Source organism: Paraglaciecola sp. L1A13, assembly GCF_009796745.1.
Taxonomy (GTDB): domain Bacteria; phylum Pseudomonadota; class Gammaproteobacteria; order Enterobacterales; family Alteromonadaceae; genus Paraglaciecola.
In genome coordinates this window covers 3,055,681-3,171,023 of the sequence record NZ_CP047024.1, presented here as the reverse complement: position 1 = coordinate 3,171,023, position 115,343 = coordinate 3,055,681, and the positions used below count along the sequence as shown (strand labels likewise).

The following is a 115,343-nucleotide window of genomic DNA, read 5'->3' as shown; positions in this document are numbered from 1 at the left end:
ACAGAGTTATTTGTCAGGTCTGCTTATCGCCAGTGAATTGTTCGATATGCTGACTATGCATGCTAGTCAATCAGCAAAAAAGACCGTGAAAGCAATCTTAGTTAAACGATTATTCTTGTTAGCGCCCCCGCATTAAATGCGCTTTATCAAAAGGTTATCGTCCAAACTTCGTTTGAAGTGAGTTTTACTGATGCCGAGACCGCGTCACGTAAAGGCGTGTTAAGTATTGCTAAAGCAGTGCAGTTAATTTAACCCTGCGTAAGTTTGTGTAAAACTGATTCGGTCAAACTCAATTTAGCCGCTGGGCCTGCTTTCAACCTTTCATTTTTAAGGATTAATGATGAGTTTAAATATTTTTCAAACAGCGATGACTCAGTTACCGCTGGTCGCTATTTTACGTGGTATTACACCAGACGAAGTGATTGACGTTGCTCGAACATTGCAGACAGAAGGTTTCAGAATTATTGAGGTACCTCTTAATTCGCCTCAGCCCTATGAAAGTATAAAGCGTTTAGTTTATACATTTGGTGATGATTTGATTATTGGTGCGGGCACCGTATTGAACTGTGAACAGGTCGATCAGCACGCTATAGGTGGCAAAGTCATTATCTCTCCTAATGTGAATACCGATGTTATTCGCCGTGCTAAAGCCCAAGGCCTGTACTGCATTCCCGGTTTCTATACGGTTACAGAAGCCTTTAAAGCTATTGATGCTGGCGCCGACGGCATTAAATTATTCCCTGCAGAAACCTTAGGTGCAACTGGCCTGAAAGGCATGATGGTGGTATTACCTAACAATATACCTGTTTTGCCCGTTGGGGGAGTTTCTAACGAAACTATTGCTGGCTTTATTGATGTGGGTGCTGGCGGCTTTGGCTTGGGTTCAGGTTTGTATAAAGCTGGCATGACGGTGGCGCAAGTGGCTGAAAATGCAAAAGGTTATGTAAACGCATACCGCGCAGCTGTTAACCGAAAATAACAGATTAAATCTTAAATCTGTTCTATATATTTGATAAGTCGTGCTCGTTGCGCCGATTAACGCTATTTAAAGAGTCTTGCTTGCTATTGCATGCAACAGTAAGCTTTTAGGTAACATTTAAACAGCAGATCATTGAAAAGGTCAGAGTATGCACACAACTGATATTCGTTTATTTATTCCGAGCAAAGATTTTGCGCTATCCCAACAATTCTACCAAGCGTTAGGCTTTAGCAAAGAATCCGTCAATGATCAATTATGTCTATTTACCTGTGATGAATGTACCTTCTTTTTACAGAATAGTTGCCAACAAGCATTCGCTGAAAACCTTATGATGCAATTGATTGTGCCAGATATACATGCCGCTTTTGCGCAAATTGAAAGCATGGGTGATTTGGCTACTAAATATCAGCCAATTAAACACGAATCTTGGGGCAAGGTCGTTTATTTGTGGGGACCGTCAGGCGAGTTGTGGCATATCACGGAATTAAACACCCAGTAGGGCATTGATGAAATGGCCTTGTTTATAACCAATGCGTTTTAGTGAGGTATGAATTTGACGCTGACTAAATATTTGCGCTGACCGAAGCCATTTTTATGCCAGCAAAGAGTAAAAAACCTCCGGCAGATTTATTGATTACGTTTACAATCGACGACTTAACCGAACCATTGGACAATTTTTGGCCAATATAAGCGTACATTGTGTAAGACATCAAATCGACCAATAAACAGGAGGCGCCCATAATTAGCAGTTGCCCTATTATGGGTTTTTCAATGTCAATAAACTGTGGCAGTAATGCCAAAAAGTACAGCAAGGCTTTTGGGTTAGCCAATTCAACGATAAAACCTTGGCTAAATAACGCCACACCTTTAGCACTTGAGTGTGCCTTTTTATTAATGCTCAACCCGCCGCTTTTACTAAATAATGCATTTAAGCCTAAGTAAAGTAAATACAGCACTCCAATCCACTTAATGATCGAAAACAGTAAGTTAGATGCGATTATCAGTGAGGCTATGCCAGTGGCAGATAACAGAAAGTACACCACATTCGCACTAGCTACACCGGTTACCCCGCACAGGGCTTTTTTCGCTCCGTGACGAGCCCCCTGAGAAGCAATTGTGATTACAGCAGGTCCCGGAGACATGCACACTATGATGGTGGTGGTTAAAAAAATAAAGTAGGCGTGCAAATCCATCCGTCTTCCTGTTTAGTATGTATTTAACAGTTTTCACTATGAAACCTGTATAGGGGGATGTTTGGCGAATTGTAACTTCAGCGTCAGGAATTAGTTGACCACTACAGTAACGTCTTACCCCTGTGTCGAGCAATATACAAACCCAAGCATGAATTTACTAGGTGTATAGGTAAGAGGATTTAATATAATCAACTTAGGTAGACTCTTTATTACTGACGTAGGTCAAATTTTCCGTATATTAACTAAATTAAATATAAGCTATCAGTTGACATAAAATGAGCGAAAGGAGTAAAGTTGACAAAGTTTCAGTAATTACTGAAACTTCATAAGCGTAGAGTGTTAATCACCTATTTTTAGATTTGTTTGGCGTCGCAAATGCGACCTTACTAGGAGCCATTAACATGATAGATGAAACCTTTGTGGATCTATCGAGATTACAGTTCGCGATCACGGTACTGTACCATTTCCTTTTTGTCCCGTTGACGCTGGGCATGACTTGGATCCTGGTTATCATGGAGACAGTTTATGTGATGACTGGCCGTGAAATATACCGAGATATGACCAAGTTTTGGGGTAAGTTGTTCGGTATTAACTTCGCCATTGGCGTGGCTACCGGTCTTACCATGGAATTCGAATTTGGTACCAACTGGTCCTATTACTCTCACTATGTTGGTGATGTGTTTGGTGCGCCGCTAGCGATAGAAGGTCTGATGGCGTTCTTCCTTGAGTCTACGTTTGTGGGCATGTTCTTTTTAGGTTGGGATCGACTCACCCGCAGACAACATTTAGGCGTAACCTTTTTGATGGCGGTGGGGACTAACTTATCGGCATTATGGATTTTGATTGCCAATGGTTGGATGCAAAACCCAGTGGGATCAGAGTTTAATTATCAAACCATGCGTATGGAAATGACCAGTTTCGCAGAATTGGTGTTTAACCCAGTTGCTCAAGTTAAGTTTATTCATACCGTATCAGCCGGTTACGTTGCCGCATCTATGTTCGTGCTGGGTATCAGCAGCTATTACATTTTAAAAGGGCGTGATATTTCGTTTGCGAAACGTTCATTCTCTGTCGCCAGTGGATTCGGTTTAGCGTCAATATTATGTGTTATTTTGCTCGGTGATGAATCAGGTTACGAAGTTGGCGAAGTACAAAAAGTGAAACTTGCGACCATTGAGGCTGAGTGGCATACCGAAGAAGCGCCTGCTGCGTTCACGGTATTTGGCTTCCCAGATTCAGAAGAACAAGTGACACACGCTGCAATCAAAATACCCTATGCGTTGGGCATTATCGCTACCCGTTCTTTAGACGAACAAGTTACCGGTATTAATGATTTAGAAATCAATCATGAAAAGCGCATTCGTAATGGTATGTTGGCGTATAAATATTTAGAGATACTCAGAAGTGGTCAAGACACACCAGAAAATATTGCTACCTTTGATACGTTAAAAGCGGATTTAGGGTATGGCTTACTGCTTAAGCGTTATACCCCCAATGTTGTGGATGCCACCGAAGCGCAAATTCAACAAGCAGTAAAAGACTCGTTTCCACAAGTAGGGCCGATGTTTTGGTCGTTTAGGATTATGGTGGCCTGTGGTGTGGCTATGCTTATCGTATTTGTATTGGCGTTCTACTATAACGCACATCGCGTTATCGAACAGAAGCGCTGGTTGTTATGGACCGCGGTATTCAGTATTCCTTTGCCTTGGATAGCCATCGAATTTGGCTGGGTAGTGGCAGAGTATGGAAGACAGCCTTGGGCAATATCAGAAATCTTACCCACCTTCTTAGCGACTTCGTCACTGACCACTAACGATCTACTGATCAGTATCGCCGGCTTCGTTATCTTCTATACGGGCTTGGCCATTGTCATGAGTTGGTTAATGCTGCGCTTTATTCGTCTCGGGCCAAGCTCGCTGCATACGAACAAGTATCACTTTGAAAAAATTAATCAGCAAACCAGTGATGACCTAGGAGCACAATCATGATCTTTGATTACGAAACCCTCAAACTGTTGTGGTGGCTGATTATAGGCATATTGCTGATTGGCTTCGCTATTACCGATGGTATGGATATGGGTGTAGCGATGCTACTGCGCTTAGTCGGTAAAACCGACAGTGAACGTAGAACAGTCATTAACACCATTGGCGCCCACTGGGACGGTAACCAAGTGTGGTTTATTACCGCAGGTGGAGCCTTATTTGCCGCTTGGCCAATGGTGTATGCGGCAGCGTTTTCAGGTTTTTACTTCGCCATGTTGTTGGTCTTGTTCGCGCTGTTTTTTCGCCCGCTAGCCTTCGATTATCGCAGCAAAATAGAGACTGATCGCTGGCGTAATAATTGGGATTGGGCGCTATTTTGTGGCAGTGCGATCCCGGCATTAGTATTCGGTGTCGCGTTTGGTAATTTATTTTTAGGTGTGCCTTTTAACATCGATAATTTGTTACGCGCCAGTTATCAAGGGTCATTTTTTGGCTTACTCAATCCGTTTGGATTATTAGCCGGTCTCATTAGTATCACGATGTTGATGGGACATGCAGGTATGTGGTTGCAACTGCGCACCGATAGTGACGTCGCAAAACGTTCTGGGCAATATGGTCGTTATGCACTAATCGTGTTCATGTTGCTGTTTGCATCAGCGGGTGTTTGGGTTGCTAATATGGATGGATATCAAATCGTTAGTATGCCGGATACACAAAGCTATGCTAATCCTATTGGTAAAATGGTGACCACTGCGCCGGGTGCTTGGTTAGATAACTACACTGCGATGCCATTGACCATTATTTTCCCTGCTTTAGGCTTTGCTATGGCAACACTTGCGCTGCTGTTTTCGAAAATGGGTAGACCAGGTTTAGGCTTGGTATCGTCAAGTGTCATGTTGGTGGGTGTTATTATGACGGCGGGCGTGTCTTTGTTCCCATTCGTTATGCCCTCTAGCAATAACCCTAACGTGAGCTTAACCATGTGGGATGCAGTTTCCAGTCATATGACATTGAATGTGATGTTTGTTGCAGTGGCAATATTTATTCCTTTGATTTTGTTTTACACCACTTGGTGCTACGTCAAAATGTGGCGCAAAGTTACAGTCAAAGAAATCGAAAATAACACTCACGGTAGCTATTAATCGCTTATTGTTGACCAACGTAGGCCATGTCCATTTAATCCATGGACATGTAGCCTAAGGAGAAAATGTATGTGGTATTTTGCTTGGATCTTAGGCGTATTGTTAGCCTGTACACTTGGCGTGATTAACGTGATGTGGTACGAATTTCATCAAAATAAAGACAGCGTAGCGGACGATCAGAAAGAGTTGTATGACAAGCTCAGCAAAGAACGTGACAACTAAACCCCGTCCAGACCGCGCACAACAAATGTTGTTGCGCGGTTTTTTAAAACGGGAATCCGCTCCCGCAGCGGGTCTACTTAAATTCAGTATCGCCCTTGGTACCGTTAATGCCTTATTGATGATTGCGAGTGCCTATCTTTTGGCACAAGTTATTCATCTTGTGATGTTTGAAGACGCGAATATCCGCGAAGTGAGCCATTTTCTGTGGTTTTTAGGGATAATTGTTATCACCAGAGGCGTGTTTTTAGCCCTCAGTCAACGCTTTAGTGCTCGTGCTGCACGCAATATTAAATCTGCTATGCGCGCCAACTTACTACAAAAACTCACTCAGCTTGGACCCCATTTCACCGATAAAAAAGGACACGGGGCACTGCTCAATACTGTGCACGACGGGGTAGAAGCCTTGCACGACTATTATGCCAATTATCTGCCCAGCGTGGCCTATAGTGCGCTAGTACCACTGGCTATTTTGGTAGTGATATTCCCCACAGATTGGCAAGCGGGTCTAATTTTTCTATTTACCGCGCCGCTGATCCCATTTTTTATGATTTTGGTTGGCTCGAAAGCGGAGCAGCTCAATCAAGCCAGATGGCAACAATTAGCCATGTTGGGCAACTATTTTTTTGATCGGGTTCGTGGCTTAACGCAGTTAAAGTTATTCGATGCCACTAAGCGCGAATTGCAACAAATTGCCCGTATTTCTGATGATTTCCGCCACGCGACATTAAGCGTATTGAAAGTCGCATTTCTCTCGTCTTTTGCCTTGGAATTTTTAGCAACGATCAGTGTTGCTCTTGTGGCTGTGTTGATTGGTTTTAGATTGTTTTTTGGCACATTGGACTTTGCAACCGGCTTTGTGGTGTTGCTGTTAGCCCCGGAGTTCTATTTACCGTTGCGTAAGTTAGGCAACCATTATCACGCTCGCCTAGAAGGAATAAGTGCCGCTGGGGATATGTTAGACATATTGCACAGTCCAACCGATGAGAGAGTCAACGCTACTGATCCTGACGACGAAAAATTCCTGCAAGAAGAGGAAAAAACCGCGGCGCTTAGCACAAGGTTTGTTCAAAATAGTCGTTTAATTAATGGTGTTTCTGTCTCAGGGCTGAGTTTTACTTACCCTGATAGTCAAGAGGGCATTACCGACATAGTGTTGAGCTTACCCTCAACGGGATTGATCGCGTTTGTTGGTGCCAGTGGTGCAGGAAAAAGTACTTTATTTGATTGCTTATTGGGCTTTTATCCACAGGTAATATCGCGCATTAAGCTGAACGATCAACCGCTTTGTAAGCAAGATATACCTGTTTGGCAACAGCACATCGCGTGGATACCCCAGCAACCTACCTTGTTTTACGCCAGTATAAAAGACAATATCACCCTAGCAAAACCTAACGCCACAGAAGCGCAAATTCACCAGGCTGCTAAGCAAGCGGGTGCCCTTGAGTTCATACAATCCCTAGCGAATGGCTTCGATACCGTATTGGGCGAGCAAGGTGAAGGGTTATCAGGTGGACAAAAGCAACGCATCGCCCTCGCCAGAGCTTTTATTAAACAAGCTGCTATCTTAGTATTGGACGAACCGACGGCTCACCTTGATAGCGCAACTGAACACAGTGTGCAATCGGCTATAAACGAATACGCCAAGCAGCATTTAGTGCTGGTTATTGCTCATCGCCTGGGAACATTACAACAAGCAGATAAGGTTGTAGTGCTTGAAGCCGGAAAGATAGTACAACAAGGCAGTTACCAAGATATCAGCCAGCAGCCAGGTCCTTTTACGTTATTGCTCAATAGCGGTGGCGATATGGGTAAAACGAACGCAGAAACTAACGGGGACGAAAAGACGGTTTCACAAAAGGTGCATAGTCATGACTAACTTTATGCGCTTATTAAAATTGTGCCGGCCGCATTATAAATCTATGTTGCTCGGTGTGTTTCTAACGGTATTAACAGTTCTTGCTAATGTTGGCTTACTGGCGATTTCAGGTTGGTTTTTAGCATCCATGGCCGCAGCCGGTATCGCAGGCGTACAAATGAATTATTTTACCCCAGCCGGTATTATTCGCTTTTTAGCCATAGTGCGCAGTGTCTCGCGCTACGGAGAGCGCTTAGTTACCCATAACGCCACTTTTTTATTATTAAGTGAAATTCGCGTTAATGTATTTGCCACCTTAAGCAAACTTAATAACAAAGACTTAGCCATGAATCGCAGTGCTGATTTATTCAATCGCATGCAAAATGATGTAGACGCGCTGGACAAGTTTTATCTCAATGTTCTGTTACCTATGCTTGTGGCATTGGTCTGTGTGCCCATCGTTATTGCGATTATTGCAGACTTCAACGTTGCGGTTGCGATGATCTGTTTGTGTGGCATTTTGCTGGTGGGAGTCGGGTTACCTATACTGTTAAGCCAAAAGCTAAGACGTACCGCTTCACAGCAAACTCAGCGCTCAGCCGAGTTACGAGAAGCCCTGTCCGATATGTTAACAGGTCAGCGCGAGTTGGCCATCTATCAGGCAACTGCCAACCAACTAGCGAAATGCAACCATATACAGAAAAACTATAATGAACTGTTAGATAAACGCCATAAAGCGTTGGCCGATAGTGATGGTTTAAGTTTGATTGTGGTGCAGTTGTCAATGGTTGCTAGTGTTATTCTACTGGTGCCTTTAGTTCATTCTGGCCAATTGCTAAATGTGCACTTGGCCATGCTAAGCCTATTCGTGCTGGCCAGTTTTGAAACCGTACTAACCTTACCGAATGCCTTTATTCAAATGCCCGTAGCATTAAGTGCGGCGGGGCGCATTTTTGCGCTACATGACAAATTGGATCAAAGCCAGGTGGAAGAGCTAGCTAAAAATGCCAAGGAACCTGATGGCGTGCAATTCTCCGTAGCAGAAAATTTTACTGAATTAGATTTACCAGAACAAGCTATCGGGCTCACTTTGCAAGGGGTGAGCTATCAATACGCCAATGATGCACTGACGCACAGTCAAACAGCGAATTCACACAGCACCAATAGTTCAGTTAGTAATGGCATTGCTAATGATTCAGCAAGTAACCGTTATGCCCTTGAAAATGTCAGTTTTATGATTAAAAGTAAGCAAAAAGTTGCCTTAGTTGGGCCAAGTGGTAGTGGTAAATCAACATTGGTGAATTTACTCAGCGGACTATGGCCTGAGCAACAAGGCCATATTATTTTCAATAGTGAAAAAGGCCTAAATAACACTCAGAAAAATCAATGTGTGGCAAAAGAACTCAGCTTTGAGAAGCGTACCAAGTTGATGGGGATTTTAGCCCAGCAGCATCATATTTTTGATGGCACCATTGCTGATAATTTGCATTACGCAGAGCCAAATGCAAGTGTTGAACAAATGCAAAAAGCCTGCGATCAAGCTCAGTTAGGTGATTGGTTACAAGAATTACCGAATGGCTTAAATACTCGCTTGGGTAGCGCAGGTAGACGTGTGTCGCAAGGTCAGTCACGCCGTTTAGCCATAGCGCAAATGTTATTACGTCACCCTGCTATTTTGGTGTTGGATGAGCCCACCGAAGGACTAGACAATCAGTCTAAACACGCCGTTATGCGGGCAATTATCCAAGCTATGGGTCGCAGCACTGTATTGTGTATTACCCACGATCCCGCGTTATTAACAAACATGGATAAAGTGATTTGGCTGGAAAACGGCCATGTAAGAGGTGAGGGTACCCACCAAGCATTATTGTTAGCCCACGAGGAATATGTAGCACTAACCACACGGTTTTAGTGCTAGGTTGTTAGGGCTGTGGTTGGTAGTGCTTTGAGGGGGTAGCGCTATACTTTTTATTCTTCAATTATACCGTTTGCGGTTTTGGTGGTATATAAGTTATAGCAAATGCGTTAATTCTCAAGCTTGTAAATGGAACAAAAGCAGTTTGAACAGCTTAAGTGATTTCGTGAGCAGGTTTTTCAGGGGCGACGGGAGCAGGGCAATCAACCACGATATCGGGGGTTTACATGAAACGCGTTACTGGCATTGGCGGAGTTTTTTTCAAAGCAAAGGATGCGCCAGCACTACGCGCTTGGTACAAACGTCATCTAGGCGTTGATGTTCAACCGTGGGGTGGTACTGCGTTCTCTTGGAACACAGAGGATGGTGAATCTACTAATGGAACGACAATCTGGTCTGTTAGTTCACAAGCGGATGATACATTCTCACCAAGTAAGGCCTCATTTATGATTAATTACCGTGTAAACGATCTTTACGCGTTGGTTTCGGTTCTTAAAGCTGAGGGCTGTCATGTACTCGATAAGATTGATGACTCTGAGTACGGTAAGTTTGCTTGGGTTATTGACCCGGAAGGAAATAAGGTCGAGTTATGGGAACCGCCTGCGGGTCAATGAGATTAGTCTTTTAGAGATAAATGAGCAAACGAGGTGATTGGGGCGCAAATAAATAGCAATACCGACAATGTAAGTTGTATTTCTAACTAAACGTGTAAGGAGTTTCACGTTTACACAGGTTTATTTCTTTGTTTATTTTCTGTGGTGGTGTTTCCATATAAAAAGGAAAACACCATTACCTCACCGAGAAATGACGCTATGGTTTTATTGATAATATGACGACCATGTTTTTAATTATGTCTATTATTACAAAAAAACGATAGGGCGGCTTCAGAACAATCCTATAATGCAGATAAAGAGTGTATTGATTTATCCAAACACTCAACCTTGCTTGTCTGCGGCTTCACTTATATTGTGTGTTATACGATGCTGGCGATACAGCAAAGCATTCCTGCGTAATCAGGGGTGACAAAGGATTTTCACTTTGACAAAAAATTTTACGTTTGGACTTCAGGCTAAAACAGCACTTTTATTAGGTGGACTGATAGCTATTGCGTTAATTTTCATCAGTTATACCAGTAGCTGGCAATCAAGAAAACTGGCTGAGACCACCGTCCTTAAATTGGAACAAAGTAAATCTAGGGTACTTAAACGGTCTATTGAAGTCGCCGTAGAAAACCAAAAGCAAAACCTACTGTCGTTACGCGATGTCCCCCCAAACCACGCAATATTAAGAGCCCTGGCCAACAATGGCGTTGATCCCGTTAGTGGCGATACATTGGAAGAATGGCGTCAACGGCTGACTGTGATTTTATTAGCGTCTGTGACTAATCATTCAGAATTTCAGCAAATACGTTTTATCAATGTTAAGGGTGATGAACTGGTAAGAGTTCAGCGCTCAGCTGATGGTAAAATAAGTGTTGTCCCAGAGAATGAGTTGCAGAATAAGTCTGACTCTCTTTATATTAAAGAAACAATCAAATTGAAAGCCGGAGAAACTTACTATTCAGATGTCAATTTGAACCGAGAGCATGGCGCCATTCAGGTACCTCATCTTTCGGTGTTGAGAATAGCGACTCCTATTTACGATGCACAAGGAGTAGTTTCTGCAGTGATGGTATTAAATTTATCTACTGAACAGCTGTTTCAAGAAATTATTTCTCAAACCAATGGTGTACAGCGAGCAATAGTTGATGATAAAGGTTTCTTTATTAAAGCCGCTGATAACGTTAGAACCTTCGGATTCGACTTGGGTATTGACGATAAATTAAGTATCGAAGAGCCGTTTATGGCTGAAACCATACTCAGTCAAGATTCATTCATACGCTACGATAAAAACGATAAAGAGCTGGAGGGATTTGAGAAAATATTTTTCGTACCTCAAGATCATAATCGTTACTGGGTATTAACCTTCCATATTCCGGAAAATCTGGTTTTTTCTGATATAAGCACTTCTTTACGACAGACATTGATCGTCAGTTTACTGGTGGGCGTTTTAGCGATTGGATTGATTGTCTGGTTTGTATCACGAAAAATATTGACCCCTATCGTGACGATGGCGCAGGTTTGCGAACGTTTTAAGGCTGGTGATTTGACTGTGAGACTTGATACTGATTCAGTTAGCGATGAAATGCTTACTCTGTATCAAACTATTAATACATTTGTTGAAAATCAACAACAGGCAACCATCCTATTAAATGATGAAGTTAATGCGCAAACCAAACGACTTTCTGCCGTCATTGATAACATAGTGGATGGTATTATTACCATTAATGAGCACGGTAATATTGAGTCATTTAACCCCGCAGCAAGTAGAATTTTTGGTTATGACGAACAGGATGTGATTGGCCAAAATGTTAAAATCTTAATGCCTGAGCCGTATCATAGCGAACATGACGATTATCTGAGTCACCATATCAAAACCGGTGAAAAAAAGCTGATAGGACGCGAGCGTGTGGTTATTGGTCAACGCAAAGATGGCTCAACCTTTCCAATGGAATTAGGGGTTAGCGAACTGACTATCAATAATGCCAAGCATTTTGTTGGTATTACTCGAGACGTCACCGAGCGACATCAAGCTAAAGAAGAACTGAACAAGGCCATACTCATTGCCGAACAAGCCAGTTTAGCCAAGAGTGAATTTCTCGCCAACATGAGTCATGAGATACGTACACCCATGAATGGGGTGTTAGGCATGACTAATCTATTACTCGACACCGAATTAAATGCAGAACAATATAACTTTGCCAAAATAGTTAAAAACAGTGCTCAATCGCTGATGACCATCATCAATGACATCCTAGATTTTTCTAAAGTAGAAGCAGGTATGTTGCAAATGGAAGCCATTGAATTTGATATGGGATCACTGATGAATGAGTTCGGTCGCAGTATCGCCGTGCGTGCTCATGAAAAAGGGCTTGAATTAATCTGCCCCGCCAATCCATTGCTACACAAGTGGTATAACGCCGATCCCGGACGTATTCGTCAAATTCTCAACAATTTAGTCGGCAACGCCATCAAGTTTACTGAAAAAGGCGAAGTCGCTGTGTATTACAGTGTGCAGCAGGAAACTGAATTACGCAGCACTGTGTTGATTGAAGTGACCGATACCGGTATGGGTTTGAACGCTGAACAACAAGCGAGGCTTTTTGAACGTTTTAGTCAAGCGGATGGAAGTACTACCCGCAAGCATGGGGGAACCGGTTTAGGGCTCGCTATCAGCAAACAATTAGTGGAGTTAATGGGCGGAGAGATCGGTATTAAAAGTATCGAAGGTAAGGGTTCAACGTTCTGGTTTACGCTTGACCTTGAAAATGCTGAACCTGCGGACATCGAACATGCGGAAGCGGACCTAAGCGGCCAAAAAATATTAGTCGTCGATGACAACCTTACCAATCGTGAATTGCTCGGACACTTGCTGACCCACTGGCAGGTTGAACATACACTCGTTAGCCGTGCCAGAGACGCACTGGAAAGTCTATCTACTGCGGTAGCACAGAAGCAACCGTACAGCATCGCGATAATTGATATGCAAATGCCAGGCATGGATGGCGCCCATTTGGGTGCCATGATCAAAAGTACGCCCGATCTGGCCAATACCCATCTGATGATGCTTACATCTCAAGGGCAACGGGGAGATGGAAAAAAATTCAAGGACGCGGGATTTAGCGCTTATCTGAATAAACCGGTCGATCAATCTATTTTGCAAAATTCACTCATGCAAGTAGCTGGGCTGACCTCAGATGATGCTCCATTGCTCACGGCATACAGTACGCGCAAAAAACCACAGTTTAAAGTTCGGGCGTTGATTGTAGAAGACAACGTAATTAACCAGATAGTAGCGCAATCTTTACTCGAACAGTTTGGCATACGAGCTGATGTGGCGGCCAACGGTGAAGAGGCTTTAGTCGCACTTGAAAATCTACCCTACGATCTCGTCTTTATGGATTGTCAGATGCCAGTGATGGATGGTTTTGAAGCCAGTCGTTGCATTCGAGACCCACAATCGAAGGTATTAAACAGAGACATCCCCATTGTTGCCATGACTGCAAACACGATGCAGGGCGATCGCGCCAAGTGCCTAGCAGCTGGTATGAATGACTTTATTTCCAAGCCCGTGGAAACACTTAAACTGCAACAGACATTAGAGCTATGGTTACCTAAATTGAAAGTGCACAGTTAAATTAATAGGACTTTAAAAATGAACGATGGTGCAGTTTCAATAAACTTACGGGTAAATCCATACAAGTAGAAGTACATCAGACTTTTTAATTCATATCGATTAAACGCTTAAAAATAGTATCTTGTTATACCTTCGCCTTTAAAAACTTATCCATGTAAGGTTTGATGGCAATATCTAATGCGGAGTGTTTTTCACTGTTAGTCTCTTCGGACTGTGCAGCAATTGAGGCTAATTCAATCAGTATTTGCCGGGCAATATCTTCCCGTATTTCGCCTCTTGAATAAATGGATAGCTGTTTGCTTGTGGCCGCATATTCAACGGGTTTGGTCAGTTTAGTTTTTTTAAATATTTTCGAGCTAAGCACTACACTAGATACAAGTTTTGCCCATTCACTGGGCACAAGTTTAAATAGCAAACTAACGTCTTTTTTTGATAATGCATGAAAAGGTTCATTACTAAATTTTCCAATCACAATTTTCATAGTTGCTCCATTTGTTTAGGCCTGACCGATTTAAGCTAACGTGTTTATTTTCAAATGATTCACAGACATAGTTACACAAATTCATTACCGCCGTGCTGCGAGATTAAATGGCATAACGAGCACATGTTCGATAATTAATGTCAGTAAATTAAGGTCTTTTGTGCAGATTATTTTCTAATAAATATTACCAGAACAAGTCGGTTGTATGTTGTTTTTGTCATGTTAAAAAATGTATTAAGCATCCCCCTACCTAACGAGAGAAAAGGCGATACATGTATTTGTTTCAGCACTTTAACTTTACGCCGTCAATTAAGTTGGATATGCGTGGTAAACTTGACTCAAGCTGGCTTAATTGTTGATGATTATCACAACACTCCTAAATACAGCTTCAATATCGAAGTTGAATTCGCGCAGAGGAAATAAAGACGATCATCCACTTTATCGTATTGTCACTTCATTCAACAAGTGGCTGTACCTGAAAAATTAGTGGCGCTATGAGCCGCTATGATTTGTGCAAAAAACGCAAAGGTCGCCCAGTAAGTTTGCCTGATACGCATAGGCGTTAAAACTCAATAAAGGAATAAGCATTGTTTTCAGCATTAAGAAAATCCTTAGCTAGTCGCGCTACATTTTCAGATATTCAAGCGAATATTCTTGCAGGATTAACGGTTGGTGTAATTGCGCTGCCCCTTTCTATGGCACTCGCCATTGCAAGCGGGGTTCCGCCACAGCATGGCCTGTATACCGCTATTGTCGCAGGCATTGTTATTGCCATCAGCGGAGGGTCGAAGGTCAATATATCGGGTCCCACGGCAGCGTTTGTGGTTGTGTTATTGCCGATCGTTCAGCAGTTTGGTATAGGCGGTTTGCTGGTTAGTGGCTTAATGGCTGGTATTGTTTTGATAATGATGGGCGTAGGCAAACTCGGTAAGCTTATCGAGATTGTTCCATACCCTGTCATAATCGGTTTTACAGCAGGCATTGGTGTTGTGATTGGTACCTTCCAAATAAAAGACTTTCTAGGACTCGACATCCAAACACAGAATGGCGATTATCTCGATAAACTTATATTGATCGTGAATTCATTACCAACCATTAACTGGCAAGAGTCTTTAATTGGTGGGTTAACCATTTCCATATTGCTGCTGTGGCCACGTGTTCGATCAAAAATACCGGGTCATCTGGTCGCTCTTTTTTTAGGCTCCATGATTGCATGGTTACTTAGCCAGTTCAGTCAGGATTTTTCGGTTGCGACAATCGGTAGTCGATTTCACTATGAGATAAATGGCATAACAGGTAATGGTATTCCTGCCATATTGCCAGCTTTTGAATGGCCGTGGAATTTATCTGGTGCCAACGGTAAACCCATTGGTTTAAGTTTTGAACTTATCAAGCTGCTATTACCTTCAGCGATCACCATTGCGATACTGGGTTCGCTTGAATCGCTGTTATGTTCGGTGGTAGCTGACGGTATGACGGGAAAGAAACATAATTCGAATGATGAACTTATTGGACAGGGTATTGGTAATATTATCGCCCCGTTATTTGGAGGCATTCCTGCCACTGCCGCTATTGCCCGTACCGCAGCAAACATCAAAGCAGGTGGCAGTACTCCGCTGGCTTCAGTGGTACATGGTCTGTTTGTTCTCGGGGCGATATTGGCGCTTACACCTTTACTCGCATATATACCTATGGCTTCGATGGCGGCATTATTAATTGTGGTTGCATGGAATATGAGTGAAGCAAAACAATTTATACGGACGATAAAAATTGCCCCAAGGGATGACGTCATTGTTCTGATTTTATGTTTTTCACTCACGGTATTATTTGATATGACTATTGCTGTCGCGGTAGGCATGGGGTTGGCCGCAATGTTATTTATCCGCAGAAGCATTAAAGTAACAAATACGACTAGGATTGAGAAAAATCATGGAGTCCATGGAGATCTGCCCAACAGTATTGCCATATATGACATTAACGGATCCTTGTTCTTCGGCTCAGCACAAAAAGCACTGGAAGCTATTTCTAGAGTGACACCAGATCTACGGGTGGTCATACTCGATATGACGGAGGTTAACATGCTCGATATGAGCGCTATTGTAGCAATGGAATCAATTGCAGATACCCTCGAAAAACAACAAGTATTCTTAATTATCAGTAACTTGCAAGAAAGAATGGCACTAAAATTACATCGTGTTGGTATCACTGATAAACCTGCAGAAATACATTTTTCGAGGACATTAGCGGATGCGATTGCAGTGGCTAACAAAATACTCTAACCCTATTGGTGATTAACGCGGTTTAAAAGAGGTTTGTTAAGACCCAATGACTAAATATCCTATGTAAATATGGTTGCTTAACGCTAACCAATAATCAGCGCAATATTGCAGAGTTTTGTCAGGTGACAACCAAATTCGTAATCTATTAAGCGGGATTCAATACAGCGGACTCTCGGTGACGCATATAGCATAGTTAAAAGTGGTCGATAGCTGTTAGGAAAATGAAATGCGTCTGTTGTTTGCTACTAACAATATGCCATATCGTGCAGCAGACTGAATTCTAAATTAAGTATAGATTCTTCGCCTATTGGAACACGTATAAGGTTACTTTTAACCACGCGTTAGCCACTGAATAATCCTTCCAATTTATAATTGAAATTGATACGAAAGTCATATCCAACTGACGGAATATTTACTTTTCTGTTATGTCGCGTCGGCCTATTTTTGGGGTTTTACATTATGGTAACGCCATAGCCAGCAGAGGGTAGACCAAATTTAGGCTTTCAATGCTTTTGCTATGCTTGCGAGCAGATTATCTTTGTCAAAAGGCTTAGCAACAGTTGCATCAAAACCGGCTTCTTTGTAGCGCGCCAAATCTTCTGCGTAAATATTAGCTGTTATGGCAATTATTGGTAAATTGGGCTTACTTAATTTTATCAGCTTGCAAGCTTCTACACCGTCCATCACGGGCATTTGAATATCCATAAGTACAACATCTACATGCTTTTTTATCGCAAAGTCCACAGCTAATTGGCCGTTTTCTACCGTGTGTATATCTGTATAGCTTTTTTCTAACATTGAGTTGATGATGATCTGATTAATATCGTTATCTTCTGCTATCAATATTGTTTTTACTTTAAGTGATGCTTCGGAAGGGACGTTAATTTTTTTGACTAAATCATGCGAATCAAGCGCCACCAACGGCAAAAAGACGTCAACAATCGTACCTATGTTCTCAGTACTGGAAACCTTTATTTCTCCTTTCATTAGCGTCACTAACGAAAGAACAATAGGCATGCCTAATCCCGTGCCTCCATATTGGCGCGTAATCGATTGGTCTGCCTGTTCGAAGCGTTTAAATAATCTTTCTTGTGCGGCTTTATTCATCCCTATGCCTGAGTCTTTAATGACAATAGAGACGCCTTTATCGTTGTTATTACAAATTGATAAATTGATTTCGCCCGTATGCGTAAATTTTACGGCGTTGGTCAATATATTTAGCAATATTTGTTTGAGTCTCAGTTCATCTGCCATCCAAACATTTTGTGTTAAATCGATATGAACCGTAAGTTTCAATGACTTTTTTTGGATACTGGCGATTAATTCTGACTCGATTACCGTTAATAGCTCAGTTAAGTTTACAGGGGTATTGTGGAGATCTAGTTTTCCAACTTCTAATTTAGAAACGTCTAAAATGTCATTTACCAACTCGTTAAGTGTCGTGGTTGATTTAGATGCTAGATCTATATATTGCTTTATTCTTTTTTTATCCGTCTCGTCGCGCAGAAGCTGAAGTGTGCCAAATATGCCATTTAACGGTGTGCGAATTTCATGACTCATATTTGCCAAAAACTCAGACTTTGCTAAATTTGCTTTCTCAGCGGATTCTTTTGCTGCAGCTAGCGCATTTTCTTTTTCAATTTGTTCGGTTAAATCATACGCTATACCGAGATAACCGATTATTTCATTTAGCTCATTTCGAAGTGCAGTTAAATTAAGTCGCACGGGGATGTGCTTCCCATCTTTGCTAACGTAGGTCCAGTTTGAATTATCAGGTATTCCTTTACTGGATTTAGCAAAAAAAACATCAATAGCATGGGGGAGTTCGCATTGTAATTCTTTAGAAACCAATCGTGCGCGTTCAAGTACCTCAGATTCGATATGAAACAAGGCGGGCGTCTCTTTTTGGATTAAATCTTTCGCTTTATAGCCAAGTAATTGCTCTGCTGCCGGATTAAACAGGGTGATAAGCCCTGCGGTATCAGTGGCTATCACCGAATAGTTAGCATTTTCCAAAATCGCATTTTGCAATGCATTTGCATTACTGATTTCTTTGGTGCGCTTTTCAACTAACTCTTCGAGTTGCTCATTAGTATCAGTGAGCGTTTTCTCTTTCGCTATATGAAGCTCTTGTTGATGGCGCTGCAACTCTTCTTTACGAACAATGATGAGTAGAACACTAAAGCCTAAAAGCGCAACGACGATAGTGGATATCAGGTATTGGAAGAACGTTGCATAGTCTTGAGATGTTTTGACTCGTTGAATGTACGCCGGTTGTGCCGAGATAGTTAATGCCCAATCCCGTCCAAAAACGGGCACTTTTTCGCTATAGGTTAACGTGCTATCAATCGAGTTTTGATATTGATGTTGATAAAATAAATTTTCTGCATGTGGGTCGGTCACGTCAGTAATTGAGAGGTTCACATCACGTGGAAATTCACTATTTGAGTTTATCACTTCATCTATTAATACCGGTGCGTAAGTCCAACCAAGTAGATGATGTAATCTGCTAGCGGGCTCTTCAGGAATTAACGCTATGTCATATACTGGCATTAGTATTAAGAAACCTTGTTTGGCTTTCTCATTGGCCTGTACCAGAGTTATGAGCGCACTTATTTGCAATTCATTATTCTGTGCTGAGTTTATGGCCGCATTACGTCTTGTTGTTTCTGAGCCAATATCAAGTCCTACGGCACTTTTATTATTTAGTTCTGGTTCGATATAACGAATGATAAATAGACTGTCATTATGAGGCGATAACTGGCGTAAGTTAAATATTTTGTCCGGTCGCATTTGTTTTTGCACATTCAAAAAATCAGCTAAATCGTCTTGTTCGACCTTTTGAATAAAACCTAAACCGCGAAGACCTGGAAACTCTTCTTGAAAGTTCCGATTTTGTGCGTAGCGGGTCATTGTCTGAAAATCGAAATTGTCTAAACCTATTGTCGTGATAAGTCCATGAAGACCCGTTAAACCATAGCTATAGAATTTAATGCGCTCATTAAAATCAGATTTGATCTTGATTAAATCACTTTGCAGGGTTTTTTTGACTAAATCAGCTTGTTTTTTTTGCGTATTATATTCAGCATTCACAGAGATCAAAATGCCAATTAGCATGATGATGATTGGAAAAAGTAACCATTTCATTGTGGATTGCTTTAAGAGTCTATTGGGGAGCCATGAGGGCTTCATTGATTGCCTTATTATTTTAAAACTGTTTAACAAATATAAATGGCATTATATCCAACCGTTTGCCAAAACTAGCAAATAGGTGGGTAAAAATTAGGTGCAAATTGACTATACATCATTTAATTGTCCTTACAAAAAACAGAATAGTTGGCCTTTATAAATTTGTCTTAAACTTCTGGCTGATTGAGGGAGGGGGAAATTGATTACGCTGTATTTTTTACTATTCAAACACAATACACAAAGCGCATTTTCATAACTTACCAGTGCACCAAATGCTAGCATTGACAATTGTGATAAGCAGTGGCAATGGGTAACACTAAAAATAGCTTCATTCGCGGGGTATACTTAACCATGCAGGATACGCTGGGCTAAATGCATACTTTGCATTAACACATTATTGGTTATAAAAGAGTATTTTTAAGTTGTGGCAACCGATTTGAATAATCGTAGTCACATTATCGGAGTTTCCATTCCAAAGCAGTTGATAAGTGCATTATTATCCAACCTAGAGGAGTTATATGTTCAAATTAAAATTACCACCTCCCGTCATTTTTTGTATTGCCGGCTTAAGCATGTTTGCACTTGTTGGGTATAACATTGACGCTGGTAAATTTCGTTTTTTATTTGCTGGTAGCTGCTGGTTTATCGCTATTCTAAATGCAATTTTCGCATTACGATCATTTAAGAAAAATCGAACGACCGCTAACCCCCATCATCTTGAAAGAGTAACGACGTTAGTGACCACAGGCGTTTTTGCGTATTCTAGAAATCCCATGTATTTATCACTAATTATTATGCTAATTGGTTGGGCGATAATATTAGGTTCATGGTGGACTATGGGGATAATATTTTTGTTTTTAGTGTATATGACACAGTTTCAAATTAAACCAGAAGAAAGAGTGTTAGCTAAAAAATTTGGTATTGAGTACAAATTATACTGCAGTAATGTTAGACGCTGGTTGTGATGCAAATCACTTGCTTGCTTTATCACTGCATTCGCAACATCAAGGTCACATGGGTATAACGAATTATCAAGTAGATATTTCTATTATCAACGAAGACGGCGAATTGGTTCAAATTTTTGGCTATGATGAAGACCTCGACAACCAATTTCGACTTGTAACATAAATTTCGCGTAAATATTTATACTTTTAAGTTGTTAAAAACGATGCGACTTTGGGAATATTTTTATAGAGTGGGCATACATTGGAAAATGCGAACTCTAAATGAAGCTATTTATTATCCTTGTGGCACTAACCTTAGTTGGTTGTAAAAACGATCCTAACCCGGCTGAACTTAATAAAGCAGAGGCTTTACCCCCTATATTTCAGGAGGTCCGGCATGGAGAGTTGTATACAGATCACTTTCACTGGCTTAGGGACACAGAAACCTCGGAAATAAGCTCCCCACCAGTGCTCAAATATCTTGAGTCTGAAAAACAAAAGACCAAACGTTATTTTGCCTCTAAAAGTAATAAAATTTCTGAAGTGTTTGCTGAAATAAAGAGCAGATTGCCACAAGGGCAGACCGAAGACACTTGGGAAAATGCGGGACATACCTTACATACAGAGTATCAACAAAATGGCGAATACCGCATTTGGTACTATTTGCCACCGGGATCTAGTCATAGAAAATTACTATTAGACGAGAATATTAGAAGTAAAAATCAGCTTTCATATAAATTACTAAGTTTGCAATTATCACCTAACGCCAAGTATTTGGCGTGGGTAGAAAACTCTTCCGGTGTTCATTCACTTCATATTAAATCTGTTGATGGTAACGCAGAAATAATTCAAACAATTGATAACGTTAAAGATGATATTGAATGGAGCAGGGGATCTGACACCATATACTATGTTGAACTTGATGAGTACGGCCGAGAGTATAAAGTTGTTTCTAAGTCGATAGGCTCCGGCGCTGAATACAAAACACTATACGAAGAACAAGATGACGAACGTTTTGTTTTCATCCATAAATCACTGTCCAACAAGTATTTAATAATCAATAGTCTTACTTGGTCTAGCTCAGAAGTAAGGATTCTCGACTTAACTAAAGATAATGCTGTGCCTACTTTGGTTTTCTCAAGAGATAAAGAGGCTACTTTTTTTCTTGACCACATTAACGGAACGTTCATTGTTGAATCTAATATCCTCGATGAAAATTCTGATGTTTTTAAGTACACCACCGTTTTTTTTGATGAAGAAAAGGCAACTAAGCTGATTGATAGTTCAGCTGGCACCATTATAAAAGAGACGATAGTTTTCGAAAAATTTATTGCTACGCATGAAAGAAAAAATGGAGTAGATCAACTTAGGATAACCGATATAAATACAGGCTTTAGTCATTTTGTTAAATTTGATGATGAGCAGTATGGGTTAACGTTTGGTGATATCAAACAGAGTCTTAATAGTAATATTTTACGAGTCAGATATGAGTCCTTGTTAACGCCTAGAACAGTGTACGAATACAACGTAGATACAAAGCAAATCGTGACAAAGAAAACTATACAAATACCAGGTTACAAGAAAGCAGACTACATAGCTAAGCAACTAAAAGTAGACACAAGTGATGGGGTACAAGTACCGGTTTCTATTATTTATCATAAAGATACCCCGCCCAGTAAAACTCAACCGTTGTACTTATACGTATACGGTAGCTATGGCGAAGGAATCCCCCCAGAGTTTCCAATAATAGCCATGAGCCTAATTAATAGAGGGTTTACGTATGCCATTGCACATGTAAGAGGCGGTGATGAGCTAGGAAATGATTGGCACGAACAAGGTAGATTAATGAATCGTAAAAATTCCTTTTCAGATTTTTTATCTGTAGCTAACTATCTAGTGTCAGCCAATTTCGTGAAGAAAGGCAATATCCATGCTTCTGCGGAGAGCGCAGGTGGAACTATTGTTGCTGTAGCGTTGAATAAAGAGCCTGAACTATTTAAAAAAGTGGCTATGTTAGTGCCATTTGTTGATGTAGTTAACACCCTAATGGATGAAACGCTGAATTATACAATTGCAGATTGGGATGAGTTTGGAAATCCAAAGAAAGACCCGGCAGTATACAAGTATCAAATGTCATACTCCCCATACGACAATATTCAGCCTCAAGACTATCCTGGTATATATGTTAGCGCAGCTATAGACGACCCGGCAGTTGGCTATTGGGAAGTAGCAAAATGGGTATCAAAAATTAATAAGTTAAGGACGAATAACGAACAGTTAATATTCGATATACGCAATGGAGGTCATATCAAAGGTGGTCGCTATGAGCGATATCATAGTTTTGCTAAGTTTATTGTGTTCTTCCTTGACGATGGTAAGGGCTAACCGTGGAACTTATAAAGCAATCTGAATTTGTTTTTACCATTACCAATGTATTTACTTGTGAATAGACCGAATCGATAAACTCACAAGAACACGTGTATTTCATTATTAATGTAAAGGCAAATCACATTGAAAATTGCAATCACCGCCGCAAGTGGGCATTTAGGTACAGAAGTAGTTAAAGCAACAATCGCTTTGCAGACAAAAGAAGATGTAATCGGGTTAGCGCGAACACCAGATAAAGCCAAACCTTTTGGTATAGAAGTTCGTCTAGGTGATCACAATGATATAAATGGTTTGGAAAAATCATTGCAGTCTATTGACACCTTGCTATTAGTTTCTGGTATGGATACCCCGGACAAGCGCATTGAGCAACATAGAAATGTTATTCAGGCAGCGAAGCGCGCTGGGGTCAAAAAGATTGTTTATACCAGCATACAAGGGGCAGAAGAAAATACAGCTTTTTCGCCAGTGGTGCAAAGTAACAGACAAACCGAAAAAGATATTAGCAGCAGTGGTTTGGAATGGGTTATTGGGCGTAATGGTATTTATATCGAACCTGATATTGAATATATCGATAGTTATCAAAAAGCAGGTGGCATATTTAATTGTGCCGGTAATGGTCGATGTGGCTATACCTCAAGAACAGAGCTAGCTTATGCATACGCAAAAATACTAACTGAGGATAAACATAATGCTCAGATCTACAATTTGCATGGTCAAGCGATCACCCAATATCAACTTGCTGATTATCTTAATATGGCGTTTGATACACATTTAGCTTATACACCCATGACGGTGGAAGAATATCGAGCAAACCGGGTCGCTGAATTGGGCGAATTTCTAGGTACGGTTATCGCGGGTATCTATCAGGGAATTTGCGAGGGTAAAGCGGATAATCCAAGTCATTACCTTGCTGCGGCTGGCCGAGAGCACGAAAGCTGGCAGAACTACTTTGCCCGTATTAAATCAAACGTATGAGCAATTAATATAGGACACACAGGTAAATGGTGGCCTATCTTGTTGTTTTACAATATCAAATACAATGTTGGTTATAATAAACATTAGATTGAGATTCAATATATTATTTTTTAAGGTGTAGCACCATGCTATCAGCCCAATATCGACTAACGCGGCAATATACTGAGTCGCTTTGTGCGCCACTTAACATCGAAGATTATATTCCCCAAGCGATTGACTTCACCAGTCCGCCGAAATGGCATTTGGCCCATACTAGCTGGTTTTTTGAAGAAATGATTTTGACTAAGTTCATGGCGGATTATACGGTATTCGATGGTCATTTTACGTTTTTGTTTAACAGCTATTATCAAAGCGTCGGCGAAAAAGCCGTACGCGCACAGCGCGGCCTCATTACACGGCCGACTGTTGAACAGGTCTATCAATATCGTCATTATGTTGATGAGCACATGGTGCGTTTGCTCAGTTCGGATATATCTGATGACATTAAAGCGCTTGTGACGCTGGGAATAAATCATGAGCAACAACATCAAGAGTTGTTACTTACCGATCTAAAATACACGCTGGCGTTAAATCCTATTTACCCCGTGTATCAAGTAGATTTCGATCTTGTGGGTAAACATTCCGCAGTTACGTCAATAGATATGCCTTGGCTACGTATTGACGAAGGCGTTTATGAAATTGGCCATCAAGACGATAGTTTTTGCTTCGATAACGAACGAGGGCGGCACAAGGTGTATTTACATCCTTATGAAATCGCTACCTCATTGGTAACAAATGGCGAGTATCTTGAATTTATACAAAGTGGCGGTTATAGCACATTTAACTACTGGTTAGACGATGGCTGGACATGGTTATGTGCCAATCAAATTAATAGTCCCTTGTACTGGAAACAGATTGACGGCCAGTGGTTTTATTACACCTTAGCGGGGTTGAAGGCGCTAGACATGCAAGCCAGCGTATCCCATGTTTCTTATTATGAAGCCAATGCATTCGCTAATTGGAAGCATATGCGTTTGGCCACCGAGTTTGAATGGGAAGTTGCCTCAAATCAATTTGATTGGGGCTTACGCTGGGAATGGACGTCATCTGCCTATCTGGCGTATCCGGGGTTTAACGTAAGTGAAGGGGCCGTTGGGGAATACAATGGAAAGTTTATGATTAACCAAATGGTATTACGCGGTGCCTCTGTCGCTACAACACCTAACCATTCAAGGGCCACATACCGAAATTTTTTCCAGCCACATTTTCAATGGCAATACTCAGGTATTCGATTAGTTAAATAAGCAGGCCTTAATAAAATGATAAAGAAGAAACACGCAAGATGATTAAAGAATTTGCTCAAAATGTTGACGCGGGTCTGAGTCAATCTGAAAAAACCTTACCGTCTAAATATTTTTATGATAAAAACGGCGATGCACTTTTCGTAGAAATCATGAATATGCCAGAATACTATTTAACCCGCTGTGAAATGGAAATATTTAGCACCCAAACCCTAGACTTAATTGCGTCATTTCAAGCGGAAAAAAACGTATATTTTGAGTTGATTGAACTGGGGGCAGGGGACGGTAGTAAAACTCGGAAACTGCTTGAAGCCCTCAGTAATGAGGGGTATCAATTTGATTACATGCCGGTGGATATTTCAAAAAATGCGTTGGATCAACTTGAACAATCATTGCAGCAAAATCTACCGCAGGTATCAGTTATACCAAAACACGGCGACTACTTTGATATGTTAGGGTCGGTCAAAAATAGCCATCATCCTAAAATTGTTCTTTTTCTTGGCTCAAATATTGGCAACATGACCGACGCGATTGCCAGTGATTTTCTTTACCAACTTGGTGCCAATTTAAGCGAAAATGACAAATTATTGTTAGGTGCCGACCTGATTAAATCTGCTGATATAGTATTGCCTGCCTATAACGATGAAAACGGCATTACACACTCTTTTAATATTAATCTTTTACACCGTATGAATGCTGAGTTAGGCGCAACGTTTAATCCCGATGGGTTTGCTCACGTCCCAGAATATGACGAAATAGAAGGCATCGCAAAAAGTTACCTATTAAGTAATTGTCAACAATCCGTTGAAATTAAAGCGATCGGAAAAACCTATCATTTTGAAGCGGGAGAACGGATCCATACTGAGATTTCACGTAAATATAATGATGAAATTATATCTTCGCTACTAGATAAAACGGATTTTTCAATCACAGCGAAGTTTACGGATGAAAATGACTATTTTGCGGATTATTTGTTAAACAGAAATTGATTGTCCCCATTTTTAGTTAGTTTATCCAACTAAGAGGTGTTTAATAAATCAGTGTTAATTCAACATCTATAGTTAATTTAAGTAAACGACGCTAATTACCCCATTTAATTGGAACGGGTTTCTGTATGATTTGTCTGTGTAACTACATATAAGTGAGTTCTAGTCAGTTTTCCTCTGATGTTTACTTTGTGCTAATGAGGATATTTATGCGTAATGGTTTGTTATTAATCAGTTTTTTAATATTGGGTTTAAGCGCTTGTAGCGCGTCAAAAACTGAAGAAGACGGCGTTAAGCAGCAATTTGGTGAAAAATGTGAAAATGCGAAGCTGCAACTTAATAAAGCGGTAGAAGAAGGTCAATTATCTGATCTCAGAGTGCTCAAGCGCGACATTGAATTGTATTGTGTTTGGCGCAGAAATTAGTTCATGCTCCATGTACTTTATCTTATGTCGAGCGAATAATATAACCACCACACTAAGAGCGTAAAAAATGATTAGGCATATATTACTGATTAAATTTAAGGATTCAGTGGGGTCGAGAGAAATTGCTGATCTCGAGGTATTATTTGCATCAATGGTGTCTAAAATAGACGGGGTGGATTCGGTTGAATGGGGAACCAACAACAGCCCTGAGCAATTGAATAAAGGTTTTACGCATTCTGTATTTATGACCTTCACCAATGAACAAGCTCGCGAAAACTATTTACCTCACCCTGAGCATGAGACGCTAAAAAAGGTATTTGTACCGCTGCTGGATGACATAGTGGTTTTTGACTACCAAGTCTAATGTTGCATAAGCTGGTTTATTTCTTTTGTCCCGGTGCGTTGCCCAACAATTTACGTAAACGTTGATAATTCATACATAAGATTTAATCAATGAATTCCATTTTGCACAGGCGGTGACATTGACTGATAAAAAGGTTAAATATAACCGCTATTTTCTCATTCAAATAAGGAAATTCATTTTCTTTGCGCAAAGCGTATCATCGTAGTTTACTTAGCCATTATTCGTCACTTACAGTATAGGTTGCCATGAAGGTATATTTTTCACCTAATTTTATAAAAATCAAAGGCTAAGTCATAAAAAATTATATTTAAACAACTTAATACTGGGTAAATTTTTTATTACAGTTAGAATGTACTTAGCAAGCGTAACGAGTTGTGTAATATCTCGAAAAATAGCTTATTGCTAATGGGTATATTCTTGACGTTGAAGTTGAGGGATTTTAGATTTGGGCCAGTTGGAACCGATTGAGATATGTTTGAAAAATTAATATCACGCCTTTTTAGGCGTAACCGCGTAGATAGCGCAAACGAGCAAGTTGGCTCTACTCATCATTCAGACAATACTTCGCCGGTTGAGGCGAACCCGAGTCAACCTGCGAACACCGCTGAAACAACTGACATCCCCTTACCGACACGCACTGTGACGATGAGTGTTGCCTCTTTGAATCGATTAGATTTTTTGTTTTACGATTATCTACTTGGCCCGTCACAAACCAGCACCACACTAAATCCCATCGAACAGTATATTTTAACGCGAGTGAATCAGGCGCTTAAGTCACCTGAGAGTGTATTGACTCATTTCCCTGTATTACCGCAGTCAGTTATCGCGTTGACTAATATATTGAATGATCCTGATTTTGACTTGAAAGCCTTTATTAAAGTAGTTGAAAAAGAGCCGAGCATAGCTACTGAGCTGATGAAAAAAGCCAATAGCCCAGCCTATAAGCGTGGTGATAAAGACATCACAAATTTGCAGCAAGCATTTATGTTTATGGGGGCGAAGGACATAAAAGAATTTGTGCTTAATCGCTTTATCAAAAATTTATGTCAGCAAAAACCTATTTATTTTAAAACCTTCGGCGAAAAAATCTGGTTACACAGTCAAGACGTAGCAAGTATCGCTAAATCTCTTGGTGCGCAGCGCAAACAAAATGGTGAGGCCGCGTACACAATTGGCCTGATGCATGATTTAGGTAAGGTAGTAATTTTCCAGTTTATGGTGGAAGCATTTAAAAAGATCGATCCAGATTTCAAACAGGACTCGTTGGTGTTTAAGAAATTTTTAAGTGAAAAGTCTATGCGCCTAAGTGTCGAGCTGATGAAAATATGGAATATGCCTAAGTTGATTATCGATGTGGTGCAAGAACAAGTAGGTGATATCACCGAATTGGATAATCTTGAACCGTTATCAGCGACGTTATTTGAAGCTAATCTAATCAGTGAAATCAGTTTGTCGTATATAGGTGGTCATATTCAACCAGAGGAGTTAGTTCCGTTATTAGCGCAAACTAAACTGCGCACTGACGCGAGAAAGTTTCTGTTGCATAAACTGGACCTCGAACAAGATACAACGCCTTTGGCTGTCTAATCAGAAATATATCGATTTTCTGTAAGCGTAAACATCGACCAGTATTTTTCAAGGTTTCGTTATTTGAAGTTTCTGCTGACGCTAATGATTCTAGTGCTGTGTGCAAAATGCCAAGCGCAGTCACCTTTTGAAATCCCTAGAAGCCAAGTAATCGATATTACCGATCCCATTAGTGGGCGGACATATCCGCTGTATATCAAACTTCCACGTTCATATGATCCCCAGTTAAGCAAAACCTATCCAGTGATCTACTTAACAGATGCCTTATACAGTTTCCAACTTATCTCTGGCGCCACACGCTTTCCGATGAACAGCGGTACGATGCAAGAATTTATTATCGTTGCTATTTCTTATGAGAAGGGCTCAAAAGGAACGCAAAGTAGAGTGCGGGATTATACTCCGCGTAAAACCCAAGGCTGGAAACTTATAACAGGTAAAGCCGTCGAACATGCCACTTTTATTCGCGAGACAGTGTTTAATTACGTTGAAACACATTACCGTGCAGACTCAGAAAAGCGTACTTTTGTAGGCAATTCATGGGGAGGAATTTTTGGAGTATATATTCTATTCAGTCAACCGGATATGTTCAGCAGTTATATCATCGGTAGCCCATCTGTCTGGTTTGCTGATAAAGATATTTTGTCGCAGCCAGTTGCGAAAAGTGAACTCATTAAGCGTGTGTATATGGCGGTTGGAGGGCAAGAGTCACCTGACTTCGGGCAGCAGCAAGATATGGTGACCGATGCAAAAGCGCTAGCAAAGAAGATTGAACAGCAACAAAGTCAGTCGATCACACTTAAGTTTTCTGTAATTGAAAATGCAACCCATACTACGGCATTTCCTACGATTGCTATCCAAGGTTTAGATTGGCTATACCAAAAATAATCCACGGTATTGATCCATACATCGACTGAACCATTTAATAAGAGGATGTGGTCTGATAGTCCTTTACAACGCCCCAAACTGAATGATAAATCACCAAAATTAAAGGCTACATTCAACAATAGCCTGCAATCGCGTGAGGGGACGGCTTTCAATCCGCTAGGTTTAGCCTAAATAAAAAATATTACCGGCCAATAAACCGAACCCACTTATATCATCGTGAGATATTGAGGACTATATTGCGTTTAGTGCACATTAATCCAGTGTGGCGAATTCGCCTAGCGCTGACATTGCTTGTTCCGCTTTAGCGGTTGGCACGTAAATATGGTCGTGATAATACGCTGCGACAACGTTGGCGCTAATTGCGTATTGCGTTAGTTTTTCCGCGACTGCTGCGGTCAGCCCCACGGCTTCTAAACTGGAATGAACGGTTAAGGTAATTTGCTTATACGTGCCTGAAAAAGGAATGTTAGCAGCACGGGCCGTATCGGCTAACAGGATCAACGTCAGTCCTTCAGACTCTTTGAAAAAACATACCGGATCTAGGTCGGTGTAGTCACAAACGTTACCTTTAACGGTGCAAAATGCATATTCACTTTCATGTAAATGTGGCGACATGGATTTAAGTAATTGCGCTAACTCGGTTATACCTGACATAAAGTTGATGTTCCTGAATTAATAAAAGCTTGAATTGGAATAAAAACGCGGCATGTTACATAAATAAAATGCCGTTGTGAAAGCCCAAAGTGTAATATTATTTAGTCAAAATTAGGTGCGCGCTTTTCAAAAAATGCCGCAACCGACTCCTTAAATTCTGCTGAGGCCAGTTGTTCGGCGAAAATTACTCCTTCGCGTTTCATCTGTGCTTTTATTTGTTCTTTATTAACGCCTCGAATTAACCGTTTAGATTGCTTGACCGAGTCGGGCGCCAAACTAGCAACCTGTTCTGCTACTTTTAGACTTTCTGGTACGAGGGCATCATCTTCGAATACACGGGAAATAAGTCCCGCACTCAGAGCTTCGTCAGCGGTTAAGGTGCGCCCTGCTATCATTAAATCATTCGCCCATGCATTACCTACAGCTAAGGGAAGCAGCAGACTCGACGCCGCTTCAGGCACTAAACCGACATGGGTAAAAGGCGCACGAAAGCGTGCACTTTTAGATGCGTAAACCATGTCGCAGTGTAATAACATAGTAAGCCCTACACCAATGGCTGGACCATTAACCGCCACTATAATAGGGGTTTCGCATTCTGAAATTGCCTTTAAAAAGCGAATAACGGAAGGGGTACCAATCTCTTCAATCGGATTTATGAAATCATCTAAATCGTTACCGGCGGTAAACGTATCGCCTGCAGCTGTAAGCAGCACTGCTCGGACTTGAGGGTCTGATTGGCTTTCAGTCAAAGCATCTGCCAGTGCAGCATATAGGGCACGATTAAGCGCATTTTTAAGCTCAGGACGGTTAATCGTAAGGCGCATAACGCGGTTTTTCTTTTCTACAATGAGAATTGATGACATCACATTTCCTCTTTGACGTGGTTAGTTATCGTTGCAGACAATTTCTTCAGCATTTTTTGCAACATGAACTAAGAATCGAGCAATGATTTCTTGTTCTTCAATACTGAATTCACCCAATAAAGCGCGATTGCTATTTCTAACGTTAAGATTGGACTGCTCAGACAACGCTTTGCCTTTGGGCAGTAAAATAACATTTTGCACTCGGGCATCGTTGCGGTCTTTTTCCCGCCTAACCAATTCAGCCTTAGACATGCGATCAACGACCCCTGACATGCTTGAATAACTCATATTTAGTTGATCTGCGATGGCGGTAATTGGCGCGTGGTCACATTTTGCAAGTGAGAAGAGCACGCCTAACTGAGTAGTGCTAATTTGCATTTCACTTTTAAGCTTACGATTTGCTGCTTTAAATAAAGCACTATGAGCGAGTTGCAATAAATGGAAAATTTCAGCTTTTTTTCATTAACGTATTCATCGCAAAGTTATTTATTTAAAGTACGAAATAATAATATTGTACGCAAGCTGTAGTTTTCTTATTTGAATATGAAAATTGTATATTGACTAGCAAATATTGAGGATTATAGATTTTTATTTCGTTAGTAAAATAATTTAATTCACATACGAATTAAATGGTGCTCATATAAAGATACGTGCTATGGCTCAATAATTTGAAACTGTTAAAACGGGAAGGGCGAGATGACTCTAACTAAAGATGGCAAAACGGCGAATCGTGAACAAGTAGCAACTGGTCCTAAAGGGCAAGGGCAAGAGCAGAAGCTTTCAACAGAAGCCTGACACGCTATGGCGATAACCGTTTTTAACAGTCAAATGGCTTCTTTTAAAGGGGTCTGTATTATTGTCGCTGCGACCGGAGTGGCTCAGTATTTATACCAAGATTTTACTATTTGATTAACCGCAAAAGGTTATCACGGGGTGACTTTCGATTATGCCAGTATTGGCCTATCAATTAATGGGCATGTAAACAATTCAAAAGTGATGTGCTTAGCTGGGAAAATAACGGTTTTACTGGGGTACTTGATGCGGTCGGGCAGTAATTTTCCAACTTAGAGTCTGTTCGGATAGACCACAGTGTTGGTGGACACATGTTGGGTATTATGCCTGACACCAAACAAATATCTCGCGCAATCACTGTGGCTGCTGGCACGGGAACTCGGCGGCATAACGCTGCAAGTACCAGCGTGTATCTTGGGTTATATGGTATTTTTTAGGCAATTGACAGTGCCTTTATTAAGCTACTTCTCCAGTAGTAAGTTGAATGCTCTGTGTGATTTGCCCAAGGTCGTCATGATGCGATGGCGTCGCGGGTGCTTAAAAGAGGGGTAAGTTGTCAAGGGGAGGGGCAGTGGTTAAAATATGGCTTTGCCAAGGTGAATTTGCCTATTTGTGCATTAGCATTTAGTGATAGCGAGATAATGTCTTTGAAAAACGTTGATATGCTGCATGCGCAATTTACCGGAGCGTCTATTGCGCAGCAAATAATCGAACCCAAAGACATAGGACAAAAACGTATTGGTCAAATAGACTGACATCGTGGTCGTTATTAGCGCTGTGGAAGCGAGTATTCTCGCCCATTTTATAAACAGATGCCGACCGGTGTCATCATTTAGTCTTAGTTTGTTATCTAACGATGTCATCATTTAGTCGTAGTTTGTTATTTAAAGGTATCTAAATGGAACTTAGTAGGGAAAAATACGGTCAACTGTTGCATAAATGTTAATTCGTCGTGTACATACCAACTAACGAGAGAAAAATGGCTACCTTATCCACAATTTCACACGCAACAGGCGATGTGGAAGATACTCCCGAAGCAAATATACTGTCACGCCCCAAAAGAATATTAGGGTCACTAATAGCGCTAGATTTGCTTGGCGTTATATTAATGCTCATGGGGCTGCGCCAACAACTTCATCCTCAAGGATTGTTCCTCGAATCATTAAATGTGCCTTATGCAGGCGTAATGATGTTGACAGCAGGGGTCGTATTAACCTTACCTTTTTTCATATCGAGTATCAAAGCCAGCTTCTGTCCGTTTAATAAAAACTATAGGTAAAGCGTAACCGGCCGTCAGCTTATTTTAGCTACTGCATTTAATATTCACTTTTAACCAGATAGCTTGCCACCGAACCGGGTTTTCTTCTGGCTTTTAAACTTTCGCTGATACCTGATTAGCCATACCTATCGTATAATTTTTAGCGAATAAATTAGCGTCAACGGTACCTTTTACCTATTTTTTTAAAAGCGAAAATAACAAAAATTAGACTTTGAAAAACTCTGTAGTGTTCAAACGGGGCTTGTTTGTAGTCGAGCTTAAGATATTGCAGCAAGGCAGCACGCTTAGACTGATAGTTATGTAGGGAATTCGGCAGAGTCAGTTTTACCTTTACCTTTACCTTTACCTCTACCTCGCCGCAGCGGCAAGCGCGTAAGTGTTCCATGAATATTTGCAAAATAAACTTTTCACAAGCGTAGATCTATAAGGTCATAGGTTAAAAATCATAAACGTAGTTTTAAAACGATAACGGATAATGACCGTTATCCGTTATCCGTTATCCAGTTTGTTAAGTTGAGAATTAATACATCGGGTTGCCATTTTTCGACTCATTCGGGATTTGCTAAATTGAATCCCAGAGCTCAACAATTTTTCCGATTATCATCGAAACACAAACATCCTATTAAACATACATATTAAGCCATGTTTGATAGGATGTTAGGGCATCACAAAGTTGCTGTAATGATTGTATCGGCTATTCTATTAGTTCAATAACAGCACTAACTTCAACTGACATATTATCAGGTAAACCACTCATACCTACTGCTGCGCGAGCAGCTTTCCCATCGTCACCAAACGCGGTAACAAATAGGTCAGAGAAGCCGTTAATGACCTTGGAGTGACCAGTAAATGTAGGTGTGGCGTTAACCATTCCGGTAATTTGCAATACTTGCTTTACCTTCGATAAATCGCCTACCGCTAATTTGATCGTAGCTAATGCACACAAGCCTACCCGCTGAGCGGCTTCGTATGCTTCATCAGTGTTGAGCGTATCGCCCACTTTGCCCAGTACACTTTTACCTTCGCAGGCGCCATGTCCTGATAAGTACAAGGTGTTACCTGAACGACGCCATGTGACGTAATTTGCAATGGGTTTGACAGGTTTTGGCAATTCAAAACCAGCCGCTTTTATCCGGTCTTCGGGGGAATCACTTGCTAAGGCGGTAGCTGAAATAGCAAGGCTAATGGATAAAATACTGGTTAGAATGAATTTGTTCATGGTGTTCCTTTTTATTTTATTATTAGAGTGGTTATTAGGTTTATGCGAGATTTTTTAGAGCAATCACTAATTGATGGATATCGCTTACTGACGTGAACACTTGTGGCGTAACGCGTATACAGCAACCACTTGATAGCCCAACACGTACCACGGTGAAAACACCAAATTCATATTCTAAGCGCTTTTGTAAATCGTTAGCATCTTGAAGCGTGGTTTTACCCGCTAAACGAAATGCCCCCATACCAGTAGATGATTCCTCATCTATTGCACCCAGTACTTCAATATGTGGCATTTTTTGCGCTTTACTTACCCACAATGAACGCAAATAACGTAACCGTGCTTCTTTGTTGGCGCCACCTATTCGCTGATGAAATTCGATAGCTGCTGGGATAGTCAATATTGAGGCAAAGTTAATAGTAGCGGTATGTACTCGGGTACTTGCTTTTATGTTGTCAGGATCTGACTCGCCCGGATAGGGAGATACTTTGGCTAACGTTCCATTTCTCATATACAAAGCACCGACCCCTAGCGGGCTGCCAATCCACTTATGTAAGTTAAAACCAGCCCAATCAACGTTCAAATCAGTGATCTTAAAATCTAACAATCCCCATGACTGAGCGCAGTCACAGATAATATCAATACCGCGCCGTTTTGCGATGGCAGAAATCTTAGCAACGGGCAACACCAAACCGTGTTGATTGCTTACATGAGTCAGGAGCATCAATTTCAAATTAGGGTGTTTATCGAATGCCTCAATGTACAAGTCGAGTATTTGTTTCTGGCTCGCTTGAGCTGGCAATACGACTTCTACAGCATCAAGATTGCGAGAAACAGCAAGCCATTGCATGGTGTCTTTAAAACTGGGGTAGTCAATGTCGGTGTAAAGCACCGCATCATCTGGGCCCAGCGCATTATATTGCCGAATAAGGTTATGAATGGATTCAGTGGCGTTACGGGTAAGTACCAGCTCTTCATTATTTACGCCAAGCGCCTTAGCGACAGTGTTAGTGCTAATGGCGTGGTCATCTGCATAATGTTTACGAGCGTAGTAAGAAAGGTTGGTGTTGACCATGCGTGTATTTTCGATAAATTTTTCTTGTACTGGGCGTGACATCTTGCCCCAATAGCCGTGTTCAAGATTAACTATGCCTTGGGCAGTGTCATAAAATAGTGCAACCTTTACCCAAAAAGACTCGTTCATCGCTAATGAGTTTGCCGAAACGCCTTCAGGTAGGGAAGGGAGTTCAGGTTGACTCACGGGCGTTTTCGCTTGAACGGAACTTGATGTTGCTAGTGAGTAAATTGCGCCTGCTGTGAGCGACTTAAGCATCGTTCTGCGGTTAAAAGAGGTCGAGTCATTGCTCATTACTGCGCCTTATTTTGAAGTAGATGAAATTATTGTGATTCAACCGCTTTACGATAAAAATCAGCAGTTTAACTGCACAAGTCGAGCCAATAATATCGAATCGGTGGTTCAACAAGGCGAATTAACCGTTGCGCTACAGATTCGGCTTTATTGATAACCTCTCAGGCGTTTAGTCATAGGGGGCAACAATGGAGATAACGGGACATATGTTAACTCACCAATTTTCCCCATCAACTTCAGCTTCATAGGCCATGAAGATATCGTTGTTAAAACAGACCAAAGTCACACGTCTAACCAGCGTTTTGTTAAGTGTCGTCATTTCTGCGCTTTGTTGCTGAAATGCGCAGATTTACTTAATTTAAAAATGCGTTAATTCACTACACTAGGTTCAAACAATTGATGGGCTGTGAAATACCCTCAAGCTCAACCGACAAGAAGTATTGCCTTGTACACAGCTAGATGGAGAAAGACATTATTATGCAGACGTTATTCCGAATAGAATATTGGAAGACAGATGGCGGTAACTCTGGCATCGTGATTGAGTTTAATGCTAATCCCTATGACTTGTTCACGTTTGCTCACTTCAGCTAATATATCGAGAATACAAGTAAAAAAGCGACAAGCGGTGCCAGATATTAAGAACCGCTTGTTTAGCCAGTCGTCATTTGGGAATGTAAACACGGTCAGCCGACAATTTACATGCATTCGCTTTGTAATGAAGGTCAGTTGGAGGCTGTGTTGTAACCGGCATATCCTATTCGCAGGTCGCTGCTACGCATTCCTCTTTCAACTATTTTATCGTACAACAGTATCGTTAAATGAGAGTAGTATTTTGCTGACCTCGCTTATACGTCGGATAAAACTAGCTTTGTTAGCGCGCTCGTTTACCGTATGGTCGCCATCACCAAAAGGGCCGAAACCATCCAGTGTAGCGACGCCTTTTGCCGAAACAATGTTAGCATCGCTCACACCACCTCTTTTTTCAGTTTTTAGTGGGTAACCCAAAATCTGTTCGAGTTCAACCAGTAGCGCTAGCTGTTGATTAGAACTTTGCATAACGTCCCTTTGTATCCCTCCGGATAACGTCGCTTTTACGCCCTCAACAGCAGTATGGGCACATATTTCAGATAGTGCGGCTAATAAACGCTCTTTTTCGGTACTTTGTGTATACCTAGTTTCGACAATAATTTCTGCTTTGGGAGAAATAGTATTTGCGCCTATACCACCGCTAATTTTCCCAGCATTTACCGTGGTACCTTCGCTTAAGTCGGTTAATGCGGTCAGCGCAATTATCATATGTGCTGCGGCTAGGTTAGCGTTACAACCATCAACATAGTGATTGCCAGCATGTGCGGCTTTACCTTCTAGAAGAATGTTGAATGTACCCACACCTTTTCTTTCTATAACAACTTCATGATCTTTTCCGGCTGCTTCAAATACCAAACATACGTCATAATTTTCGGCTAATTTAGAACTTAGATGCTTACTGTCGTCACTACCACTTTCCTCATCACTGACCAATAACATATCAATATTGGCAATCGCACCTTGTTGTGATTTGACTTGGCGCAGTGCTTCCAACGCGACCACGTTACCGCCCTTCATGTCGCACACACCCGGACCATATATCCATTCGTCATCTTGTGAAAAATCTGTAAAGGTATTTGGAGGGAAAACGGTATCTAAATGTCCTAATAGTAATACACGTTTTTTTGCTGCTACCACAGGTGATGTAAACAGCAAATGGTCACCAATATGTTCCCGCGGAAACACTTCAGTCGTATATCCTAATTTTTCCATCCAGTGCGTGAAAATTTTACCGTTTTCATCTACACCTTGTTTGTTTTTAGTATAGGAATTGAGGTTGATGATGCTTGCCAGTTCAGTAAAGTCCAAGATGTTTCCTGCTTAGATACAAAGTGTGTGGTTGTTTGGCTAGCAATTGGAGTACCAACTTAACGACTTAGCACCTTGCGCCGTAATTAGTGGCTGGCTCGCCTTAATATAACTATGGAATACATATATCTGCAGTAATTTAATTCAAATGTAATCAACCTGATGCCTCATATTGGTGCGAATAGTTAGAAAAACAGCGAGTTGTGCTCATGTTTAAAACAATGTTAATTGCCAAATTCATTATTTTATCCATCAAATTGCTTTCTAAAGTGCATTTATCGTACACATACTCTGTTGGCGTCAAACTTGCTGCTCTAACTAGTTGTGAAGACATATTTATCCTCGACTTAGTATATTTTTTAGCATAAAACTCCTCAATATGTGAGGGTGTTTAATCAATGGGAGTGCATGGTTATGAACGCTACAAACCTTAGTGATCAACCGACTATCGGTATATGGATGTACCAAAATGGTGGTGGCAGTGAAATAGAGCTTCAATTAGTTGATTTGTTAAGAGACAAGGGGATCCGTGCGATCACAAATTTAGATCTTGCAAACTCTTCAGCCCACGCAGGTGAATTAGTTTGCAATGGTATTGTAATGGAGAGTTTATCGGCATTTTTTTCATATAATGCCGGGGAGCAAACGGCATATCAGGTCTATATGTATGATGCATTGAGTCACTCTATTCCAACCGTAAATAACTATGATTCTTTTGCTATTACAGAAGATAAATTTCTAACGGCGCATCTGTTAAATCGCGCAGGAATTAGAACCGCTGATTATCGTTTGATCAGCCATCTGGATATTCCATTGCTCAAAAATACAGTACGAGAATGGCAAGGTCAGGTGGTCTACAAACCCACAGATGGGTGGGGGGGGAACGGTATTGTAAAAATTGAAGATGAGCGTTCCCTAGATGTACTTATTCCGTTCTTAAATAGAATGGATATGAAACATTTTTATCTCGAAAAATTTATAAATTACGACAAAACAGACTATCGGGTAGACATAGTAGATGGTGAATTTGTTGGGTGTTATGGCAGAAGTGCTCCTGTTGATGATTGGAAAACGAATATAACAAGTGGCGGTTCTATCATATTACGGAAACCTGACGACGATATAATTGAACTTGCGTTAAAAGCGGCAAAAGTTACTGGTTTGGAGATCGCAGGTGTCGATTTGCTGTATGATCTTGATACTGAGGAATATGTCGTATTAGAGGTTAACGGAATTCCGGCTTTCGCCACCCCAGAACAAGAGAAACTAGGCATCGATTTTAATCGCACTAAAATTAAAAAAATCGCTAATTTAATTGAACGTATTGTAGAAGAGAACCCAAAATGACAAGTAAGGTTAATTCCCCTTTGCCCAAAATCGGCTTACTATATTTAGACCACGTACTGCAATTTTTTAATAAATCAAATTTTAGAGGGTGGCCAGACAAAATTGAAACGGTTGTTTATCATTGGCGTAATGATAAAGAGCGGTTTATCAAAGAAGTAAAACGTAAAAAAATTGATGTATTGATTGGAAACGTTCCTGCTACAGCCTACGAAACTTTTCGCGAAATTAGTCGAGCGCTTCCGAATGTCGAATTCGTGCCTTCCCTTGACACTCAATTTGCCAATAAATCAAAAGAGAATGTCACTCAACTTTGCGAGAAATATGATATTCCGATCCCTGCTACCCGTATCTTTTACGAGAAACAAGAAGCAGATGATTTTTTAAAGGATACTGTTTATCCTAAAATTATAAAAAAATCTTATGGGCCATCGAATTATGGTGGTTATTTTGTACACAAAGTAGACAGTTATACTGAAGCTAGAGCACTGCTGGATCAGAAAAAGTATTATCCGGTTTATTTACAAGATTTCGTCCCGATGGCGGCAGATATCCGCGTAATGTTAATAGGTCATAAACCCGTTTGCGCTTTCTGGCGACGTCCTCCAGAGGGAGAATGGTTGACCAACACCAGCCAGGGGGGCTCAATGGATTATATGGATGTGCCCCAAGAAGTACTCGATATGTCCGTCAAAGTATCTAAAGCCGCGAATGCAGAGTATTGGGCATGCGATATTGCGGTGGGTATAGATGGGCAATACAGAATATTGGAATGTGCAACTGCGTTTGCTGCCTTTCCTTATATTCGAGACTGGATTGGTCAATATTTAATGTGGAAGTTTTCTAAAGGGCAGTTCAAACTGCCTAACATACCCCTATATAATTGGGAAGAATTGTGTAAAATTAGCTCGTCAGTTTTACGTATGATGCGCTACATTACCTTCGGCAAGGAAGTTTATCCCAGTTGTGATGGTGCAGAGTTGTTTAGCAAAATTAGCGACGATAACTATCCGATCATTGATACTGAAGATATCAGCGACGAAGAATGGCCGAGTGAAATTTGGAATCGTCAAGACAATTACAAATCAGCCACAGCCGTTAGCGCAAAAAGTAACAAAACGAGCAACGTTGAACGAACTGAAAAAAAACAGAAGTCTGTCGCCCCATTGAGCGAAATATCTGACGAATCGGCAGAATGCGAAAATACAGACGAAATTTTGAGCAAACCAACTTATACTGCAGAGCAATTGGAACACTTTTTTGGCAGTATAAAAGGTTTTGGTAAAAAGCAGGTTTCATTCATTTTTGAAACGCTGGACTTACCCTCAATCAATCAAGCCCTTGAGAGTGATGGCGCTGACTTTTACCAAGTTAAGAATATTGGAGAGAATAAAGTCCTCAATATTTTGGCCGCGTGGAAAGAGTTTGATCCTACGATTTCTCAATAATGATTAAGTAGATAAATGAAAAAACAATATTTTTCATATAAAGAAACTATTGAGTTTCTAGATGAAGCAAGTAAAGACTACCCTGATTTAATTAAAGTCCAAAGCATTGGTGAAACATGGGAAGGTCGCCCGATAATGTTGGCGACCATTAGTTTAGATGTAAAAAACGCAGACAAAAAACCTGCCCTGTTATACACAGGTACCATTCACGCACGTGAATGGATTGGCATCGAATTAGCTAATAGTTTTATTAAATATATTATTGAAAACCACCAGTTTAACCCTAAATTGCAGGAAGCGCTCACGCGCAATACCCTTTATATAGTTCCTTGTTTGAATCCTGATGGGTTTGAATATTCTCGCACGCATTTTTCGTTTTGGCGTAAAAACAGGCGAAACAATGGCGATGGCACTTTTGGTGTCGACTTAAATAGAAACTTTGGAATTCGATTTAAAAGTGGTACTGATACGTCGTCTAATATTTATGGCGGACCTTCTGCATTTTCAGAACCAGAAACTAGGGCTGTACGAGACTTTGTTCAGGACCATAAAAACATCACCGTATCTTTAGATTATCACTCTCAAGGTAATGTGTTTTTCCCTGCGCACAAATTCGACCATGAAGCAGAAATTGATACCACGGATTTGAATACCTTGTGTGCCAATATGGCGTTCGAAATTGAAAAGGTCACGGGTAGAAAATATGGTATCCATCGAGGAAAACCCCCAACCAATTTAATTAACGGCAGTGGTCGCGAGTATTATTACAATCAGGGTATTATCGCCACAGTGGTAGAAGTGGGAACCAAAAATATTCCAGACTACATGGAAAATATGTCTCAGAGTGTTAACGAGAATATTCCGGCGTTAGTTCACGCATTAAGATCAGCGATCAATTACTCTGACTTAGCCCCAGCCAGACCTAACAACTTCAACTTGGGCGAGCTCAATGAAAATAGCGCATTGTTGGAGTGGGAATATGCGGGGGATGACAATGTATATTTTGAGATATATCGAAACATTTCACATAAAAGTCCATGTACTGATGACAATCTAGTTGGTATCACTAAAACATTAAGTTTTAACGATGTTCAATTAAAAAGCGGCCAGCATTACTTTTACAAAATTCGTGCCGTTTCGATTGATACAAAAGTTAAAGGTCCTTATGCGCCAGAGCTTAAAATTAAAACCTTGTTGGCTCGCGAGCAATTCAGTAAAACCCTATATCCGAGTGCGCAACAAATTGGTTATGTAGGTCAATACACCCAAGAAAAAAACCATGAGCATTTCGGACTAAATTCACTTTTTATTGGTGTAAACAAATCTCGTGGCGTGTGTTATGGCGTCATTGCTTTCTCACTTGACCGCTTACCAGACGATGCTGAAATTAAGCAAGCCCGTTTCTCTATTTATCCTATGAATCGTGTAAGTGCAAAATTGGAATCATACGGTGAATGGGGAATTTCGTTTTTAGATGTCGATAGTGTGCCTAATATTCGCGACTATAACGATATTGCAAACGCAACGGTGATCCACTCAGGACAAACTATCGAATCAGATCGGGTCACTCAAGGCGTGTGGAGCGACTGGCAATTTAACGGTAAAGAGCGCACCATTCTGCAAGAGCAATTGAAAGCCGGTAAAGTATTAATTCGGATCGATGGCCCAACCAGCCTCCCAAATGGCGCAGATTCACAAATGATGCAGTTTGATATCGGTTTTGGTCGTTTTGGTTCTGGTATTCACTATCGACCCAATATGGATATCACCTATACTAGACAAGCAAAAACGGTGGAACTGTCTCCTACGAGCGTTAACACCATCATGGCCAACGGTAATGTGCCAGGCAAACTGCAATCAGGTTACGACAAAAGCGGTAATAAAATTTATGGCCAGCTTGCATTCGCATTACATTCGATGCCAGAGCCGGAAAGAACAGTTATCACCAATGCCTATTTAGAGTTATCAAATGTTAATTCACTGGGAGCAAAAAAAGACATTCGCTTCACAGTTGAGTTGGCAGACATTGAAGATATTGATTACGAAAGTGTCAAACAACGGCAGAGTATCCAGTATATTGGTTATGAAGTTAGTAATGCTGAGTTACGCAATAAAAAACAACACTTTTTTGACTTTGATAGCTACAGTCGTTCAGAGTTAGAAAAGCTTCATCAAAAGAATTTGCAAGCATACTTTCTGATCCGAGCAACATCGGGCTTCAGAGATGGGCAGGATGAATTGGTTGATTGGGTAAATAACGCGACTGAAAATAAACAGGCTAAATTAGTCGTTGAATATATCGAACGCAGAAAAATTCCATTGGATGCACCAACCAACTTGCAAACTAAAATAGAAAATAACAAAGTGAAAATTCTTTGGAAAAACCCAATTAGCGAGGATTTTGTTGGTTCATTTGTTATTAGAAATCGTTTTCATCCACCCCGTTCACCTTTTGATGGTGTGAAATTGTACGGTGGTTCAGATGAATATACCTTTGATAGTTTCGGCAACCCGAACATACCTAAATATTATGCAGTTTTTAGTTACGACGATGTGCCTAATTATTCACAAGCCAGTTGTGTTCACTTCAGCGTTGATCAAACCATTCCGGTAGAAGAAGTGGATCCAGATGATGTAGAGTTACTGTTTGACGGAGAAATGCGTAATTCATCAGATTCATAAAGTGAATGGGATGAGATTTTAAAAACACAAGCCTCACTATTGCGTTTGAATAGTGAGGCCTTTTCTATGAAACCATACTCGCACCATCTTCAATTCGTTTTTGTGTAATCCCATTTTATATTTATAACTGGCAGACATTGATGCTCCTGGAGTGGTTAGTATAAGGGATGTCATGGTGAGCAGCGGGCCGTTTGTAAAATCGTCTATTCATGATGTGGTACTGATATCGATTGGACGTTGATATGGTCAATTTCAGCAAATCCAAAAGGCTAGACAATGGTATCCCAGCAGCCATTTTGTGAGCACCCAACAAATATTTGCTCGGCTAGGCGTCTGGCTTGTGAAGCGCTATCCATCCAGTTAATAAACTCTTCGAAGGTATAATCCATATTCTTGTGTCTTCAGCTTAGGTTATGCACAAAATGGATATCACTCCGTCCGTTCATCTCAACAAAGATTACATTCGACCATTCAATCTGGTCTACGACTTGTGCGTACGCCATGGCCAATGCTTCCATTTGAGTTGTATCTTTGACTAAAGCGAGTACGTTGCACAGTGAGATAAAGAAAATGCATAAAACGAAACGTAGCATGAAGAGGCCTTATCTTTAGCTAGGGTCTTGGCTGTGTTCGTCTAATAACAGTTTAGCACCCAGCAATATTAATACACTGCCAGTGATGCCCTCCATCCATTTTAAGGCAGCAGGACTGGCAAAAAAACGTTTAGCAGAACGGACTGCGCCAGCAAGGCCGCATTGCCAAATCATCGCAATCACAAAATGGATTGCCGCCATCGTCATTGCTTGCGCAAAGGGGGAGTGTTGGGGGTCGATAAACTGGGGTAAAAATGCTAGATAAAAAACCGCCGTTTTTGGGTTTAACACATTTGATAAAAACCCTTCCTTCAACGAGCGGCGAAAGCTGAATACTCTGACGCCCGAATTATCAATGGTGAGGCCATGGTGGCTACGAAAAGCTGTTTTCAACGCGCCAATACCTAACCAAATAAGATAGCCAGCACCGATCCATTTCATGGCCATAAACACCTCAGCGGACTGAAGTAATATGGCTGAAATACCCACAGCAGAAAACGTAGCATGGACAAAAAGCCCGAGGCAAATACCTAGGCTGGTCACAATTCCATCTTTGCCGCCCGAACGACTAGTATTCTTAATCACCAGCACCGTATCAATGCCTGGGGTAATAGTTAACAAGGTAATCGCCAGTAGAAATGCTTCAAAATTTAAAATATGCATAGGTTTAACTTCATTTATTGGTTCTGCTCAATGGACGCCGTACCGAGATGGTTTTTATACCACGTCAAACGTTACAATCGAATCCCTCTGACCCAAACACTTATCCATTCTACCAATCTCAACTAGATGTCGGGTGCACAGTAATGACGTTTCTGCGGGCATAACCAAACTCCGAAGTGGTATCACTGTAAGCATTTGTAAGAACGATAGCGTCATTTATTATAATGTGAAAGTATTCACATTATATACCTAAATACGGAGCAGGATTTACGCCATGAGCATATTGACGACCCCATCACTAATCGGCCTTATTACCTTTAGTATATTAGCATTAGCTGGATGCAACGGTTCCTCAGATGGCACAACGGGAAAAACGGACATTTATACAGGATTAGACGTCTCTATGTTTGCTAACGGAGCATTTATCGAAAAGCCTCAAGTCGTTGATTGTGAAACTGCCCAAGGCACGGCAACGACATGTTACCAGTTCGTCGTCTCTGGTGCGCCGGCGGGGCGAGTACCGGGCCCCTTCTGCCCAAGAACAATCGATGATGGCGCCGATGTAACTGGCGCTTGGTTTAGCAAAGACGGTTCAGGCGACTTAGTCGATCTTACCGGTCATTTCATATTAACGTTAGATGAATATTACGGTGATGAGAAATGGGTGCTTTACGATGCTCAAACTAGAAATATACGCTACACCGCCACAAAAGAGGCGTGCTCAGGAGCTGCGCGCCCCGATGTAGAAGAGCAATATAAACAAAACTGTATTGAGTGCGAATTAGCTTATCTTGAAGATGACTTTTCGCAAACCTATCTGATACCCACCACGCCCATACCTGCGGCACAAACAGGCCGAGTACGCACAGTAGGAATCGCCTTAGATGGCACTGAGTTATCAGGGCCTGCACCCATAGACGCAATTTTAGGAAGTTACACAATTGCCGCATTTGACGACTGTGGTGGTCACATCAACTTACACCAAGGTTATCACTACCATGCCACAACTGGTTGTACTGATGCCCTTGCTAGTGAAGACGGGCATGCTTCATTAATAGGTTATGCAGTGGACGGTTACGGTATCTATGCAATGCGAGATGCACAAGGCAAAGAGGAGTCACTTGATGAATGCCGTGGCACAACTGACGACATAAGAGGCTACCATTACCATGCGGCAAGCCCGAGCGAGAACATGTTTATTGGATGTTTGCATGGTGAAACCGTTCGACCTGCTGGAGGACCTCTTGGTGGCGGTCCTCCAGTCGGTGGGCCACCCCCAGGTAGCGCTCCGCCTGACCATGACTAGCCAGCGACGCGATAGGAATATATTTTAGGATGGGACAATGATATTTAAAAAAGCGATTTACGCAGCTCCCCTTATGTTGCTAGCTGCATCGACCGTGTTGCTTGCTCCGAGTTATGCCATCGCACATTCTGGACCACTCAACGTGATTGCGGTAGATGCGTGCAACGAAAAAGCAAAGTCAGATGTCTGTGAATACGAGGGTGGGCACCACGATTTATACATTGGCACCTGTCAATACATGGCAACAGCCTTGATGTGTGTTAGAAACCAACCTATCCAAAAGGTAAAGGCTAAAAAATCGCAAGTTGGTGAGGGACACATGCACAAAGAGCAAGACGGTACATCAGAAAATGAGTAAAACTGACGTAGGACTAAATTTTCGCAACATGGCTATCTTAGCGCGGCTTCCGTAGCGCGGCTATCATAGGCGGCTATCATAGGCGGTTACTCTAGCTAAATTTTATTAGCTTGTACTAACTTCATAAGGGTTAACAACAACTTGATATTGCTGATTACGGGGATCAAAACGATACCAAACCCCTTTGCATTCGTGATAGTCGCAGTCTTGATAACGCACAACGCGATGTCGTGCAGGGAGTTCATTTACCCAAACCCCCATTGGCGCAGCAATGACTTCGTAACCCCGTGGAGAGTCACGATAAAATATGCCATCAGAATAATAGCGGCCTGAACCTATAGGCGTATGTTTTTCCGGCATGGCAGCTATGATGGTGCCAATCGCAACCCCTACACCTAATATAATTAGCGCCGCTGGCCCATTACCTCCACCACGAACATTAATGCTACCATGGCCATGCCCCCCTGAATGCCTGCCATGAAACAAACCGCACGACGACAAAAGAAAACAACTACTCAATGTGATAAAGGCAGTACGAATTTTCATAACAATATTCCCAAAATTTACTTTCATGTATTTTGGATACTGCAACTAGGAGATTGTTAGGGTGTATAGCGTAAAGATTGTGTAAAGGGGACGTGGCTAAAGAAGGTGGCGGCAATATTCGTTGAGATCAGCGAACGCGGCAGCGCTCACTGGAACCATTTTTATATCAATTTACTTTGCAATAAACTTTAGCGGATCTAGGCGTATATATACCCCAGGTTATTGCACCTAATAAGCCATTTATAAAAGTCTGTTGAGCTTCTACTTTGATAATATATGCTGCGCCGCCACAAATTTTAGCGGCATCAGTAACTTGCTCTTGACCTAAACCACTGATAAAAAATGTTTGAGACTTTTCAGAGGTAGGCACCTCAGCATTCTCACCATTAATGGTGAATGTTTGAGCTGCACACCCAAATAGGAAAGCACTGCAAAATAAAACACCAAATAACTTAAATGTCATAAAAACTCCTTGATTATGAATTGTTGCCCTTAAGATATAATTCCATGTATAGGCAAAAACATGAAAATGTTAACCTGCAAATTGCGCCGTTTAGATACTATTGCTCAAAGGTAAGGTAAGTGATTTTTATACGTAGCAATAGGTTGATGGTAATATTTTCACTTACTTTACGCGACTTTTTTTTACCGCGTTAGTTTGTTGGAACATCCGTTGTTATTATTAAAGCATATTGGAATCGAGTAAGCTAAGTCAAAGAAAAGACCATAGAGTAATCTTGAAAAGTTAGACCTTTTTTAAGCAATGTCTGAAGTTTGCTTTAGATATCCAATTGGATCCGTGTGTTTATTTGCGGTTTTAGCTGAAAGTCGCGTTAGCTTGGAGTTGTGTAAAATCGGGACGTAATTTAAAACAGGCATGGTTGCCCGGTGCGAAGTGCATAAGTGGCTGCAGGCCACTAATGTGCAATACGTAGCGCATATCTCACTGCACTTACCAAATATGGTTTGAGCAGCAAAAAAATGTTCACCAAGCGAATATCTTACAGCGCAACTTTGTTCTTAGGGTGAGATTCAGAAACAAGCGAAAAATGCTGATTTGACATAAAGCATTTATAAAGCCAGTTTTGCCATAAAACCACCTAACCTTACCAATCCCTCTTGTAACTCACTTTCAGCAGATGCAAAGGACAACCGTACATAACTATCGCCTTGATACTCACCAAAATCATTACCCGGGGTCATAGCCACATGGGCTTCTTGCAAGGCACGTTCGCAAAAGGTCATTGCACAAAGGCCAGTATTACTCACATCAATATATACATAAAATGCACCATCTGGCTGAACGGGAACGTGTAAACCACATTTTTGTAAGCCAGCTAACACCAGTTCTTTGCGTGATTTAAGGGTGGCTCGGCGTGCTTCACATACCGCGATGGACGCTGGCGTGAAACACTGTAATGCGGCTTTTTGCGCAAGCGTTGACGGGCAAATATAGTAATTCTGGGCTAATCGCTCCATCACCGGCACGGCCCGTTCAGGCACTACGCACCAACCCAAACGCCAGCCTGTCATGCCAAAATACTTTGAAAAGCTATTAATGACGAGAGCCTCATCATCAAATGCCAGCGCTGTAACAGGTTTCTCATCAGCCTCGCCATGATGTAAATTAAGATAGATTTCATCAATGATGCGCCATGCACCTTTGCTTTTAGCAAAATCACACATAGCGGCCAGTTCATCTGGCGCCACGGCGGTACCTGTGGGGTTTGATGGGGTGGCCAGCATTAGGCCTCGTGTGCCAGCTTGCCAATGTTGTTCAAGTAATGACATATTTAACTGAAAGCGCGACTGAGGATCAGTTGGTACCGATTGAACCTTGCCACCAAAGCTTTTAATAAATTGACGATTGCAGGGGTAGGACGGGTCAGCCATGATGACATTGTCGCCCTCATCCACAAAAGCAGCAGCTAACAGTAATAAGGCCGCCGACGCACCAGCGGTCACGACCACACGATTTGGATTTAAATCTACATCATGTGCGGTTTTATAAAAGCCAGCGATGGCTGTACGTAGCTCGGGTAAGCCTAACGCTGAGGTATAGGGCAGGGGGGTGGTGGTCGCCAGTTTTTGCATGGCGAGTAAAACATCGGGCGGTGCACCAAAATCCGGTTCACCAATATTGAGCTTAACGACGTGATGACCTTGAGCTTCTAGCTTAGCGGCTTTCGCCCCAAAAGCCATGGCGAAAAAAGGTGAAATGGCTTGTGCGCGCTGTGAATATTTCAAATGATACAACTCAACTTATTGGTGACATGAAGGACGAACGAAAGCCCGATATTCTGCCATTTTTAAAGCACCAACACATCCATTTAAACGCTTAAAGGTAATTTTAATTGAACCTGCCTAGCGAACAATATTAACAAACCAGTGGGGCAAAATGAGCGCGGGAAGGTCTTTAGTTGACTGTACTTTGGCTTATGCTAAGTTGAGTTAACCTCACACGGAAATGCATAACGCTCAAGGGATCCATCATGCTTAAGGTTATTACGTCAGTTGTCACGCTTGTTATCTGTTCAAGCGCCTTTTCCGCGCAAAATCAACATACTGAGCATGCACAGAAAACGCTGGATATTTATCGTAACGTTATATCTATTCCAACGGTTGCAGGCAAAGGAAACGTGCCGCAAATGGCTAACTATTTAGCGTCAGAGTTTTATGCAGCTGGTTTTGCCAAACAAGATGTAAACGTTATTCCCAGTGGTGAAACGGCCGCATTGGTGGTGCGTTACCGTGGTGCGCCGGACTCTAACAAGAAACCCATTTTGTTATTAGGGCATATGGATGTTGTTGAAGCCCTGCCCGCAGATTGGCAGCGTTATCCGTTTGAGCTCACCCAGGACAATCACTATTTTTATGGTCGCGGGAGTATCGATAACAAATTGGGCGTGACCATGTTGTCGTCTACTTTTATTCGCTTGAAAAAAGAAGGATTTGTCCCGAACCGTGATCTTATCATCGCTTTTTCTGGGGATGAAGAAACCGGCATGATTACCACAGAAATGTTAGCCAAAATGCCGGCACTTCTCGAGGCCGAATATGCCTTAAATTCTGATGCAGGTGGTGGCGATTTAAATGCACAAGGCAAAGCGATTGCGTATTTAGTGCAAGCGGCGGAAAAAACGTATGTCAGTTTTGAGTTAACCGTTCGCAACCCCGGTGGTCATAGCTCTAGACCGCGAGCAGATAATGCGATTTATGAAATATCAAGCGCATTATTAAACCTTCAGCAATATCATTTTCCCGTTCAGTACAGCGATATGACACGAGAATTCTTCCGTGAATCAGGCAAACAATTAGGCGGGGAGCTAGGTCAAGCCATGCGAGATTTTGCAAAAAATCCATCGGATAAAACCGCTTCAGACCGCTTAGAAAAAGAATCGTCTTACGTGGGAACAACGCGTACTACCTGTATTCCTACCATGTTAACTGCTGGTCATGCTGAAAATGCCGCACCGCAGTCGGCGACGGTAACGATCAATTGTCGTATCTTTCCTGGCACGTCAGTCGAAGAGGTAAAAAACACCTTGCGAGAAGTGGTTAAAAATCCTGCTATCGAATTTGTTACCTTAGGCCAGCCAACTGCTAGCCCGATATCAGAATTGCGCGAAGATGTGACTCATGCAATCAGTAAAGCGGTTCACGCGCGCTATCCAGATGTGAGTATTATGGCTTATATGGAGTCGGGCGGCACAGATGGCATGCATTTTCGTGCCGCGGGAATACCTACTTGGGCAATGTCCAGTGTATTTATGGATCCTGATGAAATGTTTGCTCATGGCTTAAATGAACGACTGCCGGTCAAAGCGTTTTATGATGGGCTCGATCATTGGACCATTATTCTTAAAGAACTGACTACAGATTAATGACATAGTGGCCCACAAATGTGGGCAGCTTAGTTCACCTTATTCTATTCACCGTACTCTGCAACATTGCAACATTTCACCATGTTTTTCTTTTTTGCGCAGATTCATTCTCTTTAGCGCTGCCAAGCTTACTGCCCTTAGTTCAACTTTCCTTCGACCAACGCCTCTGACTCGTCGATAGATGATGAGGTTAAGCTCATGAGCTCAACACGGGCTATTTTAGCTGAATGCTTAAATATCAACCGGTTAATAAATGATAATTCGACACTTATATACAGTTGAAACAGGTCTAATTATTTACCTTTATGTATCCTGTATAAGACCAATTTGATTGGGTAAGAGAATAAATTATCAAAATTACACTTGACCTAAGGGAGTAACTTATGACAAATTAAAATGCAAATGATAACCATTACTATTTGCAGTTGATATTATCTTGAACCCTACACCAATCTTACCTTGCTTAATGCTACTAAGTACGAGCGCCGTCGGTCAATTAAATCAAGACCAGATGACGCAAGAAACGGCTGGCTCTCCCCTTGAAACGCTCGTTGTCACGGGTACGCGAACAGAGCTCGCTCAGTCTAGAAGTCCTATATCTATCGATGTGATCACGGGTGCGCAACTGCAACAGGTTAGTCACGGCACGCTGGCGAGTGCTTTAAATTATATTCCTGGAGTGGTGACTAAACGTAACGCAAAAGACGGTTACACGGTCCAAATGCAAGGTTTTGATGGGGATCATGTGTTGGTGTTAGTGAATAGTCAGCCGCTTATTGCCCCTACTGGCGCTTCAGCGGACTTGGATCAAATCAGCGTGCTGAACATAGAACGTATTGAAGTTTTGAGGGGGGCTGCTTCGGTACTTTATGGTAGCTCCGCCATGGGCGGAGTGATCAACGTTATTACACGCAAAGCGGAGAAAAACAGTGCTAAATTTAGGTATCAAGCCAGTAATTATACTCAAAATAGTATTGATTCCGGGGATGTTGCAGGATTGTATCAGTTAGACGTTAATCAAATGATTCTAGGCTGGCAAGGAAGTCTTAGCGCGCAAAAAATTGATGACCCCGGTTTTGATTACGATAAGAATACACTTGCACAAAGTGCACCAACTACTGACAAAAAATTCGTTAATTTAGGGCTGGCTCGTACCTTTGGTGAAGTGAATTTTTCGCTGAAATCTCGTTATTTCAGCGATGATAAAATCAAGTTACGCTATGCCATTCCTGGGCAGTCTGGGGACATCAGTTATCTTTCAAATGTACATCAATGGCAGCAAGATTTCGGCGTAAGCAAAAATCAATTATGGAAAATTCAAGGTCGCGTGCTGCAACATGATGAAACGAGCGGTGATTCAAATGGCTTGCGCGATGCTGAAATAAAACTAGCAGAATTAGACGGCCAATATCAGTGGCAATTAAACGAGGTGACATTGATCTCTGGTTTGGTGTTGCACCGTGACGAACTATACCAAATGAAGCAAGGTGTGTCGGTGTCAGACACTGATATTGGCGTGTCAGATGGCACGGTTGAAATAGCGGATAAAGGCCGTAACAGCATAGAAGGTTACACGCAAGGAAGTTGGCAGGTGGCAGAGCACGAACTTGTGGCGGGTACTCGGGTTCAGTATGACAGTGATTTTGGCTGGCACAGCGCTACCCGCGTAAATGGATTATTTGCCCTTAGCGACGACAAACATGATTTATGGCAGTTACGAGTAGGGGCCGGCCAAAGTTATCGTGTGCCTACCTTGAAAGAACGTTTTTATGTGTTTGATCACAGCAATTTAGGATACATGGTCTTGGGCAATGAGTCTCTTGATCCTGAAACTGCGCTAAGTGCAAATTTAGAGATCAGCTATCACGGTACTGTGGCCAAATTATTGGCTTTTAAACACACATCGAACGTGCACTTCCCCAGATTATCTTTGCGTGCTAACGCACATTATTCCAAGGCAAAAGACTTTATCAATACAGTGACCGATGTGGATGCATCGGCGCAAACAGGTCTGCTAATTTCCCAATACGAGAACGTAGATAAAACCTATATCAAAGGCGTGGACTTATCAGCAAAGCTAAGTTGGTCAAAAATAGATTATCAACTTAGCTATAGCTACCTTCACGCCACTGATGGTAGTGGTGCGTATTTAAGTGATCGACCTACTCATCAAATTAAATCAAATATTAATTGGCAACTTCCCCTTGATATCAACGCATTAGCCTATGTGGTTTATGAGGCTGGTGAACATCCAAGTAGTACCCAAACTGGCATTGAAAAAGATAACTGGCTAAGCGTCAACCTAAGTGTAAATCAGCATATCAATGATCAATGGCAATGGAATGCGGGTATCGACAATCTCTTCGATGAACACCAGGAAAGTGAAGCCATTTCCTCAGGTTTACTCGATGTACGCCCGCTGGCGAGCCGTCGAGTATTTGCTGGCGTGACATATCAATTTTACTAACACACACATTTAAGGATATATATTTTATGAAAATCAGTTATTTAGCTAGCTTGGGTGCGGTCATGTTACTTACTGCATGTGGCGGTTCAAGTTCAGGTGATAGCAGCGTTGAGCCTTCACCGTCAGAGCCCGCTACACCCGTCGCTGAAGAGGGGACCATTTTCGGACCATTCAGCACTGGCACAACGTCCGAACCGGTTCGGGTGTACTTTGACTTAGATACGGGCGAAGTCGTTGAATTAACTGATGAAGAAGCGACTGATAATAGTGTGTGGGATATCGCGTTTCAGCGCACGAAAGTGTATTTAAATACGCATAGTGACAATAGCGTTGGTGCATTTTTTACTGATGTAAACAGTGATTTTTATACAGCAAATGGTAGCGCCGTAGTGGACAGCTTTCTAAACGCCGATGGGGATTCTGAGCTTGATGACTATCTGGTGATCAGTACAGCTGATATTCCCACAGAAGACAGCTTTGTGAGGGATACCCAAGAAAGCGTTATTGGTGCTAAATTTTATGATTACGACTTATCCACTCACGTGGTAAGTGCAAATGACGATCTTTACTTTATTGTCGATTCCGACGATGTGTATAGCAAATTTCGGGTTACCGACTTAACTACACAAGGCCGCACGATGTCGTCGATTACCTTCGGTGTTGCCGCACAAGACACGCTAGCAGGAGACACCGAATTTGGCACTGAGTCGGAGCTAACCATCAATACGGCGGATTGTACTGAAAACGTGTATATCGATTTTGACTTAGGCGCGGCACTTTCTGCCAGTGACGCATGGGATATATCTTTGGCATGCACCACAATCGATGAAATAACCGGTGCTGAATTCGACATACACATTGCCCAAGATGCGACAGCGTTAGTCGATGAAGATAACGTTTATGCTGCGATCGATAGTGAAGCTGCGCAGTATTATGGCTTCACTTCAGACGTTACTCAAGAGTTAGCTTTTGATACTAACCCTTGGTATCAATACAACTTAAATGGCGGTCATTTATTGTGGTCCCAATACGGTGTGTATTTAGTCAAAACTAATATCAGTACATTCAAAATACAGATCACTAGTTATTACGATGAAGCAGGTACATCCGGCAACTATAGCTTTCGTTTTGATGAACTTTAAGCTCAGTAATGCATAAGCATTTCTAGCATGGCCATTTGTTGGTTTTGCTTGTTTATTGAGTTGATAGGCTGTTTTTCGTGGTTAGGTTGTACCCCAAAAGACACTTCAATTTCACGTCAACTTTTAATGTAACACGGATCATTTATGTTCAAATTTATTCATTATTTTCTAGTCGCTGTTTCGTTAGGCTTAGGGAGCACAACATGGGCACAAGTCAAAACATCGGCTGATGTTGGTAACCACTCGGCGCACAAAGATATGCGTATTATTGCCTCTGGTGGCAGTATTACTGAAATTATTTATGCACTTGATAAACAGCAATTTATCGTAGCCGCAGACAGCACCAGTATGTTTCCCGCGGCGGCTGAATCACTACCTAAGCTAGGCTATTTTCGACAGCTCAGTACCGAGGGCATTATAGGGTTTCAGCCCACTCATCTGTTTGGTGCACAAGCAACGGGGCCTGAAAGCTTGCCAGAGCAACTTAAGGCGGCGGGGATTAAGGTACATATTTTTAATGAGCAACGGGATTTAGATGGACTCTACCAATTGGTCAGCGAGATAGGCCTGCTGTTAGACGCGCCAGAAAAGGCCACGAATTTGAATAATAGTATTGGTAAACAGGTTGCTGAGTTAAAAATAAAGGCACAGGCCAGAATCAACATGAGCAGATCTAAGCGCAATAATATCAAAGTTACCGCGCTGTTTATTATGTCTGATAGCGACAGAGGGCTTAGCGTTGCCGGAGGAAATACTGTGCCGCAAGCCTTGTTTAATGACGCGGGGATAATAAACGCAGCGAAGGGTCTTCATGATTATAAGGTGATGGATAACGAGTCTATTTTGGCGGCTAATCCAGATATTATTTTTGTGGCCAGCCACCGCGTAAAAGACGGCGCTGCCTTACAGCGTTTATGCCAACATCCTGCGCTTAAAGCCACTATAGCTGGGCGAAACTGCGCCATTAGTAGCATGGAAAGTAGCAGTGCGCTGGGTTTATCGCCGCGTTATCCACAAGCCTTACAAACCGTGCTTGAGCGCACAGCGTCGTTTTATACTGATGCACACTAAAGTCACTCCCTTACAACTGCAGTTTACGTTGCAAGCTCGCCGGCAAAAACACATGCGCGCCTTTACTGTGGCGCTGATATTAGCCTTGGTGTTATTCATGGTCGGTATGCAATCTGGTAGCTTCGAACAATCAATGGGTATTTTGGTTGAGGCCTTGTCGCATAAGTTTAATCAACAAGATTTATCACAAGAGCAATATTTACAATGGTATGTGTTTTCTGAATTGCGGGCGCCGCGTATCTTTATGGCAATGTTCGTTGGAGCATTACTGGCGATGTCGGGTTGTGCCATGCAAGGTTTGGTCAGAAATCCACTTGCGGATCCAGGATTGATTGGGATCTCTGGCGGTGCTGCAGCTGCAGCTGCTACAGCACTGGCGCTGATTAATCATTACCCACAGCTCACCAGTGGCGGACAGTATTTTATTGCCTTGAGTGCGTTTATCGGCGCGTTGTTAGCGGTATGGATTGTATTAATTGTGGCGCGTACTTCAGCTGGCATGGCTATTTCGTCATTAATATTAGCGGGTGTGGCGGTCAATGCCCTCGCTGGTACACATATTGGCGCCATTAGTTATATGGCAAACGATGATGCTTTACGCCAAATAACCTACTGGACAATGGGTAGTCTTGGAGGGGTAACTTGGTCAAAAATATTGTTTGTAAGTATCCTAAGCGTACCTATTATTGGTTTGTATATGCACCTTCGACAGCCGCTCAACCTATTTTCTTTAGGGGAAAATGAAGCACAATGTATGGGCCTTGAGGTTAATAAATATAAGCGTCTTATTTTGTGGCTGGTGGCTTTTTCTGTGGCTTTGGCAACAGCGCTATGCGGAATTATTGGTTTTGTTGGACTAGTTGTGCCCCATATCGCACGCAACTTATTTAGTGCAGATCATAAATACTTAATGCCTGCTTGCGGCGTATTAGGCGCGATTCTTATGCTTGCGGCGGATACTGCGTCACGAGCATTATTTCCACCACTTGAAATTCCTATTGGTATCGTCACTTCGGCAGTGGGCGCACCGTTTTTTCTGTATTTGTTAGCCAAACAAAAAGGCACAGGTGTAAATGCTTAAACTACAAAATGTATCCCTAAGCCACGGTGCTTTCACCTTATTAGAGGGGCTTGATTTGACTATTAATAGTGGCGATTTTATGACCGTGATTGGCGAAAATGGCTGTGGTAAATCTACTTTGTTGCGCTGTATTGCGGGGTTACATTCAAGTTATAAGGGCAAGGTGACGTTTGGGCAAAAAAGTGTCAATGATTGGCCAAGCAAATTGCTGGCAAAAAAGCGCGCGTTTGTGAATCAGCATAATCAGGTGCAGTTTGCGTTTATTACCGAAGAAGTATTGCAGCTAGGCCGCACCAACCAGCATGAAAGCCAACACCAAAGCAATGCGTTGATTTGCCAAATGGCCGAACAATTAAGTATCGGGCATTTGTTTGGTCGTGACGTACGAACGTTGTCTGGCGGGGAACGTCAGCGAGTTTTTATTGCCAAAGCATTAGTGCAATTGCTGCCCAATGCCAACGAAACAAAAAACGGGCGCGATTTTGAGGGGAAGTTATTGCTACTTGATGAGCCAACGTCAGCCCTAGATTTCCGTTTTCAAAAAGCCATGATGGAAATCGTGAAAGGTTTTTGCCTGCAAGGATTAGGCGTGATGTGTGTAAGTCACGATATCAACCTTATATTGCCATATGCCACACAGGTTATCTTGTTAGCGAATGGTCGTTGTTTAGCCCAAGGCAGTGCTTCGAATGTTATTAATGCGCAAAATTTACATCAATGTTTTGGGGTGATGCCCAAACTTATTCCACAACACAACAGTGTGCCGTATATCACCCACTGATGATTTCTCACGTTTATTACGAAGGAAGTACAATGAAATTGGAACAATATATTTTTGATGCCAAAACCTTAGTTCGTCAGCAACACAGTGGTGTGCTTAGTACGCACTCACAATCTGTACAAGGCTACCCATTTGGCTCCGTTGTACCGTATTTTATGACTACAGAAGGCAACTTGATTATTTATATTAGCCAAATTGCTCAACATACCCGCAATATTAAGGGCAACACTAAAGTGTCGATGACTATGTTTGATAGTGGGCAAAATGACTCTCAAGCGGCTGGTCGTGTAACTTTATTAGGTGACGCAGAGTTAATTGATAACGAAGACGTGACTGCTCAGTATTTACGCTTATTTCCTCAAGCCAAAGGTTATCAGCAAACCCATGACTTTATGTTTTACCAGATAAAAGCTGAACGTATTCGTTACATTGGCGGGTTTGGCAAAATATTTTGGATAAATAAATCGGATTGGCTCTCACTTGCGGAACAATGGCATCATGCAAGCAACGAAATTGTGCAGCATATGAATGACGACCACCAAGACGCTATGTCCCTTATTGTTGCTCATCAGTTTGGGTTGCGAGCAAAGAAGGTCATTATGCTATCGGCATTTTTTGAAGGGGTACATATTCAAGCTGACGACCATATTGTGTATTGTCCGTTTGACCAGCTTTGCACGACAGCCAAGCAGGTTAGGGAGCAACTTGTGGCAGATACACATGCTGCGAGAGCCGCATCGACGTTGACAGTGGCGTAAGCCGATTAGATATATCGTTAATTGAGTACAATTATGTTGAGGGTGGTAATTTCTTTTTGATTAATGTTAACGCTATTTTAGCCACAAATAGCGACCCGTTACTGGTATCTTTCTAGCTATGCGTAACGGGCGTTAATGTGTTTTTTGTATTATTGAGCCTAATTATCGGTTAAATAATTTTTGCTCTTTTGCCCGTCGAGCAACTAAATGACTGTTAATTTTACCGGCGGCTTTTCGCCATACACTGAATTGAGCGCTCGCGCCAGCGTAGTCTCCTTTATTGAGTAAACGTAATAAAGTCGACTTGTATAGATTGCCCATGCCTATGTTGTAACCCAAGCAGACCAAAGCGCTAAATTGATTATTATTGACAGGCACTTTCACCAATTTGCTCATTTGATCTTCAATTTTAAGCAAATCAGTTTTGAGCAAGTTTTCAGCCTGTTGCGCATTTATCTTCATGCCTTTAACGACATCAGCCTTATGACCATAGCCAATTAACCAGTGTCCAGCTGGACCTTGATAGGCTTTTAGTCTAACGCCTTCTGAGTGTTTAATAATATTGATACAGGCTTGGTTCGTTGCTCCTTTCGTTGTGGGGGCGGGCGGAGTGTTTGCTGTGGTAGGCGATGAACCTGTAGCCGGTGAAGTGTTTTTCTGGCTTGCGCACCCGCTGACAAGTATGCAAAAAGTGGGAATTATCAAGATAATCAGTTGATTAATGTTCATAAGAATCCTTCTATGGGCCAGCGCTGAATAAATAACTCCTGCATTCGTTACCAGCTAACGTTTAAATAAATTTTCCTCTTAATTAAAACGCGAAGTGCGCAATTTGCAAGTTTATGATGGGGTTTGTGCTCTAGGGATAACATTTGGTGCGTTATAGGGGAATAATACAAAACTGTAGGCAGGCGAATGATTGATGCTAAGATTGATTTTACTGATACTGCTGTTTGTTCACTGTGTTGCTTAGTTACCCCTCAAATATTGATTTCTAAACATCGATGTAATGTGGATTTATTGGATACCCAAAATGTTTTATGTGCTGACCATCAATACTTTACTTGTCGCGGCCACCGTGATGCTTCATTACGAGTTTTTGCATCGTATCATGAACTATTTACCTAAAATGAAAATTAAGCACAGTTACCGCATAGTTTTCGGGGTTTTCGGTGCAATAACAGCCCATATCTGTGAAATTTGGATTTTTGCATTCGCCTATTACGTTATGAATCGTGTAGATGGCTGGGGCAGTATTACTGGAAACTTTAATGGTGGACTGCTCGATAGCGCATATTTTTCGTTTACGGTTTACACCACAGTAGGGTTTGGCGATATTGAGCCTTTAGGGCCGCTAAGATTCCTAACTGGGATAGAATCGCTAACAGGTTTGGTACTTATCACGTGGACAGCTTCGTTTTTATTTTTTGAAATGCAAAGGCATTGGAAGATTGTTTAGCATGGAAACGATCCTTTATATAGGATTTCAACAGAATCGGAATACTTAATCGTTAGAGGTAACTAAATGCGTATGGTGAAAATTAGATTGGGTTATTTATGGTTGATATTATTGGGGCCTTTGGCGAGCGTTCAAGCTAACGAACAAACCAAGCACGGCCATAACAATCGCTGGTTGCTAATTGACGATTTTGAACAAACCGATAGTCTTGACCATTGGACAAAAGCCGATACGAAAAACGATACGTCTCCGCATATTGCTAACCCACAGATCACTGAACGTCACACAGCCCTAGAACCTCAACTTGAACTTTCAGTTAGTGATTCACAGAATAACAAAATCGTAAATAACTACATGCTCAAAAAACCAGCAGGCGAAGGCATTGTAGGTAACCGTAAGGCTCTTACGTTTAAGGCCTTACCCGAGTCGGTCGATGTTGGGCAGACATATACGTTTTATACCCGTATAAATGTTGAATATTTCCCAAATAACCATGCTTTTGGGTTAAGTAATTTAGGGCCTGAAGAGATTAAAAAGCATGATTACAATGCCTTTGAAGCCACACTTCGAGTAACAGATAAAGTAGAATCAAATGGCCATAAAAACGACGGCGCGTTGATGGTGAAAGTGGCCGATGGATACGACAGTGTAAAGAATTTTGCCGCTAACTCAGATGCTAAACCTTTGGTTCCCGGCCTGTGGTATGAAATTTGGTATGTGGTGAACAATGCCAAGATACAAAACGGTGGGCAAACCTACGATGTATATTTAAAAGGAGGGGACGAATTTCCTGAGCAAACATTGGTTTACCGTGGGGCTACGTTTCGCATGCAACGAGCATTACCATTGACCTATTTCTTGATGAACTGTAATACCGGCCCTGCAACTCAGCCCTACGGAAATGGTGGGTTACAGTACGATGATTTGTATATGGCAAAAGGTGTGACTTTACTCACACCTTGATGGGGCTTACTTTTGTTTAGGTGCTGGCGCGTTGCATTTTTCTTCGCTAAGCTAAAGCTTGGATTTCGGCAAGTGCCTGTTCAATCTCTTGCTCGTTATTTAGCAGCGAAGGGGCGAATCTAGCATAGCTGATACGATAAGGTGTGCTACTCATTATAATGCCTTTGTTATGCATTTTTTTCACAACATCCCCTGGTGATACTCCCTTCACATCAAAGCAAACTAAGCCCGATGACATTTCGTTACTGGTTGGCGTATATAAGGTTATGTGTGGCATCTTTGTTAAGCCCATTTTGGTTTGCTGATTTAATTGATGAATGCGCTTTTGTACATTGGCTTTGCCTAACTGTTGATGAAGCTTAAATGCTTCAGGTAACGCCCAGCGATGTTCAAAAGAATGAAATCCACCTGGAGACATGTGTTCCCCAACGGGCACCTGATCTTGCGTCATGCCGCCCAACCAGACATCGTAAGACGCACTAAAACTCGGGATTACAGGCTCGCTTTGAGCCCACGCATTATCGTTCCCCCAAATCAGTCCTGTGCCCCTTGGACCGAATATCCACTTGTGAGTACCGGCAATAAAGAAATCACAGCCCAATTCACTAATATTCTGATCTTCTATACCAAAACCATGTACACCATCAACACAAAATAATATTTGTTGATCGGCTTTTCGTTGTTTGTTCAGAGCATTAATCGTGTCAGCCATGGCCCTTATGGGTAATTTAACGCCAGTGGAAGAGTGCACCCAGGTTGCAGCAAAAACGCGTGTATTGCTGGTTATGGCGGCTTTCATGCGCTGCACAATATCGTCAGTATTGGCGCGTGCAGGATCATCATATAACGCGATACGGTTTATTTTAGCGCCAGTGCGCTGAGCGCGATATGCTAAGGACATATCAGTAGAATAATGATCATGCACAGTCTGTAGTACTTCATCATCAGGTTGCAGTTGCAACCCGCTATAAACCAAGCTTAATCCCATGGTCGTGCTATCAGTTAGAGCAATATTGCGCGCCTTACACCCCATATATTGACCGGCGGCATGACAGATTTCATGGTCAATGGTTTCGAAATGCTGATGCCAATAATCTGATGGATTTTCATCAAACGCTCGACGATGTTTCTCGATAGCATCCGCTACCGGTTTTGGATGTGACGCCAGTAAAAACGTCGACAACTGGATGTACTTTCGCGTCAAAGGAAATAGATTACGTAATGCGGTCCAATCCCCAGGCTGAATAGGGGAAGAGGCAACTACCTCTGCCGTTTGAGCACCAAGCACAGTGCTTGGTATCAACAAACTTGCGCCAACGCTCAGGCCAAATCCATTTAAAAATTCACGTCTTAACATATCAATCACCTTATTGTGTGGTAGCAAACAGGTGAGCGGCCAATCACTTGGTGGTTACAAAATAAAAACTGCGGTATTACCTAAGTCGGCGCCGCTCGAGTGGGTTGCCTTATTGTAGTTTACGAATAGCGGATCCGCCTTTTAGGTAGGTGTTTGGCACAGTAGCACTTCAATGAGTCAAGTGGGCAATGACCAACCAATAACTTACGGCACTTTATATCAGGTGAGTTTTGCTATTTGCAGTTTTTGATGCACTTCACCTCATTTACGTTTCAGGCTGCTTGAGTTTGCTTCATTTAAGCGTTTGGTGGGTTTCTTATCGCTTTGTATATGTGCCAGTCTAAAAATTCATTGTTAATCAATTCAAACATAGGCCATAACACTCGATTTCAAACTTGATTTGCGGTCATGCGAGATGTACAGCGATACCACTCTAATTAAACATGTAAAGGAAAGATCATGGGAGCTAGAGAGGTTACGTACAATCAGCGAGGACCTAATACTCACTTAGAGCATTCTTGTGCCTCCTTTTCTAAACGATCATTACAGTGTTATTGGTTGATGCTGTGCAGCTTAATTTTGCTGGGAATTGGCGCCAGCCAAGTACACGCTATTAGATTCATATCTAATAGCAAAAATTGATCGAGAGTTAGTTAATGCGATATTCTATAAGTCTTTAACCGTTACTAAACGCGTTTCTACTTTTATAGAACTCATCAAACCTAAGTTAAAATTAGGATAACGTATCTATTTGCACACTTTTAATAGGCAAATAAAAACTATATTTGTCGAGATAGGTTAACGAGGATTGAACCTGCAAAATTCAACCCTTTACCGAGCAATTGTCGGTATTAACAAGCAATAGCGCAGCTAATTTACGTTTTTCAATATACTGGCCTAATGAGGCACCACCAATAATCATAATTAAGGTAATAACGTGGACAGGTTTTAACACCACTTCAGGTATAAATAGTGCCATCCATATGACTGATAACAATGGCGCTAGGTAAGCTAGCGCTCCAATTACCCGTGTATCGCCATGACGAATAGCATAGTCCCAAGTGTAAAAACTTAAACCCATAGGTCCAAGACCAAGTAAACCTATAACAAGCAGATCGCTATAAGTAGGAATAACAGCTTGCAGATCTGCTGTTAACGCATAACTAGTTAAGGCAAGAATACCCGATATCAAGCAAAAACCAGCGACCGCTGACATTGGCATTTTAGTGTAACGCCGGTTAGACAAGGTATAAAACGCCCATAATAATGCAGCAACAAAAGCTTCACTATAACCAAAAAAATCTGCCGTATTAAAGGTGATAGATTCTTGAGTTAACGTCAGTAATACGCCAATAAATCCTAAAATAGCACCAATAATATGCCCAACATTAAGACGTGATTGGGTAAATAAAGGCGTGCCTAGCACAATAAACAATGGCCAAAGGTACTGGATCATATTAACGCTCATTGCGGGTGAACGGCCAAACGCATCGAAAAGCAAAAAATGGTATCCAAACATTCCAATAACTGCACTTAGCCAAACCTTCCACGGCAACGTCCATTGACGCCAATATTTTAAGCCAGGTAGCGAGGCGAAAATGAGTACTAAACCCACTGATAATAATGAAGGGATATGCGTAATCGTGACGGTCAAGACCGCCAAAGATGACCACATGATAATGGTTAATAATGCACTGACGTAGGCTTTATTCATTTTTACTCAAGGTTATTGTTAGCTGTAAAGGGTTGATTAATATGCTTATCAAGTAGGCTTTACGTGCTTTGAAGCCGGACTACCCGTAATTGATGCGAAACGATAATAAAGATATACGCTACATCATATCGTCTATGTTCGTGATTAACATTTATTGGCTATGAGTGACGGCGCTAGTTCGGTTTCTTGATGGTAAAATGAGAAGGTCGATAAGAAACTATACCAAAACCAACCACCCAAACTGTCATTTTTACCGCCATTTTTATGGATCCCGTGTATTCTTGTTATAATGCTCGCCCTAAATAGTGATGCCCAAATAATGTTAAAGCGCATTTTTAGAACGCTTATTATCGCCACAGCACTGCTTTCATTTGATGCGATGTCTGGGGGGAAGCCAATATGTTATCGTTTTGCTTGTGCCACATTTTCGATAAACAGCTACGGGATAACGGAGGTCGTTTTTACTTCACGGGCAAAACAGGAACTAAATTGCTGGGTTAAAGTGCAAGCCGCCCCGGTTAAATTTAAGCTAAAAAGCACATCGCGCATTTTCAGTGCTGGATATGGCTTTTCCTCTTCTCAATTTCTATGGCGTTGTGACTTGCCCTAATGCTCTACGATTAATCTTACTTACCCTTAATGGGTGGGGAATGTAGTCAGTGAGTTGCCAAAGCGCTTAACTATATGTCGCCAAATTTTACGACGGTCTGTTCGGGTGACCATAACGGATATTTGGCCATAACTTTGGTAAACATTGGACTTTGCAAATATTGATTAAGCCAGCGCTTAACGTTTGGATAAGGTGACTGCAAATACCACTGACGTTCAATCCTGGCGAATTGTCGAATAAATGGCAACAGCGCTAAATCGGCCAAACTTTCGTTCTTATCAAGCAAATACGCATGCTTACTTAGGCGCAACTCTAGATTTTGAATATAGACTTCACATACTTGTCGGCAGTCTTCCAAATTGGCTTCATGATAGCGCTTGGCGCATTTATACACTTCTAAGCAAGTTTTAAACTCATGGTCGAATAAGTGAATTAAACTTAGAATATCAGCTAGTTTTGTTGGTGGCGCAATGTCACTTGAACTTATCGGTTTACTCAAGGTTGCAGCGCGCAGCAAGTTCAGCGGATCACTTTTGCCTAATACCCAGAGCATGATATCGAGACTTTCATCAATCACTTCGCAACCGTTTATATTCGAAGAAAGCACCAAAACAGGCACTGTCGCTTTAGGTGATGCAGCAAGCATTTCTGTAGGCTTATTTTTGAGTACGATGTCTCGAAGCTCAACAGGTAATTTAGATTTGTAGATGGCCAACCGCGCTCTCATTGCATAAGGGCAATTTCGTAAAGAGTATAAAATAGGTAAGGTCATAGACTTGTATTCGCCTTGGTCTTGTTCATATTTAATATAGAGCCTGTTGCCCATTGCTGTATGGGCTGATTTTAGCGGTATTCAGAGAGGGATTATACGGGTAAAATCCCCCGCTCAAATAATCTCGAACGATTACCGATACAGTCCTTGGCAATTAAGTTGAATAAATGAACCCTAAAATTGAATTATTAGCACCTGGCGGCGATGTTGACGCGATAAAAGCGGCCATTATCGCGGGCGCTGACGCAGTATACTGTGGCTTAGATACTTTTAACGCCCGTAACCGCGCGTCAAATCTCTCCTTTGAGGAGCTTGTTGGCGTCATTCGTTTAGCGCATGAATATCAATGCCAAATATTCTTGACGCTGAATATCGTGATTTTAGAACGTGAATTTAAATCCCTGAGCAAACTGCTGACTAAACTGAGCAATACCACGCTAGATGGCGTTATCGTGCAGGATATCGGCATGTTTTACATTTTGCGAAAGTATTTTCCAACACTTGATATTCACGCATCGACCCAGCTAACGACACATAACATCGGGCAAATTCCGTTTCTTAAGCAGCTTGGGGCGTCACGGGTTAACCTATCCCGTGAATTAAACTTAAATGAAATAACCGACATGGCAGCAACTGGTCATAAGCATGATGTATTAACGGAAGTGTTTGTACATGGCTCGCTTTGTGTCGCGTTTTCAGGATTATGTTACTCAACATCAGCCAGTGTGGGTAATTCAGGTAATCGAGGCCGTTGTAGTCAAGCGTGTCGTGAAGAGTATGAAACAACGCCGTCTGGCAATAACTTTCCGTTAAATATTAAAGACAATTCTGCCTTTTTCGATTTACCTGCGTTGATTGATGCAGGTGTGCATTCGTTTAAAATTGAAGGACGGATTAAAGGCGCGAGTTATGTGCACACCGTTGTCGATAGCTTTCGAAAGCAAATAGATGGTTTTATCAGTACGGGTGAGTTGACTCAAGACGGTGAGCGGTTATACAAGGTGTTTAACCGAGATTTTTCCAATGCTTTTTTGCGTGGTGACTTAAACCAGTCAATGTTTATTGAAAACCCACGTGATAACTCAAAAAATCATGCCATTGAAGCCAGTAATGCGATTTCGATTGTGCAAATTCATAAAGTTGAGCAAAACTTAAACCTTGAAAAAGATCAGATTACTGCCTCGGTCTTTGAAAAAATCAAACATTTGAGCATTGATAAACCGACTCTTCGGCTCGTTTTTTCTGGCGAAGAAGGCGGGCCGTTGACCGTTACCGTAACCACGCAAGAAGCCTCGGCACTAACATCTATATCTCAAGCCATGACGAATACCTTTGTGCTGCAATCTGATGAGGCTCTAACGAGAAATAACAAAGCACCGCTTGATCACGCTACCATTAATAAACGCTTTAAAAGTTTAGACAACGCGGCATATATTTTAACGTCCCTCGATACTGCCCAAGTAGCTGATAATGTTAGTATGCCATTTAAGGCGCTAACCTTGCTTAAGAATGAAGTCGCTCGGGTGTTAAATAGTGGGCAAAAAGTGCTGCCAGAAGTACTATTACCCACATTAGAACGCCACGCAAAATCACCGCCTAAAAAAGGCAATACCCGAGCTAATTTATCGCTGCTAATTTGTGATGAAGCCGACGTAAGTCTAGCTGATGTAACAGATGCCGATATTTACTTTAAGTTACCAGATGCCTATAAGCGTGGCTGTACTAAATACGTGAGTTTTTTGCTTGAAAACCCACGATTAATTCCTTGGTTCCCGTCAGTATTAATTGGTAAAGATTATGACGTTGCGCTTAATATTTTACAGCAGGTAAAACCAGCCCTTATCGTGACTAACAACACGGGTATTGCCTATCGAGCCTACGAACTCGGTATAAAGTGGATTGCTGGGCCGTTTTTAAACACAACCAATACGTATGCATTGCTTGCGATGCAAGAAGGGTTTGATTGTAGCGGCGCGTTTATTTCTAATGAAATTAATAAACAGCAAATTAGCAGTATTGCTCGGCCGAAGAATTTTAAAATGCTGTACAGCATTTATCACCCGATTTTATTGATGGCTAGTAGGCAGTGCTTCTTTCAACAAAGTGTTGGCTGTGAAAAACCCCGTATAGACAATGGGTGTATGCTCTCGTGTGATAAATCGACCAGTATCACCAACCTCAAAGGCGATTCATTTGCCATTGATAAGCAAAAAGCCGGTTACCCTAGTATCTATAACCAAGATCAATTCTTAAATACCGAAATTATTGACGATCTGGCTGATTTGTTTGATGAATTTATGATTGATTTAACCAATATCGGCGCGGGAGATAAAGAATCTCCTGACAAGGCGCAACTTATTGGGCAATTTGAACAGTTGCTTAGTAGTGACTCGTTTAAAGGGAATGACATAAGTTCAGTCATTAATCATTCACTTAAGACCATGGTGCCACAGTCCACTAATATTCAGTACCATAATGGTTTATAGCGCACAGTTCTAAAGCAAGCATAGCAACAACCGGAGGGGAAACGCCTCCGGTGAGCCGATTTAATCTTTACTCACTGGCATGTATTATTTCGCATTCAATATGTGTTTCGCATGAAAGTGAATTACTAACAAGGCATGATTCTTCGGCCTTTATCAGCAATTTTTCCGCTTTTTCGGTGTTTTCATCTACAGGTATAATCAACTTTACCTTCGAAATAACATGGGTGAACTGTACTTTGTGATCCACTTTATTAAGTTCACCGATAGATTCACATTCAACGGAGATCCATTCTAATTTTGACGCTCTAGCAATGGCTCTAAATGAAAGAATAAGACAGTTTGAAACAGCTGCGATTAAAAGATCTTCTGGTGACCATTTGTCTCCCGGTCCATTGAACTGTTTAGGGGGGGCGACTTCTATATTTGGTAATTGTTCAGCACTGGTCGTCAAATTGCCCACTGCTTTGCCTGCTGCTTTGACCTTGTATTGGTGTGGTAAATCGCTCATTGAAATCTATTCCTAAGTTGAATGTTACTAGGACCTAACTTGCTACGAAGGGACTGTACACGGGATGAGGCTACACGATACTAAATTCAGCGCACTGAATATGACAGATTATTCCCACTCGCAAAAGATGAACTCACTCATAATTCTTTCACTAAACTAAACGCACCACGTATATCTCCTAAAGTGTAACCTGTGGCTAAATCTTCGGGATAATACTGATTGAGCGTTTTCTTAGCATCTGCAGATATAGAACTTCCGTGGCAGTTTAGACATATCCCCTCAACTGCTTGAGCCTTCATATATCGATACTTATTATTAACAATTTCTGAGTATTGTAGAAGGGTAGGTGAGTCACTTTTTGCTTGATGCAGATCAAATTTAGTGAGTATATTTCTTTCGAATGTATCTGGACGCGCATTGTTGGTATTTCTAGGTTTCAAACTAACTCGCTTAATGCTCCAACCCGTTTGAGCACTTAAATCATAAGCTATTTTAGGCGCCTCAACTGAACAAACCTTAATAGCATGCTCAATCCCGCCAGATTGAATGGCCTCCTTCAATTTAGGTTTTAGGGTATCACTGAATATTTTTACGATATTCATGGCTTCTTTTCTGAGTTCAGGCTCAGCGGAAGAAGACTCAGCTTTCAATTGAGATGAGGCCAAACATAAAGTTAAAACAAGTACAAAGCATAAAATGGCGTTGCGCATATAGTCTCTCCAATCAGTGGTTCACTTAGTACTTTATCCGTCGATTCTTCGCTGAAGAACAACGATACGCTAAGCTAAGCCATGATGCGTGCCCTTGGTCCTCATAGGTTGCATGATTTACTGCACACATATCGTTCAATGCTCTTCAACTTAAAGTTAACCTAAACCTAAACTAATGGAATCATCCTTAACCCGTTATTAGTCAACGTTGCTTAATTTGTTTTGCCGTTTTAAGCCATAACCAACCCAGAAATTATCATCAGCTATTTTGCGCTAGCAACATTGAGGTACATCAATTTTTCCAGATTGGGTTTAACCGACAAGGTCACATAAGCAACGGATCGCGGATCTAAGCCCATCGTAAGGTGTTAAATATCCAATTAAGCGATAGTTTACCTGGACACCCATGTCTAAAAAGTCGTAAAAATAAGCTATACCAAGGCACGCTATTGAGTCAAAAATAGCAAAGAGGGGATATTTAGTAAAAAAGAAGACATTAACCTAGAAAAGACGGTGACGATTTACCGCTAACGTTTATATGAAATCAGTTGCTTAATGCGTAACCTCAATAATCATATTGCCCGTGAGGCCAATAAAGAAGATAAATGTACAGGCCGGTTTTATTTGCAGTCATCCTTGGCGCTCACCCTGAGGGCTAACTAAAGCTGTTCTAATTTATTCCCTATAAATTAGTGAGAAGGTAGATTCAAATCTTAGGCTTTATCAGATAAACGCGCCATACTGGACTGCATGACCTGTGTAGACTTAAAGTTTTTTCGCGCCAAGATAGGCACTACCCCAGAAACATCAAAATACACCAGTATTCAACACCGAATTCATTCCCTTACTAAAGGTGAGTAACCCAAAAAGCGTATACACTTTGTGGGAAATTACAGACCATACGTGCAAAAGTATTGCTTAAGCGTGATTGATTACTGCGAACTCGTTGAGTGCACAGACGTATGTACTCGAGACGATAAAGCAGGCCATATTGTCCATGTTCGTAATCCCATCCTTGAGCGCCTAAACATCAACAGCGAACAATGGCTGACCCTAAGTACCGAGTTCGAATAACATTTCGCCACCGCGGTAGGCAGTGAGCATATGCTACAACAATTCAAACGACGCACAGACCATCAACGTATACGAGGGATGCCGAAGGCAAGGGGGTTACTGCAACAAGCCTGAATCACAAAAGCATATTTTCAGTATCTTTCAACACGTCACTTAACTTAATGCAGCCTGCAATTTGAGTTAGGTGCCAGATTTAATGGCTTAATCTTGTCAAATTCCCAATATATTCGAACTCCACACGTTAAAGCCTCTTGAATGGTGATGCCTTTATCGCTTAGTACTTGTTGATTGCGCTTTTAATAGGTACTTTGTTAGATTGGATGTCTTTCTATTACTGGTATGTAAATACAATAAGAGGACAGAAAATTTCTGCTAAATTTCCAGAGGAGAAGACATTAAATGAAATTCTTAGTTTTTTTAGGCACTGCGCGTGATAGCACGCCTCCGAAGCCTGCACGCTTGGGAGTTCGAGTAGTCGAAGCGATTCTTGCGAGCCTTACAAGCCGATATGAAAAGCATGAAATAGAGTTGGTTGACGTTTTGGATTATCCCCTTGAAACTATCTTTAAACCACACTTCGCCTATCCAAAAAGTAAGGCGCCTCATGAACTCGATAAGTTAGCGCAAAAGATATCCAGTGCCGATGGATTTATTATGGTTAGTCCAGAATATAACCATTCAATGAGTCCTGCGCTTGCCAACCTATTGAATCACTTTGGCAGCTCTTTGTTTTCCTACAAACCAAGCGCAATTGTCACCTATTCAGCAGGGCAGTGGGGCGGTATGCGTGCTGCTATTGGAATGCGGACGTATTTATCAGAGCTTGGGTGTTTGCCAGTTTCAGCAATGATACATGTGCCCAAGGCGCAAGACATTTTCAGCGCAAACGGCTCTCCCCAAGCCGGGGTGGATCAAGACTCTTGGTTCGACTATTTTGATCGAACAATCAAACAGTTGGTTTGGTGGGCGCAAGCCGCAAGGGAGCAGCGCGCAATAGTTGACCCCCATAAGTTAATCGGTGACTTTAAGACTAATCCTTCACAACGAAACGTCTCTTAAGGGAACGATAGCCCACTTGGTTGATGACTTAATTTATCTTTTAATCAAAGGGTTAACAGGACGTTCATGTTAACCCCTCGCTTTTTCAAACAAGACTGAGCAAAACATCCACGATAACTGAAATAATAATGTCGTTGCTTTGAACGTCATTATCATGGATGTCCTGTTAATGGTTAAAGGCGTGAGCCAACGTCAAAATAATTCAAACAGCACACAGATAATCAACTTACACGAGGGATGGTGAAGCTAAGCGCAAGAGCCTGCTGCAACAAGCCTGAATCACAAACACATTTTCAGCACCTTTGAACATATCACCTAACATAAAGCTGCCTATAACTTGAGTTATACACCATATTTAACCGTTAAAGCCTAAAGACTGAAAATGGGTTTACGGCTAAGTACTAACTAATTGCGCTTCCAATAGGGACTTTATTTTTTTCAGCTTTATCGCTTATTGATCTTTTTGATAGATGCTTTGTTAAATTGGGAGTTTCGTTATCACCCCAAATAAGATAAGACCGTCACGCGTGATATTATTATCTAATGTTTTTTATGTGAAAATACCCTTCTCGATAAACAACATAAAATAGCATCGTGTATATCTATATTATCGTTTCGACAAAGGTTATGAGAAGATTCGTTAGAATCCTGTGTTATTTGAAAAATGCGAAAAATAGTACTTTAAAATGACACTTATTAGCAGTTAGGAAAAATATAAAAAGGAATAAAGAAATGAAGAAATCACTTTTTTTTTTAGTTTTGTCGGTTTGTGTGTTACCAAGTCACGCGGTCATTATCGGTGATAAAAATTGGCGGCAACTTTTAGATACTTCAGGACAATCTTTTACATATGATCAATTAACAATTAATAATGTGTGTGATGCAATTTCAGGCAAGTGTGACAGCGTTTTCAATAGTGTTGACTTCACTGGATGGACTTGGGCTACAAATACTGATGTCGCAGAGCTGTTTTATGGATTAAATATTATCTCGGCTGGTTATTTTGATACAAATAGTACTTTCGCAGAAGCCAATAGCACTTGGGCTGATGAATTGATCCATACTGAAATTGACCCGAATGACACTGGGCTATTTTCAGATACAGAAGCATGGGCAACCGGGGCGGAATATTTTAGTGTGCTTTCTGGTATTACCAGAGCAGGTATACCAAGTACCAATCTAGCTTACGTTGCCTATGTTCAAGACAGTGGGACAGGTGGTGGTATAGTCGAATTTTCACCTATACAAACAAATTTTAGTGATGTCAGTTTTGGGGTATGGCTATATAAATCAGTCGCAGTCCCAGAGCCTGCCTCTTTTTTACTCTTCGGTGTCGGTTTAGCTGGTTTGGGTTTTGTACGCCGACGCGCAAATAAAAGGTATAAAAAGAAAATTTATTGCGACACCCACCTTTAAAAAGACGGTTTACTCGATACTCACTGTTACCATGGTGTTTCCCGCCGTGTACGGCGTTCAATTTTTATGTTGAGAAGATAAGTTAACGGGTCAAAGCTATGAACACAGGCGAGGTTGGGTAGAACAACGAGTATTTCGCATAGGCACTGTTTTTTGCAATCGATGGGTGGGATTATGCGGTAACGAGTAATCATACTCATATCGTGATATGTGTTGATAATGCAATGCGCTAGCTGAGCAGTAAATGCCTTAAGCTAAAACATCAACCGCGGTTTTATAGGCATGGTTGATGTTTTATCAGATAAAACGGTATCTACGGACAACTCACTTTTTATGCGGAGGTATTGATCGGTGGGGCGACTTTATTCATTAATTCAACTGAACGTTGCACACCGTCTTTTGAATAACCATCGTTTTTTAATTCCACTAACAAATCATTTAGCCGAGTTGCTGTATCTTGATCTTTAGTGTCATTAGCGATAGAAGATAACATGGTTTTAAAAGAATCAAACTGAGACTCTTTGCTAGCATCTGGTTCCCCATATAGACTGATTTCCCCGTCCATACGTGCCATTATCTGCTCCATTTTTTGGTCGCGTTCCTGTACGGCTTTATTGTGCTCATCTTGAGATAGATTGCCGTCGCCATTGCCGTCCATATTACTGAACATATCAGCAGACTTAGTACTTTCAACACCTTGTGTAGTGAGTGCCTCCATAAACTCAGTTGCGCTAACCGTCCCATCTTGATTGGTATCGGCAATATCAAATTGCTGTTGTGATTGTTCCTGTTTACGGGCAGACGGATCAACGCCTCCACCGATAGACATTATACTCATTACTTGCTCCCGCTGGCTAAAATCAGCTATACCAAAGCATGAATAAGTCCAACTAATGTAAAGATTTCGTAAAGGTGTAACGAGGGTAAATAAGCCTTTGATATTTATATAATAAATTTTTTTATCGACAAGGTGGCTAATGCATGACATTTTATGAAACGGATTTTGCGAGGATTGCGGCAACGCTTTGCCAGTTTCCGGAATGCCATGAGGCAATAACTCGCATGACACCAGGCGTTCTTCGCAGGCATCAAAAAAGATAAAAAACGATGAGCGGTTTTACTATCCTAATACCGATGCTGGGCGTCAGGCTTATCTCGATGATAGCGAAGCGTATTGCGTTTCTCTTAAAGCTCAGTTGCCTAACTACTTCGGTATTTTGCCAAAAGGAGATCTTGAAGTGAGACGGTTAGAGCCATTCAAAGAGCAAGACGGTGAAGCTTAGTATAACTTGCCCGGCACACCAGATGGTTCTCTTCCCAGTATGTATTAAGTCCATCTGTCTGATATTAGCATGATGCCAATAAAAAAATGAATTTTACAATACGCTGTGGCATTACCCATTGTATTTATTCTCCTTGCAGGCGTTCAAAATTTAAAAGGTAGAGATATCGAATACTCGATAGAATTCGCTATTATTTGGTCAATAATAACTGTCGCTATTTTTGTTATTAGGCGAGCATACCTTTATCAAACGAATATCAATTGTATTGTATGCAATGATACATCGAAGAATGAGAAAAGCTCGAATAGGTAAACAAAACAGACCTTTAAAGCGAGACTGCAAACCGTTTGCTCGCTTTCGTTTCGTGACAACGATTGGCAACCAATTATCAACCACTGAAATGGGCGTTAGCTGTTACCTGTAATTTTTTGCTTGGGGTATTTATGATTAGAGACGCAACTATCGATGATTCAAAAGCAATTGCTGAAATATATAATCACTATGTTATGAATAGCTCCATAACGTTTGAAGAAAATACTGTGCCTAGTGCTGAAATATCTAAGCGGATCAGAAATGTTCAAATATCCAATTTACCATGGATTGTCGCGTTAAAAGGAAACGCCGTTGTAGGATATGCTTATGCCACTAAATGGAAAGAAAGAAGTGCTTACCGCTTCTCTGTAGAAACCACCGTTTATCTTTCTAGCAAAACACAAGGAGAGGGAATAGGCACTTTGTTATATGAAGAGCTTTTGTGCAGGCTTAAATCTCTTGATATCAATAATGTGATTGGCGGTATAACTTTGCCTAACCCTGCCAGTGTAGGTTTACACGAGAAAATGAAGATGAAGAAAGTCGCTCATTTCCCTAACGTTGGTTTTAAATTTGGTAAATGGCTAGATGTAGGATATTGGCAATTGAGCTTACGCACATAACAAATCTCTGTAGTCGGTTGCTTGTGCTCCCGAACTAACCAGAGACCCATGTTAACCGGCTCCTAATTTTTTGGTGAGTCAGCTTATTAAATCAAGCAACTCAATCAACCAGTGAACGAACCCAGCCTAAGCGGATAAACGCTGGGCAGCAGCTGTTGGCTGCGTAGCCAATTGTTTGGCGATTATTGCGCTAGACGCATGCTGATAATCTTGCACTGAATCTGTGATTAAATCGACCTGATTGATGTTGAACGATAGGTTTTGTTCAATGACATTCTGTTGTTGTAAATAGGCTTTACCTGCCGCAACACCAGCTTTGTGATCGTGTCTAAGGTCATTGTCGGTACTGCCTAAAAGTTTGCTTTGTAGTTTTTCATCGGCAAATATTTGCACTATTTCAACATCCGCTGGTGGGTTGGCAATAAATGCTAATTCTTGTTGATATGCTTTTTCGTGTTGCACTAAGTAATCAATGGTTTTGGGGCAATAGCCTGAAACACACACCAATGATCTGAGTTTATGCACCCAAGCTGATTGCGCTTGAAAGTGAGCATTGACCGTGCGGATCACTACTATTTTCCGGGCCCCTCGATTATACGCTTCACGCACGGGTAAGGGGGCAGCCAAACCACCATCAAGATAAAAATCTGCTTGTGGCTGTACTTTGTCTTGTTCATTTGTGGCATCGAGCTCATTGGCCGCGCGGGCATTTAACCACGGCGTTAGCTTCACGCCTTGCTTGTATAAGAAGGGTAGTGCACTAGATGCTTTCAACAATTCGCGCCACTGGTGGCTTTCACCCGTTGGACTAAGAAAGTACGGCGCTCGGTCTCGTGAATTGGTCGTGGTAATGAGCAGTTCACGGTCGCCCAGTGATCGCTTGGCTGTTGCAAAATCAATAGCGCGATTGGCTTCGGTGGTTTTGTCAAAGTACCAGTCTAAATCCACGATATGTTTGCCCACCAAACCACGGCCTAATTGAAAAAATCGTTTGTGGCGCGATAAGCCTCGGATCAATCTTTTAGCATAGCCTTTTTGGCGCGCTAAATAGCTGGTCAGGTTTTGCGAACCCGCAGACGTGCCAATAAACATGTCGAAAGGGTCATAGCCTTCTTCTAACCAAGCATCAAGCACGCCTGCGGTGAATATCCCCCTTTGACCACCACCTTCAGCAATCAGTGCCAGTTTTAGCTGCACAGTATTGTCTAGGGGGATAGGCGTGGTTGTATCTAGGGATTTCATGGTGAACCTTCTTGTGCTATTTACGTTATGTCTACGGGAAGTCGTGTTAATAACAGCATTGTAAGGATTAAGTAGGGGCACGGATAATTGAGTAATTAAATCGCTCTAATTGGAAAAAGCGTTTAACTGGCTTGATGTTAATTTGTTAAATAGATTTTAACAAGCTGTTCACCCAAAGTGTTGAAGTGAGCGTTGATGACATTATTTAACTATTAGTCAAACACGTTGCGCGAGATTATATTTTTTGCCACCAGTGCTTTTAGAATATCGTTGCATTTGTCTTTGAGCATATCGCGCAATAAACGGGCTGCCGGTGTTATTGATTGTCTGCTCGGGAAAATCAGCCATAATTCGGTAGCGACAGGTACAAAGTCTTGCATGACCGGTACGACTCTATCGGCCAGTAAATCTGCTGACATATCGAGGCATGACTTTACTGCTATACCATGGCTGTCGACGCACCAGCGCCTGACTAAATCGCCATCGTTCGAAGCGTGTTTACCCTTCATTTTAATTTTAAATTCACCGCTGTCGTGACTAAATACCCATACATCTTTGATTATCTCTTGTAACTGATAAAACAAACCCTGATGGGAAGCTAAATCGTGTGGGTGAGCAGGCGTACCATGGGTGTCTAAATAGTTTTGGGTGGCACACAAAATACGCGGTACGTTGCAGATTTTAAAACCATATACGTTTGCATCATTAGGTGAGCCATAACGCAGAGCGAGGTCAACCGAGTCTCGGTAGAAATCTATATTGCTGTCAGTGATGTTTGCTCGCAGACTGACCTTTTTGTGGGATTGCATAAACTCGTTTATCCAGGGCAGAACGATATTTCGCCCTAGGTCAGAGGATAAGGCAATACGCAATTCACCGTCCACCATATCCAAATCTCCCTTAGCGCTTTGCTTGGCAATGCTGAGTGTTTGCAGCGCTTGTTGGCAATGAGGTATATACCGCTCACCGGCATTTGATAGACGTAAGTGGCGAGTGGTACGTACAAATAAATCCACCCCTAGTGATGCCTCAACGCGTTTAACCGCGGCACTGGCGGTAGCAGTACGCATATCTAAACTGGTGGCCGCCGCCGTAATACTGCGAAATTCTGCCACCTTAAGTATCACTTGCAAGTCTTCTAATAACATCTTGGGTTTACCTATTATCTAATAATTTTTGATAATGTTTCAATTATTATGCTGTTTAAGGGAGGTAAATCAAGGTCTATTATCTCCTCATCAAATAAATTCATACCAAACAACTGATTAATCCAAGAGGAAATTACCATGAAAGCAATTGGCTATAACAAATCACTTCCTATCACTAACCCTGAATCATTAATGGATATAGAGCTGGCGCAGCCTATCGCCAAAGGATGGGATCTATTAGTAAAAATTAGCGCTATATCGGTTAACCCCGCTGATTATAAAGTGCGCTTAAATATGGCCCCCGAAGCAGGCGAATTTAAAGTACTAGGATGGGACGCCATGGGCGAAGTCATAGCTACTGGCGACGCAGTAACGTGTTTTAAACCTGGTGATTTGGTTTATTACGCTGGTGATATCACGCGCCAAGGTAATAATGCCGAATATCATTTAGTGGATGAACGCATTGTGGGCAAAAAGCCAAAAAGTCTATCCAATGGTGAAGCGGCAGCCTTGCCACTAACCGCGATTACTGCCTGGGAGATATTGTTTGAACACCTTGCGATTAAGCAGCAATCAGTTGCTCTTGATGCGAAATCAAATGAGGTTATCCTAGTAGTAGGCGCTGCCGGCGGTGTAGGTTCAATTTTAGTTCAATTGGCCAAAGCGATAACCGGTGCCACGGTAATTGGTACTGCCTCTCGAGAAAGCTCAAATGCGTGGGTGAGAAAACTCGGGGCTGACCATGTTATCGACCATAGCAAACCATTAAAAGAACAGATTGAAGCGTTAAATATTGGCCAGGTAACGCACATCGCTAGTTTAAATAGCACGGATACTTATTTCGAAGCGTACACTGATTTGATCGCGCCCTTTGGCAAAATTGCCATGATTGACGATCCTGAATCATTAGATGTGACCAAGTTAAAAGCCAAGAGTTTGTCATTGCATTGGGAATTTATGTTTGCCCGTTCCATGTTCAGCGCTGTAGATATGCATGAACAGGGTATATTGCTAAGCCGCGTGGCTAATTTAGTAGATGAAGGTTATGTAAACACGACTGTGGGTAAAAACCTAGGGGCAATTAATGCTGAGAATTTACGTGCTGCGCACGAAGCATTAGAAACTGGTCGGTCGATTGGCAAAATCGTTTTAGAAGGGTTTTAGTTTTTAGCCATCCAGCTTGTTAAATGTGTATTTTATAAGTTGAATTAACGTGCGGTTGTGCGTAAATAAACAAAAGATAATCGGAATGGTTCAAGCAAATAGTTTGCGCCACTCAATCATTGATGTAGGGGAATACTGTGACAAAACTGACCATACTGGCCAATATCATTGCCAAAGACGACAAAGTAGATTTGGTAAAAAGCGAATTATTAAAGCTGATTGATTTAACCCGCGCCGAAGAAGGCTGCCTTGATTATAACTTGCATCAAGACGCTGAAAATCCTGCGCACTTTATGTTCTATGAAAACTGGCAGAGCCGTGAATTATGGCAGCACCATATGAATGCAGATTACATGGCAGCGTATGGTGTAGCTGTTGATGAGGCAGTTGAATCTTGGACCTTAAATGAAATGACGCATATTGCGTAGTGTGCTTATCAATCGGGCGCGCGAATGAATAAATAAACGGACACAGGTTTAAGATACAGAGGCTTATATGTTACTCGATACCCCAATTTGTGACTTTGGCTACCAAGCGCCAGATTTTAGCTTGAAGACTCCAGAAGGTGAGACGTTCACTGTGAATAAACAGTTAGGCGACAAAGGCTTGTTGATCGCCTTCATATGCAATCATTGCCCTTATGTACAGCGCATAGCCCAACGACTTGCCACTGACACAAAAACGTTAATGGATGAGGGCATTAATGTTTTGGCTATTATGTCGAATGATTACCGTTACGTAGACGCTGATTCACCGACTAATATGCAGCGTTTCGCACAAGAACATCAGTTTTTATTTCCTTATCTAGTAGATGAAGATCAGTCTGTGGGTAAGCGTTACGGTGCTGTTTGCACTCCGGATTTTTTTGGGTTTAACGCTAAGGGGTCATTGCAGTACAGAGGTCGCTTAGACGATGCTCGCATGGGAGATACTGATAACCGTATACCGGAGTTGGTAAACGCCATGCGCCAAATTGCTGAAACGGGGCAGGGGCCAAAAGAACAAACACCGAGTATGGGCTGTTCGATTAAGTGGCGCAATGAATAGGACCAGCACCACGGCATGGTCTTAAGTGCCGTGGTTTTGTTTAGAAGGTTAAGGCTGCACTGATAATGTCGTGTTGTACGTTGATTGTTCAGTTCAAGCAGGTAAAACGATTAAAATCCTATCACTTAATATTCAAAATCGACAAAACTTGCTCGGTGAATATCAACAATCTCCACTGAGACAAACACACTCTGTAGCGCTAATGTTTTTAATGGCGCCAGAACCGCATTGGATATCTCACTTTTTTGTTCATCAGTACGTCCGCTTAGAATATGCGCAGATATATGTAAAAAGTCTTTTTGTTTACCATGTAAACGGAATCCTGACCGCTTTTCAGTTCTAAGTTTTATGGCCTCAGGTGGAAAATGCCCACTATTTTTAGCCCCTTCAAACACACTATCCATCAATGCGTCTTCATTAATTTGTTGGCCTAGAGTGGCGCTGTATTCGATAACAAAATTAGGCATGCAAGTTTTAACCTTCTTAATAATTGAACATACATTTAAACGGACGAAATGCTTTGTGTAAAGGGGGTAACGCTATGTTTGTTTATACCCTATTCACCGTTGCTGATATGCCGTTGGGGATTAAAGCCTATTGATGTATTACTATTGGCTAACCTAGACCTAATTGAAAAAGCATTTAATTTGGTGTGTATTAATTTATCAGATAGCGTCTAGCAACTCATTTACCCATAGCGATAAGATAAATCGCAGTCTAGAGGGTGGTTAGATTATGTTCGGATGAATAATACTGACAATGTTGAATGTGAGTTACTCAATGCCATACGTATGATTGGGGGAAAAATCAGGGGCCACAGCAACAAATGCAATGTATCGGCCATTCAATTAAATGATACATGCCACACTAAAGCAGAATATATATTAATTCGTCATTGCTATATCGTCTTTCACCTATTTTACAAAGAGTTCTTCGATTTGTCGTTGGAAGCTAGTATCAGTGTGCGAGGTCTATAAAATATGTCGTCTAATTCGGTAACTCAAATTACTTTGGGTGTAATTGATTTATCTTTTCACCGAGTAACGGCTTCGTTAGTGCGCCATGTGCTAACCGATATGGGGTTTACGGTAGAACGAATATATTCGTCTCCTAAAGATTGCGTTTCCCGTTTAAATAAGGGATATATCGATTTGCTGTGTTCAGTTTGGTTACCTTCAAGTCATGGCGGGTATCAATCTGCTATTGCAGAACAGGTGTCTATCACTGAACTCGGCTTACATTATGCACCATACTGTTTCTGGGGGGTGCCAGACTACGTCCCTAAAAGCGCGGTGAAAGAAATAAGCGATCTGCTTAAGCCGGATGTGATTGCCAAAATGAATTCTACTATTCCCGGTATTCATCCTGAGGCCGATATTACGCGTCTTTCAATAAAAATGATGAAGGAGTATGGTCTTCGTGATGCGGGATACCACTTTTTTCCAGGGACTGAAGAAGATTGTTTTAGCGTAGTTGAAAGGGCCATTTCCAATAAAACATGGATCGTTGTGCCATTGTGGCAGCCTCAATTTTTACATCACAAGTATCCGATTCGAGAACTGACGGAACCAAAAGGGTTGTTAGGGACAGTGGAGAGAGCGGTATTGTTGATCCGTGATGATAAAAAAGCATACTTCACATTTGATCAACTACAACGTTTAGACGAACTACGTTTCTCTAATAACATTATTGCAGCGCTCGATTATCAAATCTGTCGTGAAGGTAAATCTCTAGACTTGGTAACAAAGGTCTGGCTCAAAGACAACGAGTACGTTTGAATCAGACTTGGGTCAGTGCATATCAACAATGGGTTACCCATTAGGCATATCTGCTTGAGCATTGAACCGCTGTATCCACTGTTGCCGAGCTGTATCTCGGTGGTTGTCGGTAAGCTGCTCGCCATTGGCTAACTCACTGGCGATTTGTTCGAGAATATTGTTTCTTTCTGCGATAAGTTTATCTGCGTTGGCAAACAAATCCTGTGCTTCAGGGTATTGAGTTTTTATGTCATCAATACTCGTTAATGCATAATAGGCTTGCTCAACTGCATCGTTAAACAGGCTGCGTTTGGCGTGAAAAATCACATAATCTTTGGCCATATCTGATTGCAAGTAACTGATATCTTGCTTGGGTAATTTTGCACTTTTGGCTACATCCACTGCTTTACTTAACCACTCATCAATCATGTCTTCGTCATCTTGGGCGAGCGCTTGTTTTACGCCATCAAGTAAATCCGATGCATCGAGTATATCTTGGCGTGAAATCACCGGTAAATCTTCGTTTTGCATAGGATGACTGACTTGCTCTGGCTGACTGCTGAACCAAGTTACAGCACCAATAGCGAGCAGAATAACGAGACCGATTATGACTTTCATGGACTTACCTTTTTATATACTGCGCTAATGTAAAAACGCAGGTTACTTAACATTTTTGAGCGTAGGAGCCTATCACAAATACAGTATTTAGCAGTCTTGAAAGACAGATAAATCTGTAATTTCTCATTAATTCATATTTTTTTGTAGCGAAAACAGTCGGTTTATAAGCAGACTTTTTATCTTCATATTTTTGTCACTGATTGGTCATAATTTCATCGCATGCTTTTGCTCCGAGAGATTTAAAAACCAGCGGGGAATATCGAAGATGAGTCTAAGTGTTTGGCAGTTAGTATTAGTGGCTTTGTTATTTATTTTATTGTTTGGTCGAGGTCGGATCCCAGCACTAATGGGGGATTTAGCACAGGGCATAAAGAGCTTTAAGCAAGGAATAAACGACATCAGTGATACCGATGAACCGGTAAAAAACGTCTCGGAAGAGCCTAAAAGCAAAGATAAAATTACCAGCGAATGAGCCGCAGCGCATCTTTGTTTGCTTTTATTCGTGCAGTCAACGGTCAAAGGGGAGAGGGATATGTTTGATTTAAGTTGGTTGGAGCTGGGGTTTGTCGCCGCGTTAGCGCTTATTGTTATTGGTCCTAAAGATTTGCCAAAAATGTTTAAGATGATCAGTCATGCTGTCAATAAATCTAAGCGCATGATGAATGATGTGAAAGGCGGGTTTAAGCAGCTTGAAAATGAAATCAACCTTAGCCAAACCACCAGTGAAGTTGACTGGAAAACCTATTTACCTAAAGACATCCAAAACTTGCCAGATGATTTCACGCCTGGGACGTTATCTGGCCAAGCGCATGCCGCACGTCGGCAGCACAACACAGCGCAATATGAACTGGCGAACGCGCAATATAAGCATGCCCAAGAGCCTGCGGAACCATCATTACATACGAAAGTTAATACCAAGGCTGATGAGAAAAATAACACGCGCCAAAGTGAGGATATTAGCAAATGAGCTCAGCTACACATACAGAGAAAGTAAATAAAGCACCGTTGCTGACCCATTTAATAGAGCTGCGCAGACGCCTGCTATACTGCTTTGCTTTTTTTGCCTTGATGTTTGCTGTGTCTTACTTTTTTGCGGAGCAGATTTACCATGTTTTGCAGCAGCCACTGTTACAAATTTTTGGGCCAAATAGCGGTCGCAGAATGATATATACCGGCTTACACGAAGCCTTCTTTACCTATCTTAAATTAGCGTTTTTCAGTGCAACCTTTTGTACTTTGCCTATTGCCTTAATACAGGTTTGGAAGTTTATAGCCCCGGGTATGTATCAGAATGAACAAAAAGCATTATCTCCCTTGTTCATTGCGACGCCCATATTATTTGTACTCGGTTCCGCTTTGGCGTTTTACGTGGTCATGCCCCTCGCCTGGGAATTTTTTATTAGCTTTGAATCGTTAGGGCAAAGTGACGGTATCAATGTTGAGCTTGAAGCCAAAATGAGTGAATACTTGGCATTGGTGATCCGTTTAATCTTGGCCTTTGGCTTATGTTTTGAGTTACCGGTATTTTTATTGGTGCTGGCCAAAGCAGGCGTTATTGATGCGCAGATGCTTAAGGAATATCGCCGTCACGCCATCGTGGTAGTATTTTTTATTGCCGCACTGATTACCCCGCCAGATCTGATTTCACAAATAGCCCTAGGGGTACCAATTCTGCTGCTTTATGAGCTGTCGATCATTTTGATTCAGCGCACCCAATCCGACAAAGAACAGATGCTGCGCAAGCAAATGGATCAATCTGTTTAGTTCATGTATTCGTTGTCATATTAGCGCCATAAATATGCCATCAAACTATCCCCAAATTGTAAAAAATACGCTACGAAAATGTAATCTAATGTCGCTAATTTAGTTCTGGCTGGGTTGCCGTCGACACACAGTTGAACCTTTGTATAACAAAAAACGAAAACTGAGGAGATAACATGTTAGAGCACGATATTACACTTACCAATGAAGACAAAATTGAACCCGCGTTTAGCCGTCGTCAGGTCTTAAAAGGCGGTTCAGTTGCCGCGGCAAGCACGGCATTTATGGCGTTATCCAGTAAAGCACAAGCAGCATCATTACCTTTTAGCAGTTCTTATGGTCCGCTTGTTCCTACTGCCGATAAAGCCACAGGCTTAATGTTGTTATCGTTACCAGAAGGGTTTGAATACACTTCCTATGGTTGGACAGGGCAAATTCAAGCCGACCGATTACCGACACCGACAGATCATGACGGAATGGGCGTAGCGGCCGTAAAAGGTAATGTTGTTGCATTGGTACGTAATCACGAATGTTCTGAAGGTGAAGGGTTTCCTTCATCTCCACGCGGTAATCGTGGCGTCTACAATGATGCGCAAAATGGTGGCACTTCAACAGTCATGTTCGATGTGCTTAAAGGCGAATTTTTATCTTCGTATAACAGCTTAGGTGGCACGATCAGAAACTGTGCTGGTGGTGTAACACCTTGGGGCACTTGGTTATCCTGTGAAGAAACATTCCATGCATGGAATGCAGGTCCACAAGGCGTTAACCACGGTTATATCTTTGAAGTACCTGGCTTTGGTATTTCTGATGGCAAACCCATTCGTGAAATGGGCCGTTTTTCCCATGAAGCCGCCGCTGTTGACCCAGCAACCGGCTACGTGTACGAAACTGAAGATGCAGGCTCTTCTGCATTCTACAAGTTTGAAGCAACAGGTCAGTGGGGAGACTTAAAATCGGGTGGTAAGCTGTTTGCGATGGTAGTCAATGATCAACCGCGCTTTGACTTACGTGGTGGTTTAGTTGAGGGCACAGTGTGGGATGTGACATGGCAAGAAGTGCCAGACCCAGACGCCATGAGCGAACGTTGTTTCGATCAGGCCTTTAACGCTGCCATCATCGAGCGCGGAGAAGGCTGCTGGTATGACGATGGCAAAATCTATTTTGTCTCGACCTCTGGTGGCGCTGCTAATCTTGGTCAAGTCTTTTGCTACGATCCACGCATGGAAACGGTCACCATTTTGTTTGAATCTCAAGATGCGGCCACTCAAGTTGACGGCCCTGACAACATAGCTATTAGTCCACGGGGCAACATGTTGTTATGTGAAGACGGAGGCTCTAACCCTAAGCGTCTCATTGGTTTAACCAAGTCTGGCGATATTTTCCCGTTTGCTGAGAATAACATTGCCTTAGATGAAGGTGATTTAGCGGCTATCGACAGTATTTATCCTGGTACTCAAGTTAACTTTTGGGATTCAGTGGGGGAATCAGTTGATGGCAGTGCTCGTCGCAGCTTCACCAGTCAAGAATGGGCTGGTGCCTGTTTCCATGGTCGCTGGTTGTTTGCCAATGTGCAGTCACCGGGTGTGACATTTGCCATTACCGGCCCTTGGGAAAATGGCGCACTTTAACTAAAGCATGTTATTGGTAATGGACGCGCTGATGACCCATATCAGCGCGCTTAGTTACAGGCTGAAGATAGGTTCTATCACAACCATGATCGAAAAATAGAGAAAGGAATAAAACTATGAAGCGTTATTTAAATACCCTGTTAATGGCATGCACGTTATGTTTTAGCTCGCTGTCGTTAGCATCCATTATTGCCTTACCGGTCGATGGCACTGTCAGCGATTCGGTAGTCGGTGACAGTGGCTGGACAAACGAAGATACTTTTGGCGATGCACTCGATTTCATTAGCTTTGACGTTAGCGCTGATTCACTGCTATCAGTGACGAGCTCATCCTTAATCAACCTAGGGTTAAGTGTATACCAAGGGACGATCGTTAATGACTTCGGTATTCCGTTTGCAAACGGTGGTGATTTTACCGATTTGTTCAGTGATTTACGGTATGTCACAGGCAATAATCCATTCGTACCTGGAATTGGCGGTAGCCTAACAAATGTATTGTTAACTGCAGGCTCATACACGTTGGCAGTTGGTGGTAACGAAGGTTTCTTTGATACCTTCACTGACTATGCATATCGCGTAAATGTCTCCTTGGATGAAGTACCTGTGCCGGCTCCCAGTACGCTGGTGATCATGATGTTAGGTTTGGTAGGTGCAGTGGCAATGCGTAAACGTGCTTAATGGTTAGGTAAACAACTAACCCAACTTTCCCTAGGGAATCGATTGTTGATGATCCCCTAGGGAGTGGCTGTTAAGGCGTGATTAGCTACTCAGGGCAGGGCGCACCCGCGTTGGCCCATAGCGTAACGAATTCGGCGGTTTCTTGTGCTGAGTAAGGGGCGGGTTCACGGCCTATTCCTGGTTCCCATCCCCAATGTACTAATTCATCTTCTTCAATATGATGCGCAACGTCGTCAAGTGTGCGACCGCCGTTGCGTGCGGGATCTTTAATCTGCTCACAAATTTGTTTTGAGCTTTGCTGCCACCACAGCATTTCAACCGGTGCTAGCATCCAAACAGGTGCGCCCGGCGGGCCATGGGGCTCAGCAGAATTACTGTGAGCATGGCAGGTGCTGCACATAACTGTTTCTACACCGATACGGCTTTTTCCGCCGGTAATGTGCATGCCGTGGACACGGGTTTCACCGTAGTTGGGCCCAGACCAGCGAGGCAGGTTATCGTCGGGTACATGGCAGTTGGCGCAACGGGGATGGGAGAACACTTGATAGATTTTATCCCAGTTTTGTAAACCGTTCTCCAGAGGAATTTGTTTGGCGTTATCGTGATCGCTCACGGTGGCGCGCATTTGTGACGTGACCGTTTGAGCGAGTACGGTCTGCATGGCCAATAGTGACGACAGAACGCTAAACGCAACAAGTAACCTGATTATTTTAGTGTACATGGCAGTACTCCTACACAAACTTAATGTGTTTATTAAATGGCATGTCGCGCATGCGCATTCCCGTCACGGCAAAAATAGCATTGGCAAGGGCAGGCGCGGCAGGTGGAGTGCCTGGTTCGCCAATGCCTTTAATCCGCTCTCCATTTTCGATGATTTTTGTATGGATCGCGGGAGCTTGATACATGCGCAGTGCGTCAAAGTTATGAAAGTTAGTTTGCTCAACTTTGCCATCTTTGAGGGTGATTTCACTCATAATTGCCGCGCTTAAGCCAAAGTTAACACCTGAGATAAGCTGCGCATCGATATTACTTGGGTCAATTGCAATCCCCACATCAGCAGCTACGTATACATTCAAAATTTTAATGCCTTTGGGTGTATTTTCTACTTCAATGACTTGGGCTACAGGGACACCAAATGAAGTGACAAGAGCCACGCCTAGGCCCTGGTTTGGTGGACGCTTACGTCCCCAATCGGCCATCTCTGCTGCCGCTTGTAGTACATTGCGTGTAGGCTGGTGGGTGATAAGTGACAAGCGCATTTCAACAGGATCTACTTTTGCTTCAAAGGCCAGTTCGTCCATCATTGACTCACAGAAAAAGCCATTTTGAGATGCGCCCACCGAGCGCCATGAACTGACGGGTATTCCAATGGGAACGCGATAACCCGTCACGCGATAATTTTCAATCATGTAGGCTTGATCCCAAGCGGCTTGTACGATTGTGGTGTCAGGACCAGGTATCGACAGACCAACGCGGCCCATTTGTGACTCCATCACCGAGGGGGAAGAAATTTTAACGTTTAGCGCACTGATTTGAGAGCCGTTAAGGACACCTTGAAAGCGTGCAATGGCAAACGGGCGATAATTGTCGTGGGTCATGTCTTCTTCGCGCGTCCAAGTGACTTTGACGGGGGTTCCCTCAAGTTGTTTAGCCACCATAACGGCATACACGATAAAATCCATTTCTGCTCGGCGGCCAAAGCCTCCGCCTAAATACGGGGTGTGAATGCGAATATTCTCTTCTGCTAAACCGGAGACCCTTGCCGCTTCGCCAAGGGCAAATGTGGGGCTTTGATTGCCAGCCCAAATATCCAAATGACCGTCTTTCAGTAAGGCTGTGGCATTCATGGGTTCCATGGTGGCGTGCGCTAATAATGGCGCGCGATATTCACGGTTTATGGTGGCATCGCCAGCTTGTCCAATTAGCGCATCGACATCACCATCGTCACGGTTTTGACTGTCTTGGTGCTCATCATTGATAGCCGCCACGGCAGAATCAAATAAGCCTTCGGTGGTTTGTGCATAGGCGGTTTTTGCCCAATCGAAGGTGATTGCGTCGGCGGCTTTAAAGGCATACCAGGTATTCGTGGCAACTACCGCTACGCCGATATCACCAATAGCGAATACATGCTTTACCCCTTTCATGGTTTTGGCCTGTTGGGCATTGAATGAATTGAGTTTTGCACCCAAATGTGGGTTCACTTTTATCGTGGCGAACAGCATGTCGCTTTGTTGTACATCAATCCCAAAGGTGGCGGTGCCAGTGCATTTTTCCACCATGTCTACTTTGGGTATTGAACGGCCAATTTGTTTCCATTCGCTTCTGGGTTTGAGTGTTACATCCTCTGGCAGCTCAATACTCGCCGCGAGGGAGGCTAATGTAGTGTAAGCAATGCGCAGTCCTTCTTGAGTCACTACATGACCGTTGTCAGTATTTAGGGTGTTTTTGGCTACATTTAACTTAGCACTGGCAGCAAGTAAAAGGGCTTCTCTGGCAGTGGCGCCAGCCATACGCATTTTCTCAAAGGCATCAACGGTGGATGATGAGCCGCCGGTGATCTGTGCCCCAAGAAATTTAGCCGGCACATGCATAAAGGCCCGGGCTCTATTTGCCATGGTGCTGTTGTCATAAGGCGGAAACGGCGCGCCTTCTTCTAAAATAGCGCCGTTAAAATACGCTTTCGATGCAGGGCCGTGTTCAACCGTCACACTTTGCACATCAATATCGAGCTCTTCTGCAACTAATGCCGCTAATGACGTGCGCACGCCTTGGCCCATTTCTGCGCGTGGGGCAATAATAGTGACACCTTCGGCGTTAATTAACACATACGGCGTCAACGTTGCTTCGCCGTTGGCTAAATCACGTTTTAAAGGGTTCGGATAGGGCTGTTTGTACTTGTAAACACCAAAGAGTACGCCTCCGGCTATCGCCGCCGAGCCGATAACGAAGGTACGGCGGGTGATTTTACCTAGGGTACTCATTAGCTGTTCTCCCGCACTTTGATCGCGGCTGTTTTCACCGCTGCGCGAATGCGTGGATAGGTACCGCAGCGGCACAAGTTAGCGGACATAGCCCGGTCAATTGCATCATCGTCTGGGTTTGGGTTCATCTGTAATAATGCAGCGGCTGACATGATCTGCCCTGGTTGGCAATATCCACATTGGGCGACTTGATGTTCAACCCAAGCGGCTTGAACAGCATGCATGGCATCTGGGGTGCCAAGCCCTTCTATTGTGGTGACTTGTCCCGTTACTTGCCCGACGGGGATTGAACAAGAGCGTACAGGCATCCCATTAACATGCACCGTACAGGCACCGCACATGGCTATGCCGCAACCAAACTTTGGCCCTGTGATAGCTAACTCATCACGCAAAACCCACAATAAGGGCATTGCTTCGTCAACATCAACTTCGTGCTGCGTACCGTTTACGTTTAATTGCATGTTATTGCCTTAATTTTTTGCTGCGTTAAACAAGCTTATTAGTAGAGTAAATTAAGTTGGTGCAAAAAAGTAATGATATCTAGTGTTAACACATTATTCACAGGGGGGGACTCGCTAAATACCTAGTACAAACTTAAAATTGAGGGTAAACGTTAAGATGTGTTACGTAAGTTAAAGGTTGTGTAAAGAGTCCAAGTTGAGCGGGTCAAGTCAGTTTATATTCATATTCGCGGCCTAATACTCACCGTGTGATTAAATAAAATGAAAAGGCAGTCTGATGAAATTAACCATGTTATTACCCATTGTTATGTCCTTGGTTGTGTTACCCAACATAAGTGCCGCTCAGAGCAAAGAAGCCCTTCATAGGGATGCACAGAATAATCAAGTGCAACATAAAGAAGTGAAACAGCACAAAAGTAGTTATCATGAGTCAGTAGTTGTGCATAAACGGGAAGTATATAAGACCGGTTCTATTATGCGCAAAGCACCTAAAAATGGACTGACAATAAGGTTTGGCGGGGCGTCATTTATCGTTAATGATGGGATATATTATCGTCATTTAAACAACGGCTACACCGTTGTACGCCCGCCAATTGGTTTGAAGGTCCGCTCTCTACCAAAAGGCTATGAACGCATAGTGGTACGAGGTAATCCGCTCTATTTTTCCCTCGGTATTTATTATGTGTTTGATAATGGTTATTACCGGGTAATAGCTGAGCCAACCAGCGATGTTATTTACAGTGACAACGTTTCTCACGTCGTCGCTCAGTCGATTGAAACACAACAAGATATGAGCGCTAAAAGTAGCGGCTTTCAACTTGGAAAAGCCTATAGCTCATTGCCCCAAGGTGCGCAGTCAGTAGTGGTCAGCGGTCAGCAATACTTCAAATTCCGTGATATTTATTTTCTTGCGCAATCATCAGGAAACAGTGTTCATTATCTAGCATTGAAGTTGGATTAAAGTGGGTGTTACCTTGATCAAAGGCGTTTAGTATGACCCGCGTGACTAAATGCCAATTGATTTATAACCAACCCAGGATAACCGACACAGGTTAGCCAACTCAGGGTATACCGTCGACTGAAACGCAGTGCGCAGTACTTGCTACAAAAGGTGTTTGGTCGCGGCATTGGGCGCAGTTAACAATTTCATTATGTAAACAGCGTCATGCATCGTTTGAAAGTCGACATTATCAACTGTAATCTGAATGAACGCATGAAACGAGATAGACATTGTGAAAAAAAATAACAGCGCTGATAAAGAAACAGAACTCGGGCCAGTTGATATTGCCCAACAGTCAGCCATTAATGATGCTTTGCGGCAGATAAGTACCGAGCAGCAATTTGCACCACCAGAAAGCACGTCAATACAAAGAACATGGTTTTGGGTTTATCTTGTCAGTGCCATTAGCTTTTTTCTTTTGTACCAGTGGTTACAACATGGTTCAGTGGCCTTTGCTGGACGTTACCTCGAGCAATTGAACAAATTCAGTCTAGCCGGATTGCTGGTTTCTATTATGCTAGCAATTGGTAATTTTGCTACCCATTATCTAATGCGTTCAATGAGCAATGTGGCTTCTCGCTTCAACCTTAATCGACTTATTTGGTTAGTGGTGGGGTTTACCATTACGATTACCTTGATATCGATACTTTTTGTCGATTGGACAACTGTACTGGTTTCTCTTGGGGTACTATCAGTGATTTTTGGTCTGGCTCTGCAATCATCGCTGAATAACCTATTTGCTTGGTTTTACATTCTATTACGCCAGCCTTATCGAGTCGGTGATCGAATACGTATCAACGATGCAACTGGTGATGTTATCGATGTGGGGTATCTAGATACCACATTGTGGGAGTTTGGTGGTCAATACTTGTCAACCGATCATCCTAGTGGTCGAGTCATCAAGTTCCCTAACTCACTTGTGCTAAATGAGACGGTATATAATTATTCTTGGCCTCTGTTCCCTTATATTTGGAATGAGATACATCTATATGTCGCCTATGACAGTGATCTGGAATTTGTGGCTGAAACACTCCATGACGCCGCGTTGCGCGAGATTGGCGAAGACATGGCGAGGCAAGTTGCTGTTTATCGTAAATTACTGGCCCAAACACCCGTTGATGAACTTGAGGTAAATGAAGAGCCGGTCGTATTGTTTCGCACACATGAAAATACCTGGATTGAAGTGATTGTCAGATACCTCGCCCATCCAAAGAAGTCCGGCCAGCTCAAAACCCGCATACTCAAGCGGGGTCTAATGGAACTGAATAAACAACCTGATAGAGTCAAATTTCCTCGCGGCGATGCACGCTAAGTAGATTATTGGCATGTAATAAGTATTATTCTTTACGTTTGTAGCCTCGATTTTTTGTTTTATTTGCAGTAAATGAGCGGGAATATTTTTGTTTTTTGCCGATTTCGATCTTGTTGACAATAATTGTTTACCTTAGACATTTTTGTTAATTTCACCTCATTGAAAATTGATCCAACATTAAGAACCTCACTACTATGAAGCTTGCCGCTTTAATCCAGCCACAAATCACCCAACAAGTAGAATCTTTATATCACGTTTACGTAAAGCTAAATGAAGCCGAACAGATCACCTTAATGATTTTGGCTGTGGTGTATAAACCGATTGGCATAACAAAGTTAGCGCAAGTTATCGATATATTGGTTAGTCGTGGTTTTTTAGCACATGACAAAAAGCAGTATCTGTTAAGTAAGGAGTCTCGAGAACGACTGACTACACAGTCGTTATTAATTCCTAGCAGAGAGGGGTTGCACCTCAACAGATTACTTGCCAATCGTTTAATGCTTGAAATTGAACAGTTTCAGTCTCACACCTTATTAGAGATTACGAATGATCAAGCACCGTCAAGGTTACTAGAGATCATAATGGCCGCTGAACAGGTTGTGCCTGTGGTGAACAGTTACAGTTGGCAGAACAAAGATGCCGATAGGGCCAGAGTCATACGAGATCTTTATTATTTAAAGCAAATAGACCAGCTTGAAGAGGCATTATCATTTAATAAGAACCCGCAGATTATCGATCACTCGCAAAATAAAATTTTGCTTGAGATATTTTTCTTACCGTTTGATTTAGACACGTTTTTACAACTCCCCAATGTGCTGCAATATCAAGCGTTTGCCACTCTCTTTAGAACGTTTCAAATAGAGGGGGAAAATTGTGCTTACCCGCTTCAATTATTAGAGCGGGTGTGCGGCGCCAAGACACAAAAAACAAACCTTACAAACAATATCGATTGTCATCATTTACTGGCAGAACAATATTTGTATCAACAGCGTTTCGACGACTTTTTGCGAATTCAAGATACCCAAGACACCAGCAGTTATGGATTGCAATTACGTGGTGCCTATTGCTTTTTAACCGGTGAAAACCAGCAAGCGATTGACAATTTTGAGCAAGCAATGCAGGTTAAAAACAAACTCACCAAGCGTAAAAAACAATACTTGAATGAGTTGTTGGGGTACTTCTATAAACTGGCATTAGTGGTGCAGGCTAATCAAGATGATGTAAGTTATTTTACAACTGCTCTGCAACAAGTCGAATTTGAGGAAAGTGATCGTAAAGTTAACAGTGATTTTTATTATATTGGGCAGGGTATTGTTAAACCGATCATGTGCTTATCGACGGGCGAAAAATACAATATCAATATTGAATATAATAGTATCGATGATAGGGCTGACTTTTTCGCTCATCAACTCTGTTATTTTAATTATCTCTTGGCACAGGTTTGGTGTAATCAAAGCAAAGACCCTGCGCTTACCAAGTTAGCATTAAAATACCACGCTAATTTTATGCAGCTTGGTTACCCCTTATTTGCGCATATATGTAAACAAATGGCAGCAAGTTTTAGTCATGAAAAAAGTAATAAAAATCTCGAGTCTACGTCACAACAACATGCGAAATTGATTGATATTACCAGCCTGATAGAAACCAAATCACTATGGGATTTAGCACTAGATAAGTTAATCGCTCTTAATCCAAATGCTGACAAAAATTTGACTCTGCCTAAAGAAGTAATAGTAAAGCCTGTTCGCTTAATTTGGGAATTTGAGGAGAACTATGCTCACAGTTTAACTGCGCGGGAGCAAAAATTTAATAAATCAGGGTGGAGTAAAGGACGAGTAGTATCGCTAAAGCGGCTAAAAGAAGAGACCGATTCTTTTGACTACCTAACTGACAGCGATAAAAGAATTTGCCGTGCAATTGATGCTTATCAAAGTTGGGGATACTACTCAAAAGTTGAATATACACTACATGGATTATCTGCGCTGGAAGCCGCGGTGGGTATTGACAACTTGTACGCTTCAGACGACATAAATCAAAATATTGAAATCATCAAACGCGAGCCTGAATTATTGGTTAGCCAGATTGGCGAGCAACTTTGTTTAAGCATTGCCGACCTACCCAACGATATCGGTGATTATGAAGGCCAGCCCACTTATGATTTAAAGGCTATTAGCGATACGCAGTATCAGCTCACCGTGTTTTCCCTTGATCATCTAAAAGTTGCCGAGATAATTGGCGAGGCAGGTTTGTTAATTCCGATCAGCGCCAAGCAAAAAGCGCTGGAGGGTATATCGGCTATTGCACCGTTTTTAAATATTCAATCTGATATCACAGAGCTTGATACCGGATTAGAAAACCATAAATGTGATCCCAATTTGGTGGTGAATATTCAGCCTGCTCAAAACGGGCTAACATTTACCTGTGTGGTGATGCCATTTGGCGAAAAAGGACCGGCATTTAAACCTGGTGTTGGTAATGCCAGTTTAACGACTGACTTAAATGGTAAACGTATGGCAACCCAGCGGGACTTGCAACGGGAAGAAACGTTGTTGGATCAGCTCGATCAAGCATGCCCCGCCTTTTTAAATATGGCTGATAACGTCTTACTATTAGACGATTTACAACTTGCCCTAGCAGCCTTAGAACAATTAGAAATAGCCATTAGCCAAGCAACATTTGATTTAGTTTTGCGCTGGCCGAAAGGCAAAAAATTGAGCTTATCGAAAAAATTGGACAGCGAGCATCTGCAACTGGCGTTCAGTCAAAAAAATGAGTGGTTTGATATAACGGGTGACTTGCAAGTAGATAACGATCAAGTGCTCGAACTGAGAAAACTACTTGAACTAGTGAAAACCAGCAATGGACGTTTTATTGAACTAGGCGGAGAACAGATACTGGCCTTGTCTGACGATTTACGCCATAAACTTGAGTTAATCAATCAAGTCACCGACGACGGTAAATTCCATCCCTTAGCCAGTTTGCAAATAGAAGAAGCCACAACAGGCATGCGCATGAAAACTATTCATGCGTGGGATCAACAAACCCAAAAAATGCATCAAGCAAATACGATTAAACCGCAAATCCCATCAACCTTTCAAGCGCAATTGCGCGATTACCAACTGGTGGGGTTTGATTGGGCGTCGCGACTTGCACATTGGGGAGCGGGTGCTTGTTTAGCCGACGATATGGGCTTGGGTAAAACCTTACAAGCCCTCGCCATTCTGCTTTCGCGCGCAAGCCATGGTCCCAGTTTAGTTATTGCCCCCACATCGGTATGTTTTAACTGGCAGCAAGAAGCGCTAAAATTTGCGCCTACGCTGAATGTCAAAATATTTGCCGACTCAACTAACACCTTAAAACGTGAAATGTTGTTAGATGCGTTAGGCCCATTTGATTGCGTGATCATTAGCTACGGACTGTTACAACGTGAAAGTGAAATACTCAAAAAAGTGCACTGGCACAGCATAGTTGCCGATGAAGCCCAAGCGTTGAAGAACCCACTGGCTAAACGCACTAAAGCTGCCTTCGCATTAAAAAGTGACTTTAAAATGATCACAACAGGCACGCCGATTGAAAACAATTTGACTGAACTGTGGAGTTTATTTCGCTTTATTAACCCTGGCTTGCTTGGCAATATAAAACGCTTTGCTGAACGATTTTCATTGCCCATTGAAAATGCAAACGAAGACGCCTTGGCCGCACGCAAAGCAAACCAAGCTCTTAAAGCCTTGATTCAGCCCTTTATTTTACGGCGCATGAAAAACCAAGTGTTAACTGAATTACCATCCCGTACTGAGATTAACATTCGAGTAGAAATGAGCCCTCAAGAGCGCGACTTTTACGAAGCGCTGAGACTCAATGCAATAGACAATATTAGCCAAAGCGGCGAACAAGCCAATGCTGGCGAGCAGCGCATTAAAATGCTTGCCGAGTTGGTTAAATTGCGCCAAGCGTGCTGCAACCCTAAGTTAGTCATGGCAGAAACTGATCTACCCAGCGCCAAACTAGTGGCCTTGGATGCGTTACTAGAAGAACTGAAACTCAACAACCACAAAGCACTTATCTTTAGTCAGTTTGTAGGCCATTTACAATTGATTAAGCAGCACATAGAAGCCAAAGGTTTTAGTTATCAATATTTAGACGGTTCAACGCCGCAAAAACAGCGACAAAAAAGTGTTAATGCCTTTCAAAGTGGTGAAGGGGATATATTTTTAATTAGCCTAAAAGCCGGCGGCTCAGGCCTAAACTTAACCGCTGCAGACTATGTTATACACATGGATCCTTGGTGGAACCCAGCGGTAGAAGAACAAGCCTCTGACCGGGCCCATCGAATCGGGCAATTACGCCCGGTAACCGTGTACAGGTTAATTGCCCAAAACACCATAGAAGAAAAAATTGTTGCGTTGCACCAGCATAAACGAGACTTAGCAGACAAACTATTATCGGGTAATGAAGCCGTAACTAAGCTGTCGGTTGATGACATGCTGAATCTACTAAAAGAGACCTTCTAGCTGTGGTGAACTCAGCGCTAACTTTTGGGCTATGCTGGCTGCCAGTCAATAGGCAGTATGCTCAGCTAATTCTGGGTGATTCATTGGGCGTTAAAGACTTTGTGATAGGGTGCTCCGCCAATGACGGCTAAATTTGCTTTTGTTCCTCTTCTCAAGTCACCACCGTGGACACGAATGCATGCTTTACCTTACGTAATCTAAGATCGCTGCGTTTATGATATTAAGGTGTTGCAGGCGTACCTTTAAGTATTTTTACAATGTCTGAATTTCCAGTTTCTTCTGCCAAATGAATGAGGTGACTTTTTTGCAATTCGTCAAAAATTTCATTCGTTAAAAGCCCTTTTAGTTGATCCTCATCTCCATCGGTTATTGCCGTTTTCAAGGCTTCCATATGTAACATGGGGTTTTGCTTTAGGGTACTTTCATTATTGTAATCAGTCATAAATAATCCTTATTGTTGTTTATATCATTAGCATATCTACATCTAGTATTTGGGTCACCAGCAGAATATTCAACCCATCTATCAATGGCCCATGAATGTCATTTATCATCATGCTTAACGACATCAATTTTACCGAGTAACTAGTTTCTTGTTCGGTAGGATCATTAAATTCTCAAGACAAAAAAAAAGGAGCCCTCCTAAGATGTAAACGGAGGGACTCCAAAGAGGTTGGAAACCTATGTCAAAGGGTCTATCAATTCAAATAACGCAATTAATAGGCTTCCATAATAGCGATAAATACATGTCACTTAAATAAGGGGTTTCCGCATATCAATGCTTGTTAACTAGTGGTATTCCGCAATAAACCTGTGCCTAACAGGGTTAAAGCTCATTGTTAACTAACGTGTGGATAGTCAGAACGATAGGGGAGCGTAATTTTCGTTGTCCGCTATGCAAATCACTGTTTAGCTATTTTCAGTTTGATTTGGCTATTTGTGCCACTTCACCGTTGTACACAGGCAAAGTGGTAATAGTCTTCTGTGCTCAAAAAAACAACGAATTATTGATGGCCATCAATACCTATCCGCTAAGGAATGTAATGGTAGCACTGCACACATAAATCTGCGGATTTCAAAATTTGCAGAGATATGTATTTTTCCTTAGTTAAATTGTACGGAGGGGTTAAAAATGGCGATAAATATTGCAATTAATGGTTTTGGTCGCATCGGACGCATGGTAACGCGCGCACTTTATGAATCTGGACGCACAGATGAACTGCGCATTGTGGCCATTAACGATCTAGGTGATGCAAACACCAACGCCGTATTGCTAAAACATGACACCGCGCACGGAACGTTTCAAACTGAGGTACGTGTTGATGGTGATAATATAGTGGTAGGTAACGACGAGATACGTGTGTTTAAAGAACGAGACCCATCGAAACTTCCGTGGGGCAAATTAGACGTGCAGGTAGTTTTGGAATGTACGGGATTGTTTCGGACACGCGAGACAGCACAAATGCACATTAACGCAGGAGCGAAGAAGGTACTGTTAGCTGCCCCGGCCAGAGACAGCATAGATGCAACCGTTGTATACGGTGTTAACGACGATACGCTGTTGGCTAAGCATACGATCGTCTCGAACGCTTCTTGTACGACTAACTGTCTTGCGCCCCTCGTTAAGCCTCTGCACGAGGCTATTGGTATAGAAAGCGGCACAATGACAACCATTCATGCTTACACAAATGATCAAGTACTAACAGATGTTTACCACAAAGATATTCGCCGGGCACGGTCTGCGACTATGTCTATGATCCCAACTAAAACTGGCGCAGCCAATGCGGTTGGTCTTGTTTTACCTGCTTTAGATGGCAAGCTCAAAGGCTTCGCTGTGCGTGTTCCTGTTATCAATGTTTCTATGGTTGATTTAACATTTATAGCGTCTCGCGAGACCAATATTGAAGAGATTCATTCCATTATGCGCACGGCGAGTAACGGGGCATTAAAGGGGATACTTGAATATTGTGATGAACTGCTGGTATCCACTGATTTTAATCATAATCCCGCATCTTCAATCTATGACGCCAGCTTAACCAATGTGATCGACAAAAAACTGGTGAAAGTCTGTGCTTGGTATGATAACGAATGGGGATTTTCTAATCGCATGTTAGATACCGCTCTCGCTTTAGCTAATGCACCTTGATATCCAACGTGGCGTTGCGTTTTATGCGGGAGTAACCTCCCGTTAGACCGCTTCTGAACTCAGTGTTAACGATGCAGGTAATGTTGCTTGCAGGCCGACCATAATAACAAGGTCGCCTTCTTCTGGACTGACGCCATCGCCGGGTATCATGCTTACGCCATTGCGTATGATACTGAGCAACAAGACATGACTCTGTTTCAGCAATGCTAGTAAACTATCTTTACTGGTGGTGTTGGTTAAACTGTAGGCGCGCATCACTCGTCCGTCAGGTAATGATATCGTTAGACCGTTACTGAGTTGACGAATTGACTCGTCAACTAAAAGCGTGGGTGGCAGATCAAGCCCCTTAGGATCAGCTAGCGCGACCATTTGACTGATGTATTCTCTGCGGATAGTCGGACTATCAATAGAAAGTGCCACTTGGGACTCATACAGTGTGGGATATTTAAGCGAGCTTGTTAAGGTACGCTGCACCAATGCACTTATTACCACAGTAACGGCTGCTGGCGCGACCAAACCATATTCCCCCGTCATTTCCATAATCATGACTAAACTAGCGAGTGGTGTACGTGCAGCAGCACCGAACAGCGCCAACATACCGATAATGACACAGCTTGCGTAGCTAGGAGAAAACGAGTCAACCACACCCGCTAATTCAGCAAATACTGCGCCCAACATAGCACCAACAAATAGCGTTGGTGCGAATATCCCCCCTGAGCCTCCGGATCCTATGGTTAAGGCCATCGCAAAGGGTTTTAGTATAAGTAAAATAAGTAACACGCTTAGTGACAGTTGATGATTAATTGCCAGTTCAATCCATTGATATCCACCACCAAGAATTTGTGGTATCCACATGGCAATTAAGCCAAGTAGTAACCCGCCAAAAGCGGGTTTAATAATACGAGGTATATTGATTAGGCGGAAAAGGTCACGAATTTTATAAAATATTGAAGGGATAAAACTTGCAACGATGCCACTTGCGATCCCTAAGCCGAAATACCAGCTGAGTTCCATCGGATGTGCCAGTGATAATGCCGCCTGGATATTAAAAATAGGTGACCAACCGACGACGAACCCCATGATGGTGTATGCCGTAGCTGAAGCCAGTATTGCAAAGTATAAAGCGCGGGTTTCCATTGAAAATCCAGAGTAAAGCACCTTAACCGCGAACAAAGCAGACCCCAGTGGGCTTTTAAATATCGCTGAAAGCCCAGCAGCAGTAGCAACCACTGTTAATAAACGACGTTCTGCACTTACTAGTCCAAAACGATCCGCAAGAATGGCGGCGATACCAGCGGAAATCTGCGCGGTGGGGCCTTCTCGCCCAGCAGAACCACCGGAGCCAATAGTGACTGCACTTGCTAAGGCCTTTACCCACGGTACTCTTGTGCGTATGGCACCATCGTGTTGATGAAAAGCTTCAATATAGGCATCGGTGCCATGCCCTTCTGCTTCAGGTGCAAGTCTATAGACGATAACCCCCGATATTAACCCACCAAGAGTGGTCACTACCGGTATCCAGTACAAAGGCATAAAAAACGGAAAGGTTAAGGGCTGAGTTTCATCAAAATGGCCTATGCCCACGATAAAAAATTCGCTGCACACTTGCAGTAACCAAATAAACCCAAGTGCGCCAATGGCACCAACCACGCCAAGACCAAAGCTCCATATTCCCATATAAATTTCACGTCTGGTGCGCCAATTGTATTTTTCAAACACGGCAGTATTCTCGAGTATTCATAAGCTGATTTGGCTTCCACACACTGCGTTATATTAATGATTCATTCCGTTAGATAAATACGGATTATCTTCGTCTGCTTATCAGCGGTAATTATCCGTTAACAGAAATTAATCGGATTGATAGCAATCAATTTTCTATCAAAGAGTGGCTAAAATCGCGTCGAAGCAGTCATGTTTAAATTATCGCTATGCGTAGCAGCCACATTTTACTAAGGGATATACCGCATAGTTGAAACTGTGCTTCTGGCACATACTTTGGGCCTTACAATGAGTACGGTTAGGATCAAAGCTTATTAAGTTTTAAAACTTCCCTTATGAAAAAATTATCAATTCAATGTGTTGACGTTGTCGCACACTATTAGGCGTTCAATGATCCCAAAAAACATTGTTAAGCGACTTAAATTAATCTGTTGGGTCATGCTTTGGATGAGCAATGCCGTTATTCCTTGTGCGTTGGCTGAAGAATCTTTGACTTATGATCAGGCTCGTCAGCGGCTTCGTTTGCAATCTGACGCGATAAAAGCTGCAAATTATCAAGTACAAGGTGAACGAGAAACTCGCCAGTCGCTAGACAGCTTGCGTTATCCAACGCTGAGTATTGATGCGGGGGTAATGGCTTATAGTTTGCAGCGCGAAATGAATATAGAGCCATTGCAAGAAGCTGTGGGTGAGTTGATTTCTGGGGCTGATCAGTTAATCCCTAGTACAGTCAATCTTGACTTCAATTCTGTTGATCCCACCGCTGCGCTTACGTCAAGTTGGTTGTTATATAACGGCGGCCAAACCAGCGCTGCTCGGCAGTTTGCCGACGCGAGCATAACCCTAGCTGAGGCACAACGAACCGGAACAATTGAACATCAGGACAAGATGCTAGCAATTGTTTACTTTGGTCATTTGTTGGCTGGGCGTGTTTTGGCGATACGTGAAGAAGTGCTTGAGAGCGTAAAGCGCCATTTGTATCAAGCTACGCGTTTCGAAGACAAGGGGGTACTGTCAAAAGTAGAGCGATTACATGCGCAAGTGGCCTACGATGAAGCACGGCGAAACTTAGTTCAGGCGCGCTCTGATTATGGCATTGCCGATGTTTCATTGCGACGTTTATTGCATAGCGAGCAGTCGATAGTCTTACAAACCCAGTTATTTGTTATTACGCAAGCGCTACCGTCGCTGGGCGAATTTATTGACGCGGGTATTGATGATAATAGTCAGTTGGCACAACTGCGGGCAAAACACCGTCAGGCAGAACAAGGTAAGGCGATTGAGCAGGCTCGTTGGAAGCCGTCGGTAGTTGCATACGGGAGTTATAACTTAGTACAGAAGGATGCTGATTTTTCAAATCCGTTACCATTACTCGAACCCGATTGGATAGTAGGTATCAATATAAGCTACCCCATTTTTGATCGGCTCAATCGAGGTCGCTTAGTGGGGGCCGCTGAGCAGAAGGTGCAACGAGTACAGGCATTAAGCCGCGAACTTGAAACGAACCTGACGACGTTAATCGAAAAAAGTTATTTATCGGTAAAACGAGCACGGCAACAGTTTTTACTTCTTCAATCAAATATTGAGTTGACCCAAGAAACCCTAAAACTGCGAGAACGTTTGTTCGCTGAGGGCTTAGGTACATCACTTGATGTTATCGATGCTCAACTGACTGTTGCGCGAGCTGAAACTGAGCGTGTTTCCGCTGCGTATGCGTTTGTGGTATCGCTGGCAAATTTACTTGAAGCAAGTGGACAGCTTGAAAAATTCAGCGATTACATCGCACGAGCTGACGTAAAATTGACTGCAGGGGAGCATCAATAATGAAATCCAAGGTTGTAATTATAGCTTCCGTTATAGTGGTTATCATCCTTCTTGGCTTCGGCTTGTTGCAAATTAATTCGCCGGTGCCCTTGCTTTTTCAAGGGCAGGTTGAAGCCAGAGAAGTTGACGTTGCGGCGAAAGTCGCGGGGCGGATACGCGAAGTGTTGGTTCGTGAAGGGGATTCTGTGTCAGTCGGCGATAGGTTATTCGAATTGGACAGCCCTGAGCTTACCGCCAGGATGCAACAAGCAAGTGCAGGACGCGATGCTGCCGTGGCAATGAACGAAAAAGCGGATATCGGTGCCAGAAAAGAACAAGTTCGTGTGGCGAAGTACGCTTGGGACCGAGCGGAGTCAGAAGCAAAACTTGCACAGAAGACCTTTGAACGATTTGATTCTCTGTATGACGAGGGATTGATATCAGCACAAAAGCACGATGAATTACAAACCCGTGCGAAGGCAGCAGTTGATGCTGGCAGTGAGGCCCGGGCAGAGTACGATATGACACTTAACGGTACAAGAACCGAAGACAAGGCGGCGGCGCTGGCGATGGTTAATCAGGCCGACGGATTGATAGCAGAGGTGCAGGCGTATTCAGCGGAAACACACTTAACGGCGCCAATTGCTGGTGAGGTTACTCAGGTGTTAATCGATCCAGGCGAATTGGCACCAACAGGATTTCCGGTGATAACGTTAGTTGACCTTACTGATACGTGGGTGGTTCTTAATGTTCGAGAGAACCATTTGGTCAACTTTCCAATGGGCGCAAAGTTAACGGGCACGGTGCCAGGTCTTGGTGATCAGGATATTCCGTTATCGGTATATTATATTGCGCCGCAAGGCGAGTTCGCAACCTGGAAAGCGACACGTTATTCGTCGGGATATGACATTAAAACGTTCGAAGTGCGATTACGGCCAAGTGACGTAGTGGATGGTTTGCGTCCAGGCATGAGTGTTCTGTTTACGCTTGAATAATCTACAGCAAAGGAAACGTGGCACGTGAGCAAGGTAACGAAATACCAAACGGGTTTTATCGTGGCACTGAAACGTGAACTTTCACAGTATCAGTATCGCGGTGGCGAATTTGTTTTTTCGATCGGTGTTCTGCTGCTCAGCATGGTGACTGTGGCGTGGATATTCACATCAGGCACACTAACCAACTTACCGATTGCGGTAATTGACAACGATGGCTCCAGTGTTTCTCGTACTTATATCCGCATGCTCGAAGCCTCACCTCATCTGCATATTGTTGATAAACTATCTTCACCAGCTGAAGCACGAGAGCTATTAGAGCAGGCTTCTATTTATGCTTTCGTACTTATTCCAAAACATTTCACACGCGACATGAAAACTGGCCGGCAGGCGACTGTGGTCGCTTGGTACAGTCGACAATTTTTAACAATATCAGGAACGATCACCAATAGCTTACTTGAAATCACCGAGACGTTAGCTGCCAGTGCTCAAATAACGTCTCTTGCTAAACGCGGGGAGTCCGTGTTGGCCGCTGGCGTGAATAGTATGCCAGTGCAGTTGGAACTACGAACACTGTTTAATCCCTTTCAAAACTATCAGTATTTTCTTATTGCAGGTCTGTTGCCCGCCATGTTGCAAGTTTTCGTTATGGTGTGGACTGTTTTCTTGGTGGGGCGAGAGTTTCAAGAGCAAACCGGTGCTCGGTGGCTCGCCATAGGGGGCAATGTATATATGGCTATCACGGCTAAGGTCCTGCCAGTGTTTGTCGTTGCATCAGCGATTAGCATCGGGTGCGTAAATTGGCTTTATGGTGTGGCGGGTTGGCCGGTGAGCGGTAGTTTGGGCTTGCTTCTTGTGGGATGGGAGTTACTGATCGGTGCACACATCGTCTTGGGTGTTCTTTTTGCTGGCTTCGCGCCGAATTTAGCCACTGCTTTGTCGTTTGCAGTTTTTTTTACCGCGCCCGCTTTTGCCTATGCCGGCATTACTTTTCCACAATATGCCATGCCTTTAGTGGCACAATTTTGGACGTATATGTTACCTATTCGAACGCTGCTTCGTTTGCAAATTGAACAAACAGAAATAGGCACGCCAATTAGCAATTCAATGCCGGAGTTACTTGTTCTTGTGGTCTTTATTGTAGTGCCGTTACCCTTTGCTATTCGTCGAATTCGAACCCGCTGTACAACGTCGTGAGTAGGGCATTAGAGATGGTGTCATTTTGGCAAAGTTATTGGTGTTCATTGGCGGCTATTTTTCGAGATCGTAACGTAATGCTGCTCGTTATCGTTGGTCCAATTGTGTATTCCTTTTACTATCCGTTTCCATATAGCCCTGAGGTTGTACGAGAGATACCGGTAGCGGTTGCAGATATGGATAACAGTAGCTTGAGTCGCCAATTAGTGCGTTTAGCAGACGCAAGTCCTGATATTAACGTGATAAATGTCGTAAGTGACTCTACTGAATTGCGCCAAGCATTGTGGAATGGTGATATAGAAGGAGGCTTGATCATTCCCGCTGGATTTCGGCGCAATATTATGCGCGGTGAAACAGCTAACGCTGTTGTGCTAGGAAATGGCGCTTACTTTATGTTCGATAGCCTCGAGCTACGCGGCTTTTCAAATGCGGTGCAAGCGCTATCGGCACAACTTGAACGTAGACACGAACTAACCCTTTCAGTTTCACCAGAGCAAGCTGCAGAGCTAAGTGACCCTGTGCGCTTAGATTTACGCACAACATCAAACCCTATCGGCGGGTATTCTACCTATGTTGTGCCAGCGGTTGCCGTTGTGGTACTGCAACAGACACTGTTATTGGGGATTTGTATGTTACTAGGCAGATGGAGAGAGTCTGGCTCGCCATATGATATGACATTTCGAAAAAATCGTTTGGCATTGGTTTTCGCTGTTGCCACTATCTGTCTTGCTAATACACTGTATTACATCGGGTTAGTGTATTGGCGTGAGGATTACCCGCACTTAGGTCAGTTGCGAGATTTACTGCCGGTAGTTATCGTTTTTTCTTTAACCGTTGCGGCATGGTCAGTTGCTATAAGCTCTTGTATCCGTTACCGCGTACAAGCGGTCATTCATTTAATACCCACGTCAATCCCGATCATCTTTATGGGTGGATTCGCATGGCCGATTGAGTCAATTCCTACTCCGTTAGTTGCGGCGAGCATGCTTGTACCTAGCACAGTGGGTATTCAGGCATTCTTAAACGTTGATCAGATGGGGGCTTCTCTTGTACAAGTTTTACCAGAACTTACAGGCCTCTTCATGTTATTTATTGGATCGCTAGCGCTTATCGTTTATAGAAAAAATTGGCCGGTGCCTGTTGATAAGTAATCAGGTTGTTTTGCCCGAACGCAGGTTTTTAGATTCAATCATTGATGCTTAAACCCCAAAGATTATAGAAGTATAACCCCTCCGATAGATCTTTTTTAAAATTGGCAGTTGCCGTGAAAGTAAAGTACAGCCCAATAAAAGTAAAAATCTAATTTAATTGATTCAAATCAAACCAAATATTTACAGCTGATTTCTAATGTCACTAATAGATGTGGCCAGCCACATCTATTAGTGGGAATCGCGAATACTTTTTTTATAAAACCGTCCAAGATAAGTCTGTAGATAAGCCTTTTGGCTCTGTTTCATCACGCTGATATTTGGAACAGATAGTCACTGTTATCAAAAGTATTTTTAACATTTGCGTTAAATAAATTAAGGAGTTCGACATGACCTACGCAACAACTAATCCTTATACGGGAGAGGTAGTGAAGACCTTTCCTGACGCCACTGATGCTGAGATTATTCAAGCGATAGAGGATGCTAACACGGCATTTTTGTCGTGGAAAAATAGCTCTTTTGCCGAGCGAGCAAAGGTTATGCACAAAGCGGCAGATCTGTTACGCAACGATATTGATGGTTACGCTAAACTTTTAACGCTCGAAATGGGCAAGATTACGTTGGAAGCCAAGGCGGAAGTTGAATTGTCTGCAGCCATTTTTGAGTACTATGCCGTCAATGCCGAAAAGTTGCTAGCACCAGAAAAATTGCCAGTAGCCGACTTGGCTGAAGGCGACGCAGTGCTTGTTAACGACCCTCTCGGTGTATTACTTGCCGTAGAACCGTGGAATTTTCCCTATTATCAGGTCGCACGTATTATCGCGCCGCAATTGTCTGCGGGTAATACCATGTTGCTTAAGCATGCTGGCATTGTTCCGCAAAGCTCGGCTGCCTGTGAGCAGCTTATGCTTGAGGCTGGACTGCCAAAAGGCGCGTTTAAAAACCTTTATGCGGCACATTCACAAACTGCATTGATTATTAATCATCCGTTAGTACGTGGTGTTGCATTGACTGGTTCAGAAAGTGCGGGCGCAGTCGTTGCATCTACCGCCGGTAAAGCGCTTAAGAAATCAACTTTAGAGCTCGGCGGCGCCGATGCTTTTGTGGTTCTGGCTGATGCTGATCTCGACAAAACAGTAAATTGGGCAGTTTTTGGCCGTCACTGGAACGCCGGTCAGGTTTGCGTATCATCAAAACGTATGATTATTGCTGATGAAATTTACGATGAGTTTGTTAAGCGTTATACAGCAGGTGTTGCCGGATTACGTGCTGGCGACCCTTTTAAGCCTGAAACAACATTAGCGCCACTATCATCACAGAATGCCGCGGACGATCTCAAAGCAAAAATTCGTCAGGCGATAGACTTAGGTGCCACAGCAACTGAAGTAGGTCCACAGGTTCCCAGTCAGGGCGCTTTCGTACAGCCAACCATTTTGACTGATATCAGCGAAGATAATGAGGCTAGAAACTGGGAGTTTTTTGGGCCGGTTTCTATGCTGTTTCGTGCGAAGGATGAGGATGATGCTGTACGGATTGCCAATGACTCTCCCTTTGGATTGGGTGGATCGGTCTTTACTTCTAATACCAAACATGGCGCAGAGGTGGCGAAGAAGATTTCTACCGGCATGGTGTTTGTAAACCATCCAACAATGGTAAAAGCCGACTTGCCTTTTGGAGGGATTCGTCACTCAGGTTATGGCCGTGAATTATTGGGTCTCGGCATCAAGGAGTTTGTTAATCACAAGTTGATCGATGTTGTTGATATTGATGCGCCGTTTTAACGGCGTTACTCACTGAATCACATTTTCTTTAATGCTCAGAGAGTGAGTTATTTCGTCACCCAAAGTGGGTCACTGATGGTGGCGCACATGTTGTACTTATTACCGCTCCCTCTCTTGCAGCCTTCAAGCAAGGTGTTGATATGACTCGTAAGCATGGCACCTGTGTATTGGTACATATACCACCTGGGAATTTCCTACGCCCCTTTTTGAGGTAGTAGCAAATTGCATCACCGCTCGTGGTTCGTTATGCGGAGTAGCCTGCACAGAATCTGCCTCTGGTCATATGGTTGGCGCTATTTATGTCTAGCGTTCAGTAGCAATACATAGCTTCAAAATCATGATTAAAAAAAGTCATTTAGGAAGGCATAACGATGAAAGCAATGGTGCTTAACAAGCCAAAAACACCTTTAGTTTGGACAGATTTACCAGATCGTCACCCTGAAGCAGGACAGGTACGAGTGAAAGTACTCGCCTGCGGCGTTTGCCGGACAGATCTTCATGTATGCGATGGGGAGCTGCCGGATCCAAAATCGCCAATTATTCCTGGGCATGAAATTGTGGGTCGAATAGTCGAACTTGGTGAAGGTGTTAGTGGGTTGGAACTGGGTGAGCGTGTAGGTATTCCATGGCTCGTCCACACTTGTGGTGTTTGTTCCTATTGTCGATCGGGTCGAGAAAACTTATGTGATGCACCTTTGTTTAGTGGCTACACAAGAGATGGCGGATTTGCAACCGAGGTTATTGCCGATGCCCGTTTTGCTTTTCCGTTAGGAGAAGATGTTAGTGATGTATCACTCGCACCATTACTTTGTGCTGGACTAATAGGCTGGCGTTCACTGGTGATTGCGGGTGATGGTAAAAGGGTTGGCCTTTATGGCTTTGGTGCTGCTGCGCATATCGTCGCTCAGGTAGCCATTTGGCAAGGTCGAGAAATATTTGCCTTTACCCGGCCCGGTGATTCAGCTCGTCAAAATTTCGCAAGGAGTTTGGGCGCAGTATGGGCCGGATCTTCAGAGGACATGCCTCCAGAACCGTTGGATATCGCAATCATCTATGCCGCTGACGGCGACCTCGTTCCATTAGCACTAAAAGCCGTTTGCAAAGGTGGGCGGGTAGTTTGCGCTGGTATCCACATGAGCGATATTCCAAGCTTTCCGTACGAAATACTCTGGGAAGAGCGGCAGTTGGTTTCAGTGGCCAATCTTATGCGGCAAGATGGAATCGACTTCCAGCAACAGGTTTCCAGAATGGATTTGCAGATCAAGACGACGACCTACGCCATGCAAGATGCTAATACAGCGTTGGATGATCTTCGCGCGGGGCGTTTTGATGGCGCGGCAGTTTTAGTGCCGTAAAAGACTGTCAGGCAGATGTCCCAGGATATTGTGGCCTGTCTCACTTGAATACGTAGAACTACAAATACTTTATTCATAACATTTCACCCAATAAAGGGGTGAACGTAAAAAATTCTGGGCATTGGATAACCGGTAAACCGTCCTGAATAATCACTTTAGCCGGCAAGGAGTATTTAAAATGTCTGATAGAACAGTAGCAATGATCACCGGAGGTGGTCAGGGAATAGGAGAAGCCATTTGCAAGAGATTGGCAAGCGATGGTTTCAAAGTGTCGGTTGCCGATTTAAACGACGAAAATGCCGCCAAAGTGGTTGCAGCCATCAATAACGATGGCGGAAAGGCTATTGCAGTCCATGTAAATGTGGCAGACCGCGAAAGCGTATTTGCAGCTGTTGATAAAACGGCCATTGAACTTGGTGGTTTTGATGTCATGGTGAACAATGCTGGAGTGGGACCCACAACTCCTATTGATACTATCACGCCCGAGCAATTCGATGATGTATATCGGATTAATGTAGCGGGTGTGTTGTGGGGAATTCAGGCTGCCCACCAGAAATTCAAAGAGTTGGGGCATGGTGGGAAAATCATAAGTGCAACCTCCCAAGCAGGAATCGTGGGTAACCCTGGTTTAGCCCTGTACAGTGGAACCAAATTCGCCATCAGGGGGATCACGCAGGTAGCTGCACGAGATTTAGCAGTGGAAGGAATAACTGTAAATGCATATGCCCCAGGAATTGTTAACACTCCCATGATGAGAGGCATAGCTCATAAAGTTGGCGAGCAAGCAGGGGAGTCAGACGAATGGGGTATGCAGAGCTTTGCAAAAAACATCGCGTTGGGTCGCTTGTCTGAGCCCAAAGATGTAGCTGCTGCTGTGGCTTTCCTGGCCGGTTCAGATTCCGACTATATGACGGGTCAGACGTTGGTAGTAGATGGAGGGATGGTGTTTAATTGATTTTTCTATCTCAAGCAATAGGTGGGATTTTATTGCGAGCGGTGTTGTTTTGATGGTAGGCGAACGCTTAACAAGGAAGTTTATATGGACAGAACATTTATGCTAACAAATATCAAACTGAGTCTGTAGAGGATACTGATAGGATTGACCAGCCTATGCTTTATTGGATGCACTTGGGCATAGAGGGGAGCCCCAGCAGCAGGTTCGCAAATGCCGAGCGGCCTTATGGTGTTTTTACCTTCGATGACTCTGCTAATCGTAAAATCTGGATCGGCGGAGGCATCGGCATCACTTTGTTGATTGCTCGAATGAAACAACTCGCCAAAAATCCAGTGGCTCAAGGCATTGGACTATTCCACAGTTCAACCGAACTGGGACTTTGTCAAAACTGACGGCCGATGTTTTAGCGGACAACGTAAAATTGCATATATACATAAACAGCCGACTCGGATATTTGATTGTAGAGAAAATGTGCGCATCTTTGCCAGACTGGTAATCGGCCAGTGTTTGGTTTTATGGTTCTGTTCAATGCGGTGAATCGTTGTATGAAGACTTGGCAAAAATGGTCTGCCGTCAGGCACTTTACACCAAGAATTAATAAATATGCGCTGATCCAGCAAAACAGCAACATAAATCTAAGGGGTGACCACAGACCACTGTGGATATTCCTAATTTCATTGTTTCATTGAAAGAAGGAAAATGCCTTATAGCGACTTAGATTTCAAAGGGAAAAAACAACCCTCAACCCTACCGTTAGGAGAAAACAACTATGAATGTAAATGCCAAAAATGATTGTGCTAAAGCCCTATCAAGTGTTCTTGCTGACACCTATGTTCTGTACCTAAAAACACACAACTTTCACTGGAATGTTGAGGGTCCTAACTTTCGACCACTGCATTTAATGTTTGAAGAGCAGTACCAAGATCTGTGGGCTTCGTTAGATGTAATCGCTGAACGAATTCGAGCGCTAGGTGCTTATGCTCCTGGGACTTATGCTAAATTTGCAGCGTTGGCAACGATTAAAGAAAACCAAGATATTCCTAAAGCTAATGGCATGTTAAGCGAATTGGCTAAAGATAATGAAAGCATAATCGCGACGCTTGTTGAAGCCATTCAGGTTGCTCAAAATGCGGGTGATGAGCCTTCTGCAGGCTTGCTAATTGATCGTCAAACAGTCCATGAAAAAGCAGCGTGGATGATGCGGTCAATGCTTGTTTAAGTGCAGATTTAAGTGCAGCGGTAGAGAGTAGGGCAAGTAAATCAATAGCATGAGCGTTTTTATTCAGCGTCGCTGCCAACAAATACATAAGCTGGTACATACGACGATGGTAAAAAATACACCAATGTCGAATTTACCAAGATTCAAGGTATGCGCAGAAACTGGAAAAATAGGGGGTAAATAGTGGCGCTTATTTTACGTTCGATAGCCTCCAGCTACGTGGCTTTTCAAGCGCGGAGCAAGCGCTATGAGCATAACTTGAACGCAGGCACGAACTAACCGTTTCAGTTTCACCAGAGCAAGCAACAGAGCTAAGTGGCCCAGTGCGCTTTGATTTATGCGCAACATCTCACTTTATCGACGGGTATTCTACCTATGTAATGACAGTGGTTGCCGTCTTTTATCTAACCTTTGCTGCATGGTTAGTTGCTATAGGTTCTTGTATACGGTAGCGCGTACAAGTGGTCATTCACTTAATACCCACATCAATCCTGGTCATCTTTCTAGGTGGGTTTGAATGGCCAATTGAGTTAATTATTACTCCGTTAGGAACATTGAATATGCTAGTGCGAAATATGCTTAGTATTTAGGTATTCTTAAATGTTGATCAGGTGGAGGTTTCGTTTACTCAAGTTATTCCAGTGTTTTTCGGCCTTGTGAAGTTATTAGAAGAAACTTTACTGCTCGTTATATTACGAATAAATAGGCCCTTGTTAGCGGGTAAATAATGTTGCACTTTGCACTATCAAAATGCTTAATATGTTACATATTAAGACAGGTATTTTTGTTACTGATAAGGGCGTATACAGAATTTGAAAGTCAACGCTAGTCACTGGCGTCATGATACGTAAATAACGCGAGGTCATCGCATTGCTAATCGCGCGGTCGGTGTGTGGCGAAGATATAACTCAGGATAACGTTTCATGTCATCAAAACCGCAAAAGTTCCCATGGTTTATAATGGGCTTAATGTCCAGCGTAACGTTTATGGCGATCCTTCCTGAGTTGCTGCCTTCGGGTATACTGCCTCAGATGGTTGAGGGCTTAGGGATAGACCACACACAAGTGGGCTTTCTGGTAGGAATTTATGCCTTAGCGACAGCTGTTTTTACAATACCCATGATCAGTTTGACGCTGGCAATAAATCGAAAGAAATTATTGATGTGGCTGCTAATTGGATTATCGATATCTAATGTGCTTGTTGGGCTCTCTTCTTCCTATCATTTTATTATAATTTGCCGAGTTGTTGGTGGTATTTGCGCCTGTATTTTATGGCCGATGATTGCGGCCTACGGCACTCGCATTGCGCCCGCGAACCAGCATGGCCGAGCCATCGCAGTAGTCATGGCTGGTGTTACACTGGGCATTAGTATTGGCGTGCCGGTATTAACCTCAATAGGAACGCTAGTTAACTGGCGGGCGCCGTTTATTCTGATTGGTTTGCTTATTGCCATCATTGCATTGCTTATATATTTATATTTGCCTTCTATCGAGGGGGAAAAATTAGGTAAAAGCAATTCGCCGTTTACAGTGCTCAAAATGCCCTCAATGCTAATTATTATGACCATGACATCGCTAACCGTAACAGCACACTATGCTGTTTATACCTACGTTAGTTTGCTTATTGAAAGCATTCATTTTGTAGGCGGGATAAGGCTAGCTCTTATCATTTTTGGCATAGGATCTGCTGTCTCGGTGGTTATTTTCGCTCGCTATATAGATCAGTACTTGCAAACGCTAATTGTGAGCATGTTAGGCCTTGGTGCAATTTCTATGGCGATGTTTATTCTATTTAGTAGTACCAACGGTTTGGCGCATCTTGCATTCTTTTTATGGGGTGTTGCTTTCGGGCCTGTGGTAACGATGTTCCAAGCGGCGGTGAGTAAACAGATCGAATCTGCAAAAGACGTCGCAACGTCTGTTCAATCTAGTGTATTTAACTTCTCCATCATGATTGCTAGCTATGTGGGCGGTCGGTTAATAGTGGAGTCGTCTATTGTCAGCGTGGTGTACTTCGCGCTGTTCCTATTTCTTTGTTCCAGCGTCATCGCATTATTAGCAAAACGCACGCTGGGTTGATGTTAAATTCTAATTTGGATATCTATTTGGACAATGCGAGCTGAACGTTAAACCTTCTTATTCAAAAAACGCTTACAAAAATCTAGTATCGACTAATCTTGTTTACGGATTGAAGCACTAAACACAATGGCGATGCACGTGAAACCTACCTAAAAGAGGCGTGTAATCCACATAAACATTGTGGGTAGCCCTAATTTAAATAAATCAGAAATGTGTTTAATATTATGGCCAATTACATTGTTGATTAATGTGACCTGATTTGCCCATATGGGAAATTCAAAACGAAAATTATTATTCGAAAATATCTCTATACAACAATAGAGATGTCCGGAGACCCTGCATGTTTGAATGGATCACTTTGATAAACAGCTGGGCTTGGGGCCCGCCCACCTTAATGTTGCTGCTAGGCACCGGCTTCTATCTCAGCGTGGGTTTGCGCTTTTTAACGATACGTAAAATTCCGTTTGCGCTTGGTAAATTATTAAAGGGGCGAAAGGAAAAGGGTGCTGGTGATATAAGTCCTTTCAGTGCCTTGATGACGTCACTCTCCGCCACCATCGGTACCGGTAACATCGCCGGCGTTGCAACGGCCATGGTGCTGGGCGGTCCGGGTGCACTTTTTTGGATGTGGATAACAGCACTATTAGGTATGGCGACCAAGTATTGTGAAGCGGTGTGTGCAGTGCGTTTTCGCGAGCGGGATACCGACGGCAACTTCAGTGGTGGACCTATGTACTACATCCGTAATGGTCTAAACAAGCGCTGGCACTGGCTAGGCTTTGTTTTTGCACTGTTTGGCAGTTTGGCGGGATTTGGTATAGCCAACACAGTCCAATCGAATGCAGTTAGTCAAGTTCTCAATACTGAATTTTCTGTGCCGACGTGGCTTACGGGTGGCGTGCTTATGTTGCTGGTTGGCACCGTTATTTTGGGCGGGGTAAAGCGCATTGCGGCGGTTGCTGAGTGGCTGGTTCCGTTCATGGCCATTGGCTATACGCTGATGGGGCTGTCTGTACTGGCGATGAATCTATCGGCTATCCCAGGCGCGGTAGTTGAAATTGTCAATTCAGCGTTTACCGGCTCAGCAGCAGCGGGCGGTTTTGCGGGCGCATCTGTTTGGGCTGCTATTCGTTTTGGTGTAGCTCGCGGTGTTTTTGCCAATGAGGCAGGCTTGGGCAGTGCGCCAATTGCGCATGCCGCTGCCCGCACTAATCAGCCGGTAGAGCAGGGGATGATTGCCATGTTGGGCACGTTTATCGATACTTTAGTTATTTGTTCAATTACTGGCTTGGTTATAGTTATTACTGGCGTATTGCCAAGCGGCAACAATGGCGCAGATCTAACTGCTGCAGCGTATGCAGTTGCATTTCCGGGTGGCGATATGGTGGTGACATTTGGACTGTGTGTGTTCGCTTTTACAACAATGATTGGTTGGAGCTACTACGGAGAACGTTGCACGGTGTTTCTGCTAGGAACCAAAGCTATTGTGCCGTTTCGCATTCTTTGGGTCTTGGCTATCCCAGTTGGCACCCAGATTGAGCTAAATACTATCTGGCTGGTTGCTGATACCTTAAACGCGTTTATGGCAATACCTAATCTTTTCGCATTGTTACTTTTAGCACCATTGGTTTTTAGCATCTCACGTGATTATTTTGCCGGCAAAGATACATCAGTAGATGGCTGAAATAAGAATATTGTTATCGACAAACCGATTAGTATAGAGAATCACGTATCGCATCTCCAAAATAACGCCAATAGTTACCGTAAGCACTCAAAGTAGAGAATATCATCAAGTTGCCCTCTTCCCTCCCACTTGCATTTAGTTTAATCACTCTCTCGTCATTTTTATTAATTCTCGCATCAGATATTAGCAGAAGGACCCCTTAAAACTACGAAATAAACACGGGGGATCCACACACGAATTGTGGGTATCCCTAATATCCCTAGTTAAGAAACGCGCGCATTCTAGTGGCTTAATAGATTATTAATTATTGCAAGTTTTGCATTTTCTTATATTGAAAATACAAAACCTGCAGGATTAATCAATAACGTTATCACAAACCACTAACTCAGCTCGGAGACTGTCCTAATGGCTAAAACCAATTCAATTCCCTTTAACAAGCTGCTTAAAATTGTAGCTATTGTAGATGACAACGACGCGCAGGTTCATGAGCTACTGCAAGCTATAAGAGCACAGGGCTATGAAATTGAGGTGACCAAGAAGTATCAGCGCGACGTTTTTGAAGACGCTTCTGTAGGTGCCTACATCGTGTCGGTTGACGGTGAAAACGGCGTTAAAGCGGTACAACTTGCAAAAGCGATACGTGAAACTGGTAACAAAACGCCGGGCTGGGCCATTGCTAACTCTTATAAACTCGCTGATATCAGCGATTTTGAGGGATTAGGTGAAACTACTGGGTTTATTTACCTTGGGCAGCAAACACCGACTTTTTATGCAAAACAAGTTATCGCGAGTGTGGTTGAGTATGGCATGAGCCTATTGCCACCTTTCTTTGGCGGAATGTTGGCATATGACTACGAAGCGAATATTGCCTTTGATTGTCCGGGCCATCAAGGCGGACAATTTTATAAAAAGTCACCTGCAGGGCAATTATTCTTCAAACATTTTGGCGAAGAAATTTTCCGCAATGATTTATGTAATGCTGACGTTGATTTAGGCGACCTTCTGATCCATGAAGGAGCAGCGTTACGGGCGCAAAAACACGCGGCTAAAATCTTCGGTGCTGATAAAACCTACTTTGTACTTAACGGTACCAGTACGTCCAATCAAGTGGTGGCTAATGGCGTGTTAAAGCGCGGTGATTTGGTTTTATTCGACAGAAACAATCACAAGTCAACGCACAATGGTGCATTGGTGCAAGCAGGGGCCATTCCTATTTGTTTGCCCACGGCGCGCAACGCGTTTGGCATGATTGGCGCAATGGACTGGGATGCTCTCGATGAGGATTACCTACGTGAGCAAATTAAGCAAAACCCCTTGGTTGAAGACAAAGAATTGTACAAGGCTGAACGACCGTTCAGATTAGCTATTATTCAACTCGCCACATACGATGGTACGGTTTATAACGCCAAGCGAGTGTTAGAGAAAATCGGTCATTTATGCGACTACGTATTGTGGGACGAAGCGTGGATTGGTTACAACGCTTTTCACCCGCTTTTCAAAGATCACAGCCCTATGCGCATCAAAGACCTAGGACCTGATATGCCTGGGCTGTTTTCAACCCAATCTGTGCATAAACAGCTGTCGGGTTTCTCGCAGGCCTCGCAAATTCATAAACGTGATGGACACCTTCACGATCAAAAACGTTATATCAACCACAAACGTTTCAATGAATCGTTTATGCGTCATGCTTCGACATCTCCATTTTATCCTTTGTTTGCATGCCTAGATGTGAACGCAAAAATCCACGAAGGTAAAAGCGGCGAGATGATGTGGGATCAATGTATTGAACTGGGTATCGACACTAGAAAAACATTTCGCGAAATCGCGCGGCATTATGAAAGTGTGGGTAAAACCGATCAAGAAAAATGGTTCTTCGACCCATTTGTGCCAGACGTAGTTAGCGTTAGCGGATCGCAGTACATGGAAGATGTAACGGATATGGCGTGGGAAAATATTCCTACCGATGTTCTAAAACGTGAGCAGCAATGCTGGCAATTTGACCCTGAAAATCCATGGCATGGTTATAAAGGCTATGTTAAAGGGTATGCCATGGTAGACCCGAACAAGCTTACATTACTAACGCCTGGTATTAATCGCAAAACAGGTGAGTATG

The 115,343-nt window shown here is 42.5% G+C and carries 94 protein-coding genes and 3 pseudogenes (2 of these 97 only partly in view); 67 read left to right on the top strand and 30 right to left on the bottom strand.

The features are described 5' to 3' along the window. The 3 genes and pseudogenes from GQR89_RS21760 to GQR89_RS13235 form a co-directional block, all read left to right on the top strand. Nucleotides 1-136 (top strand): annotated as a pseudogene (locus tag GQR89_RS21760) (2-dehydro-3-deoxygalactonokinase) (its annotated part extends 71 nt beyond the left edge of the window); the annotation flags it as partial. Nucleotides 137-340: 204 nt separating this feature from the next. Beyond that, nucleotides 341-979, top strand: a complete 639-nt coding sequence (locus GQR89_RS13240; protein ID WP_158770480.1) for a 2-dehydro-3-deoxy-6-phosphogalactonate aldolase — start codon at nucleotides 341-343, stop codon at nucleotides 977-979. 148 nt (nucleotides 980-1,127) lie between these two features. Further along, nucleotides 1,128-1,478, top strand: a complete 351-nt coding sequence (locus GQR89_RS13235) for a lactoylglutathione lyase (RefSeq protein WP_158770479.1) — start codon at nucleotides 1,128-1,130, stop codon at nucleotides 1,476-1,478. 64 nt (nucleotides 1,479-1,542) lie between these two features. Here the strand turns inward: GQR89_RS13235 and GQR89_RS13230 are convergent, their stop codons facing one another. Beyond that, nucleotides 1,543-2,172, bottom strand: coding sequence for a LysE family translocator (locus tag GQR89_RS13230; RefSeq protein ID WP_158770478.1), 630 nt, complete (start codon nucleotides 2,170-2,172; stop codon nucleotides 1,543-1,545). A 401-nt stretch (nucleotides 2,173-2,573) separates the two neighbouring features. Between GQR89_RS13230 and GQR89_RS13225 the strand changes: the two genes are divergently transcribed. The 7 genes from GQR89_RS13225 to GQR89_RS13195 all read left to right on the top strand — a co-directional run bounded on the left by GQR89_RS13225 (nucleotide 2,574) and on the right by GQR89_RS13195 (nucleotide 13,524). Further along, nucleotides 2,574-4,160, top strand: coding sequence for a cytochrome ubiquinol oxidase subunit I (locus GQR89_RS13225; RefSeq protein ID WP_158770477.1), 1,587 nt, complete (start codon nucleotides 2,574-2,576; stop codon nucleotides 4,158-4,160). Then, entirely contained in the window at nucleotides 4,157-5,296 is a 1,140-nt protein-coding gene (gene cydB / locus GQR89_RS13220; protein WP_158770476.1) for a cytochrome d ubiquinol oxidase subunit II, read from the top strand. The genes GQR89_RS13225 and cydB overlap by 4 nt, the downstream gene beginning before the upstream one ends. 69 nt (nucleotides 5,297-5,365) lie before the next feature. Continuing rightward, a complete protein-coding gene (gene cydX, locus GQR89_RS13215) occupies nucleotides 5,366-5,518 on the top strand; it encodes a cytochrome bd-I oxidase subunit CydX (protein WP_158770475.1) in 153 nt (50 codons plus the stop codon). Next, nucleotides 5,508-7,394, top strand: a complete 1,887-nt coding sequence (gene cydD / locus GQR89_RS13210; RefSeq protein WP_158772266.1) for a thiol reductant ABC exporter subunit CydD — start codon at nucleotides 5,508-5,510, stop codon at nucleotides 7,392-7,394. Before cydX ends, cydD begins: the two co-directional genes overlap by 11 nt. Then, nucleotides 7,387-9,285, top strand: a complete 1,899-nt coding sequence (locus GQR89_RS13205; protein WP_158770474.1) for an amino acid ABC transporter ATP-binding/permease protein — start codon at nucleotides 7,387-7,389, stop codon at nucleotides 9,283-9,285. Before cydD ends, GQR89_RS13205 begins: the two co-directional genes overlap by 8 nt. A gap of 230 nt (nucleotides 9,286-9,515) precedes the next feature. Continuing rightward, complete coding sequence (locus GQR89_RS13200; RefSeq protein WP_158770473.1) at nucleotides 9,516-9,902, top strand: VOC family protein; 387 nt, start codon at nucleotides 9,516-9,518, stop codon at nucleotides 9,900-9,902. Nucleotides 9,903-10,326: 424 nt separating this feature from the next. Continuing rightward, nucleotides 10,327-13,524 (top strand): response regulator, encoded by a 3,198-nt coding sequence (locus GQR89_RS13195; protein WP_158770472.1) that lies wholly within the window; start codon nucleotides 10,327-10,329, stop codon nucleotides 13,522-13,524. Between the two features lie 124 nt (nucleotides 13,525-13,648). On the opposite strand, the gene GQR89_RS13190 is transcribed toward GQR89_RS13195, so the two are convergent. Further along, nucleotides 13,649-14,005, bottom strand: a complete 357-nt coding sequence (locus tag GQR89_RS13190; protein ID WP_158770471.1) for a hypothetical protein — start codon at nucleotides 14,003-14,005, stop codon at nucleotides 13,649-13,651. 587 nt (nucleotides 14,006-14,592) lie between these two features. On the opposite strand from GQR89_RS13190, the gene dauA reads away from it, so the two are divergent. Continuing rightward, nucleotides 14,593-16,284: a C4-dicarboxylic acid transporter DauA gene (gene dauA / locus GQR89_RS13185; protein WP_158770470.1), complete on the top strand. Its 1,692-nt coding sequence runs from the start codon at nucleotides 14,593-14,595 to the stop codon at nucleotides 16,282-16,284. Between the two features lie 495 nt (nucleotides 16,285-16,779). Here dauA and GQR89_RS13180 read toward each other — a convergent pair whose 3' ends face one another. After that, entirely contained in the window at nucleotides 16,780-19,431 is a 2,652-nt protein-coding gene (locus GQR89_RS13180) for a CHASE domain-containing protein (protein ID WP_158770469.1), read from the bottom strand. A gap of 560 nt (nucleotides 19,432-19,991) precedes the next feature. Here GQR89_RS13180 and GQR89_RS13175 point away from each other — a divergent pair. The 9 genes from GQR89_RS13175 (at nucleotide 19,992) to GQR89_RS13135 (ending at nucleotide 29,307) form a co-directional block, all read left to right on the top strand. Continuing rightward, nucleotides 19,992-20,438, top strand: a complete 447-nt coding sequence (locus tag GQR89_RS13175) for an isoprenylcysteine carboxylmethyltransferase family protein (protein ID WP_158770468.1) — start codon at nucleotides 19,992-19,994, stop codon at nucleotides 20,436-20,438. A 261-nt stretch (nucleotides 20,439-20,699) separates the two neighbouring features. Then, a complete protein-coding gene (locus GQR89_RS13170; RefSeq protein WP_158770467.1) occupies nucleotides 20,700-22,802 on the top strand; it encodes a prolyl oligopeptidase family serine peptidase in 2,103 nt (700 codons plus the stop codon). Between the two features lie 126 nt (nucleotides 22,803-22,928). Continuing rightward, on the top strand, nucleotides 22,929-23,780 hold the full coding sequence (locus GQR89_RS13165; RefSeq protein ID WP_158770466.1) for an SDR family oxidoreductase: 852 nt from the start codon (nucleotides 22,929-22,931) through the stop codon (nucleotides 23,778-23,780). Between the two features lie 125 nt (nucleotides 23,781-23,905). After that, nucleotides 23,906-25,063 (top strand): ergothioneine biosynthesis protein EgtB, encoded by a 1,158-nt coding sequence (egtB, locus tag GQR89_RS13160; protein WP_158770465.1) that lies wholly within the window; start codon nucleotides 23,906-23,908, stop codon nucleotides 25,061-25,063. 38 nt (nucleotides 25,064-25,101) lie between these two features. Beyond that, nucleotides 25,102-26,049 carry an L-histidine N(alpha)-methyltransferase gene (gene egtD, locus GQR89_RS13155; RefSeq protein ID WP_158770464.1) on the top strand — a complete coding sequence of 316 codons (948 nt, stop codon included), beginning with the start codon at nucleotides 25,102-25,104 and terminating at the stop codon, nucleotides 26,047-26,049. A gap of 206 nt (nucleotides 26,050-26,255) precedes the next feature. Beyond that, nucleotides 26,256-26,471: a hypothetical protein gene (locus GQR89_RS13150; protein ID WP_158770463.1), complete on the top strand. Its 216-nt coding sequence runs from the start codon at nucleotides 26,256-26,258 to the stop codon at nucleotides 26,469-26,471. A gap of 67 nt (nucleotides 26,472-26,538) precedes the next feature. Further along, nucleotides 26,539-26,835 (top strand): Dabb family protein, encoded by a 297-nt coding sequence (locus GQR89_RS13145; RefSeq protein WP_158770462.1) that lies wholly within the window; start codon nucleotides 26,539-26,541, stop codon nucleotides 26,833-26,835. Nucleotides 26,836-27,306: 471 nt separating this feature from the next. After that, entirely contained in the window at nucleotides 27,307-28,422 is a 1,116-nt protein-coding gene (locus GQR89_RS13140; RefSeq protein WP_158770461.1) for an HDOD domain-containing protein, read from the top strand. A 63-nt stretch (nucleotides 28,423-28,485) separates the two neighbouring features. Further along, nucleotides 28,486-29,307, top strand: a complete 822-nt coding sequence (locus tag GQR89_RS13135) for an alpha/beta hydrolase (protein ID WP_233268967.1) — start codon at nucleotides 28,486-28,488, stop codon at nucleotides 29,305-29,307. Nucleotides 29,308-29,559: 252 nt separating this feature from the next. On the opposite strand, the gene GQR89_RS13130 is transcribed toward GQR89_RS13135, so the two are convergent. The 3 genes from GQR89_RS13130 to GQR89_RS13120 form a co-directional block, all read right to left on the bottom strand. Beyond that, nucleotides 29,560-29,961 (bottom strand): ACT domain-containing protein, encoded by a 402-nt coding sequence (locus GQR89_RS13130; protein ID WP_158770460.1) that lies wholly within the window; start codon nucleotides 29,959-29,961, stop codon nucleotides 29,560-29,562. A 101-nt stretch (nucleotides 29,962-30,062) separates the two neighbouring features. Beyond that, nucleotides 30,063-30,824: an enoyl-CoA hydratase-related protein gene (locus GQR89_RS13125; protein WP_158770459.1), complete on the bottom strand. Its 762-nt coding sequence runs from the start codon at nucleotides 30,822-30,824 to the stop codon at nucleotides 30,063-30,065. A 21-nt stretch (nucleotides 30,825-30,845) separates the two neighbouring features. Then, the gene (locus GQR89_RS13120; RefSeq protein WP_233268966.1) at nucleotides 30,846-31,202 is read right to left on the bottom strand and encodes a MarR family winged helix-turn-helix transcriptional regulator; all 357 of its coding nucleotides are present in this window, start codon (nucleotides 31,200-31,202) and stop codon (nucleotides 30,846-30,848) included. Nucleotides 31,203-32,149: 947 nt separating this feature from the next. On the opposite strand from GQR89_RS13120, the gene GQR89_RS21345 reads away from it, so the two are divergent. Then, entirely contained in the window at nucleotides 32,150-32,371 is a 222-nt protein-coding gene (locus tag GQR89_RS21345; RefSeq protein ID WP_199271324.1) for a hypothetical protein, read from the top strand. A 224-nt stretch (nucleotides 32,372-32,595) separates the two neighbouring features. After that, nucleotides 32,596-32,895, top strand: a complete 300-nt coding sequence (locus GQR89_RS13110; RefSeq protein WP_158770458.1) for a hypothetical protein — start codon at nucleotides 32,596-32,598, stop codon at nucleotides 32,893-32,895. A 694-nt stretch (nucleotides 32,896-33,589) separates the two neighbouring features. On the opposite strand, the gene GQR89_RS13105 is transcribed toward GQR89_RS13110, so the two are convergent. The 3 genes from GQR89_RS13105 to GQR89_RS13095 form a co-directional block, all read right to left on the bottom strand. Further along, nucleotides 33,590-34,114 (bottom strand): RidA family protein, encoded by a 525-nt coding sequence (locus tag GQR89_RS13105; protein WP_158770457.1) that lies wholly within the window; start codon nucleotides 34,112-34,114, stop codon nucleotides 33,590-33,592. Nucleotides 34,115-34,154: 40 nt separating this feature from the next. Beyond that, nucleotides 34,155-35,480: an aminotransferase class V-fold PLP-dependent enzyme gene (locus GQR89_RS13100; RefSeq protein ID WP_158770456.1), complete on the bottom strand. Its 1,326-nt coding sequence runs from the start codon at nucleotides 35,478-35,480 to the stop codon at nucleotides 34,155-34,157. A 795-nt stretch (nucleotides 35,481-36,275) separates the two neighbouring features. Then, nucleotides 36,276-37,376 carry a M20 family metallopeptidase gene (locus GQR89_RS13095; protein ID WP_158770455.1) on the bottom strand — a complete coding sequence of 367 codons (1,101 nt, stop codon included), beginning with the start codon at nucleotides 37,374-37,376 and terminating at the stop codon, nucleotides 36,276-36,278. A gap of 414 nt (nucleotides 37,377-37,790) precedes the next feature. Here GQR89_RS13095 and GQR89_RS13090 point away from each other — a divergent pair, with 414 nt between their 5' ends. Genes GQR89_RS13090 through GQR89_RS13080 form a run of 3 tightly spaced genes read left to right on the top strand, consistent with a single transcriptional unit; the run spans nucleotide 37,791 to nucleotide 42,850 of the window. Further along, nucleotides 37,791-38,723: a RimK family alpha-L-glutamate ligase gene (locus GQR89_RS13090; RefSeq protein ID WP_233268965.1), complete on the top strand. Its 933-nt coding sequence runs from the start codon at nucleotides 37,791-37,793 to the stop codon at nucleotides 38,721-38,723. Beyond that, the gene (locus GQR89_RS13085) at nucleotides 38,720-40,168 is read left to right on the top strand and encodes a RimK family alpha-L-glutamate ligase (protein ID WP_158770454.1); all 1,449 of its coding nucleotides are present in this window, start codon (nucleotides 38,720-38,722) and stop codon (nucleotides 40,166-40,168) included. Before GQR89_RS13090 ends, GQR89_RS13085 begins: the two co-directional genes overlap by 4 nt. A 15-nt stretch (nucleotides 40,169-40,183) precedes the next feature. After that, nucleotides 40,184-42,850 (top strand): M14 family zinc carboxypeptidase, encoded by a 2,667-nt coding sequence (locus GQR89_RS13080; RefSeq protein ID WP_158770453.1) that lies wholly within the window; start codon nucleotides 40,184-40,186, stop codon nucleotides 42,848-42,850. A gap of 401 nt (nucleotides 42,851-43,251) precedes the next feature. Here GQR89_RS13080 and GQR89_RS13075 read toward each other — a convergent pair whose 3' ends face one another. Both GQR89_RS13075 and GQR89_RS13070 read right to left on the bottom strand, forming a co-directional pair. Next, a complete protein-coding gene (locus tag GQR89_RS13075) occupies nucleotides 43,252-43,443 on the bottom strand; it encodes a hypothetical protein (protein ID WP_158770452.1) in 192 nt (63 codons plus the stop codon). 15 nt (nucleotides 43,444-43,458) lie between these two features. Beyond that, nucleotides 43,459-44,106: a LysE family translocator gene (locus GQR89_RS13070; RefSeq protein WP_158770451.1), complete on the bottom strand. Its 648-nt coding sequence runs from the start codon at nucleotides 44,104-44,106 to the stop codon at nucleotides 43,459-43,461. Between the two features lie 274 nt (nucleotides 44,107-44,380). On the opposite strand from GQR89_RS13070, the gene GQR89_RS13065 reads away from it, so the two are divergent. After that, nucleotides 44,381-45,412, top strand: a complete 1,032-nt coding sequence (locus tag GQR89_RS13065; RefSeq protein ID WP_158770450.1) for a YHYH protein — start codon at nucleotides 44,381-44,383, stop codon at nucleotides 45,410-45,412. Nucleotides 45,413-45,449: 37 nt separating this feature from the next. Next, nucleotides 45,450-45,770, top strand: a complete 321-nt coding sequence (locus GQR89_RS13060) for a hypothetical protein (RefSeq protein WP_158770449.1) — start codon at nucleotides 45,450-45,452, stop codon at nucleotides 45,768-45,770. Between the two features lie 105 nt (nucleotides 45,771-45,875). Here the strand turns inward: GQR89_RS13060 and GQR89_RS13055 are convergent, their stop codons facing one another. The 3 genes from GQR89_RS13055 to GQR89_RS13045 all read right to left on the bottom strand — a co-directional run bounded on the left by GQR89_RS13055 (nucleotide 45,876) and on the right by GQR89_RS13045 (nucleotide 48,563). Continuing rightward, nucleotides 45,876-46,316 carry a DUF6515 family protein gene (locus tag GQR89_RS13055; RefSeq protein WP_158770448.1) on the bottom strand — a complete coding sequence of 147 codons (441 nt, stop codon included), beginning with the start codon at nucleotides 46,314-46,316 and terminating at the stop codon, nucleotides 45,876-45,878. Nucleotides 46,317-46,482: 166 nt separating this feature from the next. Next, nucleotides 46,483-46,779 carry a Bor family protein gene (locus GQR89_RS13050; protein WP_158770447.1) on the bottom strand — a complete coding sequence of 99 codons (297 nt, stop codon included), beginning with the start codon at nucleotides 46,777-46,779 and terminating at the stop codon, nucleotides 46,483-46,485. Between the two features lie 608 nt (nucleotides 46,780-47,387). Further along, nucleotides 47,388-48,563 carry an aminotransferase class I/II-fold pyridoxal phosphate-dependent enzyme gene (locus GQR89_RS13045; RefSeq protein ID WP_158770446.1) on the bottom strand — a complete coding sequence of 392 codons (1,176 nt, stop codon included), beginning with the start codon at nucleotides 48,561-48,563 and terminating at the stop codon, nucleotides 47,388-47,390. Nucleotides 48,564-48,808: 245 nt separating this feature from the next. Here GQR89_RS13045 and GQR89_RS13040 point away from each other — a divergent pair, with 245 nt between their 5' ends. From GQR89_RS13040 to GQR89_RS13010, 7 genes are all read left to right on the top strand, one after another. Continuing rightward, entirely contained in the window at nucleotides 48,809-50,200 is a 1,392-nt protein-coding gene (locus GQR89_RS13040) for a M20/M25/M40 family metallo-hydrolase (protein ID WP_158770445.1), read from the top strand. Nucleotides 50,201-50,666: 466 nt separating this feature from the next. Continuing rightward, nucleotides 50,667-52,667 (top strand): TonB-dependent siderophore receptor, encoded by a 2,001-nt coding sequence (locus GQR89_RS13035; protein WP_199271435.1) that lies wholly within the window; start codon nucleotides 50,667-50,669, stop codon nucleotides 52,665-52,667. Between the two features lie 26 nt (nucleotides 52,668-52,693). Beyond that, nucleotides 52,694-53,809, top strand: coding sequence for an HmuY family protein (locus GQR89_RS13030; protein ID WP_158770443.1), 1,116 nt, complete (start codon nucleotides 52,694-52,696; stop codon nucleotides 53,807-53,809). A 144-nt stretch (nucleotides 53,810-53,953) separates the two neighbouring features. Further along, nucleotides 53,954-54,880: a hemin ABC transporter substrate-binding protein gene (locus GQR89_RS13025; RefSeq protein WP_158770442.1), complete on the top strand. Its 927-nt coding sequence runs from the start codon at nucleotides 53,954-53,956 to the stop codon at nucleotides 54,878-54,880. A 52-nt stretch (nucleotides 54,881-54,932) separates the two neighbouring features. Continuing rightward, complete coding sequence (locus GQR89_RS13020; RefSeq protein ID WP_199271323.1) at nucleotides 54,933-55,961, top strand: iron ABC transporter permease; 1,029 nt, start codon at nucleotides 54,933-54,935, stop codon at nucleotides 55,959-55,961. After that, nucleotides 55,954-56,742, top strand: a complete 789-nt coding sequence (locus GQR89_RS13015) for an ABC transporter ATP-binding protein (RefSeq protein ID WP_158770441.1) — start codon at nucleotides 55,954-55,956, stop codon at nucleotides 56,740-56,742. Before GQR89_RS13020 ends, GQR89_RS13015 begins: the two co-directional genes overlap by 8 nt. Before the next feature lie 32 nt (nucleotides 56,743-56,774). Continuing rightward, nucleotides 56,775-57,500 (top strand): HugZ family protein, encoded by a 726-nt coding sequence (locus GQR89_RS13010; protein ID WP_158770440.1) that lies wholly within the window; start codon nucleotides 56,775-56,777, stop codon nucleotides 57,498-57,500. Nucleotides 57,501-57,662: 162 nt separating this feature from the next. Here the strand turns inward: GQR89_RS13010 and GQR89_RS13005 are convergent, their stop codons facing one another. Then, nucleotides 57,663-58,229, bottom strand: coding sequence for a lysozyme (locus GQR89_RS13005; protein WP_158770439.1), 567 nt, complete (start codon nucleotides 58,227-58,229; stop codon nucleotides 57,663-57,665). A gap of 304 nt (nucleotides 58,230-58,533) precedes the next feature. On the opposite strand from GQR89_RS13005, the gene GQR89_RS13000 reads away from it, so the two are divergent. After that, a complete protein-coding gene (locus GQR89_RS13000) occupies nucleotides 58,534-58,959 on the top strand; it encodes a potassium channel family protein (protein ID WP_199271322.1) in 426 nt (141 codons plus the stop codon). Nucleotides 58,960-59,025: 66 nt separating this feature from the next. Continuing rightward, nucleotides 59,026-59,922: a hypothetical protein gene (locus tag GQR89_RS12995; protein WP_158770438.1), complete on the top strand. Its 897-nt coding sequence runs from the start codon at nucleotides 59,026-59,028 to the stop codon at nucleotides 59,920-59,922. Nucleotides 59,923-59,968: 46 nt separating this feature from the next. Here GQR89_RS12995 and GQR89_RS12990 read toward each other — a convergent pair whose 3' ends face one another. The 3 genes from GQR89_RS12990 to GQR89_RS12980 form a co-directional block, all read right to left on the bottom strand. Continuing rightward, nucleotides 59,969-61,279: an aminotransferase class V-fold PLP-dependent enzyme gene (locus GQR89_RS12990; RefSeq protein ID WP_158770437.1), complete on the bottom strand. Its 1,311-nt coding sequence runs from the start codon at nucleotides 61,277-61,279 to the stop codon at nucleotides 59,969-59,971. A gap of 823 nt (nucleotides 61,280-62,102) precedes the next feature. Then, the gene (locus GQR89_RS12985; RefSeq protein WP_158770436.1) at nucleotides 62,103-62,993 is read right to left on the bottom strand and encodes a DMT family transporter; all 891 of its coding nucleotides are present in this window, start codon (nucleotides 62,991-62,993) and stop codon (nucleotides 62,103-62,105) included. 680 nt (nucleotides 62,994-63,673) lie between these two features. Beyond that, a complete protein-coding gene (locus GQR89_RS12980) occupies nucleotides 63,674-64,375 on the bottom strand; it encodes a glutathione S-transferase (RefSeq protein ID WP_158770435.1) in 702 nt (233 codons plus the stop codon). 167 nt (nucleotides 64,376-64,542) lie between these two features. On the opposite strand from GQR89_RS12980, the gene GQR89_RS12975 reads away from it, so the two are divergent. After that, nucleotides 64,543-66,861, top strand: coding sequence for a peptidase U32 family protein (locus GQR89_RS12975; RefSeq protein WP_158770434.1), 2,319 nt, complete (start codon nucleotides 64,543-64,545; stop codon nucleotides 66,859-66,861). A gap of 67 nt (nucleotides 66,862-66,928) precedes the next feature. On the opposite strand, the gene GQR89_RS12970 is transcribed toward GQR89_RS12975, so the two are convergent. Both GQR89_RS12970 and GQR89_RS12965 read right to left on the bottom strand, forming a co-directional pair. Beyond that, a complete protein-coding gene (locus GQR89_RS12970) occupies nucleotides 66,929-67,369 on the bottom strand; it encodes an OsmC family protein (protein WP_158770433.1) in 441 nt (146 codons plus the stop codon). A gap of 137 nt (nucleotides 67,370-67,506) precedes the next feature. Then, nucleotides 67,507-68,079 carry a DUF3365 domain-containing protein gene (locus GQR89_RS12965; RefSeq protein ID WP_158770432.1) on the bottom strand — a complete coding sequence of 191 codons (573 nt, stop codon included), beginning with the start codon at nucleotides 68,077-68,079 and terminating at the stop codon, nucleotides 67,507-67,509. 903 nt (nucleotides 68,080-68,982) lie between these two features. On the opposite strand from GQR89_RS12965, the gene GQR89_RS21545 reads away from it, so the two are divergent. From GQR89_RS21545 to GQR89_RS21540, 4 genes and pseudogenes are all read left to right on the top strand, one after another. Next, the gene (locus GQR89_RS21545) at nucleotides 68,983-69,153 is read left to right on the top strand and encodes a hypothetical protein (protein ID WP_233268964.1); all 171 of its coding nucleotides are present in this window, start codon (nucleotides 68,983-68,985) and stop codon (nucleotides 69,151-69,153) included. A gap of 399 nt (nucleotides 69,154-69,552) precedes the next feature. Continuing rightward, on the top strand, nucleotides 69,553-70,212 hold the full coding sequence (locus GQR89_RS12955) for an NADPH-dependent FMN reductase (protein WP_158770431.1): 660 nt from the start codon (nucleotides 69,553-69,555) through the stop codon (nucleotides 70,210-70,212). A 732-nt stretch (nucleotides 70,213-70,944) separates the two neighbouring features. After that, nucleotides 70,945-71,628 carry a PEP-CTERM sorting domain-containing protein gene (locus GQR89_RS12950; protein WP_158770430.1) on the top strand — a complete coding sequence of 228 codons (684 nt, stop codon included), beginning with the start codon at nucleotides 70,945-70,947 and terminating at the stop codon, nucleotides 71,626-71,628. Between the two features lie 9 nt (nucleotides 71,629-71,637). After that, nucleotides 71,638-71,855 (top strand): annotated as a pseudogene (locus tag GQR89_RS21540) (transposase); the annotation flags it as partial. A 104-nt stretch (nucleotides 71,856-71,959) separates the two neighbouring features. On the opposite strand, the gene GQR89_RS12945 reads toward GQR89_RS21540, so the two are convergent. Next, nucleotides 71,960-72,466 (bottom strand): EF-hand domain-containing protein, encoded by a 507-nt coding sequence (locus GQR89_RS12945; RefSeq protein WP_158770429.1) that lies wholly within the window; start codon nucleotides 72,464-72,466, stop codon nucleotides 71,960-71,962. 256 nt (nucleotides 72,467-72,722) lie between these two features. Here GQR89_RS12945 and GQR89_RS21755 point away from each other — a divergent pair. Both GQR89_RS21755 and GQR89_RS12935 read left to right on the top strand, forming a co-directional pair. After that, nucleotides 72,723-72,911 (top strand): annotated as a pseudogene (locus tag GQR89_RS21755) (DUF885 family protein); the annotation flags it as partial. Nucleotides 72,912-73,354: 443 nt separating this feature from the next. Further along, complete coding sequence (locus GQR89_RS12935) at nucleotides 73,355-73,846, top strand: arsinothricin resistance N-acetyltransferase ArsN1 family B (RefSeq protein ID WP_158770428.1); 492 nt, start codon at nucleotides 73,355-73,357, stop codon at nucleotides 73,844-73,846. Nucleotides 73,847-73,972: 126 nt separating this feature from the next. On the opposite strand, the gene GQR89_RS12930 is transcribed toward GQR89_RS12935, so the two are convergent. Next, nucleotides 73,973-75,088: a patatin family protein gene (locus tag GQR89_RS12930; protein ID WP_158770427.1), complete on the bottom strand. Its 1,116-nt coding sequence runs from the start codon at nucleotides 75,086-75,088 to the stop codon at nucleotides 73,973-73,975. Between the two features lie 212 nt (nucleotides 75,089-75,300). Beyond that, nucleotides 75,301-76,236, bottom strand: coding sequence for a LysR family transcriptional regulator (locus GQR89_RS12925; protein ID WP_158770426.1), 936 nt, complete (start codon nucleotides 76,234-76,236; stop codon nucleotides 75,301-75,303). Between the two features lie 138 nt (nucleotides 76,237-76,374). Between GQR89_RS12925 and GQR89_RS12920 the strand changes: the two genes are divergently transcribed. The 3 genes from GQR89_RS12920 (at nucleotide 76,375) to GQR89_RS12910 (ending at nucleotide 78,447) form a co-directional block, all read left to right on the top strand. Continuing rightward, nucleotides 76,375-77,400: a zinc-binding alcohol dehydrogenase family protein gene (locus GQR89_RS12920; protein WP_158770425.1), complete on the top strand. Its 1,026-nt coding sequence runs from the start codon at nucleotides 76,375-76,377 to the stop codon at nucleotides 77,398-77,400. A gap of 137 nt (nucleotides 77,401-77,537) precedes the next feature. Beyond that, nucleotides 77,538-77,828, top strand: a complete 291-nt coding sequence (locus GQR89_RS12915) for a putative quinol monooxygenase (RefSeq protein WP_158770424.1) — start codon at nucleotides 77,538-77,540, stop codon at nucleotides 77,826-77,828. Between the two features lie 67 nt (nucleotides 77,829-77,895). Further along, complete coding sequence (locus GQR89_RS12910; RefSeq protein ID WP_158770423.1) at nucleotides 77,896-78,447, top strand: thioredoxin family protein; 552 nt, start codon at nucleotides 77,896-77,898, stop codon at nucleotides 78,445-78,447. A 125-nt stretch (nucleotides 78,448-78,572) separates the two neighbouring features. On the opposite strand, the gene GQR89_RS12905 is transcribed toward GQR89_RS12910, so the two are convergent. Continuing rightward, nucleotides 78,573-78,914: a 5-carboxymethyl-2-hydroxymuconate Delta-isomerase gene (locus tag GQR89_RS12905; RefSeq protein ID WP_158770422.1), complete on the bottom strand. Its 342-nt coding sequence runs from the start codon at nucleotides 78,912-78,914 to the stop codon at nucleotides 78,573-78,575. A 513-nt stretch (nucleotides 78,915-79,427) separates the two neighbouring features. Here GQR89_RS12905 and GQR89_RS12900 point away from each other — a divergent pair. Next, on the top strand, nucleotides 79,428-80,225 hold the full coding sequence (locus GQR89_RS12900) for a glycine betaine ABC transporter substrate-binding protein (RefSeq protein ID WP_158770421.1): 798 nt from the start codon (nucleotides 79,428-79,430) through the stop codon (nucleotides 80,223-80,225). 33 nt (nucleotides 80,226-80,258) lie between these two features. On the opposite strand, the gene GQR89_RS12895 is transcribed toward GQR89_RS12900, so the two are convergent. After that, nucleotides 80,259-80,822 carry a hypothetical protein gene (locus GQR89_RS12895; RefSeq protein ID WP_158770420.1) on the bottom strand — a complete coding sequence of 188 codons (564 nt, stop codon included), beginning with the start codon at nucleotides 80,820-80,822 and terminating at the stop codon, nucleotides 80,259-80,261. A 265-nt stretch (nucleotides 80,823-81,087) separates the two neighbouring features. On the opposite strand from GQR89_RS12895, the gene tatA reads away from it, so the two are divergent. The 5 genes from tatA to GQR89_RS12870 all read left to right on the top strand — a co-directional run bounded on the left by tatA (nucleotide 81,088) and on the right by GQR89_RS12870 (nucleotide 84,891). Continuing rightward, the gene (gene tatA / locus GQR89_RS12890; RefSeq protein WP_158770419.1) at nucleotides 81,088-81,294 is read left to right on the top strand and encodes a twin-arginine translocase TatA/TatE family subunit; all 207 of its coding nucleotides are present in this window, start codon (nucleotides 81,088-81,090) and stop codon (nucleotides 81,292-81,294) included. A 60-nt stretch (nucleotides 81,295-81,354) separates the two neighbouring features. Continuing rightward, a complete protein-coding gene (locus GQR89_RS12885) occupies nucleotides 81,355-81,789 on the top strand; it encodes a preprotein translocase subunit TatB (protein ID WP_158770418.1) in 435 nt (144 codons plus the stop codon). Beyond that, on the top strand, nucleotides 81,786-82,586 hold the full coding sequence (gene tatC, locus GQR89_RS12880) for a twin-arginine translocase subunit TatC (RefSeq protein WP_158770417.1): 801 nt from the start codon (nucleotides 81,786-81,788) through the stop codon (nucleotides 82,584-82,586). Before GQR89_RS12885 ends, tatC begins: the two co-directional genes overlap by 4 nt. Before the next feature lie 173 nt (nucleotides 82,587-82,759). Beyond that, the gene (locus tag GQR89_RS12875; protein ID WP_158770416.1) at nucleotides 82,760-84,214 is read left to right on the top strand and encodes a PhoX family phosphatase; all 1,455 of its coding nucleotides are present in this window, start codon (nucleotides 82,760-82,762) and stop codon (nucleotides 84,212-84,214) included. A gap of 116 nt (nucleotides 84,215-84,330) precedes the next feature. Continuing rightward, the gene (locus GQR89_RS12870) at nucleotides 84,331-84,891 is read left to right on the top strand and encodes a PEP-CTERM sorting domain-containing protein (protein WP_158770415.1); all 561 of its coding nucleotides are present in this window, start codon (nucleotides 84,331-84,333) and stop codon (nucleotides 84,889-84,891) included. An 85-nt stretch (nucleotides 84,892-84,976) separates the two neighbouring features. On the opposite strand, the gene GQR89_RS12865 is transcribed toward GQR89_RS12870, so the two are convergent. From GQR89_RS12865 to GQR89_RS12855, 3 genes are all read right to left on the bottom strand, one after another. Next, nucleotides 84,977-85,516, bottom strand: coding sequence for a hypothetical protein (locus GQR89_RS12865; RefSeq protein ID WP_370461079.1), 540 nt, complete (start codon nucleotides 85,514-85,516; stop codon nucleotides 84,977-84,979). 106 nt (nucleotides 85,517-85,622) lie between these two features. Beyond that, entirely contained in the window at nucleotides 85,623-87,872 is a 2,250-nt protein-coding gene (locus GQR89_RS12860) for a xanthine dehydrogenase family protein molybdopterin-binding subunit (RefSeq protein WP_158770414.1), read from the bottom strand. Then, the gene (locus GQR89_RS12855) at nucleotides 87,872-88,333 is read right to left on the bottom strand and encodes a (2Fe-2S)-binding protein (protein ID WP_158770413.1); all 462 of its coding nucleotides are present in this window, start codon (nucleotides 88,331-88,333) and stop codon (nucleotides 87,872-87,874) included. The genes GQR89_RS12860 and GQR89_RS12855 overlap by 1 nt, the downstream gene beginning before the upstream one ends. 277 nt (nucleotides 88,334-88,610) lie before the next feature. Here GQR89_RS12855 and GQR89_RS12850 point away from each other — a divergent pair, with 277 nt between their 5' ends. The 3 genes from GQR89_RS12850 to GQR89_RS12840 all read left to right on the top strand — a co-directional run bounded on the left by GQR89_RS12850 (nucleotide 88,611) and on the right by GQR89_RS12840 (nucleotide 95,156). Further along, on the top strand, nucleotides 88,611-89,294 hold the full coding sequence (locus GQR89_RS12850; RefSeq protein WP_158770412.1) for a DUF6515 family protein: 684 nt from the start codon (nucleotides 88,611-88,613) through the stop codon (nucleotides 89,292-89,294). 271 nt (nucleotides 89,295-89,565) lie between these two features. Further along, nucleotides 89,566-90,645 carry a mechanosensitive ion channel family protein gene (locus GQR89_RS12845; protein WP_199271321.1) on the top strand — a complete coding sequence of 360 codons (1,080 nt, stop codon included), beginning with the start codon at nucleotides 89,566-89,568 and terminating at the stop codon, nucleotides 90,643-90,645. Between the two features lie 194 nt (nucleotides 90,646-90,839). After that, the gene (locus tag GQR89_RS12840) at nucleotides 90,840-95,156 is read left to right on the top strand and encodes a DEAD/DEAH box helicase (protein ID WP_158770411.1); all 4,317 of its coding nucleotides are present in this window, start codon (nucleotides 90,840-90,842) and stop codon (nucleotides 95,154-95,156) included. Between the two features lie 220 nt (nucleotides 95,157-95,376). Here the strand turns inward: GQR89_RS12840 and GQR89_RS12835 are convergent, their stop codons facing one another. Beyond that, nucleotides 95,377-95,598, bottom strand: coding sequence for a hypothetical protein (locus tag GQR89_RS12835; RefSeq protein ID WP_158770410.1), 222 nt, complete (start codon nucleotides 95,596-95,598; stop codon nucleotides 95,377-95,379). Between the two features lie 687 nt (nucleotides 95,599-96,285). Between GQR89_RS12835 and gap the strand changes: the two genes are divergently transcribed. After that, nucleotides 96,286-97,299, top strand: a complete 1,014-nt coding sequence (gene gap / locus GQR89_RS12830) for a type I glyceraldehyde-3-phosphate dehydrogenase (protein ID WP_158770409.1) — start codon at nucleotides 96,286-96,288, stop codon at nucleotides 97,297-97,299. A gap of 42 nt (nucleotides 97,300-97,341) precedes the next feature. On the opposite strand, the gene GQR89_RS12825 is transcribed toward gap, so the two are convergent. Continuing rightward, nucleotides 97,342-99,018: a chloride channel protein gene (locus GQR89_RS12825; protein ID WP_158770408.1), complete on the bottom strand. Its 1,677-nt coding sequence runs from the start codon at nucleotides 99,016-99,018 to the stop codon at nucleotides 97,342-97,344. A 390-nt stretch (nucleotides 99,019-99,408) separates the two neighbouring features. Between GQR89_RS12825 and GQR89_RS12820 the strand changes: the two genes are divergently transcribed. From GQR89_RS12820 to speC, 11 genes are all read left to right on the top strand, one after another. Beyond that, on the top strand, nucleotides 99,409-100,842 hold the full coding sequence (locus tag GQR89_RS12820; RefSeq protein ID WP_158770407.1) for a TolC family protein: 1,434 nt from the start codon (nucleotides 99,409-99,411) through the stop codon (nucleotides 100,840-100,842). Next, nucleotides 100,842-101,816, top strand: a complete 975-nt coding sequence (locus GQR89_RS12815; RefSeq protein WP_158770406.1) for an HlyD family secretion protein — start codon at nucleotides 100,842-100,844, stop codon at nucleotides 101,814-101,816. The genes GQR89_RS12820 and GQR89_RS12815 overlap by 1 nt, the downstream gene beginning before the upstream one ends. Before the next feature lie 24 nt (nucleotides 101,817-101,840). Continuing rightward, nucleotides 101,841-103,010, top strand: coding sequence for an ABC transporter permease (locus GQR89_RS12810; RefSeq protein WP_158770405.1), 1,170 nt, complete (start codon nucleotides 101,841-101,843; stop codon nucleotides 103,008-103,010). Nucleotides 103,011-103,024: 14 nt separating this feature from the next. Next, entirely contained in the window at nucleotides 103,025-104,161 is a 1,137-nt protein-coding gene (locus tag GQR89_RS12805) for an ABC transporter permease (protein WP_158770404.1), read from the top strand. 386 nt (nucleotides 104,162-104,547) lie between these two features. Next, on the top strand, nucleotides 104,548-105,939 hold the full coding sequence (locus GQR89_RS12800; protein ID WP_158770403.1) for an NAD-dependent succinate-semialdehyde dehydrogenase: 1,392 nt from the start codon (nucleotides 104,548-104,550) through the stop codon (nucleotides 105,937-105,939). A 380-nt stretch (nucleotides 105,940-106,319) separates the two neighbouring features. Then, on the top strand, nucleotides 106,320-107,294 hold the full coding sequence (locus tag GQR89_RS12795) for a zinc-dependent alcohol dehydrogenase family protein (RefSeq protein ID WP_233268962.1): 975 nt from the start codon (nucleotides 106,320-106,322) through the stop codon (nucleotides 107,292-107,294). Between the two features lie 178 nt (nucleotides 107,295-107,472). Then, nucleotides 107,473-108,249, top strand: a complete 777-nt coding sequence (locus tag GQR89_RS12790) for a (S)-acetoin forming diacetyl reductase (protein ID WP_158770401.1) — start codon at nucleotides 107,473-107,475, stop codon at nucleotides 108,247-108,249. A gap of 769 nt (nucleotides 108,250-109,018) precedes the next feature. After that, the gene (locus tag GQR89_RS12785; RefSeq protein ID WP_158770400.1) at nucleotides 109,019-109,468 is read left to right on the top strand and encodes a Dps family protein; all 450 of its coding nucleotides are present in this window, start codon (nucleotides 109,019-109,021) and stop codon (nucleotides 109,466-109,468) included. A gap of 923 nt (nucleotides 109,469-110,391) precedes the next feature. Next, nucleotides 110,392-111,546 (top strand): MFS transporter, encoded by a 1,155-nt coding sequence (locus GQR89_RS12780; protein WP_199271320.1) that lies wholly within the window; start codon nucleotides 110,392-110,394, stop codon nucleotides 111,544-111,546. Nucleotides 111,547-111,886: 340 nt separating this feature from the next. Further along, a complete protein-coding gene (locus GQR89_RS12775) occupies nucleotides 111,887-113,230 on the top strand; it encodes a sodium:alanine symporter family protein (protein WP_158770399.1) in 1,344 nt (447 codons plus the stop codon). A 405-nt stretch (nucleotides 113,231-113,635) separates the two neighbouring features. Next, nucleotides 113,636-115,343, top strand: partial view of an ornithine decarboxylase gene (speC, locus tag GQR89_RS12770; protein ID WP_158770398.1) — the 5' portion only. 641 nt of this gene lie beyond the right edge of the window; 1,708 of the gene's 2,349 nt are visible here — the first part of the coding sequence; it begins with the start codon at nucleotides 113,636-113,638; its stop codon lies off the right edge, out of view.

Excerpts from the sequence above, each read along its gene's own strand:
- GQR89_RS13030 (WP_158770443.1), top strand. The coding sequence starts at position 52,694 with ATGAAAATCAGTTATTTAGCTAGCTTGGGTGCGGTCATGTTACTTACT.
- GQR89_RS12925 (WP_158770426.1), bottom strand. The coding sequence starts at position 76,236 with ATGTTATTAGAAGACTTGCAAGTGATACTTAAGGTGGCAGAATTTCGC.
- GQR89_RS12900 (WP_158770421.1), top strand. The coding sequence starts at position 79,428 with ATGTCGTCTAATTCGGTAACTCAAATTACTTTGGGTGTAATTGATTTA.
- GQR89_RS13100 (WP_158770456.1), bottom strand. The coding sequence starts at position 35,480 with ATGAGCAATGACTCGACCTCTTTTAACCGCAGAACGATGCTTAAGTCG.
- GQR89_RS13050 (WP_158770447.1), bottom strand. The coding sequence starts at position 46,779 with ATGACATTTAAGTTATTTGGTGTTTTATTTTGCAGTGCTTTCCTATTT.
- GQR89_RS13200 (WP_158770473.1), top strand. The coding sequence starts at position 9,516 with ATGAAACGCGTTACTGGCATTGGCGGAGTTTTTTTCAAAGCAAAGGAT.
- GQR89_RS12920 (WP_158770425.1), top strand. The coding sequence starts at position 76,375 with ATGAAAGCAATTGGCTATAACAAATCACTTCCTATCACTAACCCTGAA.
- GQR89_RS12800 (WP_158770403.1), top strand. The coding sequence starts at position 104,548 with ATGACCTACGCAACAACTAATCCTTATACGGGAGAGGTAGTGAAGACC.
- GQR89_RS12930 (WP_158770427.1), bottom strand. The coding sequence starts at position 75,088 with ATGAAATCCCTAGATACAACCACGCCTATCCCCCTAGACAATACTGTG.
- GQR89_RS13230 (WP_158770478.1), bottom strand. The coding sequence starts at position 2,172 with ATGGATTTGCACGCCTACTTTATTTTTTTAACCACCACCATCATAGTG.
- GQR89_RS13110 (WP_158770458.1), top strand. The coding sequence starts at position 32,596 with ATGGCTACCTTATCCACAATTTCACACGCAACAGGCGATGTGGAAGAT.
- GQR89_RS12840 (WP_158770411.1), top strand. The coding sequence starts at position 90,840 with ATGAAGCTTGCCGCTTTAATCCAGCCACAAATCACCCAACAAGTAGAA.
- GQR89_RS13065 (WP_158770450.1), top strand. The coding sequence starts at position 44,381 with ATGAGCATATTGACGACCCCATCACTAATCGGCCTTATTACCTTTAGT.
- GQR89_RS12850 (WP_158770412.1), top strand. The coding sequence starts at position 88,611 with ATGAAATTAACCATGTTATTACCCATTGTTATGTCCTTGGTTGTGTTA.
- GQR89_RS13205 (WP_158770474.1), top strand. The coding sequence starts at position 7,387 with ATGACTAACTTTATGCGCTTATTAAAATTGTGCCGGCCGCATTATAAA.
- GQR89_RS12855 (WP_158770413.1), bottom strand. The coding sequence starts at position 88,333 with ATGCAATTAAACGTAAACGGTACGCAGCACGAAGTTGATGTTGACGAA.
- GQR89_RS12820 (WP_158770407.1), top strand. The coding sequence starts at position 99,409 with ATGATCCCAAAAAACATTGTTAAGCGACTTAAATTAATCTGTTGGGTC.
- GQR89_RS12815 (WP_158770406.1), top strand. The coding sequence starts at position 100,842 with ATGAAATCCAAGGTTGTAATTATAGCTTCCGTTATAGTGGTTATCATC.
- GQR89_RS13035 (WP_199271435.1), top strand. The coding sequence starts at position 50,667 with ATGCTACTAAGTACGAGCGCCGTCGGTCAATTAAATCAAGACCAGATG.
- GQR89_RS13190 (WP_158770471.1), bottom strand. The coding sequence starts at position 14,005 with ATGAAAATTGTGATTGGAAAATTTAGTAATGAACCTTTTCATGCATTA.
- GQR89_RS12985 (WP_158770436.1), bottom strand. The coding sequence starts at position 62,993 with ATGAATAAAGCCTACGTCAGTGCATTATTAACCATTATCATGTGGTCA.
- GQR89_RS13040 (WP_158770445.1), top strand. The coding sequence starts at position 48,809 with ATGCTTAAGGTTATTACGTCAGTTGTCACGCTTGTTATCTGTTCAAGC.
- GQR89_RS13105 (WP_158770457.1), bottom strand. The coding sequence starts at position 34,114 with ATGAACAAATTCATTCTAACCAGTATTTTATCCATTAGCCTTGCTATT.
- GQR89_RS13170 (WP_158770467.1), top strand. The coding sequence starts at position 20,700 with ATGAAGCTATTTATTATCCTTGTGGCACTAACCTTAGTTGGTTGTAAA.
- GQR89_RS13235 (WP_158770479.1), top strand. The coding sequence starts at position 1,128 with ATGCACACAACTGATATTCGTTTATTTATTCCGAGCAAAGATTTTGCG.
- GQR89_RS12895 (WP_158770420.1), bottom strand. The coding sequence starts at position 80,822 with ATGAAAGTCATAATCGGTCTCGTTATTCTGCTCGCTATTGGTGCTGTA.
- GQR89_RS12805 (WP_158770404.1), top strand. The coding sequence starts at position 103,025 with ATGGTGTCATTTTGGCAAAGTTATTGGTGTTCATTGGCGGCTATTTTT.
- GQR89_RS13055 (WP_158770448.1), bottom strand. The coding sequence starts at position 46,316 with ATGAAAATTCGTACTGCCTTTATCACATTGAGTAGTTGTTTTCTTTTG.
- GQR89_RS13090 (WP_233268965.1), top strand. The coding sequence starts at position 37,791 with ATGAACGCTACAAACCTTAGTGATCAACCGACTATCGGTATATGGATG.
- GQR89_RS13080 (WP_158770453.1), top strand. The coding sequence starts at position 40,184 with ATGAAAAAACAATATTTTTCATATAAAGAAACTATTGAGTTTCTAGAT.
- GQR89_RS12865 (WP_370461079.1), bottom strand. The coding sequence starts at position 85,516 with ATGCGCGCCACCGTGAGCGATCACGATAACGCCAAACAAATTCCTCTG.
- GQR89_RS13120 (WP_233268966.1), bottom strand. The coding sequence starts at position 31,202 with ATGCAAATTAGCACTACTCAGTTAGGCGTGCTCTTCTCACTTGCAAAA.
- GQR89_RS13000 (WP_199271322.1), top strand. The coding sequence starts at position 58,534 with ATGTTTTATGTGCTGACCATCAATACTTTACTTGTCGCGGCCACCGTG.
- GQR89_RS12935 (WP_158770428.1), top strand. The coding sequence starts at position 73,355 with ATGATTAGAGACGCAACTATCGATGATTCAAAAGCAATTGCTGAAATA.
- GQR89_RS12785 (WP_158770400.1), top strand. The coding sequence starts at position 109,019 with ATGAATGTAAATGCCAAAAATGATTGTGCTAAAGCCCTATCAAGTGTT.
- egtD (WP_158770464.1), top strand. The coding sequence starts at position 25,102 with ATGATTAAAGAATTTGCTCAAAATGTTGACGCGGGTCTGAGTCAATCT.
- egtB (WP_158770465.1), top strand. The coding sequence starts at position 23,906 with ATGCTATCAGCCCAATATCGACTAACGCGGCAATATACTGAGTCGCTT.
- GQR89_RS13125 (WP_158770459.1), bottom strand. The coding sequence starts at position 30,824 with ATGTCATCAATTCTCATTGTAGAAAAGAAAAACCGCGTTATGCGCCTT.
- tatC (WP_158770417.1), top strand. The coding sequence starts at position 81,786 with ATGAGCTCAGCTACACATACAGAGAAAGTAAATAAAGCACCGTTGCTG.
- GQR89_RS12995 (WP_158770438.1), top strand. The coding sequence starts at position 59,026 with ATGCGTATGGTGAAAATTAGATTGGGTTATTTATGGTTGATATTATTG.
- GQR89_RS12975 (WP_158770434.1), top strand. The coding sequence starts at position 64,543 with ATGAACCCTAAAATTGAATTATTAGCACCTGGCGGCGATGTTGACGCG.
- GQR89_RS13060 (WP_158770449.1), top strand. The coding sequence starts at position 45,450 with ATGATATTTAAAAAAGCGATTTACGCAGCTCCCCTTATGTTGCTAGCT.
- gap (WP_158770409.1), top strand. The coding sequence starts at position 96,286 with ATGGCGATAAATATTGCAATTAATGGTTTTGGTCGCATCGGACGCATG.
- GQR89_RS13085 (WP_158770454.1), top strand. The coding sequence starts at position 38,720 with ATGACAAGTAAGGTTAATTCCCCTTTGCCCAAAATCGGCTTACTATAT.
- GQR89_RS13225 (WP_158770477.1), top strand. The coding sequence starts at position 2,574 with ATGATAGATGAAACCTTTGTGGATCTATCGAGATTACAGTTCGCGATC.
- GQR89_RS12965 (WP_158770432.1), bottom strand. The coding sequence starts at position 68,079 with ATGCGCAACGCCATTTTATGCTTTGTACTTGTTTTAACTTTATGTTTG.
- GQR89_RS13175 (WP_158770468.1), top strand. The coding sequence starts at position 19,992 with ATGTTCAAATTAAAATTACCACCTCCCGTCATTTTTTGTATTGCCGGC.
- GQR89_RS12955 (WP_158770431.1), top strand. The coding sequence starts at position 69,553 with ATGAAATTCTTAGTTTTTTTAGGCACTGCGCGTGATAGCACGCCTCCG.
- GQR89_RS13140 (WP_158770461.1), top strand. The coding sequence starts at position 27,307 with ATGTTTGAAAAATTAATATCACGCCTTTTTAGGCGTAACCGCGTAGAT.
- GQR89_RS13150 (WP_158770463.1), top strand. The coding sequence starts at position 26,256 with ATGCGTAATGGTTTGTTATTAATCAGTTTTTTAATATTGGGTTTAAGC.
- GQR89_RS12875 (WP_158770416.1), top strand. The coding sequence starts at position 82,760 with ATGTTAGAGCACGATATTACACTTACCAATGAAGACAAAATTGAACCC.
- GQR89_RS12790 (WP_158770401.1), top strand. The coding sequence starts at position 107,473 with ATGTCTGATAGAACAGTAGCAATGATCACCGGAGGTGGTCAGGGAATA.
- GQR89_RS12905 (WP_158770422.1), bottom strand. The coding sequence starts at position 78,914 with ATGCCTAATTTTGTTATCGAATACAGCGCCACTCTAGGCCAACAAATT.
- GQR89_RS13130 (WP_158770460.1), bottom strand. The coding sequence starts at position 29,961 with ATGTCAGGTATAACCGAGTTAGCGCAATTACTTAAATCCATGTCGCCA.
- GQR89_RS12775 (WP_158770399.1), top strand. The coding sequence starts at position 111,887 with ATGTTTGAATGGATCACTTTGATAAACAGCTGGGCTTGGGGCCCGCCC.
- GQR89_RS13005 (WP_158770439.1), bottom strand. The coding sequence starts at position 58,229 with ATGAACATTAATCAACTGATTATCTTGATAATTCCCACTTTTTGCATA.
- GQR89_RS12870 (WP_158770415.1), top strand. The coding sequence starts at position 84,331 with ATGAAGCGTTATTTAAATACCCTGTTAATGGCATGCACGTTATGTTTT.
- GQR89_RS13020 (WP_199271323.1), top strand. The coding sequence starts at position 54,933 with ATGCGCGCCTTTACTGTGGCGCTGATATTAGCCTTGGTGTTATTCATG.
- GQR89_RS13070 (WP_158770451.1), bottom strand. The coding sequence starts at position 44,106 with ATGCATATTTTAAATTTTGAAGCATTTCTACTGGCGATTACCTTGTTA.
- GQR89_RS13145 (WP_158770462.1), top strand. The coding sequence starts at position 26,539 with ATGATTAGGCATATATTACTGATTAAATTTAAGGATTCAGTGGGGTCG.
- GQR89_RS12970 (WP_158770433.1), bottom strand. The coding sequence starts at position 67,369 with ATGAGCGATTTACCACACCAATACAAGGTCAAAGCAGCAGGCAAAGCA.
- GQR89_RS12910 (WP_158770423.1), top strand. The coding sequence starts at position 77,896 with ATGTTACTCGATACCCCAATTTGTGACTTTGGCTACCAAGCGCCAGAT.
- GQR89_RS13015 (WP_158770441.1), top strand. The coding sequence starts at position 55,954 with ATGCTTAAACTACAAAATGTATCCCTAAGCCACGGTGCTTTCACCTTA.
- GQR89_RS13010 (WP_158770440.1), top strand. The coding sequence starts at position 56,775 with ATGAAATTGGAACAATATATTTTTGATGCCAAAACCTTAGTTCGTCAG.
- GQR89_RS13025 (WP_158770442.1), top strand. The coding sequence starts at position 53,954 with ATGTTCAAATTTATTCATTATTTTCTAGTCGCTGTTTCGTTAGGCTTA.
- GQR89_RS12885 (WP_158770418.1), top strand. The coding sequence starts at position 81,355 with ATGTTTGATTTAAGTTGGTTGGAGCTGGGGTTTGTCGCCGCGTTAGCG.
- cydB (WP_158770476.1), top strand. The coding sequence starts at position 4,157 with ATGATCTTTGATTACGAAACCCTCAAACTGTTGTGGTGGCTGATTATA.
- GQR89_RS12795 (WP_233268962.1), top strand. The coding sequence starts at position 106,320 with ATGGTGCTTAACAAGCCAAAAACACCTTTAGTTTGGACAGATTTACCA.
- GQR89_RS12860 (WP_158770414.1), bottom strand. The coding sequence starts at position 87,872 with ATGAGTACCCTAGGTAAAATCACCCGCCGTACCTTCGTTATCGGCTCG.
- GQR89_RS12990 (WP_158770437.1), bottom strand. The coding sequence starts at position 61,279 with ATGTTAAGACGTGAATTTTTAAATGGATTTGGCCTGAGCGTTGGCGCA.
- GQR89_RS12835 (WP_158770410.1), bottom strand. The coding sequence starts at position 95,598 with ATGACTGATTACAATAATGAAAGTACCCTAAAGCAAAACCCCATGTTA.
- GQR89_RS12950 (WP_158770430.1), top strand. The coding sequence starts at position 70,945 with ATGAAGAAATCACTTTTTTTTTTAGTTTTGTCGGTTTGTGTGTTACCA.
- GQR89_RS12980 (WP_158770435.1), bottom strand. The coding sequence starts at position 64,375 with ATGACCTTACCTATTTTATACTCTTTACGAAATTGCCCTTATGCAATG.
- GQR89_RS13075 (WP_158770452.1), bottom strand. The coding sequence starts at position 43,443 with ATGCTACGTTTCGTTTTATGCATTTTCTTTATCTCACTGTGCAACGTA.
- tatA (WP_158770419.1), top strand. The coding sequence starts at position 81,088 with ATGAGTCTAAGTGTTTGGCAGTTAGTATTAGTGGCTTTGTTATTTATT.
- cydX (WP_158770475.1), top strand. The coding sequence starts at position 5,366 with ATGTGGTATTTTGCTTGGATCTTAGGCGTATTGTTAGCCTGTACACTT.
- GQR89_RS12780 (WP_199271320.1), top strand. The coding sequence starts at position 110,392 with ATGTCATCAAAACCGCAAAAGTTCCCATGGTTTATAATGGGCTTAATG.
- GQR89_RS13180 (WP_158770469.1), bottom strand. The coding sequence starts at position 19,431 with ATGAAATGGTTACTTTTTCCAATCATCATCATGCTAATTGGCATTTTG.
- GQR89_RS12945 (WP_158770429.1), bottom strand. The coding sequence starts at position 72,466 with ATGAGTATAATGTCTATCGGTGGAGGCGTTGATCCGTCTGCCCGTAAA.
- GQR89_RS13240 (WP_158770480.1), top strand. The coding sequence starts at position 341 with ATGAGTTTAAATATTTTTCAAACAGCGATGACTCAGTTACCGCTGGTC.